The 97,724-nt window shown below is 63.5% G+C and carries 95 protein-coding genes and 1 tRNA gene (1 of these 96 running past the window's edge); 49 read left to right on the forward strand and 47 right to left on the reverse strand.

What is annotated here, in order from left to right:
• The 15 genes from AB9K35_RS10790 to AB9K35_RS10860 all read right to left on the reverse strand — a co-directional run.
• Positions 1-247, reverse strand: the 5' portion of a protein-coding gene (locus AB9K35_RS10790) for a ligase-associated DNA damage response DEXH box helicase (RefSeq protein ID WP_369925998.1). The gene continues 2,171 nt to the left of window position 1, outside the view; only the first 247 of its 2,418 coding nucleotides appear in the window; it begins with the start codon at positions 245-247; its stop codon lies beyond the left edge, outside the window.
• 76 nt (positions 248-323) lie between these two features.
• The gene (locus AB9K35_RS10795; RefSeq protein WP_369926000.1) at positions 324-1,631 is read right to left on the reverse strand and encodes an ATPase; all 1,308 of its coding nucleotides are present in this window, start codon (positions 1,629-1,631) and stop codon (positions 324-326) included.
• Between the two features lie 123 nt (positions 1,632-1,754).
• Positions 1,755-2,252: a prepilin peptidase gene (locus tag AB9K35_RS10800; protein ID WP_369926002.1), complete on the reverse strand. Its 498-nt coding sequence runs from the start codon at positions 2,250-2,252 to the stop codon at positions 1,755-1,757.
• 3 nt (positions 2,253-2,255) lie between these two features.
• Complete coding sequence (locus AB9K35_RS10805) at positions 2,256-3,104, reverse strand: tetratricopeptide repeat protein (protein ID WP_222455332.1); 849 nt, start codon at positions 3,102-3,104, stop codon at positions 2,256-2,258.
• A 29-nt stretch (positions 3,105-3,133) separates the two neighbouring features.
• Complete coding sequence (locus AB9K35_RS10810; RefSeq protein ID WP_369926004.1) at positions 3,134-3,724, reverse strand: tetratricopeptide repeat protein; 591 nt, start codon at positions 3,722-3,724, stop codon at positions 3,134-3,136.
• A 4-nt stretch (positions 3,725-3,728) separates the two neighbouring features.
• Positions 3,729-4,709, reverse strand: a complete 981-nt coding sequence (locus tag AB9K35_RS10815; protein ID WP_222455330.1) for a type II secretion system F family protein — start codon at positions 4,707-4,709, stop codon at positions 3,729-3,731.
• A gap of 10 nt (positions 4,710-4,719) precedes the next feature.
• A complete protein-coding gene (locus AB9K35_RS10820) occupies positions 4,720-5,688 on the reverse strand; it encodes a type II secretion system F family protein (protein WP_222455329.1) in 969 nt (322 codons plus the stop codon).
• A complete protein-coding gene (locus AB9K35_RS10825) occupies positions 5,688-7,127 on the reverse strand; it encodes a CpaF family protein (protein WP_369926006.1) in 1,440 nt (479 codons plus the stop codon). Before AB9K35_RS10825 ends, AB9K35_RS10820 begins: the two co-directional genes overlap by 1 nt.
• Positions 7,128-7,151: 24 nt before the next feature.
• A complete protein-coding gene (locus AB9K35_RS10830; RefSeq protein ID WP_222455327.1) occupies positions 7,152-8,378 on the reverse strand; it encodes an AAA family ATPase in 1,227 nt (408 codons plus the stop codon).
• A 157-nt stretch (positions 8,379-8,535) separates the two neighbouring features.
• Positions 8,536-9,165 (reverse strand): OmpA family protein, encoded by a 630-nt coding sequence (locus AB9K35_RS10835; RefSeq protein ID WP_369926009.1) that lies wholly within the window; start codon positions 9,163-9,165, stop codon positions 8,536-8,538.
• Between the two features lie 15 nt (positions 9,166-9,180).
• Positions 9,181-10,587 carry a type II and III secretion system protein family protein gene (locus AB9K35_RS10840; protein ID WP_222455325.1) on the reverse strand — a complete coding sequence of 469 codons (1,407 nt, stop codon included), beginning with the start codon at positions 10,585-10,587 and terminating at the stop codon, positions 9,181-9,183.
• Between the two features lie 224 nt (positions 10,588-10,811).
• Positions 10,812-11,669 (reverse strand): Flp pilus assembly protein CpaB, encoded by an 858-nt coding sequence (gene cpaB / locus AB9K35_RS10845; RefSeq protein ID WP_222455324.1) that lies wholly within the window; start codon positions 11,667-11,669, stop codon positions 10,812-10,814.
• Positions 11,670-11,788: 119 nt separating this feature from the next.
• Positions 11,789-11,965, reverse strand: a complete 177-nt coding sequence (locus AB9K35_RS10850) for a hypothetical protein (protein WP_222455323.1) — start codon at positions 11,963-11,965, stop codon at positions 11,789-11,791.
• 85 nt (positions 11,966-12,050) lie between these two features.
• Positions 12,051-12,230: a Flp family type IVb pilin gene (locus AB9K35_RS10855; RefSeq protein ID WP_222455322.1), complete on the reverse strand. Its 180-nt coding sequence runs from the start codon at positions 12,228-12,230 to the stop codon at positions 12,051-12,053.
• A 313-nt stretch (positions 12,231-12,543) separates the two neighbouring features.
• Positions 12,544-12,723 (reverse strand): Flp family type IVb pilin, encoded by a 180-nt coding sequence (locus tag AB9K35_RS10860; RefSeq protein WP_222455322.1) that lies wholly within the window; start codon positions 12,721-12,723, stop codon positions 12,544-12,546.
• A gap of 354 nt (positions 12,724-13,077) precedes the next feature.
• Here AB9K35_RS10860 and AB9K35_RS10865 point away from each other — a divergent pair, with 354 nt between their 5' ends.
• A complete protein-coding gene (locus AB9K35_RS10865; RefSeq protein WP_369926013.1) occupies positions 13,078-13,902 on the forward strand; it encodes a lytic transglycosylase domain-containing protein in 825 nt (274 codons plus the stop codon).
• Positions 13,903-13,909: 7 nt separating this feature from the next.
• Here the strand turns inward: AB9K35_RS10865 and AB9K35_RS10870 are convergent, their stop codons facing one another.
• Positions 13,910-14,479 (reverse strand): TetR/AcrR family transcriptional regulator, encoded by a 570-nt coding sequence (locus AB9K35_RS10870; RefSeq protein ID WP_369926015.1) that lies wholly within the window; start codon positions 14,477-14,479, stop codon positions 13,910-13,912.
• A 210-nt stretch (positions 14,480-14,689) separates the two neighbouring features.
• Here AB9K35_RS10870 and AB9K35_RS10875 point away from each other — a divergent pair, with 210 nt between their 5' ends.
• The gene (locus AB9K35_RS10875; RefSeq protein ID WP_369926017.1) at positions 14,690-15,166 is read left to right on the forward strand and encodes a hypothetical protein; all 477 of its coding nucleotides are present in this window, start codon (positions 14,690-14,692) and stop codon (positions 15,164-15,166) included.
• A 58-nt stretch (positions 15,167-15,224) separates the two neighbouring features.
• On the opposite strand, the gene AB9K35_RS10880 is transcribed toward AB9K35_RS10875, so the two are convergent.
• The 5 genes from AB9K35_RS10880 to tldD all read right to left on the reverse strand — a co-directional run bounded on the left by AB9K35_RS10880 (position 15,225) and on the right by tldD (position 22,476).
• Positions 15,225-15,854, reverse strand: coding sequence for a CoA transferase subunit B (locus tag AB9K35_RS10880; protein WP_369926018.1), 630 nt, complete (start codon positions 15,852-15,854; stop codon positions 15,225-15,227).
• Positions 15,854-16,576 (reverse strand): CoA transferase subunit A, encoded by a 723-nt coding sequence (locus AB9K35_RS10885; RefSeq protein WP_222455317.1) that lies wholly within the window; start codon positions 16,574-16,576, stop codon positions 15,854-15,856. Before AB9K35_RS10885 ends, AB9K35_RS10880 begins: the two co-directional genes overlap by 1 nt.
• 147 nt (positions 16,577-16,723) lie before the next feature.
• Entirely contained in the window at positions 16,724-19,366 is a 2,643-nt protein-coding gene (gene topA, locus AB9K35_RS10890) for a type I DNA topoisomerase (RefSeq protein WP_369926020.1), read from the reverse strand.
• A gap of 231 nt (positions 19,367-19,597) precedes the next feature.
• Positions 19,598-20,788: a DNA-processing protein DprA gene (gene dprA / locus AB9K35_RS10895; RefSeq protein ID WP_369926022.1), complete on the reverse strand. Its 1,191-nt coding sequence runs from the start codon at positions 20,786-20,788 to the stop codon at positions 19,598-19,600.
• 266 nt (positions 20,789-21,054) lie between these two features.
• Entirely contained in the window at positions 21,055-22,476 is a 1,422-nt protein-coding gene (gene tldD, locus AB9K35_RS10900; protein ID WP_369926024.1) for a metalloprotease TldD, read from the reverse strand.
• A gap of 194 nt (positions 22,477-22,670) precedes the next feature.
• Between tldD and coxB the strand changes: the two genes are divergently transcribed.
• The 11 genes from coxB (at position 22,671) to AB9K35_RS10955 (ending at position 32,856) form a co-directional block, all read left to right on the forward strand.
• On the forward strand, positions 22,671-23,516 hold the full coding sequence (gene coxB / locus AB9K35_RS10905; RefSeq protein ID WP_369926026.1) for a cytochrome c oxidase subunit II: 846 nt from the start codon (positions 22,671-22,673) through the stop codon (positions 23,514-23,516).
• A 99-nt stretch (positions 23,517-23,615) separates the two neighbouring features.
• Positions 23,616-24,557 carry a heme o synthase gene (gene cyoE, locus AB9K35_RS10910; RefSeq protein WP_222455312.1) on the forward strand — a complete coding sequence of 314 codons (942 nt, stop codon included), beginning with the start codon at positions 23,616-23,618 and terminating at the stop codon, positions 24,555-24,557.
• Between the two features lies 1 nt (position 24,558).
• A complete protein-coding gene (locus tag AB9K35_RS10915; protein WP_369926028.1) occupies positions 24,559-24,747 on the forward strand; it encodes a cytochrome C oxidase assembly protein in 189 nt (62 codons plus the stop codon).
• Entirely contained in the window at positions 24,747-25,334 is a 588-nt protein-coding gene (locus tag AB9K35_RS10920; protein ID WP_369926029.1) for a cytochrome c oxidase assembly protein, read from the forward strand. Before AB9K35_RS10915 ends, AB9K35_RS10920 begins: the two co-directional genes overlap by 1 nt.
• A 24-nt stretch (positions 25,335-25,358) precedes the next feature.
• Positions 25,359-26,168: a cytochrome c oxidase subunit 3 gene (locus AB9K35_RS10925; protein ID WP_222455309.1), complete on the forward strand. Its 810-nt coding sequence runs from the start codon at positions 25,359-25,361 to the stop codon at positions 26,166-26,168.
• Between the two features lie 116 nt (positions 26,169-26,284).
• Positions 26,285-26,968 (forward strand): SURF1 family protein, encoded by a 684-nt coding sequence (locus AB9K35_RS10930; protein WP_369926033.1) that lies wholly within the window; start codon positions 26,285-26,287, stop codon positions 26,966-26,968.
• 5 nt (positions 26,969-26,973) lie between these two features.
• Positions 26,974-28,362: a threonine synthase gene (gene thrC, locus AB9K35_RS10935; RefSeq protein WP_369926034.1), complete on the forward strand. Its 1,389-nt coding sequence runs from the start codon at positions 26,974-26,976 to the stop codon at positions 28,360-28,362.
• Positions 28,359-29,621 carry a M16 family metallopeptidase gene (locus AB9K35_RS10940; RefSeq protein WP_369926035.1) on the forward strand — a complete coding sequence of 421 codons (1,263 nt, stop codon included), beginning with the start codon at positions 28,359-28,361 and terminating at the stop codon, positions 29,619-29,621. Before thrC ends, AB9K35_RS10940 begins: the two co-directional genes overlap by 4 nt.
• The gene (locus tag AB9K35_RS10945) at positions 29,621-30,211 is read left to right on the forward strand and encodes a GNAT family N-acetyltransferase (protein WP_369926037.1); all 591 of its coding nucleotides are present in this window, start codon (positions 29,621-29,623) and stop codon (positions 30,209-30,211) included. The genes AB9K35_RS10940 and AB9K35_RS10945 overlap by 1 nt, the downstream gene beginning before the upstream one ends.
• A 289-nt stretch (positions 30,212-30,500) precedes the next feature.
• Positions 30,501-31,343, forward strand: coding sequence for an MBL fold metallo-hydrolase (locus AB9K35_RS10950; protein ID WP_369926039.1), 843 nt, complete (start codon positions 30,501-30,503; stop codon positions 31,341-31,343).
• 94 nt (positions 31,344-31,437) lie between these two features.
• Positions 31,438-32,856, forward strand: coding sequence for an FAD-binding oxidoreductase (locus tag AB9K35_RS10955; RefSeq protein ID WP_369926041.1), 1,419 nt, complete (start codon positions 31,438-31,440; stop codon positions 32,854-32,856).
• Positions 32,857-33,111: 255 nt separating this feature from the next.
• Here the strand turns inward: AB9K35_RS10955 and AB9K35_RS10960 are convergent, their stop codons facing one another.
• Together AB9K35_RS10960 and AB9K35_RS10965 are read right to left on the reverse strand one after the other, a co-directional pair.
• Positions 33,112-33,651, reverse strand: coding sequence for an adenine phosphoribosyltransferase (locus AB9K35_RS10960; RefSeq protein ID WP_222455302.1), 540 nt, complete (start codon positions 33,649-33,651; stop codon positions 33,112-33,114).
• Between the two features lie 353 nt (positions 33,652-34,004).
• Positions 34,005-34,868: an S-methyl-5'-thioadenosine phosphorylase gene (locus AB9K35_RS10965; RefSeq protein WP_369926126.1), complete on the reverse strand. Its 864-nt coding sequence runs from the start codon at positions 34,866-34,868 to the stop codon at positions 34,005-34,007.
• 384 nt (positions 34,869-35,252) lie between these two features.
• On the opposite strand from AB9K35_RS10965, the gene AB9K35_RS10970 reads away from it, so the two are divergent.
• A complete protein-coding gene (locus AB9K35_RS10970; RefSeq protein ID WP_369926043.1) occupies positions 35,253-36,896 on the forward strand; it encodes a SulP family inorganic anion transporter in 1,644 nt (547 codons plus the stop codon).
• Positions 36,897-37,001: 105 nt separating this feature from the next.
• On the opposite strand, the gene AB9K35_RS10975 is transcribed toward AB9K35_RS10970, so the two are convergent.
• Together AB9K35_RS10975 and AB9K35_RS10980 are read right to left on the reverse strand one after the other, a co-directional pair.
• On the reverse strand, positions 37,002-37,643 hold the full coding sequence (locus tag AB9K35_RS10975) for a CatB-related O-acetyltransferase (RefSeq protein WP_369926045.1): 642 nt from the start codon (positions 37,641-37,643) through the stop codon (positions 37,002-37,004).
• Between the two features lie 8 nt (positions 37,644-37,651).
• A complete protein-coding gene (locus AB9K35_RS10980; protein ID WP_369926047.1) occupies positions 37,652-38,257 on the reverse strand; it encodes a flavin reductase family protein in 606 nt (201 codons plus the stop codon).
• A 106-nt stretch (positions 38,258-38,363) separates the two neighbouring features.
• Between AB9K35_RS10980 and AB9K35_RS10985 the strand changes: the two genes are divergently transcribed.
• From AB9K35_RS10985 to AB9K35_RS11000, 4 genes are all read left to right on the forward strand, one after another.
• On the forward strand, positions 38,364-38,852 hold the full coding sequence (locus AB9K35_RS10985; protein WP_369926048.1) for a GNAT family N-acetyltransferase: 489 nt from the start codon (positions 38,364-38,366) through the stop codon (positions 38,850-38,852).
• A 47-nt stretch (positions 38,853-38,899) separates the two neighbouring features.
• Positions 38,900-39,673, forward strand: coding sequence for an EcsC family protein (locus tag AB9K35_RS10990; protein ID WP_369926050.1), 774 nt, complete (start codon positions 38,900-38,902; stop codon positions 39,671-39,673).
• Between the two features lie 67 nt (positions 39,674-39,740).
• Positions 39,741-40,265 carry a DUF1178 family protein gene (locus AB9K35_RS10995; RefSeq protein ID WP_369926052.1) on the forward strand — a complete coding sequence of 175 codons (525 nt, stop codon included), beginning with the start codon at positions 39,741-39,743 and terminating at the stop codon, positions 40,263-40,265.
• 36 nt (positions 40,266-40,301) lie between these two features.
• Complete coding sequence (locus tag AB9K35_RS11000; protein ID WP_369926055.1) at positions 40,302-40,943, forward strand: SDR family NAD(P)-dependent oxidoreductase; 642 nt, start codon at positions 40,302-40,304, stop codon at positions 40,941-40,943.
• Between the two features lie 95 nt (positions 40,944-41,038).
• Here the strand turns inward: AB9K35_RS11000 and AB9K35_RS11005 are convergent, their stop codons facing one another.
• Positions 41,039-42,814, reverse strand: a complete 1,776-nt coding sequence (locus AB9K35_RS11005; RefSeq protein ID WP_369926057.1) for a trypsin-like peptidase domain-containing protein — start codon at positions 42,812-42,814, stop codon at positions 41,039-41,041.
• 257 nt (positions 42,815-43,071) lie between these two features.
• Between AB9K35_RS11005 and AB9K35_RS11010 the strand changes: the two genes are divergently transcribed.
• The 8 genes from AB9K35_RS11010 to glmM all read left to right on the forward strand — a co-directional run bounded on the left by AB9K35_RS11010 (position 43,072) and on the right by glmM (position 53,849).
• Positions 43,072-44,019, forward strand: coding sequence for a glycine--tRNA ligase subunit alpha (locus AB9K35_RS11010; RefSeq protein WP_222455293.1), 948 nt, complete (start codon positions 43,072-43,074; stop codon positions 44,017-44,019).
• 14 nt (positions 44,020-44,033) lie between these two features.
• Positions 44,034-44,567 carry a DUF6446 family protein gene (locus AB9K35_RS11015; RefSeq protein ID WP_222455292.1) on the forward strand — a complete coding sequence of 178 codons (534 nt, stop codon included), beginning with the start codon at positions 44,034-44,036 and terminating at the stop codon, positions 44,565-44,567.
• A 124-nt stretch (positions 44,568-44,691) separates the two neighbouring features.
• On the forward strand, positions 44,692-46,860 hold the full coding sequence (gene glyS / locus AB9K35_RS11020) for a glycine--tRNA ligase subunit beta (protein ID WP_369926128.1): 2,169 nt from the start codon (positions 44,692-44,694) through the stop codon (positions 46,858-46,860).
• Between the two features lie 129 nt (positions 46,861-46,989).
• Entirely contained in the window at positions 46,990-49,611 is a 2,622-nt protein-coding gene (locus tag AB9K35_RS11025; protein WP_369926060.1) for a putative PEP-binding protein, read from the forward strand.
• Between the two features lie 171 nt (positions 49,612-49,782).
• Positions 49,783-50,436, forward strand: a complete 654-nt coding sequence (locus tag AB9K35_RS11030) for a cell wall hydrolase (RefSeq protein WP_222455289.1) — start codon at positions 49,783-49,785, stop codon at positions 50,434-50,436.
• A 128-nt stretch (positions 50,437-50,564) separates the two neighbouring features.
• The gene (locus AB9K35_RS11035; protein WP_369926062.1) at positions 50,565-51,485 is read left to right on the forward strand and encodes a dihydroneopterin aldolase; all 921 of its coding nucleotides are present in this window, start codon (positions 50,565-50,567) and stop codon (positions 51,483-51,485) included.
• Positions 51,482-52,477, forward strand: a complete 996-nt coding sequence (folP, locus tag AB9K35_RS11040; RefSeq protein WP_369926063.1) for a dihydropteroate synthase — start codon at positions 51,482-51,484, stop codon at positions 52,475-52,477. The genes AB9K35_RS11035 and folP overlap by 4 nt, the downstream gene beginning before the upstream one ends.
• A gap of 25 nt (positions 52,478-52,502) precedes the next feature.
• Complete coding sequence (gene glmM, locus AB9K35_RS11045) at positions 52,503-53,849, forward strand: phosphoglucosamine mutase (protein WP_369926065.1); 1,347 nt, start codon at positions 52,503-52,505, stop codon at positions 53,847-53,849.
• 79 nt (positions 53,850-53,928) lie between these two features.
• Here glmM and AB9K35_RS11050 read toward each other — a convergent pair whose 3' ends face one another.
• The 3 genes from AB9K35_RS11050 to ilvC form a co-directional block, all read right to left on the reverse strand.
• A complete protein-coding gene (locus AB9K35_RS11050; RefSeq protein ID WP_369926066.1) occupies positions 53,929-54,834 on the reverse strand; it encodes a DMT family transporter in 906 nt (301 codons plus the stop codon).
• 101 nt (positions 54,835-54,935) lie between these two features.
• On the reverse strand, positions 54,936-55,844 hold the full coding sequence (locus tag AB9K35_RS11055) for a DMT family transporter (RefSeq protein ID WP_369926068.1): 909 nt from the start codon (positions 55,842-55,844) through the stop codon (positions 54,936-54,938).
• A 172-nt stretch (positions 55,845-56,016) separates the two neighbouring features.
• Complete coding sequence (gene ilvC, locus AB9K35_RS11060) at positions 56,017-57,039, reverse strand: ketol-acid reductoisomerase (RefSeq protein ID WP_222455283.1); 1,023 nt, start codon at positions 57,037-57,039, stop codon at positions 56,017-56,019.
• 132 nt (positions 57,040-57,171) lie between these two features.
• Here ilvC and AB9K35_RS11065 point away from each other — a divergent pair, with 132 nt between their 5' ends.
• From AB9K35_RS11065 to AB9K35_RS11075, 3 genes are all read left to right on the forward strand, one after another.
• Positions 57,172-57,627 (forward strand): Lrp/AsnC family transcriptional regulator, encoded by a 456-nt coding sequence (locus AB9K35_RS11065; RefSeq protein WP_369926070.1) that lies wholly within the window; start codon positions 57,172-57,174, stop codon positions 57,625-57,627.
• Positions 57,624-58,082 carry an Lrp/AsnC family transcriptional regulator gene (locus tag AB9K35_RS11070; RefSeq protein ID WP_222455281.1) on the forward strand — a complete coding sequence of 153 codons (459 nt, stop codon included), beginning with the start codon at positions 57,624-57,626 and terminating at the stop codon, positions 58,080-58,082. The genes AB9K35_RS11065 and AB9K35_RS11070 overlap by 4 nt, the downstream gene beginning before the upstream one ends.
• A 73-nt stretch (positions 58,083-58,155) precedes the next feature.
• The gene (locus AB9K35_RS11075; protein WP_369926072.1) at positions 58,156-59,280 is read left to right on the forward strand and encodes an aminotransferase class V-fold PLP-dependent enzyme; all 1,125 of its coding nucleotides are present in this window, start codon (positions 58,156-58,158) and stop codon (positions 59,278-59,280) included.
• Positions 59,281-59,358: 78 nt separating this feature from the next.
• Here AB9K35_RS11075 and AB9K35_RS11080 read toward each other — a convergent pair whose 3' ends face one another.
• The 3 genes from AB9K35_RS11080 to AB9K35_RS11090 form a co-directional block, all read right to left on the reverse strand.
• Complete coding sequence (locus AB9K35_RS11080) at positions 59,359-60,555, reverse strand: UbiH/UbiF family hydroxylase (RefSeq protein WP_369926073.1); 1,197 nt, start codon at positions 60,553-60,555, stop codon at positions 59,359-59,361.
• Positions 60,556-60,634: 79 nt separating this feature from the next.
• Entirely contained in the window at positions 60,635-60,883 is a 249-nt protein-coding gene (locus AB9K35_RS11085; protein WP_222455278.1) for a hypothetical protein, read from the reverse strand.
• Between the two features lie 111 nt (positions 60,884-60,994).
• Positions 60,995-61,639 carry a pyrimidine 5'-nucleotidase gene (locus tag AB9K35_RS11090; protein WP_369926075.1) on the reverse strand — a complete coding sequence of 215 codons (645 nt, stop codon included), beginning with the start codon at positions 61,637-61,639 and terminating at the stop codon, positions 60,995-60,997.
• A 142-nt stretch (positions 61,640-61,781) separates the two neighbouring features.
• Here AB9K35_RS11090 and AB9K35_RS11095 point away from each other — a divergent pair, with 142 nt between their 5' ends.
• Positions 61,782-62,426, forward strand: coding sequence for a GntR family transcriptional regulator (locus tag AB9K35_RS11095; RefSeq protein WP_222455276.1), 645 nt, complete (start codon positions 61,782-61,784; stop codon positions 62,424-62,426).
• Here the strand turns inward: AB9K35_RS11095 and AB9K35_RS11100 are convergent.
• Both AB9K35_RS11100 and carA read right to left on the reverse strand, forming a co-directional pair.
• Positions 62,386-64,308, reverse strand: coding sequence for a glycosyltransferase (locus AB9K35_RS11100; protein ID WP_369926078.1), 1,923 nt, complete (start codon positions 64,306-64,308; stop codon positions 62,386-62,388). The two genes, AB9K35_RS11095 and AB9K35_RS11100, sit on opposite strands and share 41 nt — an antisense overlap.
• Positions 64,309-64,419: 111 nt before the next feature.
• Positions 64,420-65,580, reverse strand: coding sequence for a glutamine-hydrolyzing carbamoyl-phosphate synthase small subunit (gene carA / locus AB9K35_RS11105; RefSeq protein ID WP_369926080.1), 1,161 nt, complete (start codon positions 65,578-65,580; stop codon positions 64,420-64,422).
• A 182-nt stretch (positions 65,581-65,762) separates the two neighbouring features.
• On the opposite strand from carA, the gene AB9K35_RS11110 reads away from it, so the two are divergent.
• A complete protein-coding gene (locus AB9K35_RS11110; RefSeq protein WP_222455273.1) occupies positions 65,763-66,236 on the forward strand; it encodes a GatB/YqeY domain-containing protein in 474 nt (157 codons plus the stop codon).
• A gap of 103 nt (positions 66,237-66,339) precedes the next feature.
• On the opposite strand, the gene AB9K35_RS11115 is transcribed toward AB9K35_RS11110, so the two are convergent.
• Positions 66,340-66,822: a DUF2244 domain-containing protein gene (locus AB9K35_RS11115; RefSeq protein ID WP_369926082.1), complete on the reverse strand. Its 483-nt coding sequence runs from the start codon at positions 66,820-66,822 to the stop codon at positions 66,340-66,342.
• 101 nt (positions 66,823-66,923) lie between these two features.
• On the reverse strand, positions 66,924-68,597 hold the full coding sequence (ctaD, locus tag AB9K35_RS11120; protein WP_222455271.1) for a cytochrome c oxidase subunit I: 1,674 nt from the start codon (positions 68,595-68,597) through the stop codon (positions 66,924-66,926).
• Positions 68,598-68,837: 240 nt separating this feature from the next.
• On the opposite strand from ctaD, the gene AB9K35_RS11125 reads away from it, so the two are divergent.
• Positions 68,838-69,263 carry an HIT family protein gene (locus AB9K35_RS11125; protein WP_369926084.1) on the forward strand — a complete coding sequence of 142 codons (426 nt, stop codon included), beginning with the start codon at positions 68,838-68,840 and terminating at the stop codon, positions 69,261-69,263.
• A gap of 352 nt (positions 69,264-69,615) precedes the next feature.
• Positions 69,616-71,301 carry an alpha/beta fold hydrolase gene (locus AB9K35_RS11130; protein ID WP_369926086.1) on the forward strand — a complete coding sequence of 562 codons (1,686 nt, stop codon included), beginning with the start codon at positions 69,616-69,618 and terminating at the stop codon, positions 71,299-71,301.
• 33 nt (positions 71,302-71,334) lie between these two features.
• On the opposite strand, the gene lipB is transcribed toward AB9K35_RS11130, so the two are convergent.
• Positions 71,335-72,030 carry a lipoyl(octanoyl) transferase LipB gene (gene lipB / locus AB9K35_RS11135; RefSeq protein ID WP_369926088.1) on the reverse strand — a complete coding sequence of 232 codons (696 nt, stop codon included), beginning with the start codon at positions 72,028-72,030 and terminating at the stop codon, positions 71,335-71,337.
• Positions 72,031-72,211: 181 nt separating this feature from the next.
• Between lipB and AB9K35_RS11140 the strand changes: the two genes are divergently transcribed.
• Positions 72,212-72,298 (forward strand) — tRNA-Leu (locus tag AB9K35_RS11140).
• 302 nt (positions 72,299-72,600) lie between these two features.
• Here AB9K35_RS11140 and carB read toward each other — a convergent pair.
• Positions 72,601-75,957 carry a carbamoyl-phosphate synthase large subunit gene (gene carB, locus AB9K35_RS11145; protein WP_369926090.1) on the reverse strand — a complete coding sequence of 1,119 codons (3,357 nt, stop codon included), beginning with the start codon at positions 75,955-75,957 and terminating at the stop codon, positions 72,601-72,603.
• A 202-nt stretch (positions 75,958-76,159) separates the two neighbouring features.
• On the opposite strand from carB, the gene AB9K35_RS11150 reads away from it, so the two are divergent.
• The 5 genes from AB9K35_RS11150 (at position 76,160) to AB9K35_RS11170 (ending at position 82,879) form a co-directional block, all read left to right on the forward strand.
• Positions 76,160-77,317 carry an aminodeoxychorismate synthase component I gene (locus AB9K35_RS11150; RefSeq protein WP_369926092.1) on the forward strand — a complete coding sequence of 386 codons (1,158 nt, stop codon included), beginning with the start codon at positions 76,160-76,162 and terminating at the stop codon, positions 77,315-77,317.
• Positions 77,260-77,919, forward strand: coding sequence for an aminotransferase class IV family protein (locus AB9K35_RS11155; RefSeq protein WP_369926094.1), 660 nt, complete (start codon positions 77,260-77,262; stop codon positions 77,917-77,919). The genes AB9K35_RS11150 and AB9K35_RS11155 overlap by 58 nt, the downstream gene beginning before the upstream one ends.
• A gap of 323 nt (positions 77,920-78,242) precedes the next feature.
• Entirely contained in the window at positions 78,243-80,027 is a 1,785-nt protein-coding gene (aspS, locus tag AB9K35_RS11160; protein WP_222455264.1) for an aspartate--tRNA ligase, read from the forward strand.
• A gap of 230 nt (positions 80,028-80,257) precedes the next feature.
• Positions 80,258-81,643 carry a DUF1800 family protein gene (locus tag AB9K35_RS11165; protein ID WP_369926095.1) on the forward strand — a complete coding sequence of 462 codons (1,386 nt, stop codon included), beginning with the start codon at positions 80,258-80,260 and terminating at the stop codon, positions 81,641-81,643.
• A 15-nt stretch (positions 81,644-81,658) separates the two neighbouring features.
• Positions 81,659-82,879 (forward strand): DUF1501 domain-containing protein, encoded by a 1,221-nt coding sequence (locus AB9K35_RS11170; RefSeq protein ID WP_369926097.1) that lies wholly within the window; start codon positions 81,659-81,661, stop codon positions 82,877-82,879.
• 94 nt (positions 82,880-82,973) lie between these two features.
• Here AB9K35_RS11170 and AB9K35_RS11175 read toward each other — a convergent pair whose 3' ends face one another.
• Positions 82,974-83,114, reverse strand: coding sequence for a hypothetical protein (locus AB9K35_RS11175; RefSeq protein ID WP_369926098.1), 141 nt, complete (start codon positions 83,112-83,114; stop codon positions 82,974-82,976).
• A 1-nt stretch (position 83,115) separates the two neighbouring features.
• Positions 83,116-83,835, reverse strand: a complete 720-nt coding sequence (locus AB9K35_RS11180; RefSeq protein WP_222455261.1) for a response regulator — start codon at positions 83,833-83,835, stop codon at positions 83,116-83,118.
• 180 nt (positions 83,836-84,015) lie between these two features.
• Here AB9K35_RS11180 and mce point away from each other — a divergent pair, with 180 nt between their 5' ends.
• Entirely contained in the window at positions 84,016-84,420 is a 405-nt protein-coding gene (gene mce / locus AB9K35_RS11185; protein ID WP_222455260.1) for a methylmalonyl-CoA epimerase, read from the forward strand.
• Between the two features lie 57 nt (positions 84,421-84,477).
• A complete protein-coding gene (locus tag AB9K35_RS11190) occupies positions 84,478-84,765 on the forward strand; it encodes a DUF1467 family protein (RefSeq protein WP_369926101.1) in 288 nt (95 codons plus the stop codon).
• Between the two features lie 151 nt (positions 84,766-84,916).
• On the opposite strand, the gene AB9K35_RS11195 is transcribed toward AB9K35_RS11190, so the two are convergent.
• On the reverse strand, positions 84,917-85,606 hold the full coding sequence (locus AB9K35_RS11195; RefSeq protein WP_369926103.1) for an EI24 domain-containing protein: 690 nt from the start codon (positions 85,604-85,606) through the stop codon (positions 84,917-84,919).
• Complete coding sequence (locus tag AB9K35_RS11200; RefSeq protein ID WP_369926105.1) at positions 85,603-86,199, reverse strand: nitroreductase; 597 nt, start codon at positions 86,197-86,199, stop codon at positions 85,603-85,605. The genes AB9K35_RS11195 and AB9K35_RS11200 overlap by 4 nt, the downstream gene beginning before the upstream one ends.
• A gap of 198 nt (positions 86,200-86,397) precedes the next feature.
• Here AB9K35_RS11200 and AB9K35_RS11205 point away from each other — a divergent pair, with 198 nt between their 5' ends.
• The gene (locus tag AB9K35_RS11205) at positions 86,398-86,703 is read left to right on the forward strand and encodes a DUF167 domain-containing protein (RefSeq protein WP_369926107.1); all 306 of its coding nucleotides are present in this window, start codon (positions 86,398-86,400) and stop codon (positions 86,701-86,703) included.
• Here the strand turns inward: AB9K35_RS11205 and AB9K35_RS11210 are convergent.
• On the reverse strand, positions 86,700-86,939 hold the full coding sequence (locus AB9K35_RS11210) for a hypothetical protein (RefSeq protein WP_222455255.1): 240 nt from the start codon (positions 86,937-86,939) through the stop codon (positions 86,700-86,702). The genes AB9K35_RS11205 and AB9K35_RS11210 overlap by 4 nt on opposite strands.
• A 147-nt stretch (positions 86,940-87,086) precedes the next feature.
• Between AB9K35_RS11210 and AB9K35_RS11215 the strand changes: the two genes are divergently transcribed.
• The 5 genes from AB9K35_RS11215 (at position 87,087) to AB9K35_RS11235 (ending at position 90,947) form a co-directional block, all read left to right on the forward strand.
• Complete coding sequence (locus tag AB9K35_RS11215) at positions 87,087-87,818, forward strand: M48 family metalloprotease (RefSeq protein ID WP_222455254.1); 732 nt, start codon at positions 87,087-87,089, stop codon at positions 87,816-87,818.
• Positions 87,819-87,820: 2 nt separating this feature from the next.
• Positions 87,821-88,207, forward strand: a complete 387-nt coding sequence (locus tag AB9K35_RS11220; protein WP_222455253.1) for a YigZ family protein — start codon at positions 87,821-87,823, stop codon at positions 88,205-88,207.
• Between the two features lie 115 nt (positions 88,208-88,322).
• Positions 88,323-88,595, forward strand: coding sequence for a DUF6455 family protein (locus tag AB9K35_RS11225; protein ID WP_369926109.1), 273 nt, complete (start codon positions 88,323-88,325; stop codon positions 88,593-88,595).
• 40 nt (positions 88,596-88,635) lie between these two features.
• Complete coding sequence (locus tag AB9K35_RS11230) at positions 88,636-88,911, forward strand: DUF6455 family protein (protein WP_369926111.1); 276 nt, start codon at positions 88,636-88,638, stop codon at positions 88,909-88,911.
• Positions 88,912-89,012: 101 nt separating this feature from the next.
• Positions 89,013-90,947, forward strand: a complete 1,935-nt coding sequence (locus tag AB9K35_RS11235) for an AsmA family protein (protein WP_369926113.1) — start codon at positions 89,013-89,015, stop codon at positions 90,945-90,947.
• 210 nt (positions 90,948-91,157) lie between these two features.
• Here AB9K35_RS11235 and AB9K35_RS11240 read toward each other — a convergent pair whose 3' ends face one another.
• The 4 genes from AB9K35_RS11240 to AB9K35_RS11255 form a co-directional block, all read right to left on the reverse strand.
• Positions 91,158-92,654 (reverse strand): phosphomannomutase/phosphoglucomutase, encoded by a 1,497-nt coding sequence (locus tag AB9K35_RS11240; RefSeq protein ID WP_369926115.1) that lies wholly within the window; start codon positions 92,652-92,654, stop codon positions 91,158-91,160.
• 26 nt (positions 92,655-92,680) lie between these two features.
• Entirely contained in the window at positions 92,681-93,514 is an 834-nt protein-coding gene (gene kdsA, locus AB9K35_RS11245) for a 3-deoxy-8-phosphooctulonate synthase (protein ID WP_222455248.1), read from the reverse strand.
• Between the two features lie 29 nt (positions 93,515-93,543).
• The gene (locus tag AB9K35_RS11250; protein ID WP_369926117.1) at positions 93,544-95,094 is read right to left on the reverse strand and encodes a capsule biosynthesis protein; all 1,551 of its coding nucleotides are present in this window, start codon (positions 95,092-95,094) and stop codon (positions 93,544-93,546) included.
• 112 nt (positions 95,095-95,206) lie between these two features.
• On the reverse strand, positions 95,207-95,866 hold the full coding sequence (locus tag AB9K35_RS11255) for an ATP-binding cassette domain-containing protein (RefSeq protein ID WP_222455246.1): 660 nt from the start codon (positions 95,864-95,866) through the stop codon (positions 95,207-95,209).
• Between the two features lie 270 nt (positions 95,867-96,136).
• Here AB9K35_RS11255 and AB9K35_RS11260 point away from each other — a divergent pair, with 270 nt between their 5' ends.
• Entirely contained in the window at positions 96,137-96,742 is a 606-nt protein-coding gene (locus tag AB9K35_RS11260; protein ID WP_369926119.1) for a uracil-DNA glycosylase family protein, read from the forward strand.
• Entirely contained in the window at positions 96,739-97,545 is an 807-nt protein-coding gene (locus tag AB9K35_RS11265; protein ID WP_369926121.1) for an SseB family protein, read from the forward strand. Before AB9K35_RS11260 ends, AB9K35_RS11265 begins: the two co-directional genes overlap by 4 nt.
• Positions 97,546-97,724 lie beyond the last annotated feature (179 nt).

Genomic DNA, 97,724 nt, shown 5'->3' on the forward strand with positions numbered 1-97,724 from the left:
TGCGCTTGATGTCGGCCGCCAAGGCCTTCAGCGGCGAAATGTAGAGCGTGTGCAGCCCCTCGTGACGCCCATCGGCGAGTTCGGCCAGCGTGGGCAGGAAGCCGGCCATGGTCTTGCCGCCGCCGGTCGGGGCGATCAGCAGGGTGCAGGGCCGGTCCGCGCGCTCCAGCATGGCCTGCTGGTGCGGGTGGATGGACCAGCCTTTGGCGGCAAACCAGTCATGAAGGGCGGGCGGCAAATCGAACATCCACCAGATGTAGGCACTGCCGCAGGGCTTTGCTAAAGGGTTTCGCCCAAAGTCATCAAAAAATGTTGCGCGACGGTCATTTCACGATGGTTTCGTCCTTCACGAACATGTTGGCCCAGGCCCGGTCGATCAGATCCGGCGTCATCTGGTAGGGGATGCCCTCGAAATCGCAGATCGCGATCATCTGGTCGATCAGGAACACCGGCTGGTAGTTGGAGTAGATGTTGTTGATCTCGGGGTATCTCTGTTTCAGCAGGTGCACCAGCGAGGCTTCATCCAGCGGCATCCCCTTCTTGCGGGCGACCATGGCAAAGATCTTGAGAAAGTTTTCCTGGTTCGGCCCGTCGATCTTGATCTTGAAGAAGATCCGCCGCAGCGCCGCCTGGTCGAAAATCTCATTCGGGTGGAAGTTGGTGGAGAAGATCACCAGCGTGTCAAACGGCACCTCGAATTTCTCGCCCGATTGCAGCGCTAGGATGTCCTTGCTTTCCTCCAGCGGCACGATCCAGCGGTTGACTAGCGCCTGCGGCGGCTCTGCCTGGCGGCCGAGGTCGTCGACGATGAAGATGCCGCCGGTGGATTTCAGCTGCAGCGGCGCCTGATAAGTGCGCGCGGTGGGGTTGTAGACCAGGTCCAGCATCTCGAGCGACAGTTCGCCCCCGGTGATCACGGTGGGGCGCTGGCACAGCACGTAGCGTTCATCAAAGCGGCGGCGGCGGCGCAGGGAATTGGGGTCTTCGGGTTCCTGCGCCACTTCGGTGTGGACGATGGGGTCATAAACGGTGATGACCTGGCCTGCATATTCGATGGCGCGCGGCACATAGATGTTGTCCCCCAGCGCGTCGCGGATGCCGTTGGAGATCGAGGATTTACCGTTGCCGGGCGGGCCGTACATCAGGATCGAACGCCCGGCGCTGACCGCGGGGCCGAGGTGATCCAGCAGGCTGTCGGGCAGCACCAGGTGTCCCATGGCGCTGGTCAGCTGCTGGCGGGTGACCTGGATGTTGCGGATCGACTGGCGCTTGACCTGTTCGCTGTAGACCGCCAGCGGCACCGGCATGGCGCCGAAATACTCGGACTGGCTGAGCGCATCCAATGCGCGCGCCTTGCCCGCATCGGTCAGCTGGTAGCCCATCTCGTTGCCGCTGTTGGCGTTCAACGTGCCGGTGGCCTCCAGCAGCTTCTGTTCGCGGGCGATGTGGACCAGCTCCTGGGTGACGGAAGCGGGCAGGCAGATGGCGGCGGCGATCTCGGAGACGGTTTCGACGTTCTTGCGGAAGATGGTTTTCAGCAGGATATCCCGCATCATCACCAGCGGCAGCTGCATCTGTTCCAGCCCCTTGGGTGGGGGCGGCGCGGTGACGGTGACGTTTTGCATGTTCATGGGCGTTGCCTTGTCGCTGCTACCGGGGCGGACCCCGCAAACGGAAACGGGGTTGGCAACAGGTTAGTCAGGACTGTGGCAACAGCGGGGCGGCGCTGTAGCATTTCCGCGAAAGCAGCAGCGTCAGCGCCCGTAGAATGCCGCGAGAATCAGGTAAAGAGCCAGCGTCGCGCCGAGGCACAGGCCCATGGGGAAGCTTTTGCCGGTCTCCCAGCTTTGCCAATGCGGTGCCAGCTGGCGCAGCCGCGTGTGTTTCGCGATCCGGTGGGCGGCAAAGCCCGCCAGCAGCACCGCCGCGAAGATGACCAGCAACAGTCGCAGGTCGCCGATGGCAAAGAAGGGGGCCGCCGCGCCGGCAAATTTGGCGTCTCCGGCGCCCACGGCACCTGCGGCGTAGAACAGGAACCCCAGCGCGATTCCGACCGGCAGATGCAACAGTTGCCAGCCATAGCTGACCCAAGTGGGCATCAACATCGCGCCGCCGAGGATGAAGATCACGCCGAGGCTGTCCACCGCCCAGTTGGGGATGCGCATGCCACGCAGGTCGGTCAGCGCCACCGCGTAACACAGTGGCAAGATGAAGGGCAAAAACCACATCGCGGCATGGGCCGGGAACTGCATGAATCAGCCGCCTTCCAATGCGGCCAGAGACCGGGCGGCTTCCTCGAAATGCTGCGGGTGGGTGTCGATGGCTTCGCGCAGCAGGTTCTCACCGGTGGTGACATCCCCCTGTTTGACAGCCGACAGTGCCAAGGTGTGCAGCAGCAGCGCCCGTTCGGTCTGATCCATCGGAATCACCGGCAGGGTGTAATTGCGCTGCGCGCCGCGGGCCAGAACAAGGTTGTTCTTGGCGGTGAACAGGCTCTGGTCCTGGCGGATCGCTTCGCCGAACAGCCGCTCGGCATCGGCAAAATCGCCGCGGGTCAGTTTGGAGTAGCCCCAGTTGTTCATCACCTTCGCAGGTGTCGTGGTCAGCCCGGTCGCGATCTCGTAGAAACTGTCGGCGCGCTTCCAGTCCCGTGCCGCGTCGGCCACCATCGCCTCGAGCCGGTAGCGCTCGTAGGTTTCATGCGTCGGCGGCACGGCGTCCAGTTGCGCCTTGGCGCCGTCCCAGTCGCCGCTGCGCACCAGGGCGCCCGCCAGCTGCACGCGATCCTCGCTGGTGGCACCTGCCATCGCGACGACCTTCTTCCAGGCGGCGGCGCCTTCGGTCGTGCGCTTGGCCCGGATCAGCGAATGGGCCAAGCCACGGTGCAGATCGATGCGATCCGGATTGTCCTTGAGCGCGCGCTGGAAGTAGGTGACCGCCTCATTGGGATCGGCGACGGTCAGCATCACGTCGTTGAGGTTGCTTTCATCGATGACATTGACGTCCTGAAAGGCCCGCTCGACGGTTTCATCCGCCTTGTCCGCGCAGGCCGACAAGACCAGCGCCCCGGCCAGGGTCGCGGAGAGAATAAGCTGCTGGCGCATTTGTGCGTCCTTTTACTGCTCTGCCTCGGTCATGGTGTCTGACGAATCAGGTAGCTGCCGCCACCCTGTCGCACCAATTTGTAATCTTGATTTTGCGGCTCAGTATGCGCGGGTTTTTCCATCTTTGCGAGGGCCAGCCGCAAATTATCGCGGATTGCGTCACTTTCGCCATTGTCCTGTGCGTAGGCCCGCTGGAACACCCGCACCGCTTCGGCGGTCTTGCCGCGCTCCATCAGCACCACGCCGAGGTTGTTCATCGGCTCTGGCCACGTGGGATCCGCCTCGACCGCCTGACGCAACAGTTGCTCTGCCTGGCCCAGTTGACGCAGGCCCAGTTTTGCACTGCCCATGCCGGACAGGATCTCTGCGGTGAGCCCATGGTCGAGGGCGGCCCGGGTGTATGCCTCCAACGCCAGCTCGTACTCGCTGGCGGCCATCAATCGGTGGCCGACCACCAGTCCGTCCTCGGCCTCGGCCCGCAGATCGGTGCCGGGGGCCCAGGGGCTGCCGCGGTCCTGTTTCAGACCGCCCGGCGCGCAGGCCGCGGCGACCGCGGTCGCGCATGCTGCGGCGATGGCACGGTATCGGCGGACAGGGAGCGCCCGTCCAAATCGTTTCATATTGTCAGTTGCCTGCGTTGCCCATGTTCATGATGCCCTGTACCGACGGGCCGACCAGGATGATCAGCAGCGGCGGCACGGTCAGCCCCATTGTGGCAAGGGTCATCTTCACGGGCAACTTGTTTGCGGCCTCTTCGGCGCGCATCACGCGTTTGTCGCGCATTTCGCCTGCATAAACCCGCAGGGCATCGGCGATCGAGGTGCCAAAGCTGGCCGACTGGATCATCACGGTCACGAAGGAGGACACATCCTGCACCCCGCAGCGGGTGCCCATGTCGCGCAGCACCTTGTCCTTTTCCTTGCCCGCCTTCATCTCGTGGGCGACGACCTCGAATTCCTCGGCGAGGTCGGGGTAGGAGGCATGCAGCTCCTTGGCGACGCGGACGATGGCTTGGTCCAGCGACTGGCCGGCCTCAACGCAGACCAGCATCATGTCGAGCGCATCGGGAAAGCCTTCGGTGATCTTCTGCTTGCGCTCTTCGATGCGGCGGGTGATCCAGTATTTCGGCAGCATGTAGCCCACCGCTCCGGGGCCGATGATGCGGATCGCCATCTGCTGGCTGTCGTAATCGATGTCGGCCTTCAGCACGTAGACAAAGAACAGCCCGGCCGCGAGCCCCAGCAGCCCGAGGGCAAACTGGGCAAAATGGAAGATCCGCACCGAATCCTTGGAGTGATAGCCCGCCTGACGCAGCTTCAGCTCCATCGCTGACAGCTCGTCCGCGTTTTGCGGCTCAAGGAAGGAGGCGAATTTCTGAAGCTGTTCGTTGCGGTCAGCCTGCCGCAGCCGCTCCTTCTGCGGTTTGGCGCGGGTTTCCGGCGCGATGTTCTTTTGCAGCTTCTTGAGCGGGTCTTCGGGTTGGTTCAACAGCAGCGGCACTGCCAGCAGAATCATGAACAACCCGGCAATGCCGAGGGCGAGCAGCGGACCGAGCTCGCCGAAATTGGCGGTCAGGTAGTCATTGATGCCGGACAGAAATTCCATGCTCGCCTCCTCAGACCTTGATGTTGGTCAGCATGCGCATGACAAAAAGATTGGCGGTCAGCATCAGCCCCACCGCGAAGCAGGCCGGAATGAACCAGGGGTGATCCAGCACGCTGTCGTAGTAACCGGGATCCTTGACCAGAATCGCAATCAGGCAGAACAGCGGAAAGCCTGACAGGAACTTGCCCGACCACTGCGCCTCGGCCGTAATCGCCTTGACGCGGCGGAACAGGCGAAAGCGGGCGCGGATCACCTTGGCCAGCCCTGCCAGAACCTCGGCCAGGTTGCCGCCCGACTGCTGCTGGATGGTCACCGCTACGGCGAGGAAGCGCATGTCCTGCATGTCCAGTCGCTCGGCCATTTCCTTCAGCGCCTCGCCGACGTCGCGGCCATAGGCGCATTCGTCGGCGATGATGCCGAATTCGGTCGCCAGCGGGTCTTCGACTTCATTGGCGACGATCTGCACGGCGGAGGAAAACGGATGGCCGACGCGCAAGGACCGCACCATCAGTTCCACCGCGTCGGGCAGCTGCTCTTCGATCAGCGCCATGCGCTTGGCAGCCTTCTTGTTGACCCAGAAGAAGACCGCGCCAACGCCGATGATGATCGATCCCAGAACCCGGACGGGCAGGGGGGCGGAGGTGGCAATGGTCAAGCCAAGGAAGGCCACGGCCGCCAGCCCGGCCATGATCATGATCAACTGCTTGGGCGAAAAGGCAATTGCAGCCTTCTGTGCCCGTTCGGAAAGCAACGAGTAGAGCGGGATCGACTGCGACTTGGCGTGCTGCCCGAGTTCCTTGCGGAGCTGCTCCAGGACTTTTTCGCGGTTGCCGCCTTTTTCCAGCATCTCCAGGCGGCGCGTGACCTTGCTGTTGAGGCTGATCGACTTGCCGAAGGTGAACAGATACAGCCCTTCCACCAGCGCCAGCACGCCAAAGAAGATCAATCCGTAGATCAGCGGTTCCGCACTCAGTTGCATCAGCGCGTCTCCATCACCGTGGGTTCATAGATCGAGGGCGGCAGGTCATAGCCCCAGAGGCGGAAGCGTTCGGAATAGTGGCTGCGCACGCCGGTGGCGGTGAAATGGCCGATGATCTTGTTGTCCGGCGTCAGGCCGACGCGCTGGAAGCGGAAGATCTCCTGCATCGAGATGACGTCGCCCTCCATGCCCGTGATCTCGGTGATCGAGGTCATCCGGCGCGAGCCGTCCTGCAGGCGCGATGCCTGCACGATCAGGTTCACCGCGCTGGCGATCTGGCTGCGCACCGCCTTGATCGGCATCTCTATCCCCGCCATGGCGATCATGTTCTCCAGCCGCGAGATGCCGTCGCGGGCGGAGTTCGCGTGGATCGTCGTCATTGAGCCGTCGTGGCCGGTGTTCATGGCCTGCAGCATGTCGATCACTTCCTCGCCGCGGGTCTCGCCCACGATGATGCGGTCGGGCCGCATCCGAAGCGCGTTCTTCAGGCAGTCGCGCGGCGACACCTCGCCCTTGCCTTCGACGTTGGGCGGGCGGCTTTCCATCCGGCCCACGTGGGTCTGCTGGAGTTGCAGTTCGGCGGTGTCCTCGATGGTGAGGATCCGTTCGGAGTTGTCGATGAAGGATGACAGCGCATTGAGCGTTGTGGTCTTGCCCGAACCGGTGCCGCCCGAGACGATGATGTTGAGGCGCGTGGAGACGGCGGCTTGCAGATATGCAGCCATTTCCTCTGTGAAGGCGCCGAATTTTACCAGGTCGTCGATGCCGAGCTTGTCTTTTTTGAACTTTCGGATCGAAACCAGTGAGCCGTCCACCGCAATGGGGGGGACCATCGCGTTGAAGCGCGAACCATCGGCCAGGCGGGCGTCGACATAGGGGTTGGATTCATCGACGCGGCGACCCACGGCGGACACGATCTTGTCGATGATCCGCATCAGGTGCTTTTCATCCTTGAACGTGATGTCGCTGAGTTCCAGCTTGCCACCGCGTTCGACAAAGATCTGTTGCGGCCCGTTCACCAGGATGTCGCTGACGCTATCGTCCTGCAGCAGTGCTTCCAGGGGACCGAGGCCGGTGACCTCGTCGTAAAGCTCCTTGTTCAGCTGTTGGCGGTCTTCCCGGTTCAGAACGATGCTTTTTTCAGCCAGGATCTCGGTAGCGATACTTGCAATTTCCGCACGTAGCTCGGCCTCACCAGCCCGTTCCAACGCCGCCAGGTTGAGGTTTTCCAACAATTCCCGGTGTAGTTGGATCTTGATCTCGCTCAGGCGTTCCTTGCGCTTGCGCTCCTTGTCCATCGTCGGCGCTTCGGCGGCCTTACGCGGAGCTGGGCGGCGTAGGCTGATCGCGGGTTTGTCCGCCGCCGCTGCTGCTGTCGCGACAGGCTCGATCGGCATTGGTGCAGGTTTCGCGGCTTGCTTCTTGTACTTCGAAAACATCTACTCGCCCCCAGTTTTTGCCGTTCAGGCGGCTTCGGCTTCGCTCTGACCCAGTTCGTGCAGCGACGCGGCCAGCTTGGCGATTTCCTTGCGCAGCGGGTTCTTGGACGCTGACAGGGCCAGCGGCAGCCCGTGGTCGCAACTTTGCAGCACGGGTTTGCCTCCGTCCGGCAGTTGCAGGTCAATGGAGATGCTGAGCGATTCCGCCATGCGTTTCACGCGGCTCTTGCCGGTCAGGTCGGTAAATTTCGGTGCCCGGTTGAGGGCAAACCGCAGTTTTTCGAATGGCAGATCTTCCGACTGCAAGGCGCGCTTCATGCGCAGGGCATTCTGGGCAGAGCGCATGTCCAGCTCGATCATCGCAAAATAGACATGCGCCATGCTGAGTACCGTTTCGGACCACTGCACAAGCGTGTGGGGCATGTCGATCACCACGAAATCGAAATGGCTCCGGGCCATTTCGATTACTCTGGCGATGTCTTCCGGCGCGAGCAGGTCCAGCGGCACCATTTCGGCCGGCGCAGTCAGCACCTGAAGCTTTTCGCGGAACGACAGCAGGGCCTGGCCAAAGAGGTCCTCGTCCATGCTCTCGGTTTCGCTGAGCATCTCCATCACCGCCTCACGGCGCGGCAGGTCGAGGTAGGTGGACACCGAGCCATGTTGCAGGTCGAGGTCCAGAAGGCAGACCGTGGGTTCGTCATCCCGGCTGAGCGCGGCCAGTTCCCAGGCGAGGTTGACCGCCATGGTCGTGGAGCCGGTGCCGCCCGCCAGCCCGTGGCAGACGATCACGGCCCCCTCGCGCTGGCTGCCTGATTGCAGCTGGTGCGGGTTGGGCGCGACCTCGGGTTCCGGGGCACGCAGGCGATCGATCGCGGCCTGAAGCTCTCCTTCCGGCAGGGGATAGGGCACGAATTCGTCAGCCCCCTGGCGCAGCAGCGTGTGCAGGGCCGCCGGGGTGACGTCTTCGGCAATCAGGATTACGCGGATGCCACGCGCCTTGGCCTGGGTGATGATCTCTCCCATCAGCGGCAGGTCGCCTTCGTCGACGCTGTCGATGGCCAGGGCGACAAATTGCAGCGCTTCGGCTTCGGGCTGGTTGAAAAAGGCCAGGGCTTCGGAAAATCCCAGATCTCCCCAGGCTTCTCCCAGCGCGGCTTCCATGTCCTCGATCAACAGATCGAAGTTCTGCACGTCACGACTGATCGTGCAGGCGACAATCGCCGGGGGTTCTGTTTGGGGCGTTCCACTCATTGCCGTATTCCTTGTTCACATCAGTGAAGCGGGCCATGGGCACACTCCACCTCTTGGAAACAATGTCGGCGGCAATCTGGGCGAATTTGGGGCCAAAAAGCCCCAAATCTGGGGAATGTTAACAACTCGTCTACGACGGGAGCGAGGCTCGCTCGGGTTACTCCAGCGTGCGTTCCAGCGATTTCTGTTCGGTCAGCGTTGTGGCTGGGATCGCGCTTTCGAGGTATTCGCGATAGATGATCTGGGCGTATTTGCCGTCCAGAACCGAGGGGTGGCGTTTCAGGAAGCCGCTGACCTCGGTCACGGTGCGACGGTTGCGGCGTTCGCGCTCGGGCGTCGGGATCAGCGGCTGGGTTTCGCCGTAGGAGACCACCGCCTCAAGACGGCTGCGGCTGATTCCACGTGAAACCAGATAGTTCACCGCCGCCTGCGCCCGGCGCAGGCCGAGTGATTTGTTATAGGCATTGCTGCCCACGGCATCGGTGTGGCCGAAAACGCGGAAGCGCACTTCCGGGAATTGCCTGATCCAATGAGCCTGCTGGTCCAGAACCCGCCGGGCCGTGGCATCCAGCCGGGCGCTGTCAAAGTCAAAGTTGATGGTGGTCGGAACTTCCTTGGCGAACCGTCCGGCCAGCTGGACCGCGTAGTGGCGCTGGCCGCTCATAACCGCCGAATTGTTCAAGGTCGCCTCGCCGAAGGTGCCCCTGCGGTTCAGCTCCTGGCCAGCTTCCTTTTCACAGGCAGCGGCCGTCAGCAGCAGGCCGAGAATTGCAGCGGTTCTGATCATCTGTGCCACTCCCTATCAGTCCAGCACGTAGCCGTAAGAGCCGTTGAAATCCTGCTTGGCGACTTCTGCGGCGGGGCCGTTCTTGGTGCGGGAGGTGCGTCCGAACAGGAACAGGTCCTTCTCGCTGGGGGGCGCCACCCGGTCGGTTGGAAGCGTCAACGCCTCACCCCGGGTCGGAGTGACCAGATGGGCGCTCACGATGATGACCAATTCGGTCTGCTCGCGCTGGTAGTCCGCGCTGCGAAACAATGCGCCCAGCACCGGCACATCGCCCAGCCAGGGCAGCTGCGAGGAATTGTCGAGGAACTCGTCGCGGATCAGACCGGCGATGGCAAAGCTCTCGCCGTCGCGCATTTCCACTGTGGTGGAGGTTTCGCGGCGGGAGAAGGCGTCGATGGTGAGACCGCTCAGTTCCAGCGAGTTCGAGGGGTCGATGGCGGATACCGCGGCGTTCAGTTCCAGATTGATGAGATCGCCGTCGATGACCCGCGGAATGAAGTTGAGCTCGATCCCGAAGGGCTTGAATTCAATGGTGATAACGCCGTCTTCCTGGGCCACCGGCACAGGGTATTCCCCACCGGCGAGGAACTTTGCTTCCTGTCCGGACAGGGCCGACAGGTTGGGTTCGGCCAGTGTGCGCACAACGCCTTTCTGTTCCAGCGCTTCCAAAAGCAGGCTGACCTGGACCGATCCGGCATTGAAGCCAAAGAGGAAGGCGCCAGCGTTCTCATTGGCGGCCGGGATGTTGCCGGCCAGCGAATTGGCCAGCGAACCGGCGTTGTTCAGCGTGTTGGTGCCGCCGACGCGGCCAGTGCTGGTCCCGCCACTGAAGCCCAGCGAGGCGCTGAGCGATTTGGACACCGAACGCTGCATCTCGGCAAAGCGCACCTTCAGCATCACCTGCTGCACGCCGCCCACCGACATCAGGTTGCTGACGCGCTCGGGCGCGTAGCGCTCCGCAAGGTCGAGCGCCCGCTGCAACCGCGCCGCGCTCGACACGGTGCCGGACAGCACGATGCCGTCATTGGCGGTGCGGACCTCGATTTTTTCGTTGGGCAGGATCTGGCGCAGGCGTTCCTTGAACTCCGTCACATCGGCGGCGACGCGCACGTCAACGTTGGTGATCAGGCGGCCGGAACCGTCCAGCAGAGTCAGCGTGGTCAGCCCCGGCGATTTGCCGAGGACGTAAATGGTGCGATCCGACAGCGAAGAAATGTCGGCGATGCCGGGGTTGGCGATGCTGAGTTCGGCGAAGGGCGTTTCGCTTTCGACCACGACCGCACGGTTCATCGGGACATCCAGCGTGGATGCGGTCCCGCGTTTCACCACCCGCAGGGACTGCGCCTCGGCCCCATCGACCGTCGGAATGCCAGTAAGCGAAAGCCCCAACAGGGCTGCCGCCATGAACCTCATGAATTTCATGTGACCTGCCTTTCCGATCACGCCTCAAATTCCGGGTCTTGTTGCCCGCTGTTTCTGGCACTGTGGTGCAGATGGTGAATTTTTGCAAGAATCAATGGCTTCGCAGATCCTTCTGAAGGCGTCGCATTGTGTGGCCCGGGCAACACAGTTTCGGCCCCCGTTCAGAAACCGAACGCGGGCCGAGGGGCTAAAGGACGGCAGGGGCGGTGCTTTTGCGCCGCGGCCTAGTTCGTGCAGGGGATCGGAATTTCAACGACTTCCGCGCCGCGACGGGTGCGGATGGTACATACTTTTTCCTGCTCCACTTCCTGCGGAGCTTCGACGGCTCCCAGTCCCAGAAGGGTGCGCTGGTCAACCTCGACGACCGAGGCGACTGTGTCATCTCCGGCGCCGACCAGGGCAAGCGACAGCCGTCCGGTGGTCTGTGCCTGGGCCAGCGCGGCGACCTGGCGTGGATGGGCGGCAACGGTGACAGTGCGCGCGATAATCGCTTCGTTGATATCGCCTCCGGCGCTCTGGTCGACCGCGACCAGTTCCACGTTCGTTTCAATCAGGCGCGTCACCTCGCCGTGGCTGCCGCCGCTTCCAGGCATCATGCCGGTCCAGTAGACGTCGACCTTGTCACCCGGGCGCAGGAAACCGGACACGCCGGAGGACACATCGACCTTGATCGCAAAGGCCCGCATGCCGCGTTGCAAACGCGACGTGATGCCCGCGTCTTCGCCTGGTTCGGTCACTTTTACGGCCAGGATCGCCTCATCCTTCTCCATTGCACGCAGCACGACACGCAGGTCATCGCCGGCATGCGGCGGGAACAAGGTGTCGATCTCCGTAAAGGCGCCTTGCGGGATCGCGTTTTGCGGCCAGCGCACTGCGCGCACCGCATCCTTGGACAGGCGTTCGCCGTATTTCAGCGGCTTCGTGGCGACAAAGACGTCCACCGTCGGAACGGCTTCGGCGCGCGCGGCCCGTTCACGCGCCAGTTCGGTCTGATAGGCCGAAATGTAGTTCTTCGCCATCATCACGGCGCCGCCCGCGAGGGCCACGCCGACAATCAGGACCAGTCCGAAAACTGCACGCATTTTGTTTCCTTTCCTCAACGTGCCGACCTTGCGCGCGGGGTCCGGAACCAAGGGGACGGACAGCGAAGAGGCCGGTTAAGTCGTGGGGTGGAGCGGGCGAGGGCAGCGCAACGGCTGCCTTAGCCGAAGTTCCAGTTGCTCATGAAGTTTGCCAGGCCTTGGGCCAGGCCGAGTGCGCCATCCTGCGTGGCACCGGCAATCAGCACAGCAAGCCCGATGGCGGCGGCGCAGAGAATTACCCAGTCGACGGTGATGGCCCCGTCGTCCTCTGCGATGTAAGACCATAGTTTTTTCATGTCCCGAACCTCACTGCCTTGGGAATGATCATGGCAGGGGCGACGCCGAGTCCGTCCGACGCCGCCGATGCGTGGCTTCGGTCGGTTAGGTCGGGGTCTTGGTGGCCAAGAAGGACCCGGTATCGCTGGCAAGATCGGAGGCACCATCCTGTACCGCGGTGTAGACAACACCACCCAGGGCGGCCACGGCAGCGGTCAGCACAACCCAGTCAACGGTCACTGCGCCGGATTCTTCTTTGCGGAAGTTCTTGAAAAACTTGATCATGGTTGGTCCCTCCAAAGGAAACGGTAGCTTGTTCATAGCTCTCTACTTGGCACCTTGGTCAGCTCTCTCCTTCTGACCAACCTTGTAGGAGATGAGTTCATTAAGCTTTGTGAATAGGGCCTTAATTGGGCGCAATCCTGAGGTTTTTGCCCTAAAGTGAAATTAGACCTGCTGCGTTTCGGGGCGGTTGGTGTTGAAGTAACTATTTCACTTGAGCCCTAGCGCGCCGAACAGCTTCAAGGGGCTTGCAAGCCAAGGGGCCGCTCCTTGTAGAGCGGCCCCGAAATGTTTTGCGCTAGAATTCCGGCGACGATTAGGTCGGGGTCTTGGTTGCCAGGAAGGACCCGGTGTCGCTGGCCAGATCGGATGCACCATCCTGAACAGCGGTGTAGACAACACCACCCAGCGCGGCCACGGCAGCGGTCAGCACAACCCAGTCGACGGTCACTGCGCCGGATTCTTCTTTGCGGAAGTTCTTGAAAAACTTGATCATCGTTGGTCCCTCCAAAGGATCTCTAAATTTGCCTATCCCGCCATCTCGCCAGGGTCCGCTCTCTCACCTGCTTGACCACTGTCCGGCTTGGATGACCCCATATAGCCCGGTCAGAATGGCAGCATTTGGGCCGAAACCCGAAACCCGCGGCCCAATTTTTACTTTTTGGCAAGTGATCGGGTAACGCGCGGAATCTGCTGCATTAAATTTCCGTTAAGAGCTGCGGGGCCGTGGTTTTTCGGTCTCATATGGGCGCAAATGTGGCAATCGTGCCAGAATTCGGGCTGCCAGGGCTGGTGTTGCGGTGGCAAGTTTCCGACTCTGTGCAGACACCACGTGCATTCAGGCCCGGCCATGACGATCCCTGCTGTATTGCTGACTTTTCTAGCCTGTCTCGCTCCGCTGGCGGCGGGAGCGCAGGCGGTGGGCCCCAAGGCATTTCCGTCGTTTGAGGCGAAACGGATCAAACCTCCCCAACCCGGAGAGGGCGGCAAGCGGATCACCGTGCAGATCGATCCGGCGGCCCAGGCCGCCAGGAATGAGACCGATCACGCGGTCCAGGTCGAGGCGGGAACGGACGCCGCGGCCACGGTGCCGCGCGGGCGGTATGGCTGGTTCTGGGACAAGATCGATGCCGCGTCTGATAGCGGGCGTGGCCGCTTGGAGCAGGCGTTGATGGCGTTGCAGGCAGGCCAGGGGCTGTCGGCACCACGCCTGCAACTGCTGCAGGAAATCGCGAAAGCGCATGCGGTTCCAATCCTGACCCACACGGCTGGCACCAATGTGTCACCGGCCCTGGTGCTGGCGGTGATCGCGGTGGAGTCGGCAGGGCGGGCGGATGCAGTCAGTTCGGCCGGGGCACAGGGGCTGATGCAATTGATGCCAGATACCGCGGCACGATTTGGCGTCACCGACGCCTTGCTGGCGCCGCAAAACATCGCGGGCGGCACCCGCTACCTCGACTGGCTGATGGGGGCCTTCGAGGGAGATCCGATCCTGGTGCTTGCCGGGTATAATGCGGGGGAGGGGGCCGTTCGGGCGCATAAGGGCGTTCCGCCTTATGCCGAGACGCTGGACTACGTGCCCAAGGTGCTGGCGGCCTATCAGGTGGCAAAGGGGCTATGCATGACGCCGCCCGAGCTGATTTCGGACGGGTGCGTCTTTCGGCTGGGGCAGTAGAGGGCAGTCAGCTTTCGGGCAGTTGCGTTTGAACGAGCAGCTGCGCAGTCTCCAGCGCATCCGTGGCAGGGGACGGCGTTGCCGACATGGCGGCGAGGGCGGTCGCCCCTTCTTTCAGGGTGAGCAACTGCCGCGCCAGCTTTAACGGGTCGGCCGCTCCTGCGTGATCTGCCAGTTCGGCAAGGTGGTCCAGTATCAGCTGCTTGTGTTTCGTCGACTGCCGATAGAGCGGATGAGCGTGATCCTGAAACTCGGCGCTGGCTTTGACAAACATGCAGCCGGCGAATTGGGGGTGTTCGAACCACTCAGCTAGGGCGGTGAACATCGCCAGAAGCTGCCCGCGGGGTGTTTCGGCCAATTCCGTCATCCGGGTGAAGAGCCAGCTGCGAAACTCCTCGTCCCGCAAGTCCAGGACTGCGGCGATAAGCTCCTCCTTGGTGCGGAAATGCTTGTACATCGACGTTTTGGACACGCCGGTTTCCTTGACCAGCGTATCCATGCCAGTGGCGTGAAAACCCTTGGCATAAAACACGTCCAACGCCTTGCGGACCAGCTCGTCACGTTTGTTCGGGCGCATGATTCGTCCTTTTGTTTACTGATCTGTACATACAATTCCATGAGCGCTTGGCATAGACGAGGGGCAGGGCGGCGTCGCGTCAACCACTGCAGTGGCCGTTCGCCTTCGCTTGGCGGAAAGGTGAAAGGTTGGCGCAGCCGGTCATTCTTTTGCCTCAAAGCATTGATTTGTGGAGCGTATTTTAGAGCTTCATTATGTTGGAGATTCGTTTTGGATTTTGGATTTGACCCCTCAGCTGTGGCTGCGGGTTCCCAGCAGCTGACGGGAAATTTTGTCCTGATTGGCGTGATCGCATTCGTCGGCTTCTTTGGGAGGCTCTTGTTCGTGGCCTTCGCGCCAAGCCTTGCCAAGGCAAGCCCGTTCAAGAACCTCTCCGGTCCCGGGTTCATTTGCTTGGCAATAGGCCTGTTCTTCGGCGGTCTTTACGTGTCCGGCAAGATGGTGAAGGCGCAGGTGCTGGTCAACCGCCATCTCATCGACCCGGTCATCGTCACCATTCTTGGCCGAGACAGCTGCGACCTAGATGATGGCAGCTATTGTGTCGTGGTGTTCGAAAATGGCGAGGAGCGCCTGGTGAACTGGCACGACAAACGGGTATTCATGTATGAAATTGTCAATCCTCCGCAGGGGGCAGTGTGGAACACACTGCGGCCGAGAGGGCGCCCGGAGGACGCGGCTGACGCCTGATCAATCGCAAAAGGCCCGCCAGTTCGCTGGCGGGCCTTTCCAAAAGCTGTCTGACAGGTCAGTTGACGATCGTCGCTTCGGTGGCGGCGCGCAGCTCTTCTTCGGTGACGCCGGTGGCGCATTCGACGATCTTGAGCCCGCCTTCGACCACGTCGAGAACGCCAAGGTTGGTGATGATCCGGTCCACCACCCCCTTGCCCGTCAGGGGCAGGGTGCATTCCTTCAGAACCTTGGACTGGCCGTGCTTGTTGGCGTGATCCATGACGACCACCACGCGACCGACGCCCGCGACCAGATCCATGGCGCCGCCCATGCCCTTGACCAGTTTGCCGGGAATCATCCAGTTGGCCAGATCGCCATTTTCGGCCACTTCCATGGCGCCGAGGATCGCCATTGCGATCTTGCCGCCGCGGATCATCGCGAAGGATTGCGCCGAGTCGAAATACGCGGTTTGCGGCAGTTCGGTGATGGTCTGTTTGCCGGCGTTGATCAGGTCCGGGTCCTCTTCGCCCTCGTAGGGGAAGGGGCCCATGCCCAACATGCCGTTTTCCGACTGCAACGTCACTTCGATGCCTTCAGGGATGTAGTTGGACACCAGCGTCGGAATGCCGATGCCAAGGTTCACATACCAGCCGTCCTGCAGTTCCTGCGCGGCACGTGCCGCCATCTGATTGCGATCCCAAGCCATTATGCTTCCTCCCGCTTGCGCACGGTGCGCTGTTCGATGCGTTTCTCATGCTTGCCCTGGATGATGCGGTGCACATAAATGCCGGGCAGGTGGATTGCGTCCGGATCCAGCGAGCCGGTGGGCACGATTTCCTCGACCTCCGCCACGCAGACCTTGCCGCAGGTGGCGGCGGGCACATTGAAGTTGCGCGCGGTCTTGCGGAACACGAGGTTGCCGGTCTCATCCGCCTTCCAGGCCTTCACGATGGCAAGATCGGCGAAGATGCCCTCTTCCATGATGTAGTCTTCCATGGCGCCGTCGGGGCCGGTGGGAAACTGTTTCTGCATCTTGCCTTCGGCGATCACCGTGCCGACACCGGTCTTGGTGAAAAAGCCCGGGATGCCAGCACCGCCAGCACGCATGCGTTCGGCCAGCGTGCCTTGCGGGTTGAATTCCAGTTCCAGCTCACCCGACAGGTACTGGCGCATGAATTCGGCGTTTTCCCCCACGTATGAGGAGATCATTTTCTTGACCTGCTTGGTCTGCAACAGGATGCCGATGCCGAAGTCGTCAACACCGGCGTTGTTCGAGGCAAAGGTCAGGTCTTTGGTACCTGCTTCCTTGATGGCCTCCAGCAGAAGCTCCGGAATGCCGCAGAGGCCAAAGCCCCCCGCCGCGATGAACATGCCGTCATGAAGCAACCCGTCGAGCGCTTCGGCGGCGTTGGCGTAAACCTTTTTCATGGAGTTCTCCCAACAACTACCGTTTGACTGGTGTTCTGCCGCCGGGGCTGCGCCAAGTCAACGATACGGAGAGAAACCCGTATTTCTACGGAACCCGGTCGGCCCGGGCACAAGGCCGGGGAAGTCCCGGCCTTGCGAGGTGCTATTTCAGGCTTTGTCCTTGCTGGTGGCGGCCTTTTTCTTTGGGGCCGCCTTCTTCTTGGGCGCAGCTTTCTTCTTGCCGCCCTTGCTGGACTTCTCGGCAATCAGCTGCACAGCCATCTCCAGGGTGACGTCCTTGGGGTCAACGTCCTTGGGCAAGGTGGCATTCACCTTTTCCCATTTGACGTAGGGACCATAGCGGCCGTCCATGATGCTGATGGCGCCGCCGCCCTCGGGGTGTTCGCCCAGCTCCTTCAGGGGCTTGGCGGCTGCGCGGCGACCGCGACCGGGGTTGGCGCGTTTCTCGGCCAGCATTTCCACGGCGCGGTTCATGCCGATCTCGAAAACGTCCAGCGTTTCCTTCAGGTTCACGTAGACCGGCTTTTCCTCATCCGGCAGCTGATGCGCGATATAGGGGCCAAAGCGACCCAGGTTCGACTGGATCACGCCGCCATCCGGATGCTGGCCGATTTCGCGCGGCAGGGTCAGCAGGGTGACCGCCTGCTCCAGCGTGATGTCATTCGGGCCCCAGCCCGGCAGGTAATCCTTGCCCTGTTTGGGAAGCGAGGAGCGGGGAGGCTTCTTGTTCTCGGGGGTCGCCTCGCCGCGCTGTACGTAGGGACCGAAGCGACCGGATTTCAGGTGAATTTCATCGCCGTTGTCCTCGCCCAGCACCCGCTCATAACCTTCGGCGCCTTCGCCCGAGATCGGTCGGGTGTAGTTGCATTCCGGGTAGTTGCCGCAGCCGACAAAGCCGCCGGTGCGCGAGGTCTTGAGGTGCAGCTGACCCTGACCGCATTTCGGGCAGATACGCGGATCGGTGCCGTCTTCCCGCGGCGGGTAGAGTTGCGGCGCCAGCGCGTCGTCCAGAACATCCAGAACTTCGGTGATGCGCAGTTCCGAGGTCTCCGCGATCGCGGCGGAGAAGTCCCGCCAGAACTTGCTCAGAAGATCCTTGTAATCGCGTTCGCCTGCGCTGACCTCGTCCAGTTCTTCCTCGAGGTTGGCGGTGAACTCGTAGCCGATGTACTTGCGGAAGAAGTTCAGCAGGAAGATGGTGACGATCCGGCCCTTGTCCTCAGGGAACAGGCGGTTCTTGTCCTTGCGGACGTATTCGCGGTCCTGAATCGTGGTGATGACGCTGGCGTAGGTCGAAGGGCGGCCGATGCCGAGTTCTTCCATGCGCTTGACCAATGTCGCCTCGGTATAGCGCGGCGGCGGCTGGGTGTGGTGCTGCAGCGCGAGGACGGCACCGTTCTCGGACAGAACCGAGGCCTCCTGGCCCGCTTTTTCAGCTTGCGCAGCAAGGGAGGACGCGAACTTGAGGGCCTCGCCCTCCATCACCTGCGGCAGGCGCTTGTCGTCCTCGTCGGTCACGTCGTCGCGGCCTTCTTCGTAGACGCGCATGAAACCGTCAAACAGCATGACCTGGCCGGTTGCGCGCAGCGCCACCTGGCCATCGTCCGAACCGATGTCGACGGTTGTGCGCTCCAGTCGGGCGCCTTCCATCTGGCAGGACAGTGTCCGCTTCCAGATCAGGTCGTAGAGCTTGCGCTGGTCGTCTTCGGAGACCTTCAGGCTGGCGGCATCGCGGCTCATATCCGTCGGGCGGATACACTCGTGCGCTTCCTGTGCGTTCTTAGCCTTGTTCTTGTAGATCCGGGGTTTTGCGGGCACGTATTCGGCGCCGTAGCGTTTCTCGATCTCGGCGCGGGCGGCTTCGACCGCCTCGGGGGCCATATCGATGCCGTCGGTCCGCATGTAGGTGATCAAACCGGCTTCATAGAGACGTTGGGCGGCGTTCATGGTTTGACGCGCGCCCATGCCGAACTTTCGGCTGGCCTCCTGTTGCAGGGTGGAGGTCATGAAGGGGGCGGAGGGGTTGCGGGCGGCAGGCTTGGCCTCGACCGACTGCACCGACAGCTGCCGGGATGCGACCGCCTGCACCGCCAGTTCCGCGGCTGTGGCGTTCTTCAGGCTGTACTTGTCCAGCTTGTCGCCACCCAGAACCGTCAGCCGCGCTTCCAGTTCCTGGCCGCGCGGGGTCGCCAGATGGGCGCGCACCGACCAGTATTCCTGCGGGTTGAAGGCTTCGATTTCCATCTCGCGCTCGACGATCAGGCGCAGGCAGACCGACTGGACGCGGCCGGCCGAACGCGCGCCCGGCAGTTTGCGCCACAACACCGGCGAGAGGTTGAAACCCACGAGATAATCCAGCGCGCGGCGGGCCAGATAGGCCTCGACCAGCGGCATGTCGACCTGGCGGGGGTTCTTCATCGCCTCGGTCACCGCTTCCTTGGTGATCGCGTTGAAGGTGACGCGGCTGACGGGTGTGTCCTTCTTGATCGAGCGCCGCTTGGTCAGCGCTTCCTGCAGGTGCCAGCTGATCGCTTCCCCTTCGCGGTCGGGGTCGGTTGCGAGAATCAGCGCGTTGTCTTCTTTCAGCGCGTCGGCGATCGCCTTGACGTGTTTGCGGGAATCATTGGCGACTTCCCACGTCATGTCGAAATCGGCTTCCGGATCGACCGAGCCGTTCTTGGCCGGAAGGTCGCGCACATGGCCGTAGGACGCCAGAACCGTATAGTCGGGACCAAGATATTTATTGATCGTTTTGGCCTTGGCCGGGGATTCGACGACGACAACTGGCATAAATTCTCTAACCTCTTCGGACCGCTTTTGCGGGTTCTATGGCGGGGCAACATGTGGGGCGCAAGGGGAGAATGTCAATCTGCGGCCCCGTTGCAGCCGCGTGACCATACCTATCATGCGTGCTTGCAGGCGGGTTTCGCGGCATCGCCGACCGCGGCGTTTGCGCCGATCGGTGGCCGTGCGGCGGTCGTTTTCGCGCGGCCACTCGTGCGTTTTGCGCACAGCGTGCCGTCAATGTGCGGTGTCATCATCGGGGGCGCATTTTGACAGCAGCCCGCCGGGTTGGCGCAGGATGCTGCCGTCGAGTTCCAGGTCGGTCAGCGCCGGAGCCAGGTCCTGCGGCGGCAGGGCCAGATCCCGCATCAGCACGGTTTCAGAGGTGGGCGAGGGGCCGAGGCGATCGAGAATCTGCTGGTGCAGGGCATGCGTCTCGGCAAGGCTGCGGTGTTGCGGCTGTGCCGCGGGCACTTCTACGGGTGACCTCTGATTGGTCGCGGGCTGGGGTCGGGGCCGCGGCTGCGCTGGTTGTGCGGGAGGCAAAGCGTCGATCACATCGGCAGCATTACGGACCAGAACCGCCCCGTCGCGGATCAGCCGGTTGCAACCGGAGCTGCGCGGGTCGAACGGGTGACCCGGCACCGCCAGCACTTCACGACCGAGGTCAAGCGCGTCCTGGGCGGTGATCAGGGTGCCGGACCTTGCTGCGGCTTCGATCACTACCACGGCAGAGGCGAGCCCGGCGATGATCCGGTTCCGCTTTGGAAAATCGCGGGCCTGCGGTGTGCGTCCCATTGGCTGCTCGGATACGCGCAGGCCAGTTTCCGCAATCGCGCTGGCGAGCCGGGTGTTCTCGGCTGGATAGATCACGTCGACCCCACCGGCCTGCACCGCGATGGTGCCGCTGTTCAGCGCGGCTTCATGGGCGGCGGCATCGATCCCGCGCGCGAGGCCGGAGACGACAACATAGCCGGCCGCACCCAGATCCTGCGCGAGCGTGCGGGTCATGCGCCGCCCCAGCGAGGACGCGTTTCGGGCTCCGACAATGGCGATCAGGGGGCGCTGCAGAAGCGACAGGTCGCCGATCGCCCAGAGCAGGGGGGGCGCATCTTTCAACGCGGCAAGCGGGGCAGGATACTCGGGGTCCGAACAGCACAAAAGCCGCGCTTTGGCGGCTTTTGCGAGCTTGATTTCAGCGTCCACCGCATCGGCAGGGCATGTTTCATACCCCTTCAGGCCTGCGGAACGTGCCACTTCAGGCAACGCATCCAGCGCGTTCTGCGCTGAACCAAATTGCGCGAGCAGCCGGTGGTATGTCACCGGGCCGACCCGCTTGGAGCGCAACAGACGAAGCTGGGAATACCGGGCGTCTTCCGTGGTGGGTGGGAGTGGGGGGTGAGTGGAAGAATGTGCTTCTCCGGTCATCCGTTGCTCCGCCTGTTTGCAAGACCAGAATTAACCTTCACTCGGTTAACAGGTGGTGAACGTCATCGCTGTTTTTACGAATTCCCGAAAAATTTTCCTAAGTCTCTATAAAAGCTGAGAAAAGCAGGGGTAAATTCGAGTCGGCCGTCGGCGCTGGTCGGGTATCCGCCTCGCAGAGATTGACCCCTGGAGGCGGAATTTATGGCGTCGTTACGTTAGCGGGCAGAGCTTTGCGGCCCTTTTGCGGTCTTTGGTCTTCAGGCGACTCAGGTCGCCGACCCACCCACCGTCAGCCCGCCCATCAATACGGATGGTTGGCCCACGCCGACCGGCACCCATTGTCCGGCCTTGCCGCAATTCCCCATGCCCGGATCCAGAGCCATGTCGTTGCCAAGGCCGCGAATCTGCTTCAGCGCAGTGGCTCCGTCGCCGATCAGGGTTGCGCCCTTCACCGGCGCGCCCACCTTGCCATCCTTCACGCGGTAGGCCTCGGTGCAGGAGAACACGAACTTGCCATTGGTGATGTCGACCTGACCGCCGCCAAAGCCAACCGCCCAGATGCCGTCCTTGATGCTGGCTACCAGTTCACCCGGATCGGCCTCTCCGCCCAGCATGTAGGTGTTGGTCATGCGCGGCATCGGCGCATGGGCGTAGCTTTGCCGCCTGCCGTTGCCGGTGGGGGAAACCCCCATCAGACGCGCATTCTGGCGGTCCTGCATGAAGCCCACCAGGATACCATCCTCGATCAGGGTCGTCTTCTGACTTGGCGTGCCCTCGTCATCCACGGTGATCGACCCGCGCCGGTCGGGAATGGTGCCATCGTCCAGCACGGTCACGCCCCTGGCGGCGATCTGCTGCCCCATCAGCCCGGCAAAGGCGGATGAGCCCTTGCGGTTGAAGTCACCTTCCAGCCCGTGGCCGATCGCCTCGTGCAGCAGGATGCCGGGCCAGCCGGGGCCAAGCACCACGTCCATTTCGCCGGCAGGGGCGGGCACCGCGTCGAGGTTGACCAGCGCGATGCGCAGGGCCTCCTGCACCTGGGCCTGCCAATGCTTGGGGTCGACCAGCCCGTCCAGCCCCAGTCGGCCGCCGCCTCCGGCAGAGCCACTTTCGCGGCGGCCATCCTTTTCGACGATCACCGAAACGTTCAGCCGTGCCATCGGGCGGGTGTCACGAACGCGCACGCCGTCGGCCCGCAGGATCTCAACCTCCTGCAGCGATGCGGCGAGGGAGGCGGAAACCTGTACGACGCGCGGATCGAGATCCCGTGCGAAGGCATCGATCTCGCGCAGCGTTTCCACCTTCACCGGAAATGGCATGGCGCTGATGGGGTCGGCGTCGGTGTAAAGCTTCTTGTTGGTGGCCTGCGGTGCATCGGCGTAGGTGCCGCCGCCGTCGCCCACGGCCAGCCTTGCCGTCTCGGCCGCCCGTTTCAGCGACGCGATGGAGACGTCGGTTGAATGGGCGTAGCCTGCCACGTCGCCATTCACCGCGCGCAGGCCGAACCCTTCGGAAGCGTCATAGCTGGCGCTGCGCAAGCGCCCGTCATCAAAGGACAGCGCTTCCGACTTGCGGCGTTCGGCGAAGATCTCGCCATCCTCGGCCCCGCTCAGAGCATCACGCAGCACCGCCAGCGCCTCTGTCTCCGGCAGCGTGGTTTCAAACGGGCGAAAGGCGGGGGTTTCCATGGCACGGTCCTCGGATTTTTTTGATCTAAATCAAGAAAGCGACGGTTTGACGCTTGCCTGCCTCTTTATCTGTTGTCCCGAATATGATTTTAAGCGGCGTCAAAGACAACGGGGCAGGTGCGTTTTGTGGAATCATCGATTCCGAACGCTCAGGCTGCCGCAGGAATAACGCGATCAACCGATCAGGTAGAGATATGAAAAACGCTTTGACGCTTTCGGGCCTTTTCGCCGGCCTTTCCAGCCTTCCCGCAATGGCGCAGGAAGGATTGGAAACCATTGGTAAGCCGGTCAACGGCGGCATGGGATTCCAGCCGGCAGCCACCTCGCTGATGGAGGGGATCCGCAGCCTGGACCACATGATCCTGGTGATCATCACCGCGATCTGTGTGTTCGTGGGAGGCCTGCTGCTGTGGGCGATCCTGCGGTTCAACCGCCGTGCCAACCCGACGCCGGCGAAATTCACCCACCATACCCCGATCGAGATCGCCTGGACCGTTATTCCGATCCTGATCCTGGTCTTCATCGGCTCCTTCTCGCTGCCGCAGCTGTTCGCACAGCAGGAAATCCCGGAAGGTGACATCAACATCAAGGTGACCGGCTACCAGTGGTACTGGGGCTACGAGTACACCGACCATGAATTCGGCTTCGAGAGCTTCCTGCTGCCGAAAGACCAGCTGGCCGCAAACGGTTACGCAGAAGATGACTACCTGCTGGCCACCGACACCGCGGTTGTTGTGCCCTCCGGCAAGACCGTCGTGATGCAGGTGACCGCCGCGGACGTGATCCACTCCTGGGCAATGCCCGCCTTCGGCGTGAAGCAGGATGGCGTGCCGGGCCGCCTGGCCGAACTGTGGTTCAAGGTCGAAGAAGGCAACGAGGGCATCTACTTCGGTCAGTGCTCCGAACTCTGCGGCAAGGACCACGCCTACATGCCGATCACCGTCAAAGTGGTGACGCAAGAGCAGTATGACGCCTGGTTGGAAGGTGCGATCGAGGAATACGCGGGCACCCCGCGCTCCTATCAGGTTGCCTCCAACTGATAGCCGACACGCCGCTCCGCCGCCGAGGCGCGGGCCGGTCGAGAACGACAAGATCTGGGTGCGCAGTCCTGCGCACCCGTTGCCGCCAAGGAACCCAAGATGAGCGACGCAAGCATCAACGCAAGCCGGGCATATGAGGACGAAGCCAGCTTCGGCGACTACTTCGCCCTGCTGAAGCCCCGTGTCATGTCGCTGGTGGTGTTCACCGCGCTCGTGGGGCTTTTGGCGGCGCCGGTGTCTGTTCATCCGGTCGTCGGATTCGCCGCGATTCTGTTCATCGCCATCGGTGGTGGTGCCTCCGGGGCGCTGAACATGTGGTGGGATGCCGATATCGACCGTGTGATGAAGCGCACCAAGGGACGTCCGATTCCTGCGGGCAAGGTCGAGGCGGGGGAGGCACTGGCGCTGGGTCTCGCGCTTTCGGGGCTTTCGGTCATCATGCTGGCGCTGGCCGCCAATGTCTTTGCCGGTGCCTTCCTGGCCTTCACCATCTTCTTCTACGTTGTCGTCTACACCATGTGGCTGAAGCGCGCGACGCCGCAGAACATCGTCATCGGTGGTGCTGCCGGGGCGTTCCCGCCGGTCATCGGCTGGATTGCGGCCACTGGCAGTATGTCGGTGGAACCCTGGTTGATGTTCCTGCTGACCTTCATGTGGACGCCGCCGCACTTCTGGGCGCTGGCCCTGTTCATGCGCTCTGACTACGACGATGCGGGGGTGCCGATGCTGACCGTGACCCATGGTCGCCGCTCCACGCGTCTGCATATCCTCGGCTATACCGTACTGCTGGCCGTGCTGGCCGTTGGGACGGCGTTCTCGGGTATCGGTGGGCCGCTGTATCTGGCCGTTGCGCTGGTGCTAAACGCGCTGTTCCTGCATGGCGCCTGGAAGATCAGCCGTCGCGACGAGGATGATTCCGAGGCTGACAACTTCAAGGTTGAGCGCAGCTTCTTCAAACTGTCGCTGCTGTACCTGTTCCTGCATTTCGGCGCCATTCTGGCCGAGGCGCTGCTCAAACCTTACGGGCTGGGAGGCTGGTAACATGGCGCTGCGCAAGGAACATGAGATCCACAAGCGTCGCTCGGGTCGCAATCTCGGCGTCGGGATCCTGCTGGCGGCGTTTGTGGTGCTGGTGATGGCGCTGACGCTGGTCAAGGTGACCGCGCCCGGGTTTCAGTTGCCGGACAGCCAGTCAAGCTCGCAGAGCCCGGTCGAATTGGAGCAGAACTGATGGCATTGCAAGGACCGCAAAAAACCGTTGTGCAGCTGGTTGGCGTCGTCGTGGTGATGGGCGGCCTGTCCTGGGCGTCCGTGCCGTTTTACGACTGGTTCTGCCGGGTCACCGGCTTTGGCGGTGTGACCCAGGTGGCGACTGCCGGGTCCGACACGGTGCTGGACCAGACCATCAAGGTGCGTTTCGACGGCTCCAAGCAGCGCGGCATGCCGTGGGAGTTCAAGCCGGTGCAGCGCGAGATGGAGATCAAGCTGGGCGAAACCGGGCTGGCCTTTTACGAGGCCTACAACCCGACCGATCGTCCGGTTGCCGGTCAGGCGTCCTACAACGTGACGCCGTATCAGGCCGGCTATTTCTTTGAGAAAATCGACTGCTTCTGCTTTACCGAGCAGGTTTTGCAGCCGGGGGAGCGGGTGCAGATGCCCGTGACCTTCTATGTTGATCCCGAAATCATTGACGACCGGGATGCAAAATACGTGCATACGATCACGCTGTCGTACACGTTTCATGAAATCGATCTGCCCGAGGGCTATGCCGCTCTCGACACCGGGAATGGCACCGGGGCAGACGTAACTACGAACTAGGCCGCTTTGGTGAGGGACACTTAAATGGCGCACGCTAAAAATCACGATTATCACATTCTGCCGCCGTCGATCTGGCCGCTGGCCTCGTCGCTGGGCACCTTTGTCATGCTGGTCGGCGCGGTGTTCTGGATGAAGGGCTTCACGGCCTGGCCGTTCTGGATCGGTTTTGTTGCCGTCCTGTATTCCGCCTTTGCCTGGTGGTCCGAGGTCGTCAAGGAAAGCCGCGTCGGGGATCACACTCCGGTCGTTCGCATCGGCCTGCGCTACGGCTTCATCCTGTTCGTGATGTCCGAGGTGATGTTCTTCTTCGCCTGGTTCTGGTCGTTCTTCAAACACGCCATGTACCCGATGGAAGCCTATGAGGGCAGCGAGTACATCCCGCCGGAGATCTACGCCGTCGATCCGTTCCACCTGCCGCTGATCAACACCCTGATCCTGCTGCTGTCGGGTTGTGCCGTCACCTGGGCGCACCACGCGCTGGTGCACAACAACGACCGCAAGGCGCTGATCCAGGGCCTGTCGATCGGTATCGCCTTCGGCATCGCCTTCACCTTCCTGCAGGGCTATGAATACGCGCACCTGCTGCATGAAGGCTGGAAGTTCGGCGAAGACGAGTTCTACTCCAACTTCTTCATGGCCACCGGCTTCCACGGCTTCCACGTCGTCATCGGCACCATCTTCCTGACGGTCTGCCTGATCCGCGCGATGAAGGGCGACTTCACCCCCGAGCAGCACGTCGGCTTCGAGGCCGCAGCCTGGTACTGGCACTTCGTGGACGTCGTCTGGCTGTTCCTGTTCGTTGCAGTCTACATCTGGGGCACCGCCGGCCTGTAAGGGCGCGGTGTACCCGATACATGTTTGCGGTTGATTATCCGCGGGCATGAGGCCACACACGGGGCGCGCAGGGAACTCCCTTGCGCGCCCCTGACCTTTGAAGCGGAGCGGCGTCGATGCGGCGTGTCATTTTCCTGTTGATCGTGAGCGGCGCAGGCCTGGCCATTCTGATCGGGCTGGGAACCTGGCAGCTGCAGCGCATGACCTGGAAAGAGGGGATCCTGGCAACCATAGAGGCCCGCATCCATGGAGAGCCTGCGGTTGACCTCCCGACCGCGCTGGATCGAGAGGCGGACAAGTACCACCCGGTCCATTTGAGCGGCGAGATCGGCGCACCGGATCTGTTCGTGGTCACGTCGCTCAAGGATATTGGTCCGGGCTTCCGGGTGATCTCGCCCTTCACGTTGTCCAATGGCCGTCGCATCCTGATTGACCGCGGGTTTGTTGCAGGTTCCGACAAAACAGCACAGCGCCTGCGCGGTCCGGCGACCATTTCCGGCAACGTCCACTGGCCGCAGGAAGTCGACAGCTACACGCCTGCGCCAGATCTGGACGAGGGTATCTGGTACGCCAGAGATGCCGATGCCATGGCGCAGCAGCTGGACACCGAACCGGTGATGGTCATCTTGAACGCGCCCCCCGCGGGCGAGAACGCCGGTGTGAAACCGATGCCGGTCGATACCGCCTCTATCCCCAACAACCACTTGCAATATGCGATCACCTGGTTTTCGCTGGCCTTTATCTGGGCCGCGATGAGCCTCTATTTTCTGCGGCGCAGCCGCCCTGAACCAAAGAGCTGAAGGCGATGAAATATATCTCCACCCGGGGCCAAGCGCCCGAGCTGACATTCGAAGACGCGATGCTGACCGGGCTTGCCCGCGACGGCGGCCTCTATGTACCGGCCGAGATCCCGCAGCTGTCCCATGACGACATCGCGGCGCTGGCGGGCCTGTCCTACGAGGAAACCGCCTTTCGCGTGATGCGCCCCTTCATCGGCGATTGTTTCACCGACGACGAATTCCGCGCCATCATTGACCGCGCCTACCAGGGGTTTGGTCACGCCGCCCGCGCGCCGCTGAAACAGCTGGCACCAAACCATTTCCTGCTGGAGCTGTTCCACGGCCCGACGCTGGCGTTCAAGGATTTCGCCATGCAGCTGATCGGCCAGCTGTTCCAGGCCGCACTGGAGCGCCGCGGCGACCGGGTCACCATCGCAGGTGCCACTTCCGGCGATACCGGGTCGGCGGCGATGGAAGCCTTCCGGGGGCTGAACAATGTCGATGTCTTCATCCTCTACCCGCATGGTCGCGTCTCCGAGGTTCAGCGTCGGCAGATGACCACGCCCCAGGATGCCAACGTGCACGCGCTGGCCGTCGATGGCGATTTCGACGACTGTCAGGCCCGGGTGAAGGACATGTTCAATGACTTCGATTTCCGCGACAGCGTCAAGCTGGCTGGCGTGAACTCGATCAACATCGCCCGCGTGCTGGCGCAGGTGGTCTATTACTTCTCCTCTGCCGTGTCTCTGGGGGCGCCGGAGCGCAAGGTCAGCTTTACCGTGCCGACCGGCAACTTCGGCGACATCTTCGCAGGTTTCATCGCAAAGCAGATGGGTCTGCCCATTGACCAGCTGGTGGTCGCCACCAACCAGAACGACATCCTGCACCGCTGCCTGTCAGGGCAGGGGTATTACAAGGGCGATACCCGCCCGTCGATATCTCCGTCCATGGATATCCAGGTGTCGTCCAACTTCGAGCGTGCGCTGTTCTATGCCTACGACCAGGACAGCGGTGCCGTGGCGCAGCTGATGGACGAGTTGAAGAACGGTGGCTTCGACGTCTCGCAAGGGGCGATGGAAGCTCTGAGCGAGACCTACGCCTCGGGCCGCACCTCCGAGGAGGAAACACTGGCAACCATCAAGTCGGAACTGGCAGCCTCGGGTGAGCTGCTGTGTCCGCATGGCGCGGTGGCGGTGAAAGTTGCGAACGAGCACCGCAAGGCCGAGGTGCCGATGATCACCTTGGCGACGGCGCATCCGGCCAAATTCCCGGCAGCGGTCGAGGATGCCAGCGGCATTCATCCGCCTCTTCCCCCGCGCATGGCAGACCTGTATGAGAGATCGGAACGGGTGACCCGGATCGCCAATGATCTGGCCGCCCTTGAGGATCACATCAGAAAGAACATCACGCATTGACCGTACAGCAGCACACACTCGCCAACGGGTTCCGCATCGTCTCCGAGCATATGCCGGGACTGGAATCCGCGGCGATCGGGATCTGGGTGACCGCCGGCGGCCGCCACGAACGGCTTGAGCAGAACGGCATCGCCCATTTTCTGGAGCACATGGCTTTCAAGGGCACCAAGTCGCGCAGCGCGCTGGAAATAGCCGAGGCGATCGAGGATGTGGGGGGCTATATCAACGCCTACACCAGCCGCGAGGTCACGGCCTATTACGCACGGGTGCTGAAAGACGACGTGCCGCTGGCGGTGGATGTGATCGGGGACATTCTGCTGAACCCGGTGTTCGACACGCGGGAAATCGAGGTCGAGCGTGGGGTGATCCTGCAGGAGATCGGCCAGTCACTGGATACCCCGGATGACGTGATCTTTGATTGGCTGCAGGAGGAATGCTACCGCGATCAGGCGCTTGGCCGCACCATCCTGGGCCCGGCGGAGCGTGTCAGCAGCTTCAGCCGCGAAGACCTCGAGGGGTTTGTCGGCGAACACTACGGTCCCGGTCAGATGATCCTGGCCGCTGCGGGTGCGGTGGACCACGACGTGCTGGTGCGTCTGGCTGAGCAGATGTTCGGGCATCTGGAGCCCAAAGCCGCCCACACTGAAGAAGGCGCGACCTTTACCGGCGGCGAGATGCGCAAGATCAAGGATCTGGAACAGGCGCATTTTGCCCTTGCCATCGAAGGCCCGGGCTACCGCGACCAGTCGATGTACACCGAGCAGATCTATGCCAGTGCGCTTGGTGGCGGCATGTCCTCGCGCTTGTTCCAGGAAGTGCGCGAGAAACGCGGCCTGTGCTACACGATCTTTTCGCAGGCGGGCTCCTACTCCGACACCGGTTCGATGACGATTTATGCGGGCACTTCCGGCGATCAGCTGGCGGAGCTGGCAGGCATCACCATCGACGAGATGAAACGCGCGGCCGACGACATGACCGATGCCGAGGTAGAGCGCGCCCGGGCGCAGATGAAGGCCGGCATGCTGATGGGGCTGGAAAGCCCGTCCAATCGGGCGGAACGGTTGGCGCGGCTGGTGCAGATCTGGGACCGGGTGCCGACCCTGGAGAACACCGTGGCGCGCATTGATGCGGTGACCACCCGGCAGGTGCGCGAACTGGCTGAAACCATGGCGGTCAGCGCTCCGGCTGCACTGGCGCTTTATGGCCCGGTCGACAAGGCCCCCTCGCTGGCCCGCTTGCAGGAGAGGCGCGCCGCCTGATGCTGCTCACCCGCCGTAAGGTTCGCATCGAAACGGAACGCCTGACGCTCAGGCCACCGGTGCATTCGGATTTTCACGGCTGGGCAGCGCTGCGGCAGCAAAGTCAGGCCTACCTGACGCCCTGGGAGCCGGGTTGGGCGGCTGACCATCTCAGCCGCAAGAGCTTCACCAACCGGGTCTACTGGGCGCGCCGGTCGGTGACTGCGGGCACGGCGTTGCCGTTGTTCCTGATCCGTCGCGACGATCAGATGTTGCTGGGGGCCATCACCCTGGACAACATCCGTCGCGGCCCGGCCCAGGCGGGAACGCTGGGCTACTGGACTGGTCAGCCTTTCGCGCGTCAGGGATACATGCGCGAAGCGATCGGAGCCGTGGTGCACCACGCCTTCAACAAGCTGGAACTGTCCCGCATCGAGGCCGCCTGCCTGCCGGAGAACGCCGCCTCACGAGGATTGCTGGAAAAATCCGGCTTCAAGTATGAAGGTGTCGCGCAGTCCTATCTTCAGATCAATGGTCGCTGGCGTACGCATGTGCTCTACGCCGCATTGCGCCACGACCGCAGGGGCAAGACGCTGGCCGGTCAGGCTTGAGCCAGGCGGCAGGCCAGTACCCGAGCCCGAGGGCGACAGAAACGTCCCAATTGGGTTTTGGGTCATTGGGAGGGCAGGCCTTGTGTCCTGTTCCATCCAGTCTGCGGCACAGCGTATGTCTGGCGCAACTCTCGTTCTTCTGACCGGGCACGTCGTTGGGGGCGTTGCCGACAGCGCGTGACCAAAATTGACGCTGGATCGTGAAATCTCATGGCTACGGCGGGATGTCTTGCGGAGATTTCACGGGTGGCAGGCTGACAGCTGCACTTTGTGCACTACAACCTGCTGCATGGGTATTCTGTCTCGTTTCCTGTGCTTGTGGGTCTGGCTGGCAGGCGTCCTGACCGGCGTGCAGCTGCAGGCGCAAGAGCGCCGGGCCAGCCATTGCATTGCGTTGGCGGAATCCGCGCCAGGCCTGCACTATCTGCACCGGGCCAGCTGGCGTCAGCCTGTGGCCTCAGATACTCTGCACATACGCTACATTGCCCACGCGTCCTTTCTGCTTCGGACCAATGGCGGCTTGAACGTGGTGACCGATTACACCGGTTTTATCGGATCTGCGCCGATGATCCCGGATGTCGTCACGATGAACCACGCGCATGACACGCATTGGACGTCACAGCCGGATCCGGGGATCGCGCATGTGCTGCCCGGCTGGGCCGAGGCAGGTGGCGGCGTTCACCATCATCTGGACCTTGGCGAGATGCTGATCCGCAATGTGCCCACCGACATTCGCAGCATGTTTGGCGGCGTCGAACCTCAGGGCAACTCGATCTTCGTGTTCGAAGTCGCGGGGCTGTGCGTTGGTCATCTCGGGCATCTTCATCATATCCCGACACCGGCGCAATACGCCGCGCTGGGGCGGCTCGATGTGGTGATGGCGGCGGTGGACGGCGGCATTACCCTGCCGCTGGACGAGATGCTGGAGGTGTTGGGGCGGCTCAAGTCTTCGGTGATCATCCCGATGCATTGGTTCACCGACCCATCGCTGCAGCGCTTCCTGTCACAGGTGGCGACCCAGTTCGATGTAGTGGACGATGGGCGTAGCTCTCTTGATGTATCGCTGCGAACGTTGCCCGATCGCCCCACCGTCTTCGTGCTGCGTCCACGCTATCTGGCGGCAGAGGAATAGGTGCCGCGATGCGACGCATGGTTGCGATGGCAGGGATGACGGTGTTGAGTTCCATTTTCTTGCCTGCCGCCGCCGGATGCGGCATGCATTCGACATGTCTTTGAACCCTGCCGATTCCGCCTTTGCTGCCCGTCTGTCTGCCTGCCTGCCGCAGGAGTTGCTGCGTCCGCCCGAGCCCCGCTACCTGGAGGAACCACGGGGGCGCTATCAGGGGCAGGCAGGTGTTCTGGCGCTGCCGCGCAGTCCCGAGGAGGTCGCCACGCTGGTGCGCGAGGCCAATGCCGCCAGGGTGCCGGTGGTGCCCTACGGCGGCGGGACGGGCCTCGTTGGGGGGCAGCTCATGCCGGAAGGAGCCGCGCCGCTATTGATTTCTTTGGAGCGGATGGCGGCAATCCGTGCAGTGCACCCCTCGGAAAACGTGCTGATCGCCGAAGCAGGCGCGATTCTGGCCGATGTGCAGGCTGCCGCGCACAGCGCCAAGCGGTTGTTTCCGTTGTCACTGGCCTCCGAAGGCTCGGCTCGTGTCGGTGGCGTGCTGTCGACGAATGCAGGCGGGGTCAACGTTTTGCGCTACGGGAATGCCCGCGATCTGTGCCTGGGGCTGGAAGCGGTGCTGCCCAACGGCGACATCTGGCATGGGTTGACACGGCTGCGCAAGGACAACACCGGATATGATCTGCGCAACCTGCTGATCGGTGCCGAAGGCACGCTGGGCATCATCACGGCGGCTACATTGAAACTGTCGCCGCAGCCCGCTTCTTGCGGCACCGCGGTATTCACCGTGCGCGATCCTGCAGCAGCGGTGACGCTTCTGGCGCTGGCGCGCGATCACGCCGGTGAAGCCGTCAGCGCGTTCGAGTTGATCCACCGGCAAGGGCTGGAGTTCCTGTCAGAGTGCCTGCCACAGGTCCGCCAGCCGTTTGCCGAGGCGCCGGAGTGGTCGGTGCTGATCGAACTGGGCCTGCCGCGTGGCCTGGACGCCGAAGAAACCCTTGCGGCCCTGTTCGAGGCGGCACTCGACGCTGGACTGAGCGACGATGGTGTCATCGCGCAATCCGAGGCGCAGCGGCACGCTTTGTGGTCCATGCGCGAGCATATCCCCGAGGCGAACAAGATGATCGGGTCGGTCTCCAGCCACGATATCTCGGTTCCTATCGGGCAGATACCGGAGTTCATTGAGCAGGGGGGGCGTGTCGTGGCGGCGCTCGGGGATTTCCGCATCAACTGTTTTGGTCACCTGGGCGATGGCAACCTGCATTACAACGTGTTTCCGCCACAGGGGCAGCCGCGGCAGGCTTTTGACCATCTACGCGGTGCGATCAAGGACGCGGTGCATGAGCTGGTGGCGCAGTTCGGTGGCTCGTTCAGTGCCGAACATGGGGTCGGGCGGTTGAAGGTCGCAGACCTGGAACGCTACGGCGATCCGGCGGGGCTCGCGGCGATGCGCGCGATCAAACAGGCGTTGGACCCCAATGGGATCATGAACCCCGGTGCAGTGCTGCGTGCGGACTGAAACGTACGCAGGCTGAAACTGAACAGTAGCGCGCTCTGGCCTCGTTGCGCTCCCGCGCCTGCGCCAGCCCGGCGCTGCCGGACCGGCTGGCAGCCTTGGGCCCGGCGCCGCGCATGGCGCGGCGCGCCTTTCAGGCCTTGAAGGCCTGAAAGGCCATGCCCAACGGCCAGCGGCTTTTTGCAACTAAAAGCCGCTCGGCGGGCGGGAGAGCCCACCAGCCATAGCGTCACGATGGAAGCCTGATGGCGTGTCGGCTTACAGGCCTTCGAACTCGCAAAGCACATGTACGTCCATGCCCATGCTCTCGAGCAGTTTGCGGCCGCCCAGTTCGGGCAGATCGACGATGAAGGCGCAGGAAACGATGTCGCCGCCCAGCCGCTCGATCAGCTTGATGCCCGCGCCTGCGGTGCCGCCGGTGGCCAGCAGATCGTCCACCACCAGGATCTTTTCGCCCGGCTTGATGGCATCGTCGTGAATCTCGACGATGGCTTCGCCATACTCCAGCTTGTACTCTTGGCTGATGGTGGTGCCGGGCAGTTTGCCTTTCTTGCGGATCGGCACGAAGCCGACGCTCAGCTGGTGGGCAATGGCGCCACCGAGGATGAAACCACGTGCCTCGAGCCCGACCACCTTGTCGATCTGCTCGCCCGCGTAGGGGTGCAGCATCTGGTCGATCGCCATGCGGAAGCCGCGCGGATCGGCAAACAGCGTGGTCACGTCGCGGAACATGATCCCTTCGTGCGGGAAGTCCACGATGGTGCGGATATAGTCTTTGACGTCGGGCTTCTTGGGCATCTGTCGGCTCCATGGGGCAGCGGTATCGGAGACCTCGCAAAAGCGGGGCCAACCGGGGTTTCGCCCAAGCAGCCTGTTGTTGCAAGGGGGAACGGGCAATCGTGCGCTTGCCGCGCAGCAGTGCTACCCAGCGATGCCGCCCAGAAAATGGCGATTGTAGCCCTGCCTCGATCCCGCAAGTCACTTGGCGCGACGAAGGCGTGGCAGCCGCGGCGGGGCAGGCGGCAGCGGCCTTCGGTGCAAGGCGTTGATCTCACAAACGCCGAAAGATCTGCCAGATCGGCCCATCGGCGCAGAAAAAAAAGGGCGGTCCGGTCGAACCGCCCTCGGCCTTGCATCGCAAGGAACGGGGATCAGCCCAGCATTCGGCCCGCCACCGCGTCCAGTTTCGCCAGCAGGGCCGGGTCGCGTTTCTCGGGCGCGGTCATGATCGCGTATTCCAGCGCCTTGTCGCAGCCATGCGGGCAATCGGCGCGCTGCTGCCCGAGCAGGCCGGGCAGGCGACGCACCATCTCGCGGGCGTTGGCGGAGTTGCCCTGCAGGGTGGCGATGATCTCGGTGATCTCCACCGCACCGTGCTCGGGGTGCCAGCTATCGTAGTCGGTGACCATGGCGACCGAGGCGTAGCACAGCTCGGCTTCGCGGGCGAGTTTGGCCTCTGGCATGTTGGTCATGCCGATCACGTCACAGCCCCATTGCTCGCGGTACATCTTGCTTTCGGCCATCGAGGAGAACTGCGGCCCCTCCATGCACAAATAGGTGCCCCCGCGATGGATGTTGATGCCCGCGTCGCGCGCCGCAGCCTCGGCTGCGTCGCTCAACCGTTCGCAAGTCGGATGCGCGACGCTGACATGGGCCACACAGCCGGTGCCGAAGAAACTTTTTTCGCGGGCAAAGGTGCGGTCGATGAACTGATCCACCACGACGAAATCGCCGGGGGCCATCTCTTCGCGGAAAGAGCCGCAGGCGGAGACGGAGAAGACGTCGGTCACCCCCAGTCGCTTCAGTGCGTCGATATTGGCCCGGTAGGGGACTTCAGTGGGCGAATGGACATGGCCGCGGCCGTGGCGGGGCAGGAAAGCCATCTTTACGCCGTCCAGCGTGCCGGTCAGGATCTGGTCCGAGGGGGCGCCCCAGGGCGTGTCGACCGAGACCCATTCGGCGCCTTCCAGACCGTCGATCTCGTAAATGCCTGAGCCACCGATTACGGCGATCATGGTTTCACGGGGTGTTGCTGCAGTCACGTGCTGGCCTCCTGATGATGCTGGCATGGATATGCACAAGCCATGGCGGATTTGGCAAGAGCAAGCTGTTTGGGGGCTGCGGGGCTCGGTTTGCGCCGCCGGGACTTCGCGCTGGCGGCCAGAGGGTGTTGAAGGGGCGCAGCCACGGCTATTGTCGGCCATGACGCTATGCACCGGGTGCGGACCAGCCAAGGGGCGGTTTGCACAGTGGCCGTTCATCACGCTTACCTTGGGGACAAATCTTCGCCTGCCTCTGCCTGGGCGGAGGCGCGGAGCCTCCGCGCCCTTGCCCCATTGGCGATTTTCCGCTAACGGGCAGGCAGCGAACACACCTCCTCCAACCGCAGGTAACCTTTTATGAGACGCGCAGCCGTGGCTTTGCTGGCCAAGCAGATTTCTCCGCCCAACCTATCGATCATGCAGGACGAGGGCTTTACCGTGGCCCGTGTCCGTACCGAGCTTTTGTCCGGCCTGACCGTGGCGCTGGCGCTGGTGCCCGAGGCGGTGGCCTTTGCCTTCGTCGCCGGGGTGCATCCCCTTGTCGGGCTTTACGCGGCCTTCATGGTCGGGTTGATCACGGCGGTCTTCGGCGGGCGGCCGGGAATGATCTCCGGCGCAACCGGCGCGCTGGCCGTGGTGATGGTGGCATTGGTGGCGGAGCACGGCGTGGAATATCTCTTTGCCACGGTTGTTCTGATGGGAATCCTGCAGATCTTCGCCGGGGTCATGCATTGGGGCAAGTTCATACGTCTTGTGCCGCATCCGGTGATGCTCGGCTTTGTGAACGGCCTGGCGATCGTCATTTTCCTCGCCCAGCTGACGCAGTTCAAGGATCCGGCCACGGGCGGAACCGAATGGCTGCAGGGGGGCTCGCTGCTCCTGATGTTGGGCTTGGTGGCGCTGACCATGGTGATCATCTGGGGCATGCCCAAGATCACCAATGTGATCCCGGCACCGCTGGCGGGGATCGGTGTCGTGGCGATCCTGGTGATTGCCATGGGGCTGGACGTGCCGCGCGTTGGCGACATGGCCTCGATCGAGGGCGGCCTGCCCAGCTTCCATAATCCGTTCGGCACCGGCGAGGGGCTGTACGGAACTGCTCTGGCACCGTTTACGCTGGAAACCCTGTGGATCATCCTGCCTTATGCGGTGATCCTGGCCGCGATCGGCTTGATCGAAAGCCTGCTGACGCTGAACCTGGTGGGGGAAATCACCGGCAAGCGTGGCGGCGCCAGCCAGGAGTGCATTGCGCAAGGGGCTGCCAATGTGGTGACCGGCTTCTTCGGCGGCATGGGGGGCTGCGCGATGATCGGCCAGTCGATGATCAACGTGAAATCCGGTGGCCGCACCCGCATCGCAGGCATCGCCGCGGCGCTGTTCCTGCTGGCTTTCATTGTTGTCGCCTCGCCGCTGATCGAGCAGATCCCGCTGGCCGCGCTCGTTGGGGTGATGTTCATGGTGGTGATCGGAACCTTTGCGTGGAACAGCTTCAAGGTAATGACCAAGGTGCCGCGCATCGATGCCTTCGTCATCGTTCTGGTAACCGTGGTGACGGTGCTGACCGACCTTGCGATTGCCGTGGTCGTCGGCGTGATCGTCTCGGCGCTGGCCTATGCCTGGAACAACGCGCGTCGTATCCACGCCACCACGCGTGAGTCCGTGACAGACAAAGGGGCCAAGGTCTACGAGATCGAAGGGCCGCTGTTCTTTGGTTCCACCGACGGTTTCGTCGAGCTGTTCGACGTGGCGGGCGACCCGGAGCGGGTGATCGTCGACTTTGCCCGCAGCCGGGTGGTGGATCAGTCTGCGCTGCAGGCGATCGAGACCGTGGCCGCCAAATACGAGGCCGAGGGCAAGAAGCTGGTGCTGCGTCATCTGAGCCGCGATTGTCACCAGTTGCTGACCAAGGCCGGTCACCTGATGGTCGATAGCGACGATGATCCGGAATACGAACTGGCCGTGGATTACTCGGTCCGAACCGGAATTCTGGGCGGCCACTGATCGACGCAACTGAAAACGAAGAAGGCCCGCAACTCGGCAGAGTTGCGGGCCTTTGTCGTTCCTGGGCTATGCTGGCTGTGCGGTTGGCGCACAGGCCCAACCTCGTCAGTCCGGGGCGAGGCTTTCGAGCATGTCGAGGTCTCCGGCCAGCAGCGCCGGTTCGGCGCGTGCGATCAGTTCGGCAGGCCAGTCCCACCACCGCAGGCTCAGCAGCTGGGCGATCTGCGGCTTTGCAAAGCGGTAGCTGTGGACGGTGCCAGGATTGCCGGTGACGATTGCATAGGGCGGCACCGTGCCGCGCACGACCGCGCCTGCACCGATGATGGCCCCGTCACCGATGCGGGCACCGGGCAGGATCAGCGCACCGTAGCCGAACCAGACGTCATTGCCGACCACCGTGTCGCGGGTGTCGGGCTGGAACCCGGCCATTCGGGATGGGTCGAACACCGGAAACGGATAGCAGCTGAGCCCCTCCTGCGCGTGGTTCGCAGAGGCCGTGATGAAGCGCACGCCATGTGCAATCTGGCAGAACTTGCCGATGATCAGCTGCTCGCGCGAGCCGGGAAACAGATAGGGGGCGAGATGCTGCGCCCAGTCCTTGGGGGGCGTGAAATCGGAGGCATAGGTGTAATCACCCACTTTGAAATTGGGGTGCTCCAATACTTCCAACAGCATGACGGTGCCCGCATGTGCGCTGCCGTCGGGCAGGGTGATGGGATTGCGTTTTCTGGGGTCTGGCAACGGCATCTGGGGCCTCACTGGTCGGGGCGGGTTAGCGAAAACAGGTCGCGCACAACGGAATAGTCCCGGTAGCCAAGCCGGGCCAGCGGCTGGAAGGTGGTGACGTCAAAGGTGCCGTCACGCAGGCAGTCATCGCGGATGTGCACCCCTGTCACTTCGCCGAAGACCACCTTGTTGGCTTCACCCGGCAGGGTGACGATCTGCGTCAGGCGGCACTCCAGCGCGGCAGGGGCCGCGGCGACGCGGGCGCAGTCAATGGTCTTGCATTCCACGGTGTCCAGCCCGGCATGGGCGAACTCGTCGACGTCTTTCGGCAAGGCCGTAGAACTGGCATTCATCGCATCACGCAGGGCGTAAGAGACCACGTTGACGCAGAACACGCCGGTGTCGCGGATGTTGGCGACGCTGTCCTTGGTGCCGTCCTGGTCCTCCTTGGCGCTGGTCGAGGCAAACATCACCTGTGGCGGGGTATAGGCCACGGCGTTGAAGAAGGAGTAGGGGGCCAGGTTGTTCACACCGTCTGCGGAGCGACTGGAGATCCAGCCGATGGGACGGGGGGTGACAATGGCGTTGAAGGGGTTATGCGGCAGGCCGTGGCCGTCTTCGGGGCGGTAGAACATCGCGAATTCCTGCTCTGGTGTTGTAGCTTAGGTATTTGCCCAAGACTTACGCCCGTGCTAGGCCGAACGCCAGCCCGCAGGGGGCGAATGGCGGAGGCAGCGCAGCGTGATCGAGCTGAAAGCGGAGCAGGCGAACGACCGGTGGGAGGTCGAAGCGCTGTATGACCTGTGTTTTGCACCGGGGCGCGAAGCCCTGTCGTCCTATCGTTTGCGCGACGGGGTGCCGCCGGTGCCGGGTCTTAGCCAGGTGGCGCGTGACTCCGATGGCATTCTCGCGGCGGCGATCCGCTTCTGGCCGGTTCTCGTCGGTGGCGCCGAGGCGTTGCTGCTCGGACCGGTTGCCGTTCATCCCACCCGCCAGGGCGAAGGGCTTGGCGGTTCGCTCATCCGCGACAGCCTGGCCAAGGCGCAGGATAGTGGCTGGGCCCGGGTCATGCTGGTTGGCGATGCTCCCTATTATCAGCGGTTTGGTTTCACCCGGCTGGAGGGGGTCGAGATGCCACCGCCGACGAACCCCGACCGGGTTCTGGGGCTGGCGCTGCATCCGGCAGCCTGGGAGGGGGTTTGCGGCAAGGTCGAGCGCTGGCAGGGTTGAAATCCTCCTGTTTGCTGCCGATCTTCAAAGGGGCAGAGGAGGCGCAAATGACGGACATTCTGACGGAAACGCGGCGGCTCACCTCGCAGGAGCTGGAAGCGGAAATCGACGCCTTGGCGCGGCGCTACCGGGCTGCGAGCGGGTTTGGCGTGGACCTGCTGAACCGTCTTGGCAGCAGCGGAGAGGATCTGTTGCAGCGCTTGCCGCAACCGGTGCGGGCCGGTTTGACGGCCTCGACCGCCAGCGCCCTGCGTCTGGCCATGAAGGGGGCCACCCACTCACGGCGACTGGTGCCGGACCAGAAGCCCGGCTTCGACCGGGTGCTGAGTGCTGCCATGGGCGCCGCAGGGGGCGCGGCGGGGCTGCCGGGCGCGCTGGTGGAACTGCCTGCCACCACGGCGTTCCTGCTTCGCACGATCCAGGGCGCGGCCGTGGCCGAGGGGTTTAACCCCGAAGCGGAAAGCGTGACCTTCGACTGCATCCAGGTGTTCACGGCTGCTGGCCCGCTGGCGTCAGATGACGGATCGGACCTGGGGTTCCTGTCGCTGCGGTTGGGGCTGCCCGGCGGCGTCCATCGACTGATTGCGCAGGTGGCGCCAAAGCTGGGCGTGGTGCTGGGGCAAAAGCTCGCGGCGCAGGCGGTGCCGATTGCAGGGGCTATTGCCGGTGCCGCTGTGAACTACGTCTATGCGGGTTATTATCGAGAAATGGCTCATGTGCATTTCGGCTTGCGGCGCCTCGCGGTCGAGGCGGATCTGCCAACCGACGAGCTGTTGGCCCGGCTACAAACCCGGTTGCAGGTCGCGGCAGCCGCAGGATAGCTGCGGTCGCCTCTTGAACTTGCTGGGATTGCAGATTTAATCACCGCTTCCTGCAAAGGGGAAAGAGATGATTCAATACAGTCTCAAATGTGCGGAAGGTCATGTGTTCGACAGCTGGTTCCAGTCAGCATCGGCGTTTGACAAATTGGCAGCGTCGGGCATGGTGAGCTGCGCGGTCTGCGGTGGCACCAGCGTCGAAAAAGCGATCATGGCGCCGCGCGTGCGCCCCGGGCGCAAGGCCGTATCCTCGGTAGGAGAGCCGGACACCCGCGAGACGCTCCCCGCTGCCGGGTCCGCCGACGCCGCACCGGGCACGCCGCCGATCAAACCCGCCGCAGGCCAGGGCGCCGGTATGCTCAGCCGTCCGTCAGGCGATGTCGAAAAGGCCTTGGCGGAACTGCGCAAGAAAGTCGAGGCGAACTCCGACTACGTGGGAAGCAATTTTGTCCGCGAAGCCCGGGCAATGCATCTGGGGGAAGCGCCAGAACGCGCGATCCACGGTGAGGCGAAGCTGGAAGAGGCCCGGGAGCTGATCGAAGAAGGTGTGCCGGTGGTGCCCTTGCCGTTCCGTCCCGGGCGCAAAACGAACTGAGGCCGACGCCAGAGGCCGGAAACGAAGGACGAACACATGCATGCAGTTGTAACGGGCACCAGTCGCGGACTTGGCAAGGCGCTGGTGGAGCGGCTGCGGGCGACCGGCTACGAGGTGACGGGCACTTCGCGTGACCATTCCTCTGGTGTGAAACTGGATGTATCGGATCCCGGTCAGCAGGCGCGCTTTGCGGCCCAGATCAAGGGGCGGCCGGTTGATCTCTTGGTCTGCAACGCGGGCGTCTACATCGACAAGGCGATGCGCCTGGAGGATTACACGGCGGAGGTCTGGGGCAAGACGCTGGCAGCCAATGTCACCGGGGTGTTTCTGACCGTGCAGGCGATGCTGCCCAATCTGCGTTTGGCCAAGGCGCCCCGGATCGCGATTTTGTCCTCGCAGATGGCCAGCCAGGTGCGAGCCCCGGGCGGCAGCTATGCCTACCGTGCGTCAAAGGCGGCAGCGCTGAACATCGGCCGCAATCTCGCGACGGATCTGCAGCCGGAGGGCATTGCGGTGGGTATTTACCACCCGGGCTGGGTGCGCACGGACATGGGGGGAGAAGAGGGCGAAATCTCCGTCGAGGAGTCGGTCTCTGGTCTCATCAATGAATTCGAAGTGCTGAGCCTGGAAACAACCGGCTGTTTTCACACCTGGGATGGCCGGATCCACCCTTATTGAGCGGCAGTTGGCGGCTGTCTGGTAGCCGGTCTCTCAACCCGCGCCGCTCTGATCAGGATGCGTCTGCCCGGCTCAGCCAGGCAGACGCGTTTTTTTCATTCCCAGCAGTTGACCAGAACGGTCATACGGGAGGCGAGCCGGGTCATCGCGGCGCTGGGCAGCGCGGCCGTTGCCTCCGAGCGCGCCGCAGGCGAGACCCCCACTGCATTCAGCGCCTTACGGATGGTTTCGGCGTTGACTGCGAAGTTCACCTCCTCGGGCAGCTGTTTTTCGTCGTTCCGCTGGGGCAGCAGCATGCCCAGAACGGCGCCAGTCCGATCCAGTACCGGCCCGCCGGCATCGCCGGGTTGCACGGTCATCGCCAGCCGGGTCACATCACCGTCGCCTTCAAGGCTTTTGACATCTGCAACCTTGCCCCAGGTCAGGCTGGGAGCGCCAAGCACGCCTTCGTAGGAAAAGCCCGAAACGGCGACTTCTGACTGAAGCCGCGGCGATCCTGCGCTCAGCTCGGCCACGGCCGCAGGCACCAAGGGTTCCGTCGGGCGCAGGATGGCAAGGCCGTTTTCAGCGTCATTGGCGGCGATCTCGGCCTGGTAGCTGTGGTCGAGGGTGACCTGGCTACACCCGGTGACCGCGTCCGAACTGGTCAGAACGCTGCCCTGGCCGTCGACGTAAAAACCCGACCGCGACCGTTTGGGACGGCGGATTTCCAGTCCTGATACCAGGTCGATATCCTGGACCGCGTCGGCCCCTGCGGCGGGGTCCAGAACCCCTTCAAGCCGGGTGAAGCTGGCCTGCATCGCTGCCAGCACGCGCGCGCGGCGGTCTTCGTCTCCGGCGGGCCAGATCAGGGTGAAGCCCTTGATTTCACCGTTCTCCAGGCTGGCTTGCGTGAATGAGACGATACGCTCATTGCGCCCTTCGATGGTGAAGCTGTTGCTGCCACGCTGCCGCGGGCCTTGCATGGGCACGATTTCCAGCGTCTGCAGGATGTCGTAAAGGCCAAACAGCGTGCGCTTGTCGCCGGGCTGGCTGATCAGCAGCAGTCGCACGCCAAGATCGCCTTTGGCGGTGTAATGGGCAAAAGGCGATTCATAGCGTTCAAACGCGACTTCCTTGGCCGGTATTTCCAGCGCGATGCCTGCCTTGCTGTCCTCGATCCGGGTCATCCCGACCGAGATCAGCGGGGCGTTGTATTCCTCCATCAAGGCCTGGCGCTGGCCGGTCGTCAGCACGCCGGTGGGCTCATAGCCGCGTGCCGCCTGCCATTCGCTCATGGAGGTGCGGGTGCCACGGCCAAAGGCCCCGTCGATGCCGGCGTCGTAGAAGCCCGCAGCCTTCAGGGCGACCTGCAATTCCATACGCTCTTCGCGGCTGAGGGCCCGCTCGCTGCGGCGTGCTTCCGCCGGGGTTTCGTCGGGCAGGGTGGTCGGCACGTCCGGCGATTGCGGCAGGCTCTGGGCGCTGTCCGGCGCAACTGGGGCGGGTGCGGGGTCGTCCGCTGGCCCGGCGTTTGCAGCTACCGGGTAGAACTGGCTGCGCAGGTTGCGGCGAAAGGCGATGAAGCTGTCTCGCGGGATCTGGCCTTCGCTGCGGTAGACCTGCAGCACCCGTTCGGCATCGTCGCGCGCATAGGGGCCCAGAACCACGCCATACCAGCCGCCGCCGAGGGCATAACCCGACACGTCGGGCAGGCGAGCGGCATATCTGCGCGCCTCGGCCTCGGCCTCGCGCAGCGAGGAACGGGCAGCGATCTGGATCCAGACCGCATCGGCCCCACTCTGCGCCGAAACCGGCGCGGTGGAGGCCGCGGTGAACGCCATGGTCAGCGCAAACAGCGGCAGAACCAGAGCGGCAATCAGTTTTTTCATTGTCAGGGCCTCGTATCCCGGAAGTCATCGTTATGATTGAAGCGGAGATTAAGCATTTTGGTCCGGCAAAGGGAACTCCTCATGGCAGGGGGAATTCCCGGCGCGTTGCCGCATTCCCGCACTTTTGTTGCCGATGCGCTGCAGCCTGCGGTGCGCTCGGCGTCGTGGAGGCGGTCAGAGGGCGTTGACCCTGCCCGGAGCCTTGCATAGGAAGATCCCCGCAATTGCTGCCCCAGCTGCCCCCGAAGGATTGAAAGATGACCCAGACCAATGGCGCGCCGCGCTCCTTCCAAGAGATTATCCTGAGGCTTCAGACTTACTGGGCCACCAAGGGGTGCGCAGTGATGCAGCCCTACGACATGGAGGTCGGGGCAGGGACCTTTCACCCGGCTACCACGCTGCGATCCCTGGGCAGCAAGCCCTGGGCCGCGGCCTACGTGCAGCCCTCGCGCCGCCCCACTGACGGGCGCTATGGCGAAAACCCGAACCGTTTACAGCACTACTATCAGTATCAGGTGCTGATCAAACCCAGCCCGCCGAACCTTCAGGAACTGTACCTGGGCAGTCTTGAGGCGATCGGCGTCGATATGGCGCTGCATGACATTCGCTTTGTCGAGGACGACTGGGAAAGCCCGACGCTGGGCGCCTGGGGTCTGGGTTGGGAAGTCTGGTGCGACGGCATGGAAGTCAGCCAGTTCACCTATTTCCAGCAGGTCGGCGGCCATGACTGCCACCCGGTGTCCGGTGAGCTGACCTATGGTCTGGAGCGTTTGGCGATGTATATCCTCGGCGTCGATCACGTGATGGACATGCCGTTCAATGACCCGGACGCGCCGATCCCGCTGACCTATGGCGATGTCTTCAAGCAGACCGAAGAAGAATACGCGCGCTGGAACTTCGACGTGGCCAACACCGAGGTGCTGCTACGCCACTTCGAGGAGGCAGAGGCCGAGTGCGCGGCAATCCTTGCGCAGGAACATACCGACCCCAAGACCGGCAAACGCATCATCATGGCGCATCCGGCCTACGACCAGTGCATCAAGGCCAGCCACATCTTCAACCTGCTGGACGCGCGCGGCGTGATCTCGGTAACCGAGCGTCAGGCCTATATCGGCCGGGTGCGGGCGCTGGCCAAACAATGCGCCGATGCCTTCGTGCTGACCGAGGCTGGCGGCCATGAGGCCGAAGCCGAAAACGCGGCCTGATCGGGGGCGGACCTATGGGAAAGTTCCTCGCATTGATCCTGATCGTCTCCGCGCTCGCGGCCGGGGGGGCGATGTATTACTTCCAGATCTACGGCTTTTACGACACGGTAAAGCCGCAGCCCGGCCGTGACGTGATGTTGATGCCGTTGGACGGGGGCGCGGCGCAGCCGATCGCCTATAGTGACTTCGAGGCGATCGACGCGGACAGCTCGCCGATCCGCTATCGTGCCTGCTTCCGCACCAAGGTCTCGCCGGATGAGCTGGCGCAGGTCTTTACCCTGTCGGATAAGGTCGAGCCGCGCAACGCGCCGCCCTGGTTCGAATGTTTTGACGCCGCAGCCATCGGTGCTCAGCTCGCGGAGGGCAAGGCGCGCTCATTCCTGTCGGCCAAGAACATCTCCTATGGTGTGGACCGCATCGTGACCGTGACCGACGACGGCTTTGGCTATGTCTGGCACGAACTGAACAACTGTGGCCACAAGGCCTATGACGGCACCGTCGTTGGCGAGGAATGCCCGCCGCGTCCCGAGACCGGTGATGCAGGCTGATGCCCTGCCGGTCCCTGTCTGCCAATCGTAATCATTCCGCTGCGCCCGTCTGCGTGGCCACGCTCGAGGACATCCAATGCCCGATCTTCTGATTGAACTTTTCTCCGAGGAAATCCCGGCGCGCATGCAGTCGCGTGCGGCCGAGGATCTGAAAAAGCGCGTGACCGACGGCCTGGTCGAGGCGGGCCTGACCTATGCGGGGGCCGCGGCCCTGTCGACGCCGCGCCGCCTGACGCTGGCGGTTGATGGCCTGTTGGCCGAAAGCCCCACCATCCGCGAGGAACGCAAGGGGCCCAAGGTCGGCGCGCCGGACAAGGCGATCGAGGGCTTTTTGCGCGGCGCGGGCGTCACCCGTGAGCAGCTGGAAGAACGCGAAACCCCCAAGGGGCCCGTCTATTTCGTCCAAATCGAAAAGCCCGGTCGCCCGGCGGCTGAGATCATCGCCGAAGTGCTGGAAGCCACCATCCGCAACTTCCCCTGGCCGAAATCCATGCGCTGGGGCGCGGGCTCCTTGCGCTGGGTGCGGCCGCTGCACTCGATCCTGTGCATCCTGTCGGATGAGGCAGGGACATCGGTGGTGGATCTGGACATCGACGGCATCAAGGCGGGCAACACAACCCGCGGCCACCGCTTCATGGCGCCGGACGAGATCACCGTCACCGGGTTTGACGACTATGCCGCCAAGCTGAAACGCGCCCATGTGGTGCTGGACGCCCGCGAGCGTGCCGAGGCGATCTGGCAGGAGGCCACCAACCAGGCCTTTGCCAACGGTCTGGACGTCGTCGAGGACAAGGGGCTTCTGGCCGAGGTCGCCGGTCTGGTGGAATGGCCCGTCGTTCTGATGGGCGCCATCGACGAGGAGTTCCTGGAGCTGCCGCCGGAGGTTCTGCAGACCTCGATGAAGGAGCACCAGAAGTTCTTCTCGGTGAAGAACCCCAAGACTGGCCGGATCGAGAAATTCATCACCGTGGCCAACCGGGAGACCGCCGACAATGGCGCCACCATCCTTGCGGGTAACCAGAAGGTGCTGTCGGCGCGTCTGGCCGATGCCAAGTTCTTCTGGGAGAACGATCTGCGTACCGCCAAATCCGAGGCGGGCATGAGCGCCTGGGTAGAAAACCTCGGGAATGTGACATTCCACAACAAGCTGGGCACCCAGGCCGCGCGCATCGACCGGATCGCCGCGCTGGCCCGCGAGATCGCGCCGGTGGTGGGCGCCGATGCGGATCTGGCCGAGCAGGCCGCTCGGGTGGCCAAGGCCGACCTGTCGTCTGAAATGGTCTACGAGTTCCCGGAGCTGCAGGGCCTGATGGGCCGCTACTACGCCGAAGCCGCTGGCCTGCCGCAAGACGTGGCCAACGCTTGCGAGGCGCACTACTCGCCGTTGGGGCCGGGCGATGACGTACCGTCCGAGCCGGTGTCTGTTGCCGTCGCGCTGGCCGACAAGCTGGACACGCTGACCGGCTTCTGGGCGATCGACGAAAAGCCGACCGGGTCGAAGGACCCATTCGCGCTGCGTCGTGCAGCCTTGGGGGTAATCCGGCTGGTGCTGGAGAATGACGTTCGACTTCACTTGTCGAATGTTTTGAATAAGGCGGTGTTTACTAGGGATCTGTCGGTTCGCATTCAAAAGGCCAATTCTGCTACAGTTAAGTTACAAGAGATTCAGGCTGGTGCGGTTGATCAGAAGATTGCGGCTGAATTGTACAAAGAAAAGCTAGGCACTTCGGATCCTAAGGCTGTCACGGATGAAGTATTCGACAAAGCGGAAGATCTGCTCACGTTCTTCCACGATCGCCTCAAGGTGTTCCTGCGCGATCAAGGCATTCGCCATGACGTGATCGACGCCTGCATTGCGATGGAGGGCAACGATGACCTCACGTTGCTGGTGAAACGCGCACGCGCGCTTGAGGATTTCCTCAAGACCGACGATGGCGAAAACCTGTTGCAGGGCTTCAAGCGCGCCAACAACATCCTCTCGAAAGAAGAGGAAAAGGACGGTGTGGAGTATTCCTTCGGCGCCGACCGCAAGTTTGCCGAACACGACAGCGAAAAGGCCTTGTTCGACGCGCTCGAGGCGGGTGGGGCGGCGATCTCTCCGGCCATCGAGGCCGAAGATTTCGCGGCAGCCATGCGTGGCATGGCTGCCCTGCGCGCGCCAATCGATGCGTTTTTCGATGCCGTGCAGGTCAACGCCGACAACGAGATCCTGCGCCGCAACCGTTTGAACCTGCTGAACCAGATCCGCAAAGTCTGTGGCCAGGTGGCCGACCTGACAAAAGTCGAGGGCTGAGCGGACCATCCGCTCTGTTCAGGCCGGGACCGTATTCCGCAAGAAGGCCGTCCTTTCCGTTAGGGAAGGGCGGTTTTTCTTTGTCTGGAAGCGTTTGCCGCGACGCTGCGGCGACAAGACTCTTGCGCCATGGCGGTCGGGCCTTATGGTGACAGGCAAAGGAGACACGCCGCAGTGCAGAAAGACTTAGAACAGATCCCGCAGGCTTCGCTGATCACTCCGATTGCACCGATCGCCACCGCGACACATGGCGGGCGGGCGAAGTGTTTGCAGCGGTTGGTCCGACTGGAGCTGCCGGTGCCCCGCACCGTTGCCCTGCCGTTCGATGCGGTTCATGCGATTGCCGAAGGCCAGATGCCGGATCTGGCCGCGGTGCTGAGCGAGTTCGAGCCGGATTCGCTGTTGTGCGTGCGACCGTCTTCGGAAGATCCTGACTGGGGCGGGCCGGGTGCCATCCTCAATATCGGCATGAACGATGCGCGCTATGTCGATCTGTGCGATACGCTGGGGCGAAATGCGGCGGCGGCTCTGTACCTGCGGTTCGTACAGTCCTACGCCGTGCACGTGGCGCGCCTGGACCCGGATGTTTTCGACGATGTCGAGGATGGTGGCCCCGACGCGCTGAGCGAAATTCTTCATGCCTATGAGGCGGAGACGGACGAACCTTTCCCGCAAGACCCACAGGAGCAGCTGGCGGCGGTCTTGCGCTCGATGGCGCGGGCCTGGGAGGGCACTTCGGCGCGGCTCTTGCGGCAGGCCAAGGGCGCGCCGGCCGACGCGGGGCTCGGGCTTGTGGTGCAGGAGATGGTGCCCGGTGTCGGGCAGGGCGAATGCGGTTCCGGTGTCTTGCAACTGGTCAACCCGGTGACCGGCAAGCCGCAGCTCACCGGTCGCTACCTGAGCCAGAGCCAGGGGCGCGATGCGCTGGGGGCGGGGGTGCAGGCCCTGTACCTGGAGCAGGATCCGCGCGGCTTGTCCCTGGAGGAGGTGGCGCCGGAAGCCTTTGCCGAGCTGAAGGCGCATGCGGCCTTGATGCGCCGTCGCCTGCGCGAGGAAATGCAGCTGGAATTCGTCATTGAAAATGGCCGCGTCCATATTCTGGATGGCGTTCGGGTGGCGCGCTCGGCCCGTGCGGCGGTGCGGATCGCGGTGGCCTTGGCCGAAGATGGCATCATCCCCAAGGAAGAGGCCTTGATGCGGGTTGACGCCCACGTGCTGAACGAACTTCTGCACCGGCAAGTCTCGCCAGAGGCTGAGCGGGACGTGATCGGCTCGGGGATCGCCGCCAGCCCGGGTGCCGCAACGGGCCGTTTGGTTTTCACGGCAGCGGACGCGCAGGCCAGCGCCGCGCGCGGCGAGCCGTGCATCCTGGTGCGCCGTGAAACCTCGCCCGAGGATGTGCGCGGCATGCATGCGGCGGTCGGTGTGCTGACGGAAAAAGGCGGCATGACCAGCCACGCGGCCGTCATCGGCCGCGGCTTGGGCCTGCCGTGCATCGTCGGTGCGTCCAACCTGAAATTCCACAGCCGTCGTCGGATGCTGGCGGCCGAGGATGGCCGCCTGTTCAAGGCGGGCGATATCATCACCATCGACGGCAGCACGGGCCAGGTGCTGGCCGGACAACCCGAGATGCTGGAGGCGGCCGAGGACGGCGCGCTGGGCACCTTGCTGGCCTGGGCCGACGAGGCCCGCGACATCGGGGTGCGTGCCAACGCCGACACGCCCGAGGACGCGGAAACCGCCCGCCGCTTCAACGCGCAAGGCATCGGACTGTGCCGGACCGAGCACATGTTCTTTGATCCCGGGCGGCTGACGGTGATGCGCGAGATGATCTTTGCGGAAACACCGTCGGGGCGGGCCGCGGTGCTGGAGCGCTTGCTGCCGATGCAGCGCGATGACTTCCGCGAGCTGTTCCGCATCATGGAAGGCATGCCGGTGTGCATCCGCCTGTTCGACCCGCCGCTGCATGAGTTCCTGCCGGCAACCAAGGGCGGCCAGCGTGAGCTGTCCGAGGCGCTGGGCATTCCGGTGAGTGATGTGACCCGCCGGGTCGAGGAAATGGATGAGTACAACCCCATGCTGGGTCTGCGGGGCGTGCGCTTGGGGGTCACGGTCCCCGAGATCTACGACATGCAGGCGCGCGCCATCTTCGAGGCGACCTTGGAGGCTTCCAAATGGGGCGAGCCGGTGGTGCCGGAGATCATGATCCCGCTGGTTTCGGCGAAACGTGAGGTGGAGCTGGTCAAGGCGCGCATTGATGCCGTGGCGGCAGCGGTCAAGGCTGAACGGGGCGAAGACTTCACCTACCGCTTGGGCGTCATGGTGGAAACGCCGCGCGCCGCCTTGCGGGCGGGGGAGATTTCCCCGCATATTTCGTTCCTCAGCTTCGGAACCAATGACCTCACCCAGATGACCTACGGCCTGTCGCGGGACGATGCCGGGCGCTTCATGTCCGAATACGTCAACCAGGGGGTGTTTCCGGAAGACCCTTTCCATGTTCTGGATACCGATGGCGTGGGGGAGCTGCTGAAGCTGGGAGTGCAGCGCGGCCGGGCGGAGAACGACTGCATCACCCTGTCGATCTGTGGCGAGCATGGCGGCAACCCCGAATCGATTGCCTTTTGCCGCGATGCGGGCTTTGACTACGTGTCCTGTTCGCCGTTCCGGGTGCCTGCTGCGCGATTGGCCGCAGCCCAGCTGGCGATTTCCAGCAAAACCGGAAAGATCGCGCCAACATACGCGAAATATTAACAAAATGCAGGGCATCTCGCAGCCGCCAACGATATAATGGCGCTGCGAGTTTCCCCCCTTCATCTGCTGTCCCGCGCCCAAAGCTGGACCTTGTCGGTCATTTCCTTTAAGGGATGCGACCGCGAGCGTTGGGGAGGCCGAGCGCAAGCTGATAGGACGGGGGAACCCTGAATGAAACTGTTGACTATGATTGCCGTGATGGCTGCCACCATCACGATGGGTAAGAGTGTTGCTGCCGAAACGGGTTTGAATACGCTCATCGAGCGTGAGAAGACCAACCTGAGTGCGGTACCTTCGCGTAAATTCAGTGGGTTCTTCGGAATCCGCAACACCTCGCTGAAGAGCCGCCGCGCGGAACCCAAGCTGGAATTCACCAAGGCGTGGCTGGACTCGCGTCCGCCGGCCAAGGGGGGCGAGCAGTTCGCCTGCCTCGCCGAGGCCTTGTACTTCGAGGCCCGTGGTGAAACCGTGAAGGGCCAGTTCGCGGTGGCAGAGGTGATCCTGAACCGGGTGAAAAGCGCCCAGTTCCCGAACACGCCATGTGCCGTCATCAATCAGGGAACGGGGCGCAAATACCAGTGCCAGTTCACCTATACCTGTGATGGCCACAAGGAAGTCATCCACGAGAAGAAGGCCTACCAACGGGTGGCCAAGGTGGCTCGGGCTGCACTGGACGGGTTCAAGACCGATCTGACCGGTGGCGCCACCTATTATCACACCACTGCGGTCCGACCGCGCTGGAGCCGGACCTTCACGAAAACGGCGCGGATCGGTGTCCATCTGTTCTACCGCGACGAACGCTATCGCACCGCCTTGAGCAACTGATGCGGGAATGCGGCACGGATCGTGCCGCATTCGACCACTGGCGTGGCGCATGCGGGCCTGTTATCAGGTCGCCGAATGTCTAAGATCGGGACCCATCACCCGTCACAGCCAGCCAAAGGCCCGTTCCCATGCCCTCTGAAATCCGACTTGCCTTTGCGCATCCTTCCGAACGTTCCGTGGCCACGGCGGCCCCGGGCCCGCTGGATCGTATCTCTTTGCGCGACCACATCGTCGAGGTGGAAATCGGCGCCTTTCAGGCAGAGCGGGGCACCACCCAACGGATATGTTTCAACGTGGTGGTGGAAGTCGCGCCGCTGCCCAAGGATCTGGATGACGACGTCGATCGTATCCTGTCCTATGACAAGGTGACCGAGGCGATTGCGCATGAACTGGCCGCCGAACGTCTGAACCTTCTGGAAACCCTTGCCGAGCGGGTGGCAGAACGGATCTTGCTCGAGCCGCAGGCCGTGCGGGCCTTCGTGCGGATCGAGAAGCTGGATCGCGGCCCCGGTGCCCTGGGGGTAGAGGTCGTGCGCTCCAAGGATCAGATCAGTCACCAGGTGAATGAGGAAGAGCGCCCACACCCTCGGCTGATGTACCTGTCCAACGCGGCTATCGACAGCGCCAACCTGACCGGGTGGATCGACCAGATGGAGTGCCGCAAACGGCCTCTGATCCTCTGTGTCGGCGCGCACCCTCTGGAAGTTCCCAAGACCGGTCACAAGTGGACGCAGCGACGGATCGACCTTCTGGCGATCGAACAGAATGCCTGGCGGCTGGCGGCCAAGGACGACCGCTGTGTCGTGGTGTCGACCCGAACCGAGCTGGACTGGGCGATGAAGAACGGCCAGATCTGCGTCTGGGCCCCCTCGAAGATCGTGCTGGACGCCGTGGAGGGGCCCTCGGCGCCGCCTTCGAACTCGGTTGCGCTGGCCGCCTGGTTCGCCGCCACGTTCGAAGCGGGCGAAATGATTGTGCTCGGCGGGGAATTGCCCGATAATCCCGGTGTCCCCCTGCGGGGTGTCAGCGTGGAGCAAGCACAACTGTGACATATTACCGGCCATTGGTTCAGCATGGCGAGGCGCGCCCCGAAGGCGCGATGCCGCTGGCGGGCAGCGCCCTGTGGTTCACCGAGGTCGAGATCCTCAGCCGGAATGCGCCGCCGCGGATCGCGCCAGCGGGCCTGGTGCCCGAACCGGTGCGGCGCCGCCTGACAGCCCGCCGGGCGACCATTGCCGGACTGGACGTCACCCAGCCTCAGATCATGGGCATCCTGAACGTCACGCCCGACAGTTTCTCGGATGGCGGGCGTCACGCAGATGTCGACACCGCCTGTACCGCGGCGTTGCAGATGGTCGCCGACGGGGCGACCATCATCGATATCGGTGGTGAATCAACCCGTCCCGGCGCCGCCGAAGTCCCGGAAGCCGAAGAGATTTTGCGCACCGCGCCCGTCATCGAGGCGATCCGTGCCCAGAGCCAGGTCCCCATCTCGATCGACACCCGCAAGGCCACGGTTGGTCTGGAGGCGCTGGAGGTCGGCGCAAATCTTGTCAACGATGTGTCCGGTTTCACCTTCGATCCGGCGCTTGCGCCTCTGGCCGCGCAAGCCAGCGTGCCAGTCTGCATCATGCACGCCCAGGGCGATCCTGCGACAATGCAGGAAGATCCGCAGTACGCCGATGTACTGCTGGATGTCTATGATTACCTTGACGCACAGATCGACCGGCTGGAAGCGATTGGCGTGGTGCGCGAGCAGATCGTGATCGACCCCGGCATCGGCTTTGGCAAGACGCTCGAGCACAATTTGACCCTGCTGCGCAATCTCAGCCTGTTCCACGGTCTCGGCTGTCCGATCCTGCTTGGGGTGTCCCGCAAAGGCTTCATTGGCAAGATCGGCGAGGAACCGCAGGCAGCTGCGCGCGCGCCTGGCTCCATCGCCGTAGGGCTTGCAGCCCTGGCGCAAGGCGTGCAGTTTCTGCGGGTGCATGACGTTGCCGAGACGGTGCAGGCTCTGCGTTTGTGGCAGGCCGTCCGTTAAGGCCAAGACTGGCAGGAAATTTGAAATGCGAAAACTTTTTGGCACCGACGGTGTCCGTGGCACCGCCAATACCTATCCCATGACAGCGGAAATGGCGCTGCGGATCGGTTCTGCCGTCGGCCGTTATTTTCGCCGCGACGCGACTGGCGTGCACCGGGTCGTGATCGGCAAGGATACTCGTCTGTCGGGGTACATGTTCGAAAACGCGCTGACAGCCGGGCTGACCTCGACCGGAATGAACGTGCTGTTGCTGGGCCCCGTGCCGACGCCTGCGGTTGGTCTGATGACGCGTTCGATGCGGGCGGATCTGGGTGTCATGATCTCCGCCAGTCACAATCCGTCGGAGGATAACGGCATCAAGTTCTTTGGCCCCGATGGATACAAATTGTCCGACAGCGCCGAGCTGGAGATCGAGGCGCTGGTGGAGGCGGGGGTCGAACCGGCCCAGGCTGCCAATATCGGGCGCGCCAAGCGCATCGATGATGCGAGGTTCCGCTATGGGGAGCGGGTCAAGAGCTCCCTGCCGCGCAATCTCAGCCTGAATGGGTTGAAGGTCGTGATCGACTGCGCCAATGGCGCGGCCCACCGCGCGGCGCCGGAAATCCTGTGGGAGCTGGGCGCAGAGGTCGTTCCGATTGGTGTTTCGCCGGATGGGTTGAACATCAACCGCGGTTGCGGGTCCACCCAGCCGCAGACCGCCGCAGATGCCGTCGTGGCCCATGGCGCGCATGTCGGTATTTGTCTGGACGGCGACGCCGACCGGGTCATCGTCATCGATGAGACCGGCACCGTGGCCGATGGGGACCAGCTGATGGCCCTGCTGGCCAGCCGTTGGGCCGAACAGGGCCAGCTGGCCGGAGGCGCGCTGGTGGCGACGGTGATGTCGAACCTCGGACTGGAACGGTTCCTGGAGGGCAAGGGGCTGGGGCTGGAACGCACCGCTGTTGGCGACCGCTACGTGGTCGAGCGCATGCGCGAGGGTGGTTTCAACCTCGGCGGCGAACAGTCCGGTCACATCGTGATGAGCGACTATGCCACCACCGGTGACGGCCTGATGGCAGGGCTGCACTTCCTGGCCGAAATGGTGCACACGGGGCAGAAGGCCTCGGAACTGGCGCATCAGTTCCAGACGGTACCACAGCGGCTGCGCAACGTCCGCTATCAAACCGGGCAGGCACCTCTTGAGGATGAACGCGTGCAAGAGGCGATTGCGGCGGCAGAGAAAATGCTGAACGGGCAGGGCCGTCTGTTAATTCGCAAGTCGGGTACTGAGCCGCTGGTGCGGGTGATGGCCGAAAGCGAAGACGCAGAGCTGATGACCCTGGCGGTCGACAGCGTGGTTGCCGCGGTGGAGGCTGCTGTCGGACAGTGATCCGGAGGCCATCCGTCGTCCCAAGTCAGCTGGATTGGCAAGCCGGATAAGTCGCCTGAAAGGGGCGCCAGCGCCCCTTCTAGCGCGCCTTGTTGAACAGGCGGCTTAGTCGCCCGAACTGGCTGAGGCCGAGGCCGCCCAATATCATCACCATGGCAACCAGCATCGACGGCGGCAGTTCTTCGTCCAGAAAGACGGCACCCAGCACCACGGCCCAGACCGGCACCTGATAGTTGGTGAGGGTCATGAAGGTTGGCCCGGCCTCGCGTACGACGATGATCCGCAGCAGGTTGGCGGCGGCGGTGGGGATCAGGCCGAGGATCGCGGCGATCAGCAGGGTTTGGCCATCTGGCATGATCGGAGGCCCCTCGATCCACAGCGCCACCGGGCAGATGATCGCAAAGCCGATCAGCAGCAGCACCGCCGCGAGGCCCACCGGGTCCACCGGCGGCAAGCGGCGTGTGAGGATTGAGCTGACCGCGTAGCAGGCCGCCGCCGACAGGCAGGCGGCCCGACCGAAGGATTCGAGCGCCGCGCCGCTGCTCTCGAATGCCTGGCCGCCGATCAGCAGGGCAACGCCGACAAAGCCGATGGAAAATCCGATCAGGCGCCGCAGGGTCAGTTGCTCTCCGGGGACGAAGACATGCGCAAGCGGCAGTACCATCAGCGGGATTGCCGCCATGCTGACGCCGGTAAATCCTGATGATACATGCTGCTGCCCCCAGGAGATCAGCATGAAGGGCAGGGCGGTGCTTAGTACCGCGATCGCCCCCAGCGACGGCCAGTTTGGCTGATCGCGGAACAGTCGACATCCACGCGCGACCCAGATCGTGCCCAGCAGAAGGGCCGCGAATCCAGTGCGTCCGGCGGCCAGCCAGAATGGCGTGGTGCCCTCCAGCGCCAGCTTGATCAGCAGGAAAGTCGCGCCCCAGACCAGGCCCAGCGTGGAAATCATCAGCCAGTAGCGCGGCGCGATTGGGGGCATCAAGGTCTCCGTTTGTTTCTGCGCGACAAAACCTTGCCGAACAGGATAGGTCAAGACTGCTTGTCTTGTTATCTATCCTGTGTTGCGGTTGGGGGCGCAGATCAGATGGGGCGCGGCCGGCGGCTACGGCTGAGCACTAGTCCCCCGAGGATCAGCGTCATCGCCACGAACAGCTGCGGCGGCAGGGTTTCCCCCAGCAGGAGGGCGCCGAAGATCACCGACCAGACCGGCACCTGATAGTTCACCGTCGATAGAAACGCGGGGCCCGCGCTGCGGGCAACTTGCACCAGCAGCACCTGCGCCAGCGCAGTTGGGAGCAGCCCGAGGTAGATCACTGCGGCCAGTGGCAGGGCTTCGGGCACGGTTGGCACCCCTTCGGCCCAAAGCGCGGCCGGAACCATCATGCCCGAACCACACAGCAGCGCCGCGGCTGACAGCGCCAGCATGTTCACCTGTGGGCAAAGGCGGGTGATGATCGAGCCGAGCGCATAGCAAAGGGATGCGCCGAGACAGGCCAGTCGCGCCAGGGATTCAAAGTCGCTCCCGGCGGTTCGAAACGCATCCAGCCCGATCAGCACCACGACCCCTGAAAAGCCTACGAAAAAGCTGATGGTCTTGCGGAGGGTCATGGTTTCGCCCGGAACCAGCAGATGCGCCAGGGGCAACACGAACAGCGGCACCACCGCCATGCAGACCCCGGCAAATCCGCTGGCGACGTGGGTTTGACCCCAACTCAGCAAGGAAAACGGCAGGGCGTTGGAAAAGAACCCCATACCCAGCGCACAGGCCCAGATGAGGCGACCTTCGCGTGACCGCAGCGTGGGCAGGGCAATCCCCATGGCATGGAGCACCCCCAACAGGCACAACGCGCCGATCGTAATGCGTAGCGCGGCAATGGTCATCGGCGGAAATCCCCGCAGCGCCAGCGACACCGCCATGAAGGAGGCGCCCCAGATCACGCCGAGAAACAGAAGCTTGGCCCAATTGGCCGCGCCGGGGGAATTGTCCATTGCCTGTCTCCTTCCCCATGGGGGCTGGCGCTCACTTGCGGCGGCGCGTGGCCATCCGGCAAACGGTCCACGCGGGGCGGCCTTAGCTCGAAAGAAATTTTGCCAAAATAATAGGGCGCCCCGAAAGGAGCGCCCTGCAGAGGTAAGCTAAGCGGGAGGTTCCGCGGGCGCTTTAGTTCTTCTCTTTGTCGACCATCTTGCCGGCCGAGATCCACGGCATCATGCCGCGCAGCTTGGCACCGGTTTCTTCGATCAGGTGCTCGTCGTTGGCACGACGTGCGGCCTTCAGGGTCGGTTGGCCAACGGCGTTTTCCAACATGAAGTCGCGCACGAACTTGCCGCTCTGGATGTCCGAGAGCACCTCTTTCATCCGCGCTTTGGTCTCGTCGTACTTCAGGATGCGTGGGCCGGTCACGTACTGGCCGTACTCGGCGGTGTTGGAGATCGAGTAGTCCATGTTGGCGATGCCGCCTTCATAGATCAGGTCAACGATCAGCTTCACTTCGTGCAGACACTCGAAATAGGCCATCTCCGGCGCGTAGCCAGCTTCGACCAGGGTCTCAAAGCCGCAGCGGATCAGTTCGACCAGGCCGCCACACAGCACCGCCTGCTCGCCGAACAGGTCGGTTTCGCACTCTTCGCGGAAGTTGGTCTCGATGATGCCCGAGCGACCGCCACCGATGGCGGAGCAGTAGGACAGGCCGATTTCCAGCGCCTTGCCGGTCGCATCCTGGTGAACGGCCACGAGGCAGGGAACGCCGCCGCCTTTGGTGTATTCGCCGCGCACGGTGTGGCCTGGGCCCTTCGGCGCCATCATGATCACGTCAACGCCGGGCTTCGGCTCGATCAGGCCGAAATGCACGTTCAGACCGTGGGCGAAAGCGATCGCCGCGCCTTCACGCAGGTTGTCGTGGACGTATTTCTTGTAGGTCTCGGCCTGCAGTTCGTCGGGCATGGTGAACATGATGACGTCGCACCAGGCGGCGGCCTCGGCGATGCCCATGACCTTCAGACCTTCGGCTTCGGCTTTCTTGGCCGAGGGGGAACCTTCGCGCAGCGCAACGACAAGGTTCTTGGCGCCCGAGTCGCGCAGGTTCAGCGCGTGGGCGTGGCCTTGGGAACCATAGCCCAGGATGGCCACTTTCTTGTCCTTGATCAGGTTCACATCGCAATCGCGGTCGTAGTAAACGCGCATGATCCACGTCCTTTCAGTTTGTGTTTGAGGGCATAATAGGGGGGCGAAGCGGAAATGCGATTGCTGATTTGGGTGATTTTCGGGCTTTCTTGGTGGTGGTCATTCGTCAGAAGGTGAAATAGTGATGTATTCATGCTTGATGATCTCGACCGACGCATTCTTCGCTACTTGCAGGCCGACCCGGCGCAATCGATTCCGGACCTCGCGGAACGTCTCGGACTAACGGCGGCTCGGCTGTCGCGACGGCTGGACAAGTTGCGCGACACCGGGGTGATCCTGGGGCAACGGGCGGTGATCGACTGGCGCGCGCTGGGCTATGAGGTCGAGGTCTCGCTGCGCGTGACGCTGGACAAGACCAACCCGCGGGCCTTTGACGAATTCATCGAAGGCGCGCGCAAGATTCCCGAGGTGCTGGAAATCCAGACCTTCCTCGGGCAGGTCGATGTGCGGCTCTCGGTGATTGCACGGGACATGCCGCATTATCAGCAGATCTACCGCGCTGCGATCCTGAACCTTCCCCATATCGCGGACATCGAGGCGCTGATGCATGTCGCGCGTCTCAAATCCGATGAGGTGCTGCCGGTATGATCTCGCTCGACGATATCGATTATGCCCTGCTGCGCGCTCTGTCACGTGATGCCAGCCAGTCGGCCGGAGCCTTGGGGCGGCAGCTGGGGCTCAGCCAGCCGGCCACCTGGCGACGGATCAAGCGTCTTCAGGATACCGGCATCATTGCAGGGCGCAGGCTGGATCTGGACAGTGAAAAGCTGGGCTTCGGCGTCACTGTTTTCCTTGGCGTGAAACTGGCGACAAAGGGGCGAATTAGCCTGGAGGATTTCGAACGTGCAGTTGCGGCCATTCCTGAAGTGCAGACGGTCGAGCATGTTCTTGGCATGTATGACTACCGGTTGCGCGTGGCCGCGCGGGACATTTCCGATTTCGAAAGGGTGCTGCGGCGCCGGGTGATGACCTTGCCGGGGGTGGGGAGCGTGGATGCGAATGTGCTGTTGAGCGAAGAACGTCGCCCCGGCCCACTGGGATGAAGCGTCAAAGCAGGGTTTGCCAAACCGGCCAGCAGTCGCTAGCCCTGTGGGCGGAACAGAATGGGAGGCCGACATGGCATTGCTCGACACCGTTGACCCCGAGGGTCTGGATGAATTCTCAGTGGTATTCACCGACCGCTCGTTGAACCACATGTCCAAGACATTTCAGCAGGTCATGTTGGACATCAACAGCATGCTGAAAGAGGTCTACAAGGCCGAAGCCGTGGCCCTGGTGCCCGGCGGCGGCACCTACGCGATGGAGGCCGTGGCCCGCCAGTTCGCCCGTGGCGCCGACGCGCTGGTGGTGCGCAATGGCTGGTTCTCCTATCGCTGGAGCCAGATTTTCGAAACAGGCGGTCTCACCGCGTCGGCCACTGTGATGAAGGCGCGTCAAACGGGAAATGACTCCGCCTCCCCGTTCGAACCCGCGCCGATCACCGAAGTGGTCGCGGCGATCAAGGACCAGAAGCCGGACATCGTCTTTGCGCCGCATGTGGAAACTGCCGCCGGGGTGATACTCCCGGATGAGTATGTAAAGGCAATGGCGGCAGCCGCGCATGAGGTCGGTGCGCTGATGGTGCTGGACTGCATCGCCTCCGGATGCGCCTGGATCGATATGCAGGCCACCGGTGTCGACGTGCTGATCTCCGCCCCGCAAAAAGGTTGGAGCGCGTCTCCTTCCGCAGGGCTGGTCATGTTCTCGGATCGCGCGCTGAAGCGTCTCGAGGAGACTGCCTCGGACAGCTTCGCACTGAACCTGAAGCAGTGGCGCGCGATCATGAAGGCCTATGAGGACGGTGGCCACGCCTACCACGCCACCATGCCGACAGATGCGTTGAAGGCCTTCCGCGACACGATGCTCGAGACCCGGGAATATGGCTTCGAGCGCCTGCGCGAGGCGCAATGGAAGCTGGGCAACGGTGTGCGCATGATACTCAAGGACAAGGGGATCACGTCGGTCGCGGCCGAGGGCTTTGGCGCCCCGGGGGTTGTCGTGAGCTACACCAACGATCCGGACGTGCAGAACGGCAAGAAGTTCCTGGCGCTGGGCACCCAGATCGCCGCGGGCGTGCCGCTGCAATGCGACGAGCCCGCCGATTTCCGCACCTTCCGTCTCGGTCTGTTCGGTCTCGACAAGCTCTATGATGTCGACGCCACCCTGGCGCGGCTGAAGACGGTGGTGGACCAGGTTCTTTAAACGGATCACCGGGCTTCATCTTTGCCCAAATACTCCCGCCGGAGGCAGCGGCTTTCCCAAGGGGAAAGCCGCTTTTTATTACTTCACGCCCAACCCCATCTGCATCAGCGTCTTGCGCACTGGCGCCAGCGAATAAAGCGCATTCAGTCCCAGGGCCCGCAGATCGCGCAAGGGACGGGGGGCCAGCATCGACGTGCGATTCAGCAGATCTATGCCGGTGACCCGCAGCAGGATCTCCCCGTGGCGGGCCTTGTGATAGGCGGCCAGCATCTCTGCATCGCCCAACCCCTCGGGGCGGGCGGCAGCCAGCTCCAACAGGCAGCGAAGGTCGCCGAGCGACATGTTCAGCCCCTGTGCCCCGATCGGCGGCACCACGTGAGCGGCCTCGGCCATCAGTGCCAGCCGCTCGCCGTTCAGCCGTTGCGCGGATTGGCTGATGATCGGCCAGATGGTGCGGCGCGACGCCAGCTTCAGATCACCATACATCCCGCAGCTGCGTTCCGTCATCGCAGCCTCAAAGGCTTCGGTGTCCAGATCCAGCAACTGCTGCGCACGGGGGCCGCGTTCCATCCAGACCACTGCCGAGGAAGGGCGCCCCAGGTAATCCGGCAGTGGCACGAGCGTGAAAGGCCCGCCGGAGCGATGGATCTCGGTCGAGACATTGTCGTGGGGGCTGGGATGGGTGACCGCAAAGGCCAGCGCCTTTTGGCCGTAACGGGTGGTCTTGATCGGTATGGCAGCTGCCCTGCGCATTGGCGAATTGCGGCCATCGCAGGCCACCACCAGCCTCGCCTGTATCTGGCTGCCGTCGCTCAGGCTGACGCGCGCGGCCTCGGTGCGCGTAAACAGGCCGGTCGTTCCGGTGCCAAACCGCAAATCGGTGTTGGGCAAGTCGGCCAGCCTGGCAATCAGCTCGCGCCGCAACAGCCAGTTGGGCAGGTTCCAGCCAAACGGCTGGCCCGAGATGTCAGCGGCGTTGAAATCCTTGACCACCCGCGGCTCGGGCCGGGCACCGCCTGCATCGACGATGCGCATCACCTGCAAGGGGGCGGCGTGATCCGCCAGTCGAGGCCACACACCGCAACGGTCCAACAGGGCCTGCGCAGGTTGCAGGAAGGCGGTGGTGCGCAGATCCGAGCCGTCGGCGTCGCGCTCGGTCACTGGCGGTGCGGGATCGGCGCAGATCACGGAAAAGCCGCTGGCGGCAAAGGCGGCGGCGGCCGTGAGGCCGGCAATACCGCCACCGGAAATCAGGATGTCGCAGGTTTCGGCCATGTATCTGCCCTCCGTGTCTGGGCCAGAGATAGGCGCGCAAGGGGCGAAAACACAAGCGGATACCTGCGCGCTACCGTTCTCAGCCGCGGGTGATGCCCAGCAGCAGGGCAAACATTACCGGCACGAAGCAGAGCGCCGGGAGATACAGGCCGGGCAGGCCGAACAGCAGGATCGAGCACCCCCACAGGCTGACCAACGCCACCAGCGCATACGAGAAGTTCTCCTCCGGCCCGTAGGCCACTTCTTTCATGATCCGCCCCAGCAGCGGGATTGCAAACAGAACACGCTGCCACAGGCTCAGACGGTCGGGGAGGGTATATGCGGACATGGAAGAGCTCCGATGATCTGTATCACCGGGGCATATATGCAGCTGAAGATGACTGAAACAGGCACATTTTGCCGCAGCCGCCGACAAAGCCTGGCCCTGCGTCAGCAAGGGTCAGATCAGCCTGGCCAGAAAGGCGGTCAGATCATCCGCATGATGGTGAATGTGATCGGCCACCAGCGGCTCTGGTGCAACGTAGACGGTTCGCATGCCCATTGCATGGGGCGCCGAGAGGTTGCGGGGGTCGTCTTCGAACATCGCTGCCTTTGAAGGGTCGATCCGGGCAAGGGCGAACACCTTGTCAAAGGCACGCCGGTCCGGTTTGGGCTGGTAGTCGGCGTGCTCCACGCCGTAGATGCCATCGAACAATCCGCTCAACCCGCGCGCTGCCAGCACGCGTTCGGCATAGGGGGCTGACCCGTTCGTGTAGACATATTTTCGCCCCGGAAGGTCGCGAATATGCGCTGCAAGGGATGGATCCGGTTCGAGGTGATCGAGGGAAATGTCGTGCACCGCCTCCAGGTAGGGGACGGGGTCCAGATCATGCTCTCGCATCAGACCGGCCAGGGTCGTGCCGTGGTCACGCCAGTAGTCGCCGCGCAACCGGTCAGCCTCTGGCTGGCTGAGTCCCAGCGCTTCCTGCACATAGGCCGTCATTTTGACTTCGATCTGGTCGAAAAGGCGGGCGGACGGCGGATACAGGGTGTTGTCGAGATCGAACACCCATTGGCGGACGTGGGAGAAGAATTGCTTGGGCATGGGCTTCCCCTAGGCGGCGGTGGCGGTATTTGCAATCAAAACTGCATTTTGCCTGCGGGTTTTCGGCGCTGAGGCAGCGGCAGGGTTGAATGCCGCGTCGTGGGCTGTAGAGATTGGCAAATCACAGAAAACGGGAATGAAGATGAGCCAGAGCCGCAGCCACCAGAAAGACGCCTATGCGCTGATCCTCGAAGCGATTGATACCGGGATCTATAAACCGGGGGATCGGCTGGTGGAAAGCGATCTGGCGGAGCGGTTTGGTGTGTCGCGCACCCCGATCCGCGAGGCGTTGCAGCGGCTGGAGACACAGTCGCTTCTGGAGCGCGACGGGCGCTCGCTGATTGTCGCCTCCCTCGACCACAATCAGATGGCGGAACTCTATATCGTTCGGCGAGAGTTGGAGGGGCTGGCGGCACAGCTCGCGGCGCGCCATGCCACCGAGGAAGAAATCCGGGTGCTTCAGGAAATGGTCAAGGAAGATGACAGGCTGATCGGGGATCCCGCTGCGTTGTCCAAGGCCAATCGTCGTTTCCACGAGCAGATCCACCTCGCCTCGCACAATCGCTACCTGGTGCAGCAACTGGATTTGGTGCACCGGACGATGGCATTGATGGCGACCACCTCGCTCGCGGCGGAAGGGCGCAGCGAGATCGCCCAGTCAGAGCACAAGGGCATCGTCGACGCGATCAGCCGCCGGGATGAAGCCGCCGCCGGGCAGGCGCTGAAGGATCACATCTCGATCGCCTTCATGACTCGATTGAAGCAGGATGCGAGCGGGCGCGGCTGAGGCGGCCCCAGCGGCGCGGCCGCTCCGCCGTTTTGTCCGGGGTTTCGATGCCATGGGCGGTCTTGTCCCAGAAGAACGGGCAGACGAGCAACTCATAGGCGGCCTTGGCGACGGCGATCACCCCCATTGGGAAGTACAGGATCAGGCTCGGCGCCCACAGGGCCAAGTGGGGCCGTCGCATTGCAAACGCAGCGGCGACGCCGAGAACCAGCCCCAGCAATTCAAAGAACACCAGCGTTGCCGCTGCCAGCATCAGGAGGCCAGCTGGTACCGTGGAAGAACTCGGATGCGGCAGGCCCAGCGTGATCAGCCAGAATGACCACAGGATCGGCGCGAAGATAAACTGGCCTATGGTGCCGATAAAGAAGGCCTGAAAGCCCAGGAACCGCTTCACGCCGAGATCGGCGAGCAGGCGCAAGGGCTGGCGCATGTGCACGAGGTAGGTGACCATGAAGCCCTTTAACCAGCGCGAGCGCTGCTTGACCCAGGGCCAGGGACGGCAATTGGCTTCCTCATAGGTGGTGGTTGGCAACATCTGCGTACGGTAGCCCGCCCGGTACAGACGCACGCCCAGATCCGCGTCCTCGGTCACGTTATGGGCATCCCAGCCTCCAAGCTCTTCCAGCACCTTGCGGCGAATGAACATCGTGGTGCCACCCAGGGGCACCACCAACCCAAAGCGGGCAATGCCCCGTAGGACAATGCGGAACCAGCTGCCGTATTCGAGCGTGAAGCAGCGGGCAATCCAGTTGGTATCGGGGTTGTAATAGTCCAGAACCCCCTGAAAGCAGGCGGTTTGGGGCGGTGCCGTGGAAAAGGCGCCCGCGACGGTTTCCAGCTGATCCTTCTGGGGGGCGTCCTCCGCATCCCAGACACCGACAATTTCGCCGCGGCAGAAATTCAGGGCATAGTTCATCGCCCTTGGTTTGGTTGTCAGCCCGCCAAAGGCCGGAACCTCCACCACTCGGATCCATGGCGGCAGCTGGATGTGCGACAAGGCGCGTCGGGTGATGTCGTCATGGGCTTCCAGCACGAGAATGATATCGGTGAGCGCCCGTGGGTATGTCAGCTTTCGCAACCTGTGCAGCAGGGCGCGGCTGATCGCCGCTTCGCGAAACAGCGGCACCATGACCGAAATCACCGGACGGGGAGGGGGGGCTGTGGCCGAGTGCGATGTCACAGCTGGGCGGCCACGCTCGGTACAGCTGCTGGCAAGACCGCACAGTTTCAGCAGCGTGAACAGAAAGACCGAGGCCAGCGCCACGCCGCAGAGCCCTGCAAACGTGGCCGCCGGGGCCAGAGCGACCAACGTGATTGTTGGCAGAATGCATGCGATCAAAAGTGCCTTGCCGCGCGCCAGATCCAGGTTCCGGCAACTGAGCCTTTGTGACACGCTGCAGCTGGCCTGTTGCACCATGGCTGGGCTGAAATGCCGGGTGAGCAGCGCGGTGATCTGGCTTTCCTTGGCCAGCACGGGGGTGATGTCGTCAAAGCAGCCGCGCAACTCCTGGCGCAGCTGTTCAAAGCGGTCCGGATGGGCGATGGCGATGGTCACTGTCTGACCAAGCTGTATCCAGGGGATCGCGTCGTGACGCAGCCAGAAGCGGGCGGGCTTTGCAACGAGCAATCGGGCCGAGCCGATCTGCCCCTCCAGGTCGACCCGCGGCATGGCATATTGCTGTGACAGCGCCGCCAGGACCTGATCTTCCCCGGCCAGCCCCTCGGCGATCAGTATTCGTCCGAGCTCGGCCTTCTGGTGTTGGCGCAGCACCAGCGCCTTGAGCAGGTCGTCACCAGCAACGGTCGGCGCAACCTTCGGGGCGTCCGGCCCCTTGTCGTGTCGCGGTCGCAAGAACCGCATCGGATGTGAAACAACGCCCATTGCCAACCTTCTACCAACCTGAACTGAGACGTTCAGGCTGGTAGTCGGGAGTTTAAGAAATGGTAAATACCATCTTAACCATGGCGATAAGCGATTGTTTTTACGAAGGCCTTATGCGTTTTCACGCTCTGCCATCGCTTCCGCAAACCGTTCGAACAGATAAAAGCTGTCCTGCGGGCCGGGGCTGGCTTCGGGGTGGTGCTGCACCGAGAAGACCGGACGACCCGACACGCGGATACCGCAGTTGGACCCGTCAAACAGTGACACATGAGTCTCCTCGACGCCGTCCGGCAGGGTTTGCGCGTCCACCGCAAAGCCGTGGTTCATCGAGGTGATTTCGACCTTGCCGGTGGCATGTTCCTTGACCGGGTGGTTGGCACCGTGGTGGCCGTGGTTCATCTTGACGGTCTTTGCACCCAGCGCCAATGCCAGCATCTGGTGGCCCAGGCAGATGCCGAAGATCGGCAGTTCCGCCTTCAGGACTTCCTGGATCATCGGCACGGCGTATTCGCCGGTGGCAGCCGGGTCGCCGGGGCCGTTGGACAGGAACACGCCATCGGGGTTGTGCGCCAGCACTTCCTCGGCGGTGGCGGTGGCGGGAAGAACGGTCACGTCGCATCCCGCGCTGGCGAGGCAGCGCAGGATGTTGCGCTTGGCGCCATAGTCAATGGCGACGACCTTGTGCTTGGGGGCTTCCTGCCGCGGATAGCCATCGGGCCAGGCCCACCGCATTTCATCCCAGCGATAGCTTTGCGCGCAGGTGACCTCCTTGGCGAGATCCATGCCTTCGAGCCCGGCCCAGTCGCGTGCCTTGGCGACCAGCGCCTTGACGTCGAAGTTACCGTCCGGGTCATGTGCCAGGGCGACATGCGGCGCGCCTTGCTGACGAATGGCACGGGTCAGCCGACGGGTGTCGACCCCACCGATCGCGATGCGGCCGGTGCGCTTGAGCCAGTCTTTCAGCTCTTCGGTGGCGCGCCAGTTCGATGCGAGGGTCGGATCCCACTTGACCACCATTCCGGCGGCCACCGGATCTGCGGTTTCATCGTCTTCCGGGGTGACGCCGGTGTTGCCGATGTGCGGGAAGGTGAAGGTGACGATCTGGCCGGCGTAGGAGGGATCCGTCATGATCTCCTGGTAGCCGGTCATCGCAGTGTTGAAGCACAGCTCGGCCACGGCCTCGCCAGTGGCGCCGAAACCGGTGCCGTAAAAGACGGTGCCATCGGCGAGCGCCAGGCAGGCGGTGGGCTTGGTCGGGGCGGAAGCGGCCATTGCGCGAGTCTCCATGCGGGTGAAATTCATGGGCTTGTAAGGGGAGGGCAGATGCGGGTCAAGCCTGCAGCCATTGGCCAGTGTGACGCAGCGGCGGAAATCGAAAGTTTACGCTAAACTTGCACTGCCTCGCGAGAATGGCTAACCATCGGTGTTCGGCAACCATGGGGATGCTTTTGCAAATGGATACGCGCACGCGGGTCAACCAGGCCCTGAAGCAAGCGATGAAAGACAAGGCGGCCGAGCGGCTGTGCACGCTGCGGCTGATCAACGCCGCGATCAAGGATCGGGAGATCGCCGCCCGCGCGGACGGTGAAGAAAGCGGTATCGATGAAGCCGAAATCCTGGCGATTCTCGGCAAGATGACGAAGCAGCGCAAGGAAAGCGCACGGGCCTACGAGGAAGGCGGACGTCTGGATCTGGCAGAGCGGGAACTGGGCGAAATCGCGATCATAGAGGAATTCCTTCCCAAGCAGCTCAGCGACGACGAGGTCGAAGAGGCGATCAGGGAGGCCGTGGCCGAAACCGGTGCCGAGTCGATTCGCGACATGGGCAAGGTCATGGGCGCCCTGAAGGCGAAGTACACCGGTCAGATGGACTTCGGCAAAGCCGGGCCGCTGGTCAAGGACCAGCTGTGCAGCAAGGGCGACTGCTGAACCTTCGTGTCCACGGCTTATCGCCCGGCGGCAGCCCGCGACTTTGCCTGAAGACCCAAGCTATTCACATGGGGGCCATCTCGGCCCCCATTTTCGTTGATGACTAGTGTCGAAACGCGCGGCGAAGATCGTCGTAGAGCGTGAGACGCTCCTCCTCTGAGAGGAAGGCGCCAATTTCCACTTCGCGGCCGCAACCGCGCAGGGTGACGTAGTGGGGGACCGGGCCATCGTCGTCATGCATCTCGACGCTGGCCCAGTAGCGGTTGCACTGCCAGCTTTGCTGTGCGCCATCAGGGTTGGTCCGCTCCAGTCGCGCCTGTTCCGGACCCAGGGTGAGCACCTCGATTATCTGGCGATCTTTCCGGCTGCGGTCGAGCGCCCATTTCAATCCAAACACGGCCAGGACAACAAATGGCAGCAGCCCCCAGATCAGCAAAGTGCCGAGAAAAGCGAGCAGGGGAATGAAGGTCATCGCTGCGGTGATGCCGATGAAGCGGACATAGCCGCGCGGACGCAGCGACTGATGCGGCCACAGGTGCAGCTCGGCGGTCGGGGCGGACTGCGGATGTATCCAGGTGTAGGGCATCGACGGGCCTGTTTCAGAGCGTTCCAGTACTGACAATATAGAATGAAAAAGCCCCCGGAGCAGTGGCGCCGGGGGCTTTGGTCTTTCAGTCCGTCAGACGCTTAGTGCGAATGAGAGCGGTCCCAGTCTTCCTGCTTGGGCAGGATTTCAAAGGTATGCTCCGGCGGCGGAGAGGGCAGGGTCCACTCCAGCGTGTCCGCGTATTCGTTCCAGTAGTTGTTCTGGGTGACGCGGGCGCCGCGCAGCAGCGAATAGATCACCACGCCGAAGAACAGCAGGAAGGACGCAAAGGAGATGAACGCACCGTAGGACGAGATCTTGTTCCAGTAGGCAAAGCCTTCCGGATAGTCGATGTAACGGCGCGGCATGCCCTGGCGGCCCAGGAAGTGCTGCGGGAAGAACGTCAGGTTTGCACCGATGAAGAACAGCCAGAAGTGGATCTGGGCGCCCAGCTCGTTGTACTGACGGCCGGTCATCTTGCCGAAGTAGAAGTAGATGCCCGAGAAGATCGCGAAGACGGCACCCAGCGACATCACGTAGTGGAAGTGTGCAACCACGTAGTAGGTGTCGTGATAGGCGCGGTCGACCGCGGCCTGCGACAGAACCACACCGGTCACGCCGCCGACGGTGAACAGGAACAGGAAGCCGAAGGCGAACATCATCGGCGCCTTGAACTCGATCGAGCCGCCCCACATGGTGGCGATCCAGGAGAACACCTTCACGCCGGTCGGAACCGCGATCACCATGGTGGCGAGCATGAAGTAGGCCTGCTGGTTCAGCGACATGCCGACGGTGTACATGTGGTGCGCCCACACGACGAAGCCCAGAACGCCGATCGCGATGATCGCCCAGACCATCGGCAGGTAGCCGAAGACGGGCTTGCGCGAGAAGGTGGCGATCACGTGGGAGATGATGCCGAAGCCGGGCAGGATCACGATGTACACTTCCGGGTGGCCGAAGAACCACAGGATGTGCTGGTACAGGATCGGGTCGCCGCCGCCTGCCGCGTCAAAGAAGGTGAAACCGAAGTTGCGGTCCATCAGCAGCATGGTGATGGCACCGGCCAGAACCGGCAAGCTCAGCAGGATCAGCCAGGAGGTGACGAAGATCGACCAGGAGAACAGCGGCACCTTGAACAGGGTCATACCCGGGGCACGCATGTTCAGGAAGGTGGTGATCATGTTGATTGCACCCAGGATCGAGGACGCACCAGAGACGTGGACGGCAAAGATCGCCAGATCCATCGAGTAGCCGCCTTCGTTCACCGACAGCGGCGGATACAGAACCCAGCCGACGCCGGAGCCCAGCTGGTCGTTACCGCCCGGCGACACAACCGACAGAACCGCCAGCGAGGTACCCGCGACATACATCCAGAACGACAGGTTGTTCATCCGCGGGAAGGCCATGTCCGGTGCACCGATCTGCAGCGGCATGAAGTAGTTGCCGAAACCGCCGAACAGCGCCGGAATCACCACGAAGAACATCATCAGGATGCCGTGGGCGGTGATCATCACGTTCCAGAGGTGGCCGTTGGGGGTACATTCGGCAGAGGCGTCCGCGATCAGCCGTGCGCCCTCCAGGCACATGTACTGAACGCCCGGATCCATCAGCTCCAGCCGCATGTAGACGGTGAAGATGACGGAGATGAGACCTGCAATCGCCGAGACGATCAGGTAAAGAATGCCGATATCCTTGTGGTTCGTGCTCATGAACCAGCGGGTGAAAAAGCTCCGCTCGTCCTCGTGGCCGTGACCATGAATGGCTGCGTCTGCCATTTAGGTGCCTCCTGCTGCAATACGAAAGACCCCAGGAGACGGACTCCGGGCGGTCTGGATTCCTTGGCGTTTTAGTGTGGCGTGCCGGCGCCTTCAATGGTGGAGTTTGATATGGATCAAGATTTATTGCCGCAGGGGGCGGCATCTGCTGGCCGGTCAGCCGCGCAGTGCGGAGCTTGACCTGCGTGGGCGTCCTGCCCAAAACCGGGGAGCAAAGGCTGCGATAGACAGGAGACTCCGATGGCCACCTATGATTTCGACAATATTTTTGCCAAGCTTCTGCGCGGCGAGATCCCCTCGACACGTGTGTACGAGGACGCAGAGACGCTGGCCTTCATGGACATCATGCCGCGCGCTGACGGTCACTTGCTGGTGATTCCGAAAACCCCGTGCCGGAACTTGCTGGATGCCTCCCCGGAGCAGTTGGCGGCTGTCATGCGCACGGTTCAGAAATTGGCGCAAGCGGTCATGAAGGCGTTCGATGCGGATGGGGTGACGGTGCAGCAGTTCAACGAAGCTGCTGGCGGCCAGGAGGTTTTCCATCTCCATTTTCACGTTCTCCCCCGGCATGAGGGAGTCGCCCTGCGTGCACCCGGCCAGATGGGCGATCAGGACGCAATCGGCGCCCAGGCCGAGAAGATCCGGGCCGCTCTGGAGGCCGTGTGAGGCCTGAAGACCGGTCCGATTGTCCAGCCCCTGCGCCGCGGTCCTGACTGTCGCGGCGCAGGGGAACAGGTAATTTCGATGCTACCAATTTAAATAAATGTTGAACTGGCGACGTGTTTTGGCGTAGCTGGTTCGCAAAATGGTTGTGATTTGAAAGTGGCGCACGCGCTCAACGGTACGAGGGGCCGCATGTTGGGTTCGGTATTGCCGTCGCCCCCAGGCGCTGAGGCAAACCGGCAGGATTACAATCACCGGGCTGAAAGCCTGATACATCAGCCAGAAGGTTTTAGTCAGCAGAGGCGCTTTGCGCGCTGCTTTTTGGGTATTTAATGTTGCATTCGGAGGGGCGGGAGTGACGCTCTTGTGTCATGCGCAGGCCTTGTCGCTGGATCAGGTTGTTGCAGCTATTTACGAAACGGTGATCCGGCCCGAACAGTTCGATCGTTTCTTTCAGCCCCCGCCGAGTGAGCGGGCGGTGACGCTGCGGCGTGGCGGGACTGCGACCGGCGCACGGGACCGAGGAACGCAGCTCTTGCAGTCCCATTTCGCGCGAGCTGCGGAAATCCACGAGGGCCAATGGCAGCAAGCCAACCGCCAGCACCCCGGCAGTTACAAAGGCGTTTGCAGTCGGTTCTGGCTATTGGTGGATGCCGGGTCGGGGGGGCGACTGATCAACGCATCGCAAGGCGCGGCGCGGCAATTGAGCGGCGGTGCCGAACTGATCGACGCGATGGGGCTGACTGCGGCCTCCAGCAATCGCTGGCGCGACTTTCTTCGACAGGTTCATCAGGGGGCGGTATCCGGTCAGGAAGTGCTGCTTCTCGAGACGGGCACTGCCGCTGAGTACATCCTGTGCCGCCCCGTCCTGACATCCCGTTCAGGCGGCGCAGCACGATCTGTCATGGCTGAACGGCTCGAACTGGAGTGGGACAGTGCGGCGGCGGTGCAGGTCGCCTCGGTAATCGGGGCGACTGCGGATGAGCTGGCACCTCTGGAGCGGGCTTCGGCTGAGGGCGCTTTGGTGGCGGGGTCCGTGATCGACCTTGCGTCCCGGCTTGGGGCCCCCGACATTGCTGCGGTGGTTCGCCTCGCGGCCTTTCTGATGACCGAACATGTCCGCGACCTGAAAGTCGCCAGGGGGGAAGTGCTGCCACCAGCCTCCACGCTGGTCGAGCGCAATGGGCGCCGCAGCCAATACTTTCGTCTCGGGGCTGAGACCGGCCAGCCGGTCATCTTCGTGCATGGAATCCTGGATGGGATCGCGCCGCTGCAGCGCTTGCAGCCGCAGCTCCGGCAACTTGGGTTCAGGGTGTTCGCCCCGATGCGGGGCGGCTACGGCAGTTCGGACCCGCTGGCGCCGGGGGAGGATCCGGTTGAAGCCTGCGTGCGGCAGCTGGATGCGCTGATCGCCACGGAAGGTCTGCAAAAACCGATTCTGCTGAGCCACCGGGCGGGGGCCTTGTTCGCCTGCACCGCAGCCAACCGCCTGCACCGCAAAATTCCGGCCTTGCTGGCGGTCGCGGCCAATTGCAACGCCAGTTCACCGCGCCAGTTCAGCGGCATCCGCGGCTATGCGTGGCTGGTGGCGTTTTGCGCCGGGCGCGCGCCGTGGTTGCTGCCTGTCCTTTTGAAGGGCTGGGCCACCGCAATTCGCTGGTACGGCCACGAGATATTGCTGCGCGCCCAAACAGCGCCCGGCAGCCGCGAGCGGGCCCGGCTGGATGCGTTGCACCTGTTGCCGCTCCTGAAGCAAAGTCAGGATTTGTTCCTGAACAAGGGCGGCGCCGGGTGTCTGGCCGACGTGCGGGTGATGCGCAGAGGCTTCGCGCACATGGGGCTGGGGCAAAAGACACGGGCGGTCTTCGTGCATGGCGGTGAAGACCAGGTGGCCCCCCTGCCGCAGATAAGGGAAGCGCTTCGCGGCATGGGCAACGCGCAGCTGTGCGTCAGCCAGGAGGCAGGGGCATCGCTGTTCTATACCTTCCCGGAGCTGGTCCTGACCGCGCTGCAGGATTGTGCGGTCGCCGCATCCGAGTGACGCCTGTGTGTTTTGGGCCGCCAGTTCCGCGAGTTAGCTGTCGCCGAAGACCTGCGTGAAGCTGCGTTTCAGGGCGACATCGACATCGGCCATCGTCACCGGCAGGCCGAGATCGACCAGGCTGGTGACACCATGCTCGGAGATGCCGCAGGGAACGATTCCGGTGAAATGCTCCAGATCGGGTTCGACGTTGATGGAGATCCCGTGGAAGCTGACCCACTTGCGCAGCCGGATGCCGATGGCGGCGATCTTGTCTTCAGCCAGGCCGCCGCTGAGTGTCCGCGGTTTGTCGGGCCGTTCGACCCAGACACCGACACGCCCCTCCCGGATGTGGCCCTGAACGTTGAACTCCTCCAGCGCTGCGATTACCCAGGACTCGAGCTGTTGCACGAAGCGGCGAACGTCATGGCCTCGCTTGCCGACGTTCAGCATCACGTAAACCACCCGCTGGCCGGGGCCGTGATAGGTGTACTGTCCACCGCGCTTGCTGTCGAAAACCGGGAACCGGTCGGGGTCGGTCAGGTCTTCGGGCTTGGCCGAGGTGCCGGCCGTGTAGAGGGGAGGGTGTTCCACCAACCAGATACATTCATCGGCTTCGCCCGCCGCAATGGCCGCCGCGCGTGATTCCATGAAGGCCACCGCCTGATCATAGTCAACCAGACCGTCTGTGGTGATCCATTCAACCATGGCTGTTGCCCTCCGTGATGTGGATGCGCGCTCCCGGCGCATGGGGATGCAGCGGTCAATATCCCGATTCCGGGGCAAGTATCCATAGGCTGCGCTCGCGCTTGATTTCCGTCTTCGGAGGTCGGGTGTTCGCGGTCGTGAACATTCTGGCATAAATGATGATTTTCGACTTCACATCCCCGTCACGCTGGTCTATACGCCGCTACACCAAGCCTAAGACAGTGCGGTCGTGGCGGAATTGGTAGACGCGCAGCGTTGAGGTCGCTGTTCCTTAACCGGAGTGGAAGTTCGAGTCTTCTCGACCGCACCATCTGGGATCCCTGACATGGCACGATGTGCGCCAGGTTGATCAAATCTCCCCCTTAGACCATCGAAGCTACAGCTTTCTGGAGCGCGTCATCGGCGGGACCAAGACTGTTTCGGCAACCGCGCGAGCTGCCGTCGTCTGCCGGTTTTGGCGCGCTGTTCTGCTCAGATTTTACTCGTCTCCATCCTTGTGCCCGCGCCCGCGATTCGGCCAAAAGAAACACCCCGCCGCGGGTTCGCGCGACGGGGTGTTTGCGTGTCTGGTCCGAGCGCAAAAAGCGCTCGGAGCGACTTGAGCGAAGGGCGTCAGCCCTGAAGCGACTTCACCTCGACATCCCCTTCGGCCTGCGCCTTGATCGCACGTGCCGCGGCGTTGGCGCCAGCTGCAGTGGTGAAGTAGGGGATCTTGTCGTAGAGCGCGACGGACCGCATTTCCTTGCTGTCCTCGACCGCCTGTGCGCCCTCGGTGGTGTTCATCAACAGCTGCACCGCGCCATCCTTCAGCATGTCGACCACGTGCGGGCGGCCCTCATAGACCTTGTTGACCAGCTCGCAAGGCACGCCCTGGGCTTCCAGCCAGCTTTGGGTGCCGCGGGTGGCGACAAGGGTAAAGCCTTGCTCCACAAGGATCTGCGCCGCTTCCAGCATCAGCTGGCCCTTGTCGGCATCCTTGATCGATATGAAGGCGCGGCCCTTGGACGGCAGCTTCATGCCAGCGCCCATCTGCGCCTTCAGGAAGGCGCGGGCAAAGGAGCGGTCCCAGCCCATGACTTCGCCGGTGGAGCGCATTTCCGGGCCGAGGATGGTGTCGACGCCCGGGAAGCGGGCAAACGGCAGCACCGCTTCCTTGACCGAGAACCAGGGCATGTCCGGGTCGGCCAGGGTCATCGGGTCGGCAATCGGGGTGTTGACGTCATAGCCCGCATCCGGCCCGTAGGGCGGCCGCATCGGGAAGTTGGTCAGCGGCTCGCCGGCCATCACGCGGGCGGCGATAGAGGCGATGGCGCTGTCGGTTGCCTTGGCAACAAACGGCACGGTGCGCGAGGCGCGCGGGTTCACCTCGATCAGGTAGATCTCGCCGTCCTTGATCGCGAACTGCACGTTCATCAGGCCGACCACGTTCAGCGCCAGCGCGAGGGCGTTGGTCTGTTCCTTGATCTGCTCGATGACGTCCTTGTCGAGCGAGTAGGGCGGCAGGCTGCAGGCAGAGTCGCCGGAGTGCACGCCGGCTTCTTCGATGTGCTGCATGATGCCGGTCACATGCACGTTCTTGCCATCGCACAGCGCGTCCACGTCCAGTTCCACCGCGCCGGCCAAGTAGCTGTCGAGCAGCACCGGGCTGTCGCCGGACACCACGACCGCCTCGTTGATGTACCGTTTGAGGTGGTCCATGTCGCGGACGATTTCCATCGCCCGGCCACCCAGCACGTAGGAGGGGCGGATCACCAGCGGGAAGCCGATGTCCTCGGCAATCGCCAGCGCCTGTTCGTCGGTGGACGCGATGCCGTTCTTCGGCTGCTTGAGGCCCAGCTTGTTGACCAGCGCCTGGAAGCGCTCGCGGTCTTCGGCCAGGTCGATGGCATCGGGCGAGGTGCCCAGGATCGGGATGCCCTCGGCCTCCAGCGCGTTGGCCAGTTTCAGCGGGGTCTGGCCGCCGAACTGCACGATGACGCCGTGCAGGGTGCCGTTGTCCTGCTCGACCCGCAGGATCTCCATCACGTGTTCGAACGTCAGCGGCTCGAAATACAGCCGGTCCGAAGTGTCATAGTCGGTCGACACCGTTTCCGGGTTGCAGTTGATCATGATGGTTTCATAGCCCGCATCGGTCAGCGCAAAGCAGGCGTGGCAGCAGCAGTAGTCGAATTCGATGCCCTGACCGATCCGGTTGGGGCCACCGCCGAGGATGACGACCTTCTTCTTGTCCGACGGGCGCGCCTCGCATTCGACATCGCCGAATGCGGGGGTCTCGTAGGTGGAGTACATGTAGGGGGTCTGCGCCTCGAACTCGGCAGCGCAGGTGTCGATCCGTTTGAACACGGCGTTGACGCCCAGGGCGCGGCGGGCGGCGCGGACGTCGGCTTCCTTCTGGCCGGTCAGCTTGGCCAGGCGGGCGTCGGTGAAGCCCAGCATCTTGAGCGCGCGCAGGCCCGCTTCGTCCTTGGGCAGGCCGTCCTCACGGATCTTGGCTTCGGCTTCGACGATCTCGCGGATGCGGGCCAGGAACCAGGGGTCGAACTTGGTGACGGCGTGGATTTCATCATCCGACAGGCCGTGGCGCATCGCCTGGGCGATGGTGCGCATCCGGTCGGGCGTCTGCTTGCCGATCGCCTTGATCACGGCGGCCTTGTCGCCCGCAGGCTCCCACGCACCGGCGCCGACGCCGTCGATCATAACCTCGTCAAAGCCGGTGAGGCCGGATTCCATCGAGGCCAGTGCCTTTTGCAGCGATTCATGGATGGTGCGGCCAATGGCCATCGCCTCGCCCACGGATTTCATTGCGGTGGTGAGGTACGGCTCGGAGCCCGGGAATTTCTCAAAGGCGAATTTCGGAATCTTGGTGACGACATAGTCGATGGTCGGCTCGAACGACGCCGGGGTCACCTTGGTGATGTCGTTGTCCAGCTCGTCCAGGGTGTAGCCGACCGCCAGTTTTGCCGCGATCTTGGCGATCGGGAAGCCGGTCGCCTTGGAGGCCAGCGCCGAGGAGCGCGACACCCGCGGGTTCATCTCGATCACCACCATGCGGCCGTCAGCGGGGTTCACCGCCCACTGCACGTTGGAGCCGCCGGTCTCGACGCCGATCTCGCGCAGCACGTTGATCGAGTGGGTGCGCATGATCTGGTATTCTTTGTCGGTCAGCGTCAGCGCCGGGGCGACGGTGATCGAGTCGCCGGTGTGCACGCCCATCGGGTCGACGTTTTCGATGGAGCAGACGATGATCGCGTTGTCCGCCTTGTCGCGGACCACCTCCATTTCGTATTCCTTCCAGCCCAGCAGGCTCTCGTCGACCAGGATCTGGTTCACCGGCGAGGCGTCCATGCCGGAGCGGCAGAAGTGGATGTAGTCGTCACGGTTGTAGGCCACACCACCACCGGTGCCGCCGAGGGTGAAGGCCGGGCGAATGATCGCGGGCAGGCCGATCTCATCCAGCGCTTCCAGCGCGATGCGCACGCCTTCGTCCAGATCGGCAGAACCGTCCGCCTTCTTGGGCGCGGTGACGATGGTGGCCTTGGGGTTTTCGATGCCGAGGCGATCCATCGCTTCACGGAACAGCTTGCGGTCTTCGGCCATCTCGATGGCCTCGCGCTTGGCGCCAATCATCTCGACGCCGTATTTCTCAAGCACGCCCATCTCTTCCAGCGCCAGCGAGGTGTTGAGGCCGGTCTGACCGCCCATGGTGGGCAGCAGCGCGTCAGGGCGCTCTTTCTCGATGATCTTGGCGACCACTTCGGGGGTGATCGGCTCGATATAGGTGGCATCGGCCAGGCCCGGATCGGTCATGATGGTGGCCGGGTTGGAGTTCACTAGGATGACCCGGTAGCCCTCTTCGCGCAGTGCCTTACAGGCCTGGGCGCCGGAGTAGTCAAACTCGCAGGCTTGCCCAATGACAATCGGACCGGCTCCGATGATCATGATCGACTGGATGTCCGTTCTTTTGGGCATGGCAGGCTTCCTTTGGTTTTTTCGCGCGAGCAGGCTTTGAATCACGGGCGCCGAGGTGCGCCCAAATTGTCCTGCGTTATAGGCACCGCGCCGAAAGGTTCAAGGGGGATCGGAAAAGGATTGGAAAATGCCGCATCCACCCCCTTTGTTCGCATTGCGAACGTCTATATGTGGGGGCCAGAAACTGATGGAGTCAATTCTGGTGCGGATTCGTTTTGATCGCGGACCCTTGCAGGGTGGCACATATTTTGACCGGCCGCAGCGCGTGATCCGTGCCGATCGGCCGGAACAGGTGTCCGCGGCGCTGGCTGCACTGGATAGGGCGCGGGCTGAGGGGAACTGGCTCGCAGGCTATGCCACCTATGAGCTGGGCTACGCGCTGGAGCCGAAGCTGGCGGGCCGGATGCCTGAAGGGCGGCGGCTGCCGCTGTTGTGTTTCGGGGTCTACGAGGCACCGCTGCCGCAGAACGCTGAGGGCCACGCGCGGCCCGGTCTGCAGCCGGGCTGTGCTGGTTTGGAAGCAGTTACCCCCCGTTGGACCTATGAACGCTACGCCGAGGCCTTCGCCGAGGTGAACCGCAACATCGGCAAGGGCGACATCTATCAGGCCAATCTGACCTTCCCGATTGATGCGGATGCCTATGGGACCGCTGGGGAGCTCTATGCCGCGCTGCAGGCCAAGCAGGCGGTCGGCCACGGCGTGCTGGTCGAACAGGACGGTTTGCCGGACCTTCTGTCGCGCTCGCCGGAGCTGTTCTTCCGCACTGATGCCGAAGGCATGATCGAGACCCGCCCGATGAAGGGCACCCAGCCGCGCAGCGACGATCCGCTCGAGGATGCGCGCCGCCGCGACTTTTTGCGCCAGGACGAGAAAAACCGCGCCGAGAACCTGATGATCGTTGATCTTCTGCGCAACGACATCAGCCGCGTCGCGCAGACCGGTTCGGTGCATGTGCCGGAGCTGTTCGCGGTGGAGAGCTACGCCACCGTGCACCAGATGGTGTCGCTGGTGCGGGCGAAACTGCGGCCCGATGCGGGGCTGGCGGATATCTTGGCCGCGTTGTTTCCCTGCGGCTCGATCACCGGTGCCCCCAAGATCCGCGCGATGGAAATCCTGGCCGAGCTGGAGCCCTGGGCGCGTGACATCTATTGTGGGACCATCGGCTGGGCCGCACCGGATGGATCGTCCGAGTTCAACGTGGCGATCCGCACGGTGATGCTGGAGGACGGGCGCGCCACCCTGAACGTGGGCGGCGGCGTGGTCTGGGACAGCACCGCTCAAGCCGAATATGAGGAAGCGCTATGGAAAGCCCGGTTCGCCCAGGTACCGCCGTCCAGAACGATCCCGCTTTCCGCCTGATCGAGACTTTTGGCTGGCACCCGGGCGAGGGCGCGCGTCATCTGGCATTGCACCTGGCCCGGATGGAGCGAAGCGCTCAGGCGCTTGGCGTTCCTTTCGATCGCGAAAAGGCGCAGGCAGCCGTGACTGAAGCAGGCGGTGACGCGCCGCAGCGCTGCCGGTTGACGCTGGACGCGGCCGGACAGTTCGCGCTGGGCACGACACCGCTGGGGACAACGCCCGCGATGTGGCGGCTGGGGATCTCGCAAGCGCGTCTCGACAGCGGCGATGTCTGGCTGCGGCACAAGACAACCCGTCGCGCGCTTTACGATGCTGCCCGGGCCGCGCTGCCGGAGGGCGTGGACGAGCTGTTGTTCGTCAACCAGCGGGGCGAAGTCTGCGAGGGGACGATCACCAACATCTTCGTCATAGGCCCGGACGGGCAGATGAAAACGCCACCGCTGGCGTGCGGCTTGCTGCCCGGGGTGTTGCGCCAGCATCTGCTGGAACGCGCGGAATGCCGCGAGGCGGTGCTGACGCTGGCGGATCTACGGAATGCGCAGGCCATCTATATGGGCAATTCCCTGCGCGGGCTGATACCGGCACGGCTGGTCGAAGGCTGAGCCCGGTCATCCGGATCAGCTGCGCGGTTGCCTCACCCGGGCCAGGAAACGGGCAGGGGCCAAGCCTGAAGTTGGCCAGCCGGCCCAGATGGCGGCATCACGCCGACATGGCGGGCAGGGGGTGAGAGGTGGTCCGGGGAGCGCTGCCGGGGGCAAAAACGCTCGGGTAACCGCTCCGAAAGCGCCCAGTTTGCTTGACAAGCGAGCCGCAACCTAGTGTACCAGCCCGGACGAATTCCAGCGCCGCCTTGGCGCATCCCTACGGACGGTCCGCCCCCGGTCAGGCGGCCCTCAAGACGGCCCGAGACACGAAAGGTCAACCCATGCACGCTTACCGCAGCCATACCTGCGCCGAACTGAACAAATCCAACGTCGGTGAAACCGTCCGCCTCTCGGGCTGGGTTCACCGGGTCCGGGACCACGGTGGTCTGTTGTTCATTGACCTGCGGGACCATTATGGCGTGACCCAGGTGATGGCGGACCCGGACAGCCCGGTGTTTGCCGAGATCGAGAAGGTCCGCTCCGAATGGTGCATCCGCATCGACGGCGAAGTAAAGGCCCGTGACGAAAGCCTCGTGAACCCCAAGATCTCGACCGGCGAAATCGAAGTCTTCATCCGCGACATCGAGGTTCTCGGCAAATCCGAAGAGCTGCCGCTGATGGTCTTCGGCGAGCAGGAATACCCCGAGGAAACCCGCCTGCGCTATCGCTACCTCGACCTGCGCCGCGAGAAGATGCAGAAGAACATGGTGCTGCGCGCCAACATGATCCAATCGATCCGCAAGCGGATGTGGGATCTTGGCTTCAACGAGTACCAGACTCCGATCATCACCGCCTCCAGCCCCGAGGGCGCGCGCGACTTCCTGGTGCCCTCGCGTCTGCATCCGGGCAAGTTCTACGCGCTGCCGCAGGCACCGCAGCAGTTCAAGCAGCTGATGATGGTCTCCGGCTTCGACAAGTATTTCCAGATCGCGCCCTGCTTCCGCGACGAGGACCCGCGCGCCGACCGGTCGCCCGCCGATTTCTACCAGCTCGACATGGAAATGTCCTTTGTCACCCAGCAGGATGTCTTCGATACCATCGCGCCGGTGATGGCAGGCGTGTTCGAGGAGTTCGGCGGTGGCCGCAAGGTGGATGCGCCGCACGAGTGGCCGCAGATTTCCTACAAGGATGCGGCCAAGTGGTACGGCACCGACAAGCCGGACCTGCGCAACCCGATCAAGATGCAGGATTGCTCCGAGCATTTCCGCGGCTCGGGCTTTGCCATCTTCGCCAAGCTTCTCGAGCAGGAGGGCACCGAAATCCGGGCCATCCCGGCCCCCACCGGCGGCTCCCGCAAGTTCTGCGACCGCATGAACAAGTTCGCGCAAGGCGAAGGCCTGCCGGGCATGGGCTACATCTTCTGGCGCGAGGGCGCCGACGGCATGGAGGCGGCCGGTCCGCTGGCCAAGAACATCGGCCCCGAGCGTACCGAGGCGATCCGCCAGCAGCTGGGACTGGGCGTTGGCGATGCGGCCTTCTTCCTGGGCGGCAAGCCGAAGTCCTTTGAAGCGGTGGCTGGCAAGGCCCGCACCGTGATCGGCGAAGAGTTGGGCCTGATTGACAAGGATCGCTTTGCCTTTGCCTGGATCGTCGATTTCCCGATCTACGAGCAGGACGAGGAAACCGGCAAGATCGATTTCGAGCACAACCCGTTCTCGATGCCGCAGGGCGGTATGGACGCGCTACTGTCCGATCCGCTGTCGGTCAAGGGCTACCAGTATGACCTCGCCTGCAACGGTTACGAGCTGGTCTCCGGCGCAATCCGGAACCACAAGCCGGAAATCATGTTCAAGGCGTTTGAAATCGCTGGCTATGGCGAGGAAGAGGTGCGCAAGCGCTTCGGTGGCATGGTCAACGCGTTCCAGTACGGCGCCCCGCCGCACGGTGGTTGCGCGGCCGGCATCGACCGCATGGTCATGCTGCTGGCAGACGAGGCCAACATCCGCGAAGTCATCATGTTCCCGATGAACCAGCGCGCCGAAGACCTGATGATGTCGGCCCCCTCCGAGCCGATGGCGGAGCAGCTGATGGAACTGGGGCTGCGGGTGATCCCGCAGGATCAGTAACGGCAACGGACTGCTGCAGTAGGATTGCATTGGAAAGGCTCGGGGTTCGTTCCCCGGGCCTTTTTCGTCTTGGCGTCCTTGGGGTCGTCCGGGCTGCGACAGGCGGGGTTTTGCACGGCGGGCGACGGAACCGGCGGAGCTCCGCCGTGTAAGATCAACTGAACTGTGGCAGGCGGGCCGTGATCGGGTATTCTTGCCGCAGGTGACGGACCACTGGGAGTTTCGGTGCGATGCAGTTTGACAGTGATCTGGCAGCGATCCGCTTTGGCTGCGGCTTGTCACCAAGGGTCGCGGCGCCGACCTCGGTAACCGAGATGCTGACGCGGCTGCAAGGGCCGGACGAAATGGCCAGGCGCTTTCCGATCGCCAGCCTTGAGGAAGCCTCTGCAACTGTGCCGGAGTACCGGCGGTTGAACCGGCAGCGGCGGCAGGCCGAGGACGCGGCGGCGCAATCTGAGGCGGAGCAGGCGTTCAAGGCGCTGCGGCGAAAGAATGTGCAGGACCGCTTGCGCTGGCATGGGCAGCGCCTGTTGCGGCAGGTGAATACACGCGACGGGCTGCGCGAGCGGCTGACGTTGTTCTGGGCGGATCATTTCACGGCCCAGGGCAAATCTCCGGCCACCCGGATGCTGGCAGCGCCCTATGCCGAGAGCGTGATTCGACCGCATCTGACAGGCCGGTTCGAGGAGATGTTGATTGCCGCCGTCACCAGCCCCCTGATGCTGCACTATCTGGATCAGAACCGGTCAACCGGGCCCGGCAGCCCGGCCGCGAAACAGCGCAAGGGGCGCGACGGGCTGAATGAGAATCTCGCCCGCGAAGTTCTCGAGCTGCACACGCTCGGCGTTGGTGGCCCCTACAGCCAGACGGATGTGCGCCAGTTGGCGGAGCTGTTCACCGGGCTGGGGCTTACCCGCGACAACCAGTTTGTCTTTCGACCGCGCATGGCCGAACCGGGGGCTGAAACGGTGCTGGGGCAAAGCTATGGCGGGGGGCGTGCCCGGCTGGAGCAGGTATTGGACGCGCTGCGTGATCTCGCGCGCCACCCGGTCACGGCGCGGCATATAGGTTGGAAACTGGCCGTGCATTTCACCGCGGATGAGCCGGACCCGGACCTGGTTGAGCAGCTCGCCGCCCGCTATCAGTCGACTGACGGAGATCTTTTGGCGGTCTATCAGGCTTTGTTGGAGCATCCTGCCGCCTGGGCGCCGAAATTGGCCAACGTTAAGCCGCCGTTCGACTACGTGGCCTCTGCCTGCCGGGCGCTGGGGCTGAATGACGACCAGATCGCTGGTCTGCGCCCGGGCCAGCAGCGCCGCTTGTTCCTCACACCGTTGACGCCGATGGGGCAGCGTTGGGGCTTTTCCAACGGGCCGGATGGTTGGCCCGAGGAAGACAGCGCCTGGATCACGCCCGCCGCACTGGCGGCGCGGTTGCGCTGGGCGCTGGCCGCGCCGCGGCAACTGACCGAGCCTTTGCCGGATCCGCGACAGTTTGCAGCCACTGCCTTGGGTCACTTCGCGGATGCACGGGTGCAATTCGCGGCCGGGGCGGCCGAAACACGGGCGGAGGCTATCGGGCTGGTGCTGTCCGCCCCGGCCTTCCAGCGCCGCTGAGACCAGGAGATCGCCATGACGTTGTCCCGCCGTTCCTTTCTGACCCGCACAGCCGCCATGGGCTGTTCACTGGCGGCCAGCCCGCTGCTGACGCCTGTCAGCTTTGCCGCCGCGCCTTGGGAGACCCGGCTGGTGGTCATTATCCTGCGCGGCGGGATGGATGCGCTTGACGTGGTGCAGCCCTATGGCGACCCCGATCTCGCCAAATTGCGCAAGTCCTTGTCAGCCGGGCCACAGGCCGGGGCGACGGATCTGGACGGGTTTTATGCGCTGCATCCGGGCCTCGCCAACCTGATGCCGCTGTGGCAGCGCGGTGAGCTTGGGTTCGTGCAGGCGGTTTCCACGCCCTATCGCGACCGGCGCAGCCACTTTGATGGTCAGGACCTGCTGGAGGCCGGCACGATGGCGCTCGGCACCGCTGATGGTGGCTGGTTGAACCGCATGTTGCAGCAGATGCCGGAGGTCGAAGCGCGCACCGCTTTCGCCATCGGCCACGAAAGACTGCTGATGCTGGAAGGGGCGGCTCCGGTCTCGCAATGGGCGCCAGGTGCCGGCTTGGCAATGTCGCCGCAGGCCGAGCGTCTGGCGGGGCTGCTGATGGAGGATGACCCGCTGTTTCACCGCGCCCTGAACGAGGCGCTGGAACTGACCCGCGGGGATCTGTCGCTTGGCGATGGCGGTTCCGAGGACAGCGAGGAAGACGGGTCGATGCAGACGATGATGCAGCCACCGTCTGGCAAGGCTCATACGCAGGTCGCGGACTACGCGGCGCAGCAGCTCAGCGGCGACGCCCGGATTGCGGCTTTCTCGATCAACGGATGGGATACGCATTTTCGCCAGGCTGCCGGACTGACCTCGGCGCTGGGGCGGTTGTCGGACACGATCCTGACCTTGCGCGACAGTGTCGGGGCTCCGGTCTGGCAGAAAACGGTTGTTGTCGCCGTGACCGAGTTCGGACGGACCGCCCGCGAGAATGGCACTGGCGGCACGGACCACGGCACGGGCGGGGCGATGCTGTTGGCGGGGGGCGCGCTGCGGGGCGGTCGGGTGCTGGGGCAGTGGCCGGGCCTTGCGGAGGCGGATCTTTACGACCGGCGCGACCTGATGCCCACAGGGGACGTGCGCAGCCACTTGGCCTGGCTTTTGCACGGTGCGACTGGTGCGACGCAGCGCGACCTTGAAAATGTGGTCTTTCCCGGGTTGGACATGGGGGCGGATCCGCAGCTGCTGCTTTAGCCGCAGACCGATCACGCAGGGGGCAGCCAGGTCCGCGCCGCAAGCCAAGCGCGCCCGTCCGCGGGCGGTGCCCAGCTCCTCCGGTCAGCCCTTGTCAGCCCTTGGGGGGGTGCAGGATCAGCGGTTGATCCGCAGCCGTGCTGCGGTTGCGGCGGATGGTGCGTGCCTCCAGCCGGGTCTGACCATAAAGCACGATCACCAGGGTCGTCAGGGCGATCAGGAAAATCTCGCCCATGTCAGATCGCCGCCTTGCGTTCCAGCCGCTCCTGCACGAGACCGGCGACGATTGCCGTATCCTGCGTCAGCGGTTTGCCGTTTCGACGCGATTCCGCCAGCTGCTCGGCTGCGTCGGCCAGCGCCCGGTCTCCGGCGCTGCGGGCAACGCCGCCGAGAAATTGCGCGAGATAGGCGATGGTCTTCTCTTCCTGTCCCATGCTGAGGACATCCGCGGCATGGGCCATGTCGTCGCGAAAGGCGAGCTGGTCGGGTTCTACGGTCTCATCCGTCAGGCTGCGCGGTCCGCTGGCCTGCTGGCTGGCGGGCAGGGCGGCTAGGATCTTCTGCTGAAAGGTCGCAAGCGAGGTGATGGGCTTTTCCATGAAATCGGCGGCCCCGGCCTCAATGGCGGGCTGCTGCAGCGCCGGGTCGCCGGACGTGGCGAGGATGACATCCGGGCGCGCGCTGGCCGTGGCAAGCTCGCTGATCAGATCCAGACCGGACCCATCCGGCAGGCCGACATCGACGATCAGCACCGAGGGACGATAGACCTGCAAATGGCGGCGGGCCGATTTCAGGCAATCGGCGCGGCGAATGCGGGCACCGCTTCGCAGGCACAGAAGACGCATGGCTTCGCAGGCAAAGCGGCTGTCCTCCACTACGAGAATGGTCAGGCCCAGGAGAGGGCGGCGTGAAGTGGGCATGCGTTGGGCGGCTGCAAACAGTTCCGAATCGTCCATAACTTATCCTCCTTGCGGGATATGCCACGACGCTAGGAACTCTAGGCTAATACCGGGTTAACGCGGCGCGCGCCGCTGCGGGCAACCGCCACCCCGCGCGCAATGGCGCACTTGCCGCGGCGCAGCAATGGCCGCATAACCTAGGCAAGGGAACAAAATGCGAAGAGGAGCGCAGACCTGATGATCGGCCGATTGAACCACGTAGCCATTGCCGTCCCCGACCTTGAGGCGGCATCCGCGCAGTACCGCAACACCTTGGGCGCCAAGGTGGGCGCGCCCCAGGATGAGCCGGATCACGGGGTGACGGTGGTCTTCATCGAACTGCCCAACACGAAGATCGAACTGCTGTATCCGCTGGGCGAGAACTCTCCGATCAAGGGGTTCCTCGAAAAGAACCCGGCAGGGGGCATTCACCATATCTGCTACGAGGTCGAGGATATTCTCGCCGCGCGCGATCACCTGAAGGCCGAAGGCGCCCGGGTGCTGGGCACGGGAGAGCCCAAGATCGGCGCCCATGGCAAGCCGGTGCTGTTCCTGCACCCGAAGGATTTCAACGGCTGCTTGGTGGAACTCGAGCAGGTTTGACGTTATGAGCGTCCTGCCCCATTTTGGGGGCAGGCAAATTCACCGGAGGCCGACGACATGGGTGTGACTTCAGCAATAGTGCTTTATGCGGTCATCTGGTTCATGACCTTTCTGGTGGTGATCCCGATTCGCCTGCAGACACAGGGCGACCTGGGCGAGGTGGTGCCGGGCACCCATGCAGGCGCACCTGAAAATCACTACCTGAAACAGAAGGCCTGGATCACCACCGGGGTTGCCGCTCTGATCTGGGCGGTAACCTGCGCCATCGTGATTTCTGGCGTGATCTCGGTGCGTGACTTTGACTGGATGGGTATGATGCCGCCGGTCTCCGGCGACGCGAAGTAACCCGTCAGGACCAGCAGCGCGCAGGCCCGGGGCTTCAGGGCCCGGCGGCCCGTGGCAGCCGCGTTTCTGCCTTCAAGTCTCTCGAGTAAACATTCGTTCCCAAGCCCGGCTTGGGTGTGGCGCCGCGCTGGTGCGCGGCGCGCATAGTGCATTACTGCCGCGACAGCGCGTGGTAGAGATGGGTGAATGTTGCCGCCCCGAGGATCGGGATGATCAGGTTCAGCAGCGGCACCGACAACGGCATCGCCATCAACGTACCGGCCACCCAGATGGTGCCAGCATGCCTGCGCCGCAGTTTCTTCGCCTCGGCGGTGCCGATGCGCCGCGCGGCCGCAAGGGTGAAATATTCGCGCCCCAGGAGGAAGCCATTCAACCCCCAGAAGATGAACAGCATCGCGGGCGGAAACAGAAGATAGAGCACGATCGCCAGAAGGTTGGCGGCGATCAGCAGGCCCAGAAAATTGACGGTATCCTTGACCCCGTCCCAGAACGGCACCCTGGCCGCCGGGGGCAGGGCGGGGTAATGTTTGTCCTCGACCGCCTGCGCCACGTCCTCGAGAAACAGCGAGGTAATGGCCGATGCCACCGGCACCATCAGGAAGACCGACAAGAGCAGCATCACGAACAGGGAGCCGACTGACAGCAGGTCATCCAGCCAGGTCACCTGTCCGACCAGCGGCAGCGTGGCGTCGGGACCGACAAGCCACTGGATCAGCACCACGAAACCGGCATAGGCGGCCACCAGCAAGGCAATGGTCAGCCCCAGCCCCTTGAACAGCACCCGGCGAAACCGTGGATCCCCGGATTGGCCCAGGGTCTTGAAAAAGGCGTCAAAAATCATGCGCTGATCCAGGTCGTCTTGGCTTCGATGTCGGGGCGCGGGCGCTCTGGCGGCGGTGCGGTTTCGGTCGCGATATGGATGATGCCCGCCACCCGTTCATGCGCTTCAAGGCCAAAGGCCTCCTTGCAGAACTGCGGATCATGGCTGGCCCAGCCGCTGAGCCAGTTGGCGCCCCAGCCCGAGGCCAGCGCTGCGTTCAACAGCGACAGGCAGACGGCGCCGGCAGAATAGCTTTGCTCGATTGCCGGGATCTTGGGGCTGGGGGTCTGAACTTCGACCACAACCACGGCCAGCTGTCCGAGGTCAAACTGGCTGCGCCCCTTGGCGATGTCCTCGGCGCTTTTGCCAAGGCGGGTTCCGGCTTCCTCGGTCAAGGTGGCGAGACGCGCCATGGCCGGACGTTCGACGACAATGAAGCGCCAAGGCTCCAGCTTGCCATGGTCGGGGGTGCGGGCGGCGGCTGTCAGGATCGGCAGCAGCTGGTCGCGGGTGGGGGCAGGTGCCGTCAGGGTCTTTGCCGGGCGCGAACGGCGGGTGAGCAGGAACTCCAGCGCGGCGTCGTTGCGGCTGGCGGGAGCGGAACTTTCGGACATATGTAAATCCTTTTTACATCGCTTGCCGTCTATTTCGGCAACCTGCGGTCATTTTTCAAGGGGCAAAGGCCTTGCGTGCCGGGAATGCCTGCCAGAGGCAAGCAGGGAGGGGCGCAGCTGGGGCATCACGCGAGTGATAGACGGGCACCCCCGGGGGCGTCTATGGTTTTCCCGGTTTCGAAGGGAAAATCTCGGCCGATGGGTAGACCGAAAAGGAAGGACCTGCCCGATCTGGGCCATCTTTGCGTGCCGGGCCAGCAGATTGCGGTGCGCGCGCCGCCGCGCTCGGCGCGCGATGCCGTTGTGCAGGCCGATGACGGATCCCTGCGGGTCATGGTGAAGGAGCCGCCGGAAAGCGGAAAGGCAACCGAGGCGGTCCGCCGCCTGCTGGCCCGCGCCATGGGGGTGGCTGGAAGTCAACTGGAGTTGTGCCGCGGGGCAACATCACGCAACAAGCTCTTCGTTTATACCGGTCCCGTCGGCTCAGGCTCGCAGCGGGGCTAGTCCTTTTCCTCAATCAGGCGGTACACGCCTTCGGGCAGGTCCAGGGCCGCGGCCAGATCCCGCACCTGAAGATGGGACAGGGTGATCTTCTGCACGCTGTCGGTGCGTGGATCATACTGTTCCACGGTGACGCACTCGGCGAAAGCGTTGATGGTGACATCCTCGGCGAGCGGGACATTGTCCTCGTCAACCAGGGTGATGACTGTGGAGTCAAACTCATGTTCGATTGTAAACATGCTGCCAGCCTGCATGACCGCCAGCAATCTGGCAAGACCTTCAAAACGCTGCCGTTCACATGATCCTTCCGGCAAAGTTCCGCCGCCGCGCGATTGCGAACGGGGGCGGAGCTGCGATACAGTGCGCGAAATGTGAAAGGAGCCGTCATGCGCCTGTTTTCCTGCTTGCTGGCCTTGTCCGTCAGCGCCTGTACCCTGACCACCACACCGGTGCCGACGTCACAACCGGCGCCCGTGCCGAATGCGCCGACCCCGGCTTCCTCGACGAAGGGCATGTCCGCCGCGCAGGCGAAGGCGGCCTTTGCGTCCGTGTCACGGCGGGTGGAGCCGGTTGCGGAACGCGAGTGCCGCAAGCGCACGCAGGGCATGAACTGTGACTTCCTGATCGGCATAGATCCGAACCCCTCCGCCGCGCCCAACGCCTACCAGAGCCTCGATCGCAACGGACGCCCCCTGATCACCTTTACCCAGCGCATGCTGCGCGAAATCGCCAACGAGGATGAACTCGCCTTCGTGATGTCCCATGAAGCGGCCCATCACATCCGGGGCCATTTGGCACGACAGGAGCAGACAACCGTGTTGGCGAGCGTCGGCGCGGGGGCGATCACGTCCGTGTTCGGCGGCAGCGAGGCGGCCGTGTCGCTGGCACGGGACCTCGGCGGCTTTGTCGGCTCGAGGGCCTACTCCAAGAGCCATGAGCTGGAGGCGGATGAATTGGGCACCATCATCACCCATGCCGCGGGGTATCGCCCCAGCGTGGGCGTGCAGTTCTTCAACCGGTTGCCGGATCCGGGCGACCAGTTCCTGGGCACCCATCCGCCCAACCCGAACCGGGTGCAGGTGGTGCAGTCAACGATCCAGCGCCACGGGTTGAACTGACCATGTCAGCAGGGGACGGCGCTGCGGCCGTGCAGACGCTCAACCGGCTCGGCGTGGTGCTGAGCGACCGCGGCTCGCGCTATGCGGTCAGCGGTGCGCGTGTCCGCACCCGCGCCGATATCGACGCGGTGCTGGCGGAGCTGAAATCCGACCGGGCGTACGCCAAGGCGACCCACAATACCTGGGCCGCCGTGCTGCCCACTGGCGCGCTCAAGGCGGATGACGGCGAAAGCGGTGCCGGTATGGTCATCCTGCGCATGATGGAACGCGAGCAGCTGTCCGACCATCTGATTATCGTGACGCGCTGGTATGGTGGCAAGAAGCTGGGCGGCGACCGCTTTCGCCGCGTACAGGATGCAGTCCGCGAATACCTCGGCCAGCACCACTGAAACATCGCAGCGGACCGCGCGGGTCGGTCCGCTGACTGACTTGACCTAGGTCAAGGAGGCACTGGCACGGGCACCCTAAGGTGCACCTGAAATGAATGATAGCAGGATCCGTGCCATGCCCTCGCAACTTTCGCTGAAACAACACGCTGAACTGTTTGACCGGATGGCCTGTGCCGTTGGCCTCGACCTCGAGGCGGAGGCGGTCTCGGGGGCCTTCCAGTTCGATGAAATCGCCGAGGCGGTGCTGCGCTGTCGGCGCTGCGGCAATGTCAAAGCCTGTAAAAAGTGGCTGACCGATGCGCCGGATGCGGGGGCTGGGCAGGGACTGGCACCGGATTTCTGCCGCAATCGGGACCTTCTGGCCTATCTGCAGGAGCCGCGAGACTGATGCCGCGCAAAGTCCTCCATTTAGGTCGAAGGCTTCAGCTATGAGAGATCTGGGTGACGAGACCCGGCGTCTCGGGAACATCTACCGCCATCTCTGGCTGCTGCGCTCGCTGGCGTTCGCTGCCGGGCTGGATCTCGACGCAGCCTTGGCAGAAGGGCGCCTGTCGCCACTGGAGTTTTCGCAAATGGTCACGGCCTGCCGCGGCGGTGGGTGCAGCAAGACCTGCGCCCTGTGGCTGACCGCGCAGAAGAATGCTGACCAGGCGGCGATCCCGGACTTCTGCGCCAGCGCCGAAATCCTGCGGCGTCTGGGATGATGACGTCTGTCACCAGCTTCTGCCATTGCGCGTCCGCCCGCACCGGGTAATCTGGGGAAAAGCCCCCGGACCAAGGGTGGCAGGGCATGAGGAGTGGGCTGATGAAGCTGATAATCCGGGTCATTTCGGCGCTGGTGCTGACGGTGGCGTTGCTGGCGGCCTTGGTGGTGCTGTTGCCGGGAGAGAAAATCGCCCGGCTGGCGGCGGATCAGCTGGAAAGCCAGACCGGGCGCAAGCTGACCTTCGGCGGCCCGGTTCGGCTCAGCTTCTGGCCGGTGCTGGGCGTCAAGGCGGATGCCGTCACCCTGTCCAACGCGCCATGGGCCGGGCCCGAGCCGCTGTTGCGGGCGGAACGGCTGACCATCGGGGTCGATGCTGCGGATCTGTTGCGGGGCAACATGCGCGTGACCGAAGTCTCGGCCATTCTGCCGCATCTCAACCTCGCAACCCGCGAAGATGGCACCGGCAACTGGGAATTCGGCCCGCCGCCAGCCGAAGTCAGCAACGCACCGGCTGGGGGTGACAGCACTCTGCCCTTGCGGATCGAGGCGGTCGAGCTGACCGGCGCCTCGCTGCGGTACACCGTGCATGGCCAGGACCCGGTGGCGTTGAGCAACGCCGACTTCGGACTGCGTTGGCCGGATCCGACCGGGCCCGCCACGGTGCGCGCGACGCTCCGCCCCGCGGGAGAGCCGGTCGAGGTCGAGGCGGAGATCGGAACCTTCGCGGCTTTCCTCTCTGGCAAGGTGGCCCCGGTCGGTCTGTCCATCGCGGCGCCGGGCGGCAAGGCACGTTACGACGGCCACGCGGATGTGCGTGGCGAGGGCAGTGGTCGGCTGACGGTGGCCGCGACCAACGCAAGACAGATGGCGGCTGCGCTGGGGGCTACACTGCCGCCAACCCTGGGCTTGGCCCAGAAGGCGATGTTCGGCGCCGATGCGACCTATACGGCGGACGGGCGTCTGTCCCTGCGTGACCTGATCGTGGAGACCGGTGGCAATCGGTTGACCGGGGCCGCGGATGTCGCCATCGGGGAGCGTCCGAAGATTACCGCCCAACTCAAGGGGCAGGCGCTGGATCTTTCCACTCTTCTGGCCGCCGGTAAGGCTGACGCGCGTCAGGCCGCGGGCGCGGCCAGTACCGCCTCTGCCTCGGGCTGGCCGACGGAGCATATCAATGCCTCGATACTGGATTTGGCGGATGCGGATGTGGACATGTCCTTCGACAGCCTCGCGGCTGGCGGTATTCGAATGGGCGCAAGCCAGCTGAACCTGACCATCGAGCGCAGCCGCGTGGTGCTGAAATTTCTGCCCGCGTCGATGTTTGGCGGCCAGGTGCAGGGGCAGCTGGTGGCGAATAACCGAAACGGGCTGTCAGTGGGCGGCAACCTGACCTTTGATGGCATCCTTCTGGAGCGCGCCTTGGGCGAGACTGCCGATTACACCCGACTGAACGGCGAGGCGCTGGGCGGGCTGGAATTCCTCGGCTCGGGCAATTCGATCGATGCGATCATGCGCTCGCTCAGCGGCAAGGGCTGGCTGGAGGCTGGCAAGGGCTTCTTCACCGGCTTCGACCTGGAGGCACTGATGCGCTCGGGCGGCAATGGCGGCAGCACCGTGTTCGACCAGCTCTCGGCCAGCTACGAGATCAAGGAAGGCAGCCTGAAGAACGAGGACCTTCTGCTGCTGCTCAAGGGGCTGCGGGCGCAGGGCAAGGGGCGCATCGGACTGGGGGCACGGGATCTCGACTACCTGTTCACGCCGCAGCTGGCCCGCGCGGGCAGCGACCAGATCCTCTCCATCCCGGTCCGCATCCGCGGCAGTTGGGATGACCCGACGATCCGTCCGGAGTTCGACCAAGCGTTGCAGCCCCGGATCGACGAAATCGAGCAACAGGCCAAGGATCGTGTGCGCCAGAAGCTGAGCGAGGAGCTGGAGACCGAAATCGCCCCCGAGCAGAATTTGAACGACCTGCTGAAACAGCGCATCGAGCAGGAAGCCCGTGACCAGCTGCTGAAACTGCTTGGCGGCAACTGACGCCCCAGGCCGGCGGCCGGGTCAAGGAGGGCCAAAGGCCCCCGCGCGCAGCCCGGCGTGTCCTTGACGCGGCCGCGGGCGCCTTACACTTGAATTGGCGCATGTGAGGGCACACCTGCCCTTACATCGCTTCTCAGCAAATGAATGCGCCCGCCGAAGGCGGGCGCGGGTCGCCTGCGTCAGCAGGCGAAATCACTCTTTGTCACCAGATCAGATGGTCTGGTCGTACTCCCCCACCAGCGGTTCGGTGCGGATCACCGCGTCGATGTCGGCAAAGATCGCCCGCATCTCGGATTCGCTCTCTGAGCTTTCGCAGACCACCACCAGGTTCGGCGTGTTGGAAGACGCCCGCACCAGCCCCCAGGAGCCGTTGTCCAGGATCACCCGTGCACCGTTGACGGTGACGACCTCCTTGATGGCGCGGCCGGCCAGCTGTCCGCCCGCTTCGTGCTTGGCCACCAGCTTCTGAACCAGCCGCTCCAGCACGGCGTATTTCTCGGTGTCGGCGCAATAGGGCGACATGGTCGGGGTCGACCAGGTCTTGGGCAGTGCCTTGCGCAGGTCGGACATCGACTTGTCGGGGTTGCGGTCCAGCATCTTGCAGACCTCGACCGCGACGCGCATGCCGCAGTCGTAACCGCGGCCCACCGGCTCGGCCAGGAAATAGTGGCCGGATTTCTCGAACCCTGCCAGCGCGCCGATTTCCTTCACCCGGCGCTTCATGTGGCTGTGGCCGGTCTTCCAGTAGTCGGCCTTCACGCCGTTCTTCTGCAACTCCGGGTCCGAGGCAAACAGCCCGGTGGATTTCACGTCCGCCACAAAGGTGGCGTTGGGGTGCAGCTTGGACAGATCGCGGGCCATGATGACGCCCACCTTGTCGGCAAAGATCTCCTCGCCCTCGTCGTCCACCACGCCGCAGCGGTCGCCGTCGCCGTCAAACCCAAGCGCCAGATCGGCGCCCGAGGCTTTCACGCTGGCCGACATGTCGTGCAGCATTTCCATCGCTTCGGGGTTGGGGTTGTAGTTCGGGAAGGTGTAGTCGAGCCGGTTGTGGCTGTCGACGACCTCAACCCCGATGCGCTTGAAGATCTCCGGCGCAAAGGCGGCGGCGGTGCCGTTGCCGGTGGCGCAGACCACTTTCAGCGGGCGGGACATTGTGAAGTCACCCACCAGGTCGTCGATATAGGCTTCCTTGACGCCTTCGACGAATTCATAGGAGCCGCCGGGCGCGGGCTCGCCTTCGCCGTTCAGCACGATGTCGCGCAGCTCTGCCATCTCGTCCGGGCCGTGGGTCAGCGGGCGGTCAAAGCCCATCTTGACGCCGGTCCAGCCGTTCGGGTTGTGGCTGGCGGTGACCATGGCCACCGCGGGCACGTCCAGATGGAACTGGGCGAAATAGGCCATCGGCGACAGGGCAGGGCCGATGTCCTTGACCTGAATGCCCGCCTGCATCAGGCCGAGGATCAGCGCATTCTTGATGGCCAGGGAATAGTCGCGGTAGTCGTTGCCGACCGCGATCACCGGCTCGATGCCGCGGCGGTGCATCTGGGTGCCGAGACCCAGGCCAAGCGCGGTCATGCCGGGCAGGTTGATCTCCTCGGGGTACTTCCAGCGCGCGTCATATTCGCGAAAGCCGGTGGGCTTGATCATCGCGTCGCGCAGAAAGCTCCAGGTGTTCGGGGTCACCTCAGGCAGGGGGTTGCTCATCTCAAAATACTCTTTCAGGCTCAAATTCAAATACGGATGGGGTCGGCCTTGGCCAGCGCGTCAAATCGCATCAGGCTTTCAATCAATTGCGGCATCTGGTCGAGATAGATCATGTTCGGCCCGTCGGAGGGGGCGTTGTCCGGGTCCTGGTGGGTTTCGATGAAGACAGCCGAAATGCCCAGCGACACCGCCGCGCGCGCCATCAGCGGCGCGAACTCGCGCTGCCCGCCGGAGGAGCCGCCCTGGCCGCCCGGTTGCTGCACGGAATGGGTGGCATCCATCACCACCGGGTAGCCGCCTTGGGCCATCTGCGGCAGGCCGCGCATGTCGGTGACAAGGGTGTTATAGCCAAACGAGGTGCCGCGCTCTGTCAGCAGGATCTTTTCGTTGCCGGTGCTTTCCACCTTGGCGACTACATTGGCCATGTCCCAGGGCGCGAGGAACTGGCCCTTCTTGATGTTCACCGCCTTGCCGGTGCGGCCCGCGGCCAGCAGCATGTCGGTCTGGCGGCACAGAAAGGCCGGGATCTGCAGGATGTCCACGGCCTCGGCCGCGACGGCGCATTGCGCCTCGGTGTGGACATCGGTCAGCACCGGGACGTCAAACTCGCGGCGCAGCCCGTCCAGAACCTTCAGCCCTTCGTCGATGCCAAGGCCGCGCACGCCGGACAGCGAGGTGCGGTTGGCCTTGTCGTAGGAGGCCTTGAAGACGAACTGCGCGCCGGCCTTGTCACAGGCCTCTTTCAGTTTTTCCGCGATCATCCGGGCGTGGTCGGCGGTTTCCAGTTGGCAGGGACCGGCAATGATGGTCAGCGGACAATCATTGCCAATGGTGAGTCCGGCGATGTCAATTTTCTTCATGGGTACCCGATGGTATTGGCCCGATGGCGTTAGGAGGAGACCTGTTCCCGCAAGATGGAAGCGGTCAGCGAACACATCAGGTAGATACCGGAAAAGATCAGAAATGCCAAAACGGTATTCTCGAACTTGCGCGGATAGGCGGGTTCCTGACTGGGAACCGGCTCCACAGCGGTGGTGAGGTAGCGAACCTGACGGTTGGCCTCGAGGCGCGTGGTCTCGACCTGCTGCAAGGCCGATTGCAGCATCAGGTCGCGAGTGGCCAGATCGGCCTGTGCCATCTGAATCTGGATGCGCAGGTTGGCCAGAGAGTCTTCCCCCTCCGAGGCATTGACCATGCGGTTGTTCAGGCTTTCGATGACGGCTTCCAGCCGTCTGATGTCGGCCTCGGCACCGGAGACCTTGGCCCGGTTGGGTCGGGGGTTGTCCTGCAGGGCAGCCAGTTCCAGCCGCTTTTCCTCAAGCTGGATTTCAAAGGTGCTGATCTGCTGGCGCAGGGCGGCGACCACGCCTTCGGGGTCGAGAACCGAGCCCTGCTGCTGCAACCGCACCAGCCGTTCCTGCGCGGCGCGGCGTTCCCGCTGGGCATCCTTCAAAGCGGCTTCGGCTTCCGACATCTGGTCGGCGCGTTTTTGCTGCGACAGGTTGTTCACCTTCTCCTGGGCATAGGAAATCAGCTTGCGCGAAAACTCCGCGGCCGCCTCCGGGTCCGCCGCCGAGACTTCCATCCGCACCACGCCCTCGGTCGGGTCGTAGCCGATCCGAACGTTGCGGGTGTAGGTTTCATAGGCTTCCTCGTTGGTGGGGTTGCTTTCCAGGCGCTGGATCGGGTCCAGCCACTCCTGGGTGAAATGGGCCTTGAAACCGGCCTCTCGGTCCAGCCGCAGCATGGCTTCCTTTGACATCAGGTAGCTCTGCACCGCGATCGAATCCTGGCTGGTGGCAAACTGGGTGCCCGACAGCAGCCCGCCCATGCCGCCTGCTGCGCTGTCGGCCTTGAGCACCAGGAACTCCGACTTGGAAGAATACATCGGTGTCGCCACCGCGTAGAAGTAATAGCCGGCGATCAGCGTCGGCAGCATGACGAAGAATGCCAGCCGGGTCAGCAGCAGCGCCAGGCGGCGGCGGCGGCGGCGGGCGATGTCGCGCTGGATCTCCTGGATTTCCCGGTTGCGCCGTTCCGCCGGGCTCAGCTCGGTCGAGGGCAGGGTGCTCTTGCCGGTCGGAACCGTCTGCGGCAGCTGGACAGATCCCGGAGCGGCCGGGGTGCCTTCGGGCCGCGCCTTGTTCTGCGGCACTACCAGCTCCAGCATGTTGGCGCGTTTGAACGGATCGATGCCGCGTTCCCGCAACATCCGCACCGCTTCGAAATCCGAGGTTGGTGACAGGTTGTGCTTTTGCGCCATGCGGCGCGCCAGTCGCAGCTGACGGCCGGTCAGCCCTTCGTTGCGGATTGCCTCGATATCGGTTTCCATTCTGGTTTCGCGGGCGGAACTGACCATCCCCGAGCGCGCCGAGCCGCTGGGGGCGTGGTCTGCAGAAGACCGGGCGGCCGCGGGTCGCGCCGCCGCGGCGGCTGCCATTTGCGCTGCCTCCTGGGGCGTCGCCGGAGCTGGACTTGCCGCATGAGACTGCGCGGCACCGGAGGCACTGCCCTCGTCCGACCCAGCGCCGCTACGGCGGATGCGGAATTTTCTAGCTCTGGGTTTCGTAGTCATAGAGCTGCTTCGCTTCTTCCAAAGTGTCAAACATATGCAGTTGCCCCTGCAACAGGACCGCCGCGGAGCGGGCAAATTTCTCCAGCGTCTTGGCCTGGTGCGAGACGATGACGATGGTGGTGGTCTGCAACCGCTCCTGCAGGATTTCGCCGGCCTTGCGGTTGAACTCGACGTCGGTGGTGCTCGGCATGCCCTCGTCGATGAGGTAGATGTCGAAATCAAGCGCCAGCATCAGCGAAAAGCTGAACCGCGCCCGCATGCCCGCGGAATAGGTGCCAATCGGTTGGTCAAAATATTCTTTCAGCCCGCACAGCCAGCGGCAGTAGGCCTCGACGTAATCGGGGTCCAGCCCGTAAAGCTTGGCGATATAGCGGCTGTTTTCCATGGCTGACAGGCGGCTGATCACCCCGCCCATGAACCCCAGCGGAAAGGAGATCTTGCAGCCGCGGCGGATTTCGCCCTCGTCGGGTTTTTCCAGCCCGGCCATCATGTTGATCAGCGTGGTCTTGCCGGTGCCATTCGGTGCGAGAACCCCCAGCGAGTTGCCCGGCTCGACGCGAAACGACACGCGATCAAGGATTACCTTGCGCTGGGTCCCCGTCCAGAAGGACTTGCTGACGTTTTCAAACTCTAGCATCGTTGCTTCCGGTGTTGCCCGTATGGCCCGCTGTCGGGCTCTCTTTGCCTCTCGCGTGACAGGCGTTTCGACCCGCCCGACGGCTCTTTCTTATCAAAAGAGTATTAATGGCCTACGTCGTGACTTGGGCTTTATTATGTCGAATTGTGACATGATTTATCAATAAGGCCTTAACCATTATGGCGCGGATGGGGCGCTGACGGCAAGGCGTCGGTGTTGCAAACGTACAGTCGCGGACGCGCCGCGATGGGAAGGGCGCCAGGGGAGCGCATGGTCGAGAACAGTCAGGACACCGAGACGCTGAAGGCGCAGATCCGCGATTGCCGCATTTGCGCGGCGCGGTTTGCCGCAACAGCCACCGCCCATGCGCCGCGCCCGGTGGTCTGGTTCCGCGGCCCCGCGCGCATTCTGGTGGCGGGGCAGGCGCCGGGGCTGCGGGTGCATCAGAGCGGGCGACCATTCACCGATGCCTCCGGTGATCGCCTGCGCGACTGGCTGGGGCTGACGGAGGACGAATTTTACGACAGGGACCGGGTCGCGGTGGTGCCGATGGCGTTCTGCTTTCCGGGCTACGACGGCAACAAGGCCGATTTGCCGCCCCCGGCGATCTGTGGCCGGACCTGGCACCATCAGGTTATGGCGCAGCTGCCGAAGGTGCGCTTGCGGGTGCTCGTCGGCGGGCATGCACAGCGCTATCATCTGGGCACCAGGGCCTCGGTCACCGAGGTGGTGCGCAGCTGGCGCGATCACGCGCCACACGTCTTTCCCTTGCCGCATCCCTCCTGGCGTAATACCGGGTGGCTGAAGAAGAACCCCTGGTTCGAGGCGGAGCTGCTGCCGGTTCTGCGCGCCCGAGTGAAGGAGCTGATGAGATGACTGACGAAACCCCGCAGGAGCTGACACCGCTGGATCAGGCCCATGCGGCCATGGAGGCCAGACCTGAGGAGGATGCCGCCCGGCTGCGGTTCTACGAGCGGCTGGCCGATGCGGAGCTGTTTCTCATGCTGACAGAGGAGGCCGTGGGCGAGCAGATTTCCCCGGAGTTGTTCGAAACGCCGGAAGGCAGCTTTGTGCTGGTGTTCGACCGCGAGGAGCGGCTGGCGCAGTTTGCAGGCCAGCCGGTGCCCTATGCCGCGTTGTCCGGGCGGGTCGTGGCGCAGATGCTGGCCGGGCAGGGGATCGGTCTCGGCGTGAACCTGGAAGTGGCTCCGTCCTCCATCTTGATCCCGGCCGAGGCGGTGGGCTGGCTGCATCAGACCCTGGGCCACGCGCCGGAGGAGCTGGAGGGCGATGTCTCCGAATTCATGCCGCCCAAGGGATTGCCGGAGGCGCTTCTGACGGCGCTGGATGCCAAGCTGGCGACCGCCGGTGGCCTGGCTGCCGCGGCCTATCTGGTCGGGGTGCGATATGCGGATGGCGGCATGGGGCATCTTTTGGGTTTTGTCGGCGCGCGGGAGGCGGCACAGCCATCGCTGGCCAAGGCGGCAGGGGAGGCACTGACTTTCTCGGGCATTGAGGCCGGCGCCATGGATGTCGCCTTCTTCGAGGCAGACAGCCCGGTGGCGGCGAGCTTGGCGCGGGTGGGGCTGAAGTTCGACCTGCCTCAGCCGGAAGAACCCAAGATCTACCAGCCGGAAATTCCCGGCAGCAACCCGGACAAACCGCCCCGCCTGGTTTGAGCGGTCCCACCGCGGCGCGCTCCCGCCTGCTCCAGCCCATTTTTGGAATGGGCCTCACAGTTGGGCGTGGGGATGTGTTTTTTCCCAACCCCAATCCCCCCCCCCCCTCTGTGGTCCAACACCCCCACAGGAGGAAGTTTTCCCTTTTCCTCTCCCCCCCCCCCCCCTCCCAAAAACGA

The organism is Leisingera sp. XS_AS12 (genome assembly GCF_041224635.1).
Lineage (GTDB): Bacteria > Pseudomonadota > Alphaproteobacteria > Rhodobacterales > Rhodobacteraceae > Leisingera.

Coding starts and splice junctions, on each gene's coding strand:
- AB9K35_RS10860 (WP_222455322.1), bottom strand. CDS start 12,723: ATGATCAAGTTTTTCAAGAACTTCCGCAAAGAAGAATCCGGCGCAGTG.
- AB9K35_RS11095 (WP_222455276.1), top strand. CDS start 61,782: ATGAGCCAGAGCCGCAGCCACCAGAAAGACGCCTATGCGCTGATCCTC.
- dprA (WP_369926022.1), bottom strand. CDS start 20,788: ATGACCGGAGAAGCACATTCTTCCACTCACCCCCCACTCCCACCCACC.
- AB9K35_RS11165 (WP_369926095.1), top strand. CDS start 80,258: ATGCAGTTTGACAGTGATCTGGCAGCGATCCGCTTTGGCTGCGGCTTG.
- AB9K35_RS11225 (WP_369926109.1), top strand. CDS start 88,323: ATGCCCTCGCAACTTTCGCTGAAACAACACGCTGAACTGTTTGACCGG.
- AB9K35_RS11125 (WP_369926084.1), top strand. CDS start 68,838: ATGGCCACCTATGATTTCGACAATATTTTTGCCAAGCTTCTGCGCGGC.
- AB9K35_RS10920 (WP_369926029.1), top strand. CDS start 24,747: ATGGCATTGCAAGGACCGCAAAAAACCGTTGTGCAGCTGGTTGGCGTC.
- carB (WP_369926090.1), bottom strand. CDS start 75,957: ATGCCCAAAAGAACGGACATCCAGTCGATCATGATCATCGGAGCCGGT.
- kdsA (WP_222455248.1), bottom strand. CDS start 93,514: ATGAAGAAAATTGACATCGCCGGACTCACCATTGGCAATGATTGTCCG.
- AB9K35_RS10880 (WP_369926018.1), bottom strand. CDS start 15,854: ATGGCTTGGGATCGCAATCAGATGGCGGCACGTGCCGCGCAGGAACTG.
- lipB (WP_369926088.1), bottom strand. CDS start 72,030: ATGCGCCGGGAGCGCGCATCCACATCACGGAGGGCAACAGCCATGGTT.
- mce (WP_222455260.1), top strand. CDS start 84,016: ATGATCGGCCGATTGAACCACGTAGCCATTGCCGTCCCCGACCTTGAG.
- AB9K35_RS10885 (WP_222455317.1), bottom strand. CDS start 16,576: ATGAAAAAGGTTTACGCCAACGCCGCCGAAGCGCTCGACGGGTTGCTT.
- coxB (WP_369926026.1), top strand. CDS start 22,671: ATGAAAAACGCTTTGACGCTTTCGGGCCTTTTCGCCGGCCTTTCCAGC.
- AB9K35_RS11205 (WP_369926107.1), top strand. CDS start 86,398: ATGGGTAGACCGAAAAGGAAGGACCTGCCCGATCTGGGCCATCTTTGC.
- AB9K35_RS11050 (WP_369926066.1), bottom strand. CDS start 54,834: ATGCCCCCAATCGCGCCGCGCTACTGGCTGATGATTTCCACGCTGGGC.
- AB9K35_RS11190 (WP_369926101.1), top strand. CDS start 84,478: ATGGGTGTGACTTCAGCAATAGTGCTTTATGCGGTCATCTGGTTCATG.
- cyoE (WP_222455312.1), top strand. CDS start 23,616: ATGAGCGACGCAAGCATCAACGCAAGCCGGGCATATGAGGACGAAGCC.
- AB9K35_RS10870 (WP_369926015.1), bottom strand. CDS start 14,479: ATGCGCCCGAACAAACGTGACGAGCTGGTCCGCAAGGCGTTGGACGTG.
- AB9K35_RS10815 (WP_222455330.1), bottom strand. CDS start 4,709: ATGGAATTTCTGTCCGGCATCAATGACTACCTGACCGCCAATTTCGGC.
- AB9K35_RS10835 (WP_369926009.1), bottom strand. CDS start 9,165: ATGATCAGAACCGCTGCAATTCTCGGCCTGCTGCTGACGGCCGCTGCC.
- AB9K35_RS11075 (WP_369926072.1), top strand. CDS start 58,156: ATGGCATTGCTCGACACCGTTGACCCCGAGGGTCTGGATGAATTCTCA.
- carA (WP_369926080.1), bottom strand. CDS start 65,580: ATGGCCGCTTCCGCCCCGACCAAGCCCACCGCCTGCCTGGCGCTCGCC.
- AB9K35_RS11210 (WP_222455255.1), bottom strand. CDS start 86,939: ATGTTTACAATCGAACATGAGTTTGACTCCACAGTCATCACCCTGGTT.
- AB9K35_RS10960 (WP_222455302.1), bottom strand. CDS start 33,651: ATGCCCAAGAAGCCCGACGTCAAAGACTATATCCGCACCATCGTGGAC.
- AB9K35_RS10820 (WP_222455329.1), bottom strand. CDS start 5,688: ATGCAACTGAGTGCGGAACCGCTGATCTACGGATTGATCTTCTTTGGC.
- aspS (WP_222455264.1), top strand. CDS start 78,243: ATGCACGCTTACCGCAGCCATACCTGCGCCGAACTGAACAAATCCAAC.
- AB9K35_RS11000 (WP_369926055.1), top strand. CDS start 40,302: ATGCATGCAGTTGTAACGGGCACCAGTCGCGGACTTGGCAAGGCGCTG.
- AB9K35_RS10825 (WP_369926006.1), bottom strand. CDS start 7,127: ATGTTTTCGAAGTACAAGAAGCAAGCCGCGAAACCTGCACCAATGCCG.
- AB9K35_RS11175 (WP_369926098.1), bottom strand. CDS start 83,114: ATGGGCGAGATTTTCCTGATCGCCCTGACGACCCTGGTGATCGTGCTT.
- AB9K35_RS11170 (WP_369926097.1), top strand. CDS start 81,659: ATGACGTTGTCCCGCCGTTCCTTTCTGACCCGCACAGCCGCCATGGGC.
- AB9K35_RS11005 (WP_369926057.1), bottom strand. CDS start 42,814: ATGAAAAAACTGATTGCCGCTCTGGTTCTGCCGCTGTTTGCGCTGACC.
- AB9K35_RS11215 (WP_222455254.1), top strand. CDS start 87,087: ATGCGCCTGTTTTCCTGCTTGCTGGCCTTGTCCGTCAGCGCCTGTACC.
- AB9K35_RS11070 (WP_222455281.1), top strand. CDS start 57,624: ATGATCTCGCTCGACGATATCGATTATGCCCTGCTGCGCGCTCTGTCA.
- tldD (WP_369926024.1), bottom strand. CDS start 22,476: ATGGAAACCCCCGCCTTTCGCCCGTTTGAAACCACGCTGCCGGAGACA.
- AB9K35_RS11055 (WP_369926068.1), bottom strand. CDS start 55,844: ATGGACAATTCCCCCGGCGCGGCCAATTGGGCCAAGCTTCTGTTTCTC.
- AB9K35_RS10950 (WP_369926039.1), top strand. CDS start 30,501: ATGGGTATTCTGTCTCGTTTCCTGTGCTTGTGGGTCTGGCTGGCAGGC.
- AB9K35_RS11220 (WP_222455253.1), top strand. CDS start 87,821: ATGTCAGCAGGGGACGGCGCTGCGGCCGTGCAGACGCTCAACCGGCTC.
- AB9K35_RS11065 (WP_369926070.1), top strand. CDS start 57,172: ATGCTTGATGATCTCGACCGACGCATTCTTCGCTACTTGCAGGCCGAC.
- AB9K35_RS11265 (WP_369926121.1), top strand. CDS start 96,739: ATGACTGACGAAACCCCGCAGGAGCTGACACCGCTGGATCAGGCCCAT.
- AB9K35_RS11260 (WP_369926119.1), top strand. CDS start 96,137: ATGGTCGAGAACAGTCAGGACACCGAGACGCTGAAGGCGCAGATCCGC.
- thrC (WP_369926034.1), top strand. CDS start 26,974: ATGAAATATATCTCCACCCGGGGCCAAGCGCCCGAGCTGACATTCGAA.
- AB9K35_RS10850 (WP_222455323.1), bottom strand. CDS start 11,965: ATGAAAAAACTATGGTCTTACATCGCAGAGGACGACGGGGCCATCACC.
- AB9K35_RS10800 (WP_369926002.1), bottom strand. CDS start 2,252: ATGCAGTTCCCGGCCCATGCCGCGATGTGGTTTTTGCCCTTCATCTTG.
- cpaB (WP_222455324.1), bottom strand. CDS start 11,669: ATGCGTGCAGTTTTCGGACTGGTCCTGATTGTCGGCGTGGCCCTCGCG.
- AB9K35_RS11230 (WP_369926111.1), top strand. CDS start 88,636: ATGAGAGATCTGGGTGACGAGACCCGGCGTCTCGGGAACATCTACCGC.
- topA (WP_369926020.1), bottom strand. CDS start 19,366: ATGCCAGTTGTCGTCGTCGAATCCCCGGCCAAGGCCAAAACGATCAAT.
- AB9K35_RS11110 (WP_222455273.1), top strand. CDS start 65,763: ATGGATACGCGCACGCGGGTCAACCAGGCCCTGAAGCAAGCGATGAAA.
- AB9K35_RS10970 (WP_369926043.1), top strand. CDS start 35,253: ATGAGACGCGCAGCCGTGGCTTTGCTGGCCAAGCAGATTTCTCCGCCC.
- AB9K35_RS11240 (WP_369926115.1), bottom strand. CDS start 92,654: ATGAGCAACCCCCTGCCTGAGGTGACCCCGAACACCTGGAGCTTTCTG.
- AB9K35_RS10795 (WP_369926000.1), bottom strand. CDS start 1,631: ATGAACATGCAAAACGTCACCGTCACCGCGCCGCCCCCACCCAAGGGG.
- AB9K35_RS10915 (WP_369926028.1), top strand. CDS start 24,559: ATGGCGCTGCGCAAGGAACATGAGATCCACAAGCGTCGCTCGGGTCGC.
- AB9K35_RS10995 (WP_369926052.1), top strand. CDS start 39,741: ATGATTCAATACAGTCTCAAATGTGCGGAAGGTCATGTGTTCGACAGC.
- glyS (WP_369926128.1), top strand. CDS start 44,692: ATGCAGTCGCGTGCGGCCGAGGATCTGAAAAAGCGCGTGACCGACGGC.
- AB9K35_RS10840 (WP_222455325.1), bottom strand. CDS start 10,587: ATGAAATTCATGAGGTTCATGGCGGCAGCCCTGTTGGGGCTTTCGCTT.
- AB9K35_RS11035 (WP_369926062.1), top strand. CDS start 50,565: ATGCCCTCTGAAATCCGACTTGCCTTTGCGCATCCTTCCGAACGTTCC.
- AB9K35_RS11015 (WP_222455292.1), top strand. CDS start 44,034: ATGGGAAAGTTCCTCGCATTGATCCTGATCGTCTCCGCGCTCGCGGCC.
- AB9K35_RS10990 (WP_369926050.1), top strand. CDS start 38,900: ATGACGGACATTCTGACGGAAACGCGGCGGCTCACCTCGCAGGAGCTG.
- AB9K35_RS10925 (WP_222455309.1), top strand. CDS start 25,359: ATGGCGCACGCTAAAAATCACGATTATCACATTCTGCCGCCGTCGATC.
- AB9K35_RS11115 (WP_369926082.1), bottom strand. CDS start 66,822: ATGCCCTACACCTGGATACATCCGCAGTCCGCCCCGACCGCCGAGCTG.
- AB9K35_RS10930 (WP_369926033.1), top strand. CDS start 26,285: ATGCGGCGTGTCATTTTCCTGTTGATCGTGAGCGGCGCAGGCCTGGCC.
- AB9K35_RS10965 (WP_369926126.1), bottom strand. CDS start 34,868: ATGATCGCCGTAATCGGTGGCTCAGGCATTTACGAGATCGACGGTCTG.
- ilvC (WP_222455283.1), bottom strand. CDS start 57,039: ATGCGCGTTTACTACGACCGCGATTGCGATGTGAACCTGATCAAGGAC.
- AB9K35_RS11100 (WP_369926078.1), bottom strand. CDS start 64,308: ATGGGCGTTGTTTCACATCCGATGCGGTTCTTGCGACCGCGACACGAC.
- AB9K35_RS11235 (WP_369926113.1), top strand. CDS start 89,013: ATGAAGCTGATAATCCGGGTCATTTCGGCGCTGGTGCTGACGGTGGCG.
- AB9K35_RS10810 (WP_369926004.1), bottom strand. CDS start 3,724: ATGAAACGATTTGGACGGGCGCTCCCTGTCCGCCGATACCGTGCCATC.
- AB9K35_RS11030 (WP_222455289.1), top strand. CDS start 49,783: ATGAAACTGTTGACTATGATTGCCGTGATGGCTGCCACCATCACGATG.
- AB9K35_RS11250 (WP_369926117.1), bottom strand. CDS start 95,094: ATGGCAGCCGCCGCGGCGGCGCGACCCGCGGCCGCCCGGTCTTCTGCA.
- AB9K35_RS11180 (WP_222455261.1), bottom strand. CDS start 83,835: ATGGACGATTCGGAACTGTTTGCAGCCGCCCAACGCATGCCCACTTCA.
- glmM (WP_369926065.1), top strand. CDS start 52,503: ATGCGAAAACTTTTTGGCACCGACGGTGTCCGTGGCACCGCCAATACC.
- AB9K35_RS10865 (WP_369926013.1), top strand. CDS start 13,078: ATGACGATCCCTGCTGTATTGCTGACTTTTCTAGCCTGTCTCGCTCCG.
- AB9K35_RS11025 (WP_369926060.1), top strand. CDS start 46,990: ATGGCGGTCGGGCCTTATGGTGACAGGCAAAGGAGACACGCCGCAGTG.
- AB9K35_RS10975 (WP_369926045.1), bottom strand. CDS start 37,643: ATGCCGTTGCCAGACCCCAGAAAACGCAATCCCATCACCCTGCCCGAC.
- AB9K35_RS11085 (WP_222455278.1), bottom strand. CDS start 60,883: ATGTCCGCATATACCCTCCCCGACCGTCTGAGCCTGTGGCAGCGTGTT.
- AB9K35_RS11010 (WP_222455293.1), top strand. CDS start 43,072: ATGACCCAGACCAATGGCGCGCCGCGCTCCTTCCAAGAGATTATCCTG.
- AB9K35_RS10830 (WP_222455327.1), bottom strand. CDS start 8,378: ATGAGTGGAACGCCCCAAACAGAACCCCCGGCGATTGTCGCCTGCACG.
- AB9K35_RS11155 (WP_369926094.1), top strand. CDS start 77,260: ATGGAAAGCCCGGTTCGCCCAGGTACCGCCGTCCAGAACGATCCCGCT.
- AB9K35_RS11090 (WP_369926075.1), bottom strand. CDS start 61,639: ATGCCCAAGCAATTCTTCTCCCACGTCCGCCAATGGGTGTTCGATCTC.
- AB9K35_RS10805 (WP_222455332.1), bottom strand. CDS start 3,104: ATGCGCCAGCAGCTTATTCTCTCCGCGACCCTGGCCGGGGCGCTGGTC.
- AB9K35_RS10855 (WP_222455322.1), bottom strand. CDS start 12,230: ATGATCAAGTTTTTCAAGAACTTCCGCAAAGAAGAATCCGGCGCAGTG.
- AB9K35_RS11080 (WP_369926073.1), bottom strand. CDS start 60,555: ATGGCCGAAACCTGCGACATCCTGATTTCCGGTGGCGGTATTGCCGGC.
- AB9K35_RS10945 (WP_369926037.1), top strand. CDS start 29,621: ATGCTGCTCACCCGCCGTAAGGTTCGCATCGAAACGGAACGCCTGACG.
- AB9K35_RS10980 (WP_369926047.1), bottom strand. CDS start 38,257: ATGTTCTACCGCCCCGAAGACGGCCACGGCCTGCCGCATAACCCCTTC.
- AB9K35_RS10955 (WP_369926041.1), top strand. CDS start 31,438: ATGTCTTTGAACCCTGCCGATTCCGCCTTTGCTGCCCGTCTGTCTGCC.
- AB9K35_RS11200 (WP_369926105.1), bottom strand. CDS start 86,199: ATGTCCGAAAGTTCCGCTCCCGCCAGCCGCAACGACGCCGCGCTGGAG.
- AB9K35_RS11255 (WP_222455246.1), bottom strand. CDS start 95,866: ATGCTAGAGTTTGAAAACGTCAGCAAGTCCTTCTGGACGGGGACCCAG.
- AB9K35_RS11195 (WP_369926103.1), bottom strand. CDS start 85,606: ATGATTTTTGACGCCTTTTTCAAGACCCTGGGCCAATCCGGGGATCCA.
- ctaD (WP_222455271.1), bottom strand. CDS start 68,597: ATGGCAGACGCAGCCATTCATGGTCACGGCCACGAGGACGAGCGGAGC.